We start from the raw sequence: 115055 nt of genomic DNA, 5'->3' as shown, positions 1-115055 counted from the left end.
TGGCGCTCATGCGCGACCAGATCGCGGCAGCCGCGCGGGCGGGCGTGCGAGCGGTGAAGATCGACTCGACGAACGCGCACGAGTGGAACGACGTGCTCGCGCAGCTCGACGCCGACGAGGTCGACGTGCTGCTGGTCTCGCCGGAGCGGCTCAACAATCCGTCGTTCCGCGACGAGCAGCTGCCCCAGCTCATCGCCCGCATCGGCCTGCTGGTCGTCGACGAGGCGCACTGCATCAGTGACTGGGGGCACGACTTCCGCCCCGACTACCGTCGCCTGCGCGACCTCATCACGCGCATGCCGGCCGGCGTGCCGGTCCTCGCCACCACCGCGACCGCGAACAGCAGGGTGGTGGCCGACGTCGCCGAGCAGCTCGACGCGGGTGCCGTCGACGGCGCAGCGTCGCCGGGTGTGCTCACCATCCGTGGACCGCTGGCACGGGCGTCGCTGCGGCTCGGCGTGCTGCGGCTGCCGAACTCGCCCGCCCGCCTCGCCTGGCTGCTCAGCCATCTGGCCGAGCTGCCCGGTTCGGGCATCATCTACACGCTGACGGTCGCGGCCGCCAACGACACTGCGCGGCTGCTGCGCGAGCGCGGGTACGACGTCCGTGCGTACACCGGGCAGACCGACACCGACGAGCGGGAGGAGTCCGAGGCGCTGCTGAAAGACAACCGCGTCAAGGCGCTCGTCGCCACGAGCGCGCTCGGCATGGGGTTCGACAAGCCCGATCTCGGTTTCGTGGTGCACCTCGGGGCCCCCTCGTCGCCCGTCTCGTACTACCAGCAGGTCGGCCGCGCGGGCCGCGCGACGGACTCGGCGGATGTGCTGCTGCTGCCCGGCGCCGAGGACCGCGATGTCTGGCACTACTTCGCGACGGCCTCGATGCCCGATCGCGAGCGCGCCGAGCGGGTGCTCTCGGCGCTCGCGCAGGCCGGCGGGCCGCTGTCCACGCCGGCGCTGGAGGCCGTCGTCGACATCCGGCGCACGCCGCTCGAGCTGCTGCTGAAGGTGCTCGACGTCGACGGTGCGGTGGAGCGTGTACGCGGCGGCTGGATCGCGACGGGGCGGCCGTGGACGTACGACGAGGATCGCTACCGGCGCATCGCGGCCGAGCGCGTGGCCGAGCAGCAGCACATGATCGAGTACGAAGAGACCTCCGGCTGCCGCATGGAGTTCCTGCAGCGCTCGCTGGACGACGACACGGCCGCCCCCTGCGGGCGGTGTGACAACTGCGCCGGAGCCTGGTTCCCCGCCGACATCGCGACCGCCGCGGCGGATGCCGCCAGCGCCGCGCTGGACCGTGTGGGCGTGCCGATCGAACCGCGACGGCAATGGCCGACCGGTGCCGATCGACTCGGCGTCACGGTCAAGGGACGCATCCCCGCCGACGAACAGGCGAGCGAGGGCCGCGCGCTCGCACGTCTCACCGATCTGGGTTGGGGCGGCGCGATGCGCGAGCTGTTCGCCGCCGGTGCCGCCGACCAGCCGGTGCCGCAGAACGTGCTGGGCGCGTGTGTGCGGGTGCTCGCCGACTGGGGGTGGGCCGAACGGCCGGTCGCGGTCGTCGCGATGCCCTCGCGCACGAAACCGCTCCTCGTCGACTCGCTCGCCCGTGGCATCGCCGACATCGGCCGTCTGCCGTTCCTGGGCGCACTCGGCCTCGTCGACGGCGGACCGACCGGGCAGCCCGGCGGCAACAGCGCCTTCCGCGTCGCCGGGCTCTGGGGTCGGCTGACGGCCGCCGGGCTCGACGTGCCGTCGGGACCGGTGCTGCTCGTCGAGGACCGGGTCGACAGCGGCTGGACGCTCACCGTCGCCGCGCGCGAGCTGCGCCGCGCCGGCGCGCCCGCGGTCCTGCCGTTCGCGCTGGCGCTGCGTGGCTGACCGGACGTCCCGCGCTGCGGCTGAGCGAGGGGTCGCAGCCCTCCCGGTCGTTGAGCGAGCGAGGTACGAGCAAGACGAAACGCGGTGAGACGCTCTCGAGAACCCGGCCACGCGCATGCTTCGCGAGGTGGCCGGGTCCGATCTGCGGCGTGCGGCGTTTCGTCTCGCTGCGCTCGCTCAACGAGCGGGTGGGGGTGCGCCCGCCGCAGTGCGGTGCGGTGCGGTGTGGTCGCGGGTGCGGGGACGTCACGACTCGCTAGCCCGCCGGCGGTGTCGGGGCGTGGCGCCTGGGCCGCCGCACGATCAGGTAAGTGACCGCGCCACCGATCAGCAGCACGACCAGCACGACCCAGGGCACCCAGCTCGCGGGTGAGACGTCGGTGTCGGCCGCCTCCGCTGTCGGCGACGGCGTCGGCGATGCCGTCCGTGTCGGGGTCGGCGATGCCGTCGGTGTCGGTGTCGGTGTCGGTGTCGGTGTCGGTGTCGGGGCGGCAGTGGGCGTGGGCGCGACGGTCGGCTCGGGCGTTGGCGCGACGGTCGGTTGGGGCTCCGGGGCGATCGTCGGCGTCGGCTCGGGCTCCGGGGCGGTGGTCGGCGTCGGCTCCGGATCGGGAGCGGTCGTCGGGGTGGGTTCGGGCACGACAGTCGGCGTCGGAAGCGGCGGCAGGATCCCGGTGCGGGTCGGAGTGGGGTCGGGCGCGGGGGTGGGAGTGGGCGTCGGCCTCGGCGACGGGCTGCGGCTCGGGAGCAGGTCCGTCGGAAGCGCCGTCGGAAGCGCAGTGGGCAGATCGGTCGGCGTCGGAAGCACGCCGCCGCCGCAGCCGGCGAGGAGCGTGATGGCAGCGACGATCGCGAGCCCGGCGACGGTTCTGCGCGCTGGGAGACCGCGCGGCGGTCGAGCCGGCCGAGCGGCGGGGGGTTGCGGCATCCACTCCTCCTGACGTTCTGCACACGAGCGTAGGGCCGCGCGGGTCGTCGCCGCGTCACTCGGCGAGGGTGACTCGTGTGACGCCGCGTGACGCCGTGTCGCGGTGTGTGACGCTGCGTCGCGGTCTGTGTCGTCGCGCCGTTCCCCGCGTGCGCGAGCCCGACGAGCATGACAGCATGCCTTCCCCACTCATCTCGCCGACCGAGCTCGCCGACCTCATCCGCAACGGCACCCCGCCGCGGATCCTGGACGTGCGCTGGCGTCTCGACCAGCCCGAAGGGCGCCCCGCGTACCTCGACGGGCACCTGCCGGGAGCCGTCTACGTCGACCTCGACCACGAGCTCGCGCGTCAGGGGGACCCGCGTGACGGGCGGCATCCGCTCCCGTCACGCGAACAGCTGCAGGCGGCGGCCCGACGGTGGGGGATCCACCAGGGCGACACCGTCGTCGCGTACGACGACGTGCACTCGGTCGCCGCCGCGCGTGCGTGGTGGGTGCTGTCGAGGTCGGGCATCGCCGATGTGCGCGTGCTCGACGGCGGTCTGCGCGGGTGGCTCGCCGAGCGACTGCCGCTGGACACGGGTGATGTCCTGCCGAGGCCGGCAGGCGACGTCGTCCTCGATGAGATCACCGAGGGCGTCGCCGACATCGACGGCGTCGAGGAGTGGCCTGACCACGGTCTGCTGCTGGATGTGCGCGGCCCCGACCGGTACCGCGGCGACTCGGAGCCCCACGACCCGATCGGCGGGCACATCCCCGGCGCCGTGAACCTGCCGACCACCGTGCACCTGACGGCGGGCAAGTTCCGCACGCCCGAAGAGATCCGCGCCGAGTTCGCCACCGCGGGGGTGTCCGAGGGTGTCTCGGTGGCGGCGTATTGCGGCTCGGGAATCGCCGCGACCCACACGGCGCTCGCCGGAGCCCTCGCCGGCATCGAGGTGGTGGTGTACCCGGGCTCGTGGAGCCAGTGGTCGCGCTCGCGCGGCCGGCTCGCCGCCGTCGGCTCGGCTCCTTCGCTGGACGTGGTGCCGGTATGACGGACGCCGCCACCGGGCCGCTCATCGTCGGAGCGATGGTGCGCACCCTCGGTGCGTATCCGTCCGGATGGCGGCAGCCCGGTGCGCACGCGGATCCGCGGACGGACGCCGCGGTGCTCCGCCGCGTCGCCGGGCTCGCCGAGGACGCCGACCTCGACTACCTGTTCTTCGGGGACTGGCTCGCCACCGGACCCGACCTGGAGTTCCGCGACCCGTATCTGCTCGCGCGGATCGATCCGGTCAGCGCGGTGCTGTTCCTCGCGGGCATCACCGAGCGCATCGGCCTCATCGCGACCGTGAACTCGACCTACGCCGACCCCTACGCGACCGCCCGGGCGACGGCATCCCTCGACCTGCTCACCGGCGGGCGCGCCGGCGTGAACCTCGTCACGGGGGCCGAGCCACGGGCTGCCGCGAACCACGGTCGCGACGCCCACGCCGACAACGAGGCCCGCTACGACCGCGCCGAGGAGTTCGTGCGCGCGCTGCGGCTGCTCTGGGAGAGCTGGGACGACGGCGCCTGGGTCGCCGACGCCGACGCCGGGGTGCTGATCGACGCGGACCGGCTGCGGACGGCAGCACTGCGCGGCACGCAGGTGCGTGTCGAAGGTCCGCTGAACGTCGCACGACCGCCGCAGACGCACCCGCCGATCGTCCACGCCGGCACGTCGCCGCGCTCCCGTGCGCTCGCCGCGACCGAGGCCGACCTCGCCCTGATCGCCGCCGGCGACCCCGCGGTGGCGGCGGCCACGCGGACCGAGCTGCGCGCTCTGGCGGCGGCGTCCGGTCGCGACCCCGAGGACCTCAAGGTGATCGTTCCGGTGCTTCCGGTGGTGGCGGAGACGGATGCTGCCGCCCGGGCGATCGTCGACCGCTTGCTGCTGCTCGTGCCGCTGGACGACGGGGCGTCGGGGCATGCGGGGCGGCCCGGATTCCCTGCGAACCGGACGCTGGCGTCGTTCCTCGATGTCGCGGGGATCGCGCCGGACGACCTGGTGCGCGCCGCATCCATCGACGACGTCGTGCCGGCCCTGACGGCGGCGGGGTTCGCAGAGGCCGCCACGCGCACGCTCGACGTCGTGCGCGTGCGAAGCGGCCGCGACCTCGACGGGGAGCATCCCATCACCTGGCGGCACCTGATCGCCGCCCACGCCGTGCCGGCGAACTTCGTCGTCGGCGGCCCCGCGGTGATCGCGGACCACTTCGAGAGCTGGCGCGACGCGGGTGCCGCCGACGGGTTCAACGTGCTGTCGGCCTTCCAACCCGCGCAGTTCGAGGCCTTCACGGCGATCGCCGTGCCCGAGCTGCGCCGCCGCGGACTGATCGGCCGGCAGGGCGCGACGCTGCGCGAGCGCCTGTCGCTCGGCGCGCCCCGGCTCGCGCACGTCGAGGCGGTCGCGGCGCCTGGTCGTTGAGCGAAGCGAGGAACGAGCGAAGACGAAACGCGCGAGACGCTCTCGAGAACCAGCCCCTTCGCATGCGTCGCGCGGGTGGCTGAGTCCGATGAGCGGCTTACGGCGTTTCGTCTCGCGGAGACCCGCACTGAGCGAGCGAAGCGAGTCGAAGTGTCGCTCAACGACTAGGGGGGCGCGTCTCTATTACGCCGCGTGAACCACGGTGACCCCGCCTTGCGGTGGGTGAACCGCCGTGACGCCCCGCCAGTACTACACGAAGAACCGCAACACGCTGCTGTCGGACGACGCGAAGCTCGACGAGTTGCTGCTGGCCGTCGCGTCCACGGCTGATCCCGACGCACGCGTCGCGGCATCGCAGGCGGTGCAGGACTACCTCGCCGAGCAGGCGTACGTGATCCCGCTGTTCGAAGAGCCGCAGGTCTACGGCGCCGCGCCGTACGTCGAGGGCATCGAGTTCGAGTCCGTCGCACGTCCGCTGTTCTACGACGTGTGGCTCGACAAGAAGAAGTAGGACCGAGAAGCCGATGAGCTACGCGCTGAGACGCGCCGGGCAGGCCGCGATCGTTCTGATCGCGGCCTTCACGGCCACCTTCATCCTGCTGCAGCTGCTGCCGGGCGATGCGATCCTGATCAAGTACCAGGACCCGTCGCTCGGGCTGAGCGCCGACCAGATCGAGCAGATCCGCATCGCGTACGGTGCCGACTCGTCATGGTGGGAGCAGTACTGGGCGACGCTGTCGGGCTACGCGACCGGCGACTTCGGCTACTCGACGCAGTACGGCACGCCTGTGCTGCAGCTCATCGGCGAGGCACTGCCGGCGACCGCCGTGCTCGCCGGACTCGGCTTCGCGCTCGCCGCGGTGATCGCGTTCGCGATCGCCTTCCTCTCGACCCTGTCGCCGTTCGGCTGGCTGCGCCAGGGGCTGCAGGCACTGCCCGGCGTCTTCGTGGCAGTGCCCGTGTTCTGGCTCGGGATCCTCCTGATCCAGGTGTTCTCGTTCGGGCTCGGCTGGGTGCCGATCGTGGCGGCGGATCCGGCCGTCGGGCTCATCCTGCCGGTGATCACACTGGCCGTGCCGATCTCGGCGCCGCTCGCGCAGATCCTCGTGCGCAGCATCGACGAGGTGCAGCTGCAGCCGTTCGTGACGGTGGTGCGCGCCAAGGGCGCGTCGCCGTCGTGGGTGCTGCGGCGGTCGGTCGCGCGCAACGCGCTGCTGCCGACGCTGACGATCGCGGGCGTGCTGTTCGGGGAGCTCATCGGCGGCGCCGTCGTGACCGAGACGGTGTACGGCCGCACCGGCATCGGCCGCATCACCGAGCAGGCGGTCTCCAGTCAGGACATCCCGGTGCTGCAGGGGATCGTGGTGCTCGCCGCGCTGACGTTCGTCGTCGTCAACCTCGTGGTCGACCTGCTCTACCCGGTGCTCGACCCGCGGCTGCGCCGCGGCTCCCGCGCACCGCGAACGTCGTCCGCACCCGTCCTCCAGGAGGCCTCCGCATGACCCTTCGACAGGCTCAGGGACCGGTCCTCGAGAAGGAGGTGGTGGATGCCGCCACCGCCGCCGCCTCGACCGCCGAGGCGCTGCGGGACGAGGCATCCGGAACCGTCCTCGACCCCGTCGCACGCGATGCGGGCGCCCTCGACGGACAGCCCATGCGGCGCGCGAACGTCGCGCGACTCTTCGCCCGCGGACGACGCCCGTCCTGGACGCTCGTCGTCGCGATCGCGGTGATCGTCGTCGCCGTCCTCTGGGCGGCGGTGCCGTGGCTGTTCACCGCGTACGACCCGATCGACGGCGTGCCGGCGCAGAAGCTGCTGCCGCCGAGCGCCGAGCACTGGTTCGGCACCGACGCGATCGGCCGCGACCTGTACGCGCGCGTCGTCTATGGAGCGATCCACTCGCTGTCGGGCGCGCTCATCGCCGTGACGGTCGGCCTCGCGGCGGGAACGCTGCTGGGCGTCGTCGCGGGTTCGGTGGGCGGGTGGCTGGACGACGTGCTGATGCGGGTCGTCGACGTGCTGCTGTCGATTCCCGGACTGCTGCTCTCGCTGTCGGTGATCATCCTGCTCGGCTTCGGCACCGTGAATGCGGCGATCGCGGTAGGCATCGGCAGCGTCGCGTCGTTCGCGCGGCTGTCGCGGTCCGAGGTGGTCCGCGTGCGGCGCACCGACTACGTCGAGGCGGCGTTCGGCAGCGGCGGCTCGTTCGCCGCGGTGCTGCGCCGTCACGTGCTGCCGAACTCGCTGACCGCCGTCGTGGGCCTGGCCGCACTGCAGTTCGGCGGGGCGATCCTCGCCATCTCGACGCTCGGGTTCCTCGGCTACGGTGCACCGCCGCCGACGCCGGAGTGGGGCCTCCTCATCGCCGAGGGGTGCAACTACGTCGCGCGTCGCCGCCGAGACCGAACTGGTCGAGGTCGCAGCCCTCGGACCGGGCTTCGCGGGGGCGCTGAGGCGTGAGGATGTCGCCCCCGAGGTGGAACGCGCGCTGCGGGCCATCGAGTCGGCCGACCTGCTCGTCGCCGCCAGCCCGGTGTACCGCGCGTCGTTCACGGGCCTGTTCAAGCACCTGTTCGACTTCGTCGGACAGTACGACCTCGTCGGAACGCCGGTGCTTCTGGCCGCGACGGGCGGCGGCGAACGTCACGCGCTCATCATCGAGCACCAGCTGCGCCCGCTCTTCGGGTTCTTCCAGGCCCTCACCCTGCCGATCGGCGTGTACGCCTCGAACAGCGACTTCACCGACTACCGGCTGAGCTCGCCCGACGTCGCGCGTCGCGTCGTGCAGGCCGTCGACCGCTCGCTGCCGCTCGTCGAGCAGGCCGCCCTCGTGCGCAGATCGGAGTACGTCGCGACCTGGTGATGAAGACGATGGGATGCCGGCGGCCGAGGCCGCCGGCATCCCATCGTCCTTCTCGGGGTCCGTCATGAAATGGGTCCGCGCGCGTCTTGCATGACGTGAGCTTCGATGTGACCCCCACCCGCCGCAGCGGCGGCGCTTCGCCGTTCCTCACGACCGCGGCAGCCGCGAGACTCGCCGGGCTGACCCCGGCGACCCTCACCCGCCGGCTCGCGAACGGCGATCTGCCCGGGTACCGGTTCGGGCGGCGCTGGTTCGTGCCCGAGGCGGAGTTCCGCCGGCAGCTTCGACGCCGCGCCTGGATGGTGCGGGCGGATGCCGTGCCGGAGGTCATCCGCGAACTGACGCAGACGCTGCCGGCATTCCTCACCGCCGACGATCTGGAGCGGTTCTTCGCCGTCCGGCGGACGCTGCTCGCCGAGGCGGTGCGGATGCCGGCGTTCTCGGCGCGCGGCGACGGCACCACGATCGCCGTGCTCGAGCGGACGCTGCAGGCGGCTCGCAACGGCTGCCCGCCCTGCGTCGCCCAGGTCGGGTCGAGAGGCGTGCAAGGGGCTGCATGACGCCGGATTGCGGGCCGAGCCTGTACGCGACGGCGGTCGCCCGTCTAGACTTGCCCGCGTGTTGACCTGTCGGTGTTGTCGCCCCTGCCGTTGAAGCCTCCGCTTCACGCAGATCTTCGCGACCCCTGACAACCCTCCGCGCCCGTGTGCGCGGCAACACCTGAGGACCCTCACGTGCGTTACGCCCAGAGCGTCGCCGACCTCGTCGGCAACACCCCTCTCGTCCAGCTGAACCGCGTCACCGACGGCATCGCCGCCACGGTGCTCGCCAAGGTCGAGTACTTCAACCCCGGCGGCTCGGCGAAGGACCGCATCGCCGCCCGCATCATCGACGCTGCCGAGCGCGACGGGTTCCTCCGGCCCGGCGGCACGACGCGCCTGTTCCAGCTCGCCGAGTCGCTCGGCGGCGTCGAGTCGCTCATGAACTACCCCGATGAGATGACCCACGCGTCGGTGCGCGGCACCGAGCTCGCCGTGCCGCCGGAGGTCGTGCGCCTGTCGGTGGGCATCGAGACCGCGGCCGACCTGCTCGACGACCTCGATCAGGCGCTCGCACGGCTCTGACCCCACCGCGGTGGGAACCGTAGGCTCGGGGCATGTCCGCGAGCCCTTCACCGCTGCCCGGCCCGTCCTCGCTCCTCACGCAGCCGCTGCGGATCGGCGCCGTCACGGTGCCGAACCGCATCATGCAGACGGCGCACTCCAAGCAGTACTCCGACCGCGTCGAGTCCGACCGCGAGACGGCCTACTACGTGCGGCGGGCGCGCGGCGGCTGCGGGCTGTTCATCGCGGGCAACCACTTCGTGCACCCGACGGGGTCGATCAAGGGCTTCGAGGACGCGTTCCGTCCCGAGGGCGTCGCCGCCTCGAAGCGGATGACGGATGCCGTGCACGAGGCCGGCGCGAAGATCTTCGTGCAGCTCAACCACCACGGCGCGCAGGCGCAGGCCGACAGCCCCGACGGGCCGCGCACGGTGTATGCCCCGTCGCGCATACTGTCGCCGTCGACCGCGCACGCGACCCGTGAGATGGATCACGACGACATCGCCGCACTCGTCGAGGGCTGGGCGCTGTCGGCCGAGCACTCCCGCGCGGGCGGGTTCGACGGCGTCGAGATCCACCTGGCGCACGGGTATCTGCTGCACCAGTTCCTCTCGCCGCTGTACAACGCCCGCACCGATGAATACGGCACAGGCGCGTACGGCGGCGATCTGGAGGGCCGAACCCGCTTCCCGCGCGAGGTGCTGCGGGCGGTGCGCGATCGCGTCGGCGACGACTACACGGTCGGCATCAGGATCGTCGCGAACGAGTTCCACCCGGACGGCCTCGACGGCGCGGCGATGCGCGAGGTGATCGCGCGCCTGCGGGCCGAGGTGCGGATCGACTTCCTCGATCTCGCGGCCGGCGGCTACCACAACGTGCACTATGTGTTCCCCTCGTCGCCGATGCCGTACGCGTGGCTGCGCGAAGACGTCGCCGCGGTGAAGGCGGCGAACCCCGACGTGCCCGTGTTCGGTGTCGGCGCGGCCCGCTCGGTCGAAGAGGCCGAAGAGGTGGTCGCGTCGGGCATCGCCGACATGGTCGCCCTGACGCGCGCGCAGATCGCCGACCCCGATCTCGGCCGCAAGCTCGTCGGCGCTCCGCCTGTCGAAGCCTCGAACCCCGGCATCCGTCATTGCATCCGTCTGAACCAGGGATGCCTCGGACGCGGCAGCCGCGGACTGCCGATGTCGTGCACCGTGAATCCGCTCGCGGGCCGCGAGCTCGAGCGCGGACCGCGGCCGCTGGCCGACGCCCCGCGGCGCTGGGTCGTCGTCGGCGGAGGACCGGCCGGCATGCGCGCAGCCGTGGAGCTCGGCCGCGACGGGCACGAGGTGACGCTGATCGAACGGGCGACGGAGCTCGGCGGGCAGCTGCGGCTCGCCCGCCAGGTGCCGGGGCGCGAGAGCGTCGGGCTGCTCGTCGACGACCTCGTGCGCGACCTCGCCGATGCCGAGGTCGACGTTCGGCTCGGCGTGGCCGCCACCGCCGAGCTGCTGCGCGGATACGGCGCCGACGGCATCGTGATCGCGACCGGTGCGGTCGCACCCCGGGCCACATCGCTCGCGCTCGGCGGCGCGTACGCCGGCGGCTTTCCGGCGCACGGCACGATCGACGCCTTCGCCGCGGCATCCCATCGCGGTGCGCTCGGTCACCGTATCGTGGTGGTCGACGCCGACGGCACCGCCTACGCCGCCGGCATCGCGCTCATGCTGCTGCCGCACGTCGACGAACTGGAGCTCGTGACGCCGTTCGAGACGGTGTTCCCGCACATCGGCGCCGGGTACGATCGCCCGCTGCTGCTGGAGCGACTCGGCGCCGCCGGCACCTTCCGGCGTCGCACCGCGCACCGCGTCGAGCGGGTGGCCGGTCGCGAAGCGGTGGTGCGCGACACCCTCACCGGGCAGGCCACGACCCTCGCCGGCATCGACACGCTGGTCGCGATCGAGCCTCGCGCGTCGGTGGGCATCGACGGCGTCCGGGATGCCGCGCCCCGGCTGCCCGGCGCCGCCCCGGGAGGAGCCGCCGGGAGCGCGGACCCGGCCGCGCCCCGCATCGTCACGATCGGCGACGCCTTCGCGCCGCGCACGATCGACGCCGCGATCTTCGAGGCCGTCGAGCTCGCCTACGACGTCGCCGGGCTCGCCGTGCTGCGCGGCTGACCTCTCCCGCGGCTGCGGCTCGCGGCATCCGGGTTCCCGCCTGTTCCCGCACTCTCGTACGTTCAACAGGTCAACCGCGCTTCCGCCGGGCGCACGGCGACCCGACCCCACCGCGGACGACCGCGCTGGCTACGCTGGGGCCGTGGACCCCGTCGCCGCAACGCTCGTCATCCTGGTGCTCGCGGTGATCGCGTTCGTCAGCAACCGCGTGCCGATCGGCGTGGTCGCCATCGGCGTCGCCCTGGCGCTGTACTTCACCGGCGTGCTCACCCTGCCGCAGGCGCTGGCCGGGTTCGGCGACCCGACGACCCTGTTCATCGCGGGGCTCTTCGTCATGAGCGAGGCGCTCGACGCGACGGGCATCACCGCCTGGGCAGGGCAGAAGGTCATCGGTCGCGCGGGCACGAAGCGCAACACGCTGATCGTGGTGATCGCGCTGCTGGTGGCGGGCCTCACCGCGCTCATCAGCATCAACGGCGCGGTCGCCGCGCTGCTGCCGCTCGTCGTCGTCGTCGCGGCGCGCGCGGGGATTGTCGCCTCGAAGCTGCTCATGCCGCTCGCCTTCGCCGCCTCGGCGGGCTCGCTGCTGCTGCTGACCGGCACACCCGTCAACATCATCGTGTCGGAGTTCGCCGCCGGCGCCGGCGGACGCGAGTTCGGGTTCTTCGAGTTCGCGCTGGTCGGCGTCCCGGTGCTCGTCGGCACCATCGTGATCCTGCTGCTCGGCGACCGCCTGCTGCCCGAGCGGCGCGGCGCGCTCATGCCGAAGGACCTCATGCGGCATGCGCGCCTGCTGCGCAGCCAGTACTCGCTGTCGCTCGACACCGGCACGCTGCTCGGCCCCGTGAACGGCGTCACCGAGGTCGTGGTCGCACCGCGGTCGCCGCTCATCGGCAAGACGCTGTGCGCGGGGATGACCACCAAGAAGGGCGACCTCGTCGTGCTCGCCGCCCGCCGCGGCGACGAGCAGCTGAAGGGCGCCGAGTTCGTCGTGCAGGCCGGCGACGCGCTGCTGTTGCAGGGCGCGTGGGACGATCTCGCCCGTCGCGCGAACGAGCCCGGCGTGCTCGCGGTCGACGATCCGTCGCAGCTTCGGCGTTCGGTGCCGCTCGGCCGGGGCGCGAAGCGGGCCGCCGTGATCCTGCTCGCCATGGTGGTGCTGCTCGCGACCGGACTCGTGCCGCCCGTGGTCGCGGCGCTCCTCGCCGCGTGCGCGCTCGTGCTCACCCGCACGGTCACCGTCACGCAGGCCTATCACTCGATCTCGTGGACCACCGTCGTGCTCATCGCCGGCATGATCCCGCTGTCGACCGCGTTCATCAGCACCGGCACGGCCGACCTGATCGCCGGGTGGATGCTGTCCTTCCTGGGCGATGCGGGTCCACAGGTGGCGCTGCTCGCACTGTGCGGCCTGACCGTCGTGCTCGGGCAGCTCATCAGCAACACCGCGACGGTGCTGATCGTGGCGCCGATCGCGATCTCGGTCTCGCAGGCGATGGAGGTCTCGGTGCAGCCGTTCATGATGGCGCTGACCGTCGCAGGTGCCGCGGCCTTCCTCACGCCGATCGCGACGCCGGCGAACCTCATGGTGATGGATCCCGCCGGCTACCGCTTCGGCGACTACTGGAAGCTCGGGCTGCCGCTCGCGATCTTCTTCCTGCTGATGGCCGTGTTCTACGTGCCGCTGGTCTGGCCCTTCTGACACTGGATGCCGGCGGCCGCGGCCGCACGGGAACGCCCCGGGCGGCGGCATCCATCGTCTGAGATGCGCGACGCCCCAGCCGTCGGGTCGGCCGGGGCGTCGCGGGTCGGGGGAGGGTCAGGCGACGGACCAGCCGCCGTCGCTGGCGAGGTTCTGGCCGTTGACGTTCACGCCGTCGTCCGACAGCAGGAACGTGATCGATGCGGCCAGGCGGTCGGCGGTCACCGGCGGCACCATGACCGCCATGCCCGCCTGCACGCGCTCGGCGCCGAGCGGCGAGTTGAACTTCGCCTCGATGTTGGTGATCACCGCGCCCGGCGCCACCGCGTTGACGCGGATGCCGCTCGGTCCGTACATGTACGCGCTCGACTTGGTCAGTCCGACCACGGCGTGCTTCGACGCGGTGTAGGCGGCACCGGCGGCCGAGCCGCGCAGCGACGCCTCGGACGAGGTGTTGACGATCGAGCCGCTGCCCTGCGCGAGCATCGCCGGGATGACGGCGCGCATGAGCTTCATGGTTCCGGTGACGTTCACGTTGAAGACGCGGTCCCACACGGCGTCGGTGACATCGCCGACGGGGGTCATGTCGTCCATGATCCCGGCGATGTTGGCCAGCCCGTCGATGCGGTCGCCGGCGGCCTCGATGATGCGGGCGACGCCCTCGTCATCGGTGATGTCGGCGGTCAGCGCGACGACGTCGGCGCCCGGGTGTGCGGCGACGAACTCGTCGAGGCGCTCCTGGCGGACGTCGACGGCGATGACGCGGCCGCCCTCACGAGCGACGCGTGAGGCGGTGGCGCGGCCGATGCCGGAGCCTGCGCCCGTGACGATCACGGTCTGGCCCGTGAAGCGGCCGGCGGTGATCTTCTCGGCCCACTGCGCCTTCGGGGTCTGCGCTCCGGCGGTGGCCTCGGCGGGGACTCCGTCGGGGTTCACCTGTGCGACGAGCGCGTCGAGGGCCTCCTGCGGGAACGCGCCGCCGCTCATCGCGACGAGGTTCTGGAGGGGGAGCCCGGCGATCGGCGTCAGCGCCTCGGCGCTCTGCCCGCCCTGGGCGAGCAGGCCTCGCAGGACCTCGCCGCCGGCGGGGTCGTCGAGCCAGGTCTGGATGGTGGAGGCTCCGGTGAGGGGAGCGAGGGCGGTGCTCATTTCGTGTCTTCCCTTTCTTCATGCAGTGCGTGGGGGCTGCGGGTCCGGGGATGAGGATCCTTCGGGGCGGCTCCTACCGGACAACTATGTCCGGTACTAGGCTACCACCGTGCCCAGCACCGCATCCCCCCGTGCGGAGACCCGCCAGAACCGCGGCCCCGCAGCCGCCGCCGACAACCGCCGCGCCCTCATCGCCGCAGCGCGAGAGGTCTATGCCGAAGGGGGCCTCGGAGCCCCGTTCAGCGCCGTCGCGAAGCGCGCCGGCGTCGGACAGGGCAGCCTCTACCGTCACTTCCCCGACCGCACCGCGCTCGCCGTCGCCGTGTTCGAAGACAACGTGCGCGACCTCGAGGAGTACACCTCGGCACCCGACCGCACGATCGAGGATCTGCTCGACCGGGTCGTCGACCAGGCCGTGGTGTCGACCGCGTTCATCCAGCTGGTGACCGCCGACCTCACCGACCCGCGCGTGGCGGTCCTCGGAGAGCGCTTCTACGGAGTCGTCGAGCGGCTCGTGGCGCGCGACCGCGCCGCCGGCCGCATCGGCGACCACGTCGAGATCGAGGACGTCACGATGGCCACCGGCATGCTCGCGACCGAGCTGGCGAGAACGGATGCCGCAGCCCGGCCCGCCGCGTCGGCCCGGGCGCGCCGCCTCTTCCGCGCGGCCTTCGCGCCGCGCTGAGCCAGGCCGCCGAGGCCGGCGCAGTGCCGCGTCAGACGCGGGTCGCCGCCGTGTCATCCCAATCGATGGCGTGGTCGTACAGGTGGTTGTTGCGGGTGTTCTTCGTCGCGTTGCGGAGGAACAGCGGCAGCAGGAGGTCGCGCATCCAGACGGCGATGCGCGAGGCGCCTGGCGCCTTCTGTCGTCCGATCCCCGAGACGCTCTTCGCGCGGGTCGGACCGGTGTACGAAGGCGTCACCGCGCGCTGGAACGAGTACCTCGAGACGTTGACGGACGAGCAGCTCGAGTTCGCGAACGAGTTCGTGGCGCGGGCGGCCGCTTTCAACCGCGCCCAGACGGAGTCGCTGCGCAGGACGTAGCGCCGCTGGTCTGGGCGCCACGATTCACAGGCGCGTCCAGGCCTCCGTCAGCACGCCGCGGAGGATCTGCTCGATCTCGTCGAACTCGGCCGGGCCGATCGTCAGCGGCGGCGCGAGCTGGATGACGGGGTCGCCGCGGTCGTCGGCACGGCAGTAGAGGCCGGCGTCGAACAGCGCCTTGGAGAGGAACCCGCGCAGCAGCCGCTCGGACTCGTCGTCGTCGAAGGTCTCTTTCGTCGCCTTGTCCTTCACGAGCTCGATGCCGAAGAAGTAGCCGTCGCCGCGCACATCGCCGACGATCGGCAGGTCCGTCAGGCGCTCCAGCGTCGAGCGGAACACCGGCGAGTTCTCGCGCACGTGCTCGTTGAGCCCCTCTTCTTCGAAGATGTCGAGGTTCTCCAGCGCGACGGCGGCCGACACCGGATGCCCGCCGAAGGTGTAGCCGTGGTAGAAGGATCGGTCGCCGTGGGCGAACGGCTCGTAGATGCGGTCGCTCACGATCGTGCCGCCCAAGGGCGAGTAGCCGCTCGTGACGGCCTTCGCGAACGTGATCATGTCGGGCTGGTAGCCGTAGGCGGAGCACGCGAACATGTGACCGATGCGGCCGAAGGCGCAGATGACCTCGTCCGAGACGAGCAGCACGTCGTACTTGTCGCAGATCTGGCGTACGCGCTGGAAGTACCCGGGCGGCGGCGGGAAGCATCCGCCCGAGTTCTGCACGGGCTCGAGGAACACCGCCGCGACGGTCTCAGGGCCCTCGAAGAGGATCATCTCCTCGATGCGGTCGGCCGCCCACACGCCGAACGCCTCGATATCGTCGGCCGGGGCGCCCATGTCGGCGGCCCGGTAGAAGTTCGTGTTGGGCACGCGGAAGCCGCCCGGCGTGACCGGCTCGAACATCTCTTTCATCGCAGGGATGCCGGTGATCGCGAGCGCTCCCTGCGGCGTGCCGTGGTACGCGACCGAGCGCGAGATCACCTTGTGCTTGGTGGGGCGGCCCTGGATCTTCCAGTAGTACTTCGCGAGCTTGAACGCGGTCTCGACGGCCTCGCCGCCGCCGGTCGAGAAGAACACCTTGTTGAGATCGCCCGGTGCGTAGTCGGCGAGACGGTCGGCGAGCTCGATCGCGGCCGGGTGGGCGTACGACCAGATCGGGAAGAACGCCAGCTCTTCGGCCTGCTTCGCGGCCGCCTCGGCCAACCTGCGCCTGCCGTGCCCGGCGGCGACGACGAACAGTCCCGCGAGCCCGTCGATGTACTTGCGCCCCTGCGAGTCCCAGATGTGGTGGCCCTCGCCCTTGACGATGATCGGCACGCCCGGCCCCTCGGTCATCACGGACTGCCGGGCGAAGTGCATCCAGAGGTGGTCCTTCGCCATCTGCTGGAGCTCGGCCTCGGTGCGCGTGGCGCGGGCGGTGCGGGCAGGACGTTCGGTCGAGAGAGACATGCGTGGCCTTCCGTCAGACGTGCCCTCACGCTATCGGGGCGACGCGCCCGCCCGGTAGGGCGTTCTGTGCTGAGTGGATGCCGGTCCCGTCGGTCCGTCCGGCCCAATCCCCTCAGTTCATCCGTCACAGATGTACGCCGATCCGCCGCTGGCGCGTACATCTGTGACGAATGAACCAGAGAAGGAGCGCGGGCGAGGGCGAGAGGGCGGCGCGGGCGGGTCAGGTGGAGCCGCGGGGGATCAGCCGCGTGGGAAGGAAGATCGGCTCGGGCGAGAGCGGGGCGCCGGCGGCGGCGTCGGTGAGGGCCGTGACGGCGGCCGCCGCCATCTCTCGGATCGGCTGGCGCACGGTGGTGAGGGGCGGGGTCAGCCAGCGGGCGCTGCGCAGGTCGTCGAAGCCCACGACGAGCACGTCGTCCGGGATGCCGCGACCTGTCGCCACGGCGGCGGCATACACTCCGGCCGCCATCTCGTCCGAGCATGCGAAGACGCCGAGCCGGTCGCCCGGGCGGAGACGCCGCAGGAGGGGGATCGCCGCCTCGCGTGCGGCGACGGCACCCCAGTCCGCTTCGAGGGTGACGAGGTCCGCCCCGGGACGGGTGGACTGCAGGCCCTCGCGGAATCCCTCGTGGCGGGCGCGCCCGTATCGGTAGGGCGGCGAGCCGAGCACGATCGCGAACATCGTCGCGCCGCGATCCGCGAGGTGCAGCGCCGCCGTGCGGGCGCCGGCGCGATCGGTGGTGCGCACGCTCGTGAGCCCGCGCGAGGTCTCGGCCTGCGGATCCATCAGCACGACGGGGATGTCGGCGTCGGTGAGGGTCGCCAGCTGCGACGCGGTCGGCGAGATGAGGCCCAGCATCACTCCCGCCGAGCCGCGGCGACGCACCCGCATCGGCCAGTCGTCGTCGGGGGTGTCGCGCTCCTCGGTGAGCACGAGGTCGTAGCCGGCCGCCGCCGCGGCGCTGCGCGCACCCGCGGTCACCTCGTCGGAGTACGCGTTGTGGTAGCCGCCGAGCACGAGATCGACCAGTCGCGCGGATCCGGGCGGACGGCCGCCCACCGCCGGGTCTCGTGCGTAGCCCAGGCTGCGCGCCGCCGCCAGGACGCGACGCCGCGTCGCGGGGGCCAGGTCGCCCCGTCCCGAGAGGGCGCGTGAGGCTGTGCCGATGCTCACACCGGCGTGCGCGGCGAGGTCGGCGAGGGTCACGCGATCGGGCACGCGACCACCCTCGCGCACGCACGGGGTTTTGCGCAAGATTGTCGCGGGCTCGGGGCGCCGGTGGCATCGTCGGTCCCTGGAAAGGGCACTCCACGATGACGACGACGACATCGCCGCTGCGGATCGCGCTGATCGGCACCGGCTTCATGGGCCGCATACACACGCAGGCCTGGCGCACCGCACCGCGCTTCTTCGACCTCCCCCTCGACCCCGTGCCGGCGCTGCTCGTCGGACGTCGAGCCGATGCGACAGCCTCGTTCGCGGACCGTCAAGGGTGGCCCGAGCACTCCGTCGACTGGCGCGAGGCCGTCGAGCGCGACGACATCGACGTCATCGACATCTGCACGCCCGGCGACACGCACGCCGAGATCGCGCTCGCCGCGCTCGCCGCCGGCAAGCACGTGCTGTGCGAGAAGCCGCTCGCGAACTCCGTCGCCGAGGCGGAGGCGATGGCGGATGCCGCCGCTCATGCCTCGGACATCGCCATGTGCGGCTTCAGCTACCGCCGCACTCCCGCGCTCGCCCTCGCGAAGGAGCTGATCGCCGACGGACGCGTCGGCGAGATCCGCCACGTCCGTGCGCAGTACCTGCAGGACTGGCTGAGCGACCCCGACGCCCCGCACACGTGGCGCCTCGACCGCGACCGCGCGGGCTCCGGCGCGCTCGGCGACATCGGCGCGCACTCCATCGACACCGCGCAGTGGCTCGCGGGCCAGAGCATCGACGCCGTCTCGGCCGTGATGCGCACCTTCGTCACCTCGCGCCCGCGCCGCGGCGAGGTCGAGGGCCTCGGCGGCGTGGCCGCCGACCCGACCGATCGCCTTCCGGTCACGGTCGACGACGCCGCCGCGTTCACGGCGCGCTTCGACGGCGGCGCCCTCGGCGTCTTCGAGGCGACCCGCATGTCGACGGGCCGCCGCAACGCCAACCGCATCGAGATCGCGGGCGACCGCGGCGCGATCGCCTTCGACTTCGAGCGCATGAACGAGCTCGAGGTGTACGACGCCGCCGCCGATGCCGCGCAGGGGTTCCGCCGCGTGCAGGTCACCGAGGCACGCCATCCGTATGCGGGCGCCTGGTGGCCCGTCGGCCACGGTCTCGGCTACGAGCATCTGTTCACGCATCAGGCCGTCGACTTCGTCCGTGCGATCGCCGGCGAGATCCCGGTGTCGCCCACGTTCGCCGACGCGGCGCAGGTGCAGCGCGTGCTCGCCGCCGTCGAGCAGAGCGCCGAGCACGACAGCATCCTCACCCCGGTGGCACCGGCCATCCGCGAAACCGAAGGGAACCCCGCATGACCCGCACCGCCCTCGTCGTCCGCGGCGGATGGGATGGCCACCATCCCGTCGAGGCCACGGACCTGTTCATCCCGTTCCTCCAGAGCAGCGGGTTCGAGGTGACCGTCGAAGAGGACCCGCAGGTCTACGCCGACGCCGACCGCATGGCGGCGACCGACCTCGTGCTGCAGTCCGTGACGATGTCGCAGGCCTCGAACGAGGCCGTCAGGGGTCTGCGCGACGCTGTCGCCGCCGGCACCGGTCTGGCCGGCTGGCACGGCGGCATCGCCGACTCCTTCCGGGCGAGCTCGGACTACCTGCAGCTCGTGGGCGGCCAGTTCGCCACCCACCCCTCGAAGCACCCTGACGAGGTGCACGGCGACCAGACCGACAACTACCTCGAGTACACCGTCGAGCTCACCGACCTCGGTCGCGGTCACGAGATCATGGCCGGGATCGACGACTTCACCCTCACCACCGAGCAGTACTGGGTGCTGCACGACGACCTCATCGACGTGCTCGCAACGACCACGCACCCGGTGCAGCCGTACCATCCGTGGCACCGGCCGATCGTGTCGCCCGCGGTGTGGACACGCGAGTGGGGCGCCGGACGGATCTTCGTGTCGACACCGGGGCACAGCCTCGACGTGCTGCAGGACGACAACGTGCGCACCATCATCCAGCGCGGACTGCTGTGGGCAGCCCGATGAGCGCGGCAGAGCCGACCGCTGTCGGCATCGTCGGCCTCGGCGTCATCTCGGGCCAGTACCTCTCGACGCTTGCGGAGGCCGCCGGCATCCGCGTCGCCGCCGTCGCCGACCTCGACGTCGCGCGCGCGCAGGCGGCCGCGGCGAACCTGCCCGGATGCCGCGCGCTCTCGACCGACGAGCTGCTCGCCGACGACGGCATCCACACCGTCCTCAACCTCACCATCCCTGCGGCCCACGCCGATGTCGCGCTCGCCGCCATCGCGCACGGCAAGGACGTCTATGGCGAGAAGCCGCTGGCGGCGACCTTCGCCGACGCCCAGCGGGTGATGGATGCCGCCACCGCCGCCGGAGTGCGTGTCGGGGGTGCTCCCGACACCGTCCTCGGCACCGGCGTGCAGACCGCGCGCGCCGCGATCGACGACGGGCGCATCGGTCAGCCGGTGTCGGCGTCCGCGATGTGGGTCTCGGCGGGGCACGAGTCGTGGCACCCGCAGCCGGACTTCTACTACCGGGAAGGCGGTGGACCGCTGCTCGACATGGGTCCGTACTACGTGACCTCGCTCGTGCAGCTGCTCGGCCCCGTCACCGCGGTGTCGGGCGCCGGATCGCGCTCACGCGACGAGCGCGTGATCGGCTCGGGCCCCCGTGCCGGCGAGCGGATCCCGGTCGAGGTCGACACGCACCTGACCGGCATCCTTCACCACGCCTCGGGTGCGATCTCGACCGTGACGATGAGCTTCGACGGGGTGCGCTCCACCGCCGAGCCGATCGAGGTGCACGGCGTCGACGGCTCGCTGATCGTGCCCGACCCGAACGGGTTCGCGGGCGACGTGCGCCTTCACGAGCGGGGCGGGGAGTGGCAGACGCTCGAGCCCTGGGCGGGCTACGTCGACGCCGGGCGCGGCATCGGACTCGTCGACCTCACGCGTGCCACGCCCGACGGGGTCGACGGCCGTGCCAGCGGCGCCATGGCACTGCACGTGCTGGAGATCATGACGGCGCTCACGGCGTCCGCAGCCTCCGGCATCCGCGAAGCTCTTCGCACCACCGTCGAGCGTCCCGCGCTCGTGCCGCTCACCCCCGCATCGAACTGGAGAAGCCTGTGACCACGGCCCGCGCCGTCATCGACCTCGACGTCCCCGGCGAGGTCATCAGCCGCCACCTGTACGGGCACTTCGCCGAGCACCTCGGCCGCTGCATCTACGGCGGGTTCTGGGTCGGTGAGGACTCGCCCATCCCGAACGTGCGCGGCATCCGCTCCGACGTCGTCGAGGCGCTGCGCGCCCTCGGCATCCCGAACCTGCGCTGGCCGGGCGGCTGCTTCGCGGACGACTACCACTGGCGCGACGGCATCGGCCCGCGCGAGAGCCGACCCACCATGGTCAACACGCACTGGGGCGATGTCGTCGAGAACAACCACTTCGGCACGCACGAGTTCATGGACCTCTGCGACCTGCTCGGCGCCGACGCGTACGTCAACGGCAACGTCGGCAGCGGCACGGTGCGCGAGATGAGCGAATGGGTCGAGTACCTGACGCGCGACGGGGACTCGCCGATGGCGCGCCTGCGTCGTGAGAACGGCCGCGACGAGCCCTGGAAGGTCCCGTTCTGGGGCATCGGCAACGAGGCGTGGGGCTGCGGGGGCAACATGACCGCTCAGCAGTACGCCCTCGAGGCCCGCCGCTACGCGACCTACTGCCGCAACCACGGCGGCAACGAGCTGTACCGCATCGCCGCCGGCGCCTCCGACGACGACACCGCGTGGACGCGCGCCCTGATGGAGTCGCTGGGATGCCTCACCTGCGGCTCGAACCCGACGCCGCTGTTCCAGGGCGTGTCGTTCCACTACTACTCGCACGCCGGCGCGGGCATCAACACCGAGTCGGCGACCTCGTTCACCGAGGAGGAGTTCTACGGCACGATGCGCAAGGCCCTGGAGGTCGAGCGGGTGATCCGCCGTCACGAGGCCGTCATGGACTCGTACGACCCCGACCGCAAGGTCGGGCTGATCCTCGACGAGTGGGGCACGTGGTGGAACGTCGAGCCCGGCACCAACCCCGGGTTCCTGTTCCAGCAGAACACGGTGCGCGACGCGCTCGTGGCCGCCGTGCACTTCGACGCGTTCCACCGGCACGCCGGACGCCTCAAGATGGCCAACATCGCGCAGACGCTCAACGTGCTGCAGGCGATGATCCTCACCGACGACTCCGGCGCCATGGTGCTGACCCCGACTTATCACGTGTTCGAGATGAATCGCGGCCACCACGACGCCACCGCGCTCGCCGCTCACGTGCTGCAGACGCCGACCGCGGCCGGTGACGTGCCCGGCCTGTCGGTGTCGGCCTCGACCCGCGACGACGGCGCCCTGGTGTCGCTGTCGAACCTGTCGATCGATCAGGCGCTCCACGTGCAGGTGGACCTGCGTGGTCGCGGTGCGTCGGTGCGTCGCGCTCGCGTGCTGACGGGGGCGGATGCCGCCGCCCACAACACCCCGGAGGCCCCTGACGCCGTGGCGCCCGTCGAACTCGACGCGTCGCTGCAGAACGGCGTGCTGTCGGTGACGCTGCCGCCGCACTCGTTCGCGACGGTCGAGCTCGACCTGGCGTGATCCGGACTCCTCCTCCTGGTCGTTGAGCGAGCGGAGCGAGTCGAAACGTCGTGAGCCACCTGTCGGACCCGGCCACGTCGGTGCGGGTTCTCGAGTGCGGCTTGCCACGTTTCGTCTTCGCTCGTTCCTCGCTCCGCTCAACGACCGGGGGCACGGCCCGAGAAGCACTCAGGGCCGGGATCCGAATGGATCCCGGCCCTGAGTGCTTTGTCGTCAGCGCGATTCGCGCACCAGCGGAGACACCGTCGCCACGGCGGACCGGGGGGAATCCGCCGTGAGCGCGTGCGTGCCGCCGGTGAGTTCGATCGCTGCCTCGGTCTCGCGCACGGCGCACGAAGGTCCGACCCACAGCTCGACCCGGCCGGGCTCGACGATGCGGCGACCGTCGCGGCCGGTGAAGGCCAGCCGCGTCGCGGGGACGTCGAAGGTGACCGTCGCCGACTCGCCGGGATCCAGCGTCACGCGCTGGTACGCGAGCAGCTGCGCGACCGGCCTGGTCACCGACGCGAACACGTCGCGCGCGTAGAGCTGCACGACATCAGTGCCCGTGCGCTCGCCCGTGTTCGACACCCGCACGCTCGCGACGAGGGTTCCGTCGGTGGCGGCGTCGGCGACATCCAGCTCTTCACGGGCGAACGTCGTGTACGTCAGGCCGTGCCCGAACGGGAGCACGGGCGTGTTGTCGGCGCTGGTGATCTCGGTGGGGCCGCCGAGCACGGGGTGCAGATATGTGTACGGCTGCGCACCGGCCGATCGCGGCAGCGAGACCGGCAGCCTGCCCGAGGGTGCGGACGAGCCCGACAGGATGCGCGCGATCGCGGGGCCGCCTTCTTCGCCCGGGAAGAACGCCTGGATCACCGCGCCCGCCGCGGACGGGCCCTCGAGCATCCAGCCGATCGCGTACGGGCGGCCCGACACCACGACGACCACGGTCGGTGTTCCGGTCGCGACGACCGCCTCGACGAGGCGTCGCTGCGCGCCAGGAAGCTCCAGATCGTCGACGTCGTTGCCCTCGCCGACGGTGCCGCGGCCGAACAGCCCGGCACGGTCGCCGACGACGACGATCGCCGCCTCCGCCCGCGCGGCGGCCGCAACGGCGGCGTCGATGCCGGCGGGATCGGGGTCCTCGACGTCGCACCCGCGCTCCACCTCGATCGACGCGGACGGCAGCTCGACCCGAAGCGCCTCGGCGATCGTCGGGATCTCGAAGCCCAGCGCGGTGCCGGGGTGGTGGGCGAGCACGTGATTCGCGAACGAGTAGCAGCCCATCAGCGATTCGGCCGCGTCGGCATTGGGGCCGATCAGCGCGACGCTGCGGACGGCGCCGAGCGGCAGCATCCCGTCATTGCTCAGCAGCACGACCGACTCCTCCGCCGACCGGCGGGCGAGCTCGCGCAGCTCAGGGCTGTCGAGCGCGACCTCCGTCGGGGGCTCCGACAGGTCTTCGTCGAGCAGGCCGAGCTCCTCTTTCTGTGCGAGCACGCGCAGCACCGCGCGGTCCACGTCGGCGAGGCCGTGGGGGTCGGTGGCGAGACGCTCGCGCAGCGGTCCGACGAACGCGTCGCCGGTGGGCAGCTCGATGTCGATCCCCGCCCGCAGCGCGAGCAGGGCGGCCTGGCCGAGATCCGCCGCGACGCCGTGCAGCGCGTGGAGGAAGGCGACCGCGAAGTAGTCGGCGACGACGGTGCCGTCGAAGCCCCACTCCTCGCGCAGCAGCTCGGTGAGCAGCTCGGGGTTCGACGCGACCGGCACGCCGTCGATCTCGGCGTACGAGTTCATGACCGACCGCACGCCGCCGTCGCGGACCGCCATCTCGAACGGCGGCAGGACGACATCCTGCAGCCGGCGCCGGCCCATGTGCACGGGCGCATGGTTGCGCCCGGCCTGTGAGGCCGAGTAGCCGGCGAAGTGCTTCAGCGTCGCGTGCACGCCCGAGGACTGCAGGCCGCGCACGTAGGCGGTGCCGATCGTCCCGACGACGTACGGGTCTTCGGCGATGCACTCGTCGACGCGTCCCCAGCGAGGATCCGTGATGACATCGAGCACCGGCGCGAGCCCCTGGTGGATGCCGAGCTCCCGCATCGAACGGCCGATGGCCGCGCCGACCTGCTCGGTCAGCTCGGGGTCGAAGGCGGCGCCCCACGCCAGCGGCGTGGGGAAGGTCGCGGCCTTCCAGGCAGCCAGTCCCGTGAGGCACTCCTCGTGCACGATGGCCCCGATGCCCAGGCGCGAGCGTTCCCGCAGGCGTCGCTGCTCGTTCCACAGCCACTCCGCGCGCTCCACCGGGTCGACCGGCCGGGTGCCGTAGACGCGCGTGAGGTGCCCGATGCCGTGAGCCGAGGCATCCTCGTACTTCGTCGACGTCGCCATCTCGCCGGCCATCGGCGCGACGAGGTCATCGCCCTGGTCGACCCAGTAGCCGACGAGCTGCGCGAGCTTCTCGTCGAGGGTCATCTGGGCGTGCAGCGCACGCACGCGCTGCGAGACGGCGGGCAGGTCCACGCCGCTCAACCCTTGACCGCCCCGGTGAGACCGCCGACGATGCGACGCTCGAAGAGGCTGAAGAACGCCAGCGCGGGGATCATCGACAGCGATGTGAAGGCGAGCACCTTCGCGGTGTCGACCGAGTACTGCGACGAGAACGCCTGCACGCCCAGCGGCAGGGTGAAGTTCGCGTTGTCGTTCAGCAGGTACAGCGGCAGCAGGTAGCTGTTCCAGCTGCCGATGAACGCGAGGATGCCGACCGTGATCACGCCGGGGACCGCCAGCGGGATCACCATGCGCCAGAAGAAGCCCAGGCGGCTGCAGCCGTCGATGAATGCCGCCTCCTGGATCTCGTCGGGGATGGCACGCAGGAACGGCACCAGGATGATGATCGTCGTCGGCAGCGCGAAGGCGATCTGCGGCAGGATGACGCCCGCCAGCGAGTTGATGAGCCCGAGGTCGCGCACCACGATGTACAGCGGTGTGATCGCGACGGTGATCGGGAACATCAGGCCCGCGGCGAAGAGCGCGTACATCGCGCCCCGCCCTCGGAAGTGGTACCGGGCGAGCACGTAGCTGGCCATGAGGCCGAGGATGATGACCCCGACGGTCGTGGCGACCGCGACGATCGTCGAGTTCAGCACGAGCGTCCAGAACGTCCCCTCGGTGAGCACGTCGAAGTAGTTCGAGAACACCCACGGGTCGGGCAGCCCCGCCGGATTCGTGGTGATCTGCGAGTTCGTGCGGAATCCGCCGAGGATGATGTAGATCACCGGGCCGAGCATCAGCGCGATCACGACGAGCGCGATGAAGTAGACGGCGGGGGTGCCGGCGCGCATCCGCGGGGAGCGGGGCCGCGTCGGCGCAGCGGTCGGCGCGGCGGTCGCCACAGCGGCGGTCATCGGTCGGTCCTTTCGGTGAGCGCGCCCGCGGTGTCGCGGCGCAGCACGAAACGCTGGTAGATCAGGGCGACGACGAGCGAGATGAGGAAGATCACGACGGCGACGGCGTTGCCGTAGCCGAAGTTGCCGGCGTTGCGGCCGTTCGAGACCATGTAGGTCGCCATGGTGGAGGTGCCGGCGACCGGTGCCACGTACTGGCCCCAGATGATGTAGACGAGGTCGAACAGCTGCAGGGCGCCGATGATGGACAGGAACGCCCAGATCCGCAGGGTCGGCCCGAGCAGCGGGATCGTGATGCGCCACTGGATCTGCCAGTAGCTCGCGCCATCGATCGCCGCGGCCTCGTAGAGCTCGTCGGGGATGCCCTGAAGCCCTGCGAGGAAGAGGATGACCGCGAAGCCCACGTACTTCCACGTGAGGATCGCCATGAGCGTCCAGATCGCGATGCTCGGGTCCGCCAGCCAGTCGCGCGTCAGCTGATCCAGGCCCATATTCTCGAGCAGGCCGTTGAGCGCGCCGTTCGTCGCGAGCATCAGGCTGAAGCCCGTGCCGACGACGACCTCGGCGATCACGTACGGCACGAAGATGAGGACGCGGATGAGCGACTGGCCGCGCATCTTGCGGTTCAGCAGGAGCGCCAGCAGCAGTGCGACGGGGCCCTGCAGCACCAGCGACATCACCATGATGAAGCCGTTGTGGCTGAGCGCCTCTTGGAAGTCGGGGTCCGTGAGGATCGTGATGTAGTTCTTGAGGCCGACGAAGTCGACGGCCGGGCCGTAGCCGTGCCAGTTGAAGAAGCCGTAGTAGGCCGCCATGATCACCGGGAAGATGACGAACCCGACGAAGAAGATCAGTGCGGGGCCGGCCAGCACCGCGATCTCCAGTCGGCCCGACCATCCGATCCCGCGACGTCGGCGGCGCGGCGATGCCGGGGGCGGCGGCGTTTCGCCGCCGCCCCCGGTCCGCTGCGCGCGATCCGTGTCCGGGCGATCGTCCGTATTCGGTGTCGCGCTCTTGTGCATGCGGAGAGTTCCTTATCCCTTCGCGCCGGCCGCGTTGGCTGCCGCGATCATCTCTTCGGGCGTGCTCTGACCCGAGAGCATGTCGACGACGGCCACGTTGAGCGCGTTGCCGACGTTCTGACCGAGCACCGTGTCGAGCCACTGCGAGACGAACGGCGCGGCGTTGTACGCCTCGAGGATCTGCTTCAGGTAGGGCTCGGTGACCTGCTCCTGCGCGACCTGGTTGACCGGCGGGGAGTTGAACGCCTTGTAGTAGGCGGTCTGCTGGTCGTCTGACGCGACGAAGTTCAGGAAGTCGACGCACTCCTTGGGAGCCTTCGCCGAGCAGGAGTATCCGTCGACGCCGCCCATGATCGAGCCGGGCTCGCCCTTGCCGCCCTCGACCTCGGGGAACGGGTACCACGCGAGGTCGGGGAGGGGCTTCTCGTCGGGAGTGAGGGATGCGATCACGCCCGGGTCCCACGCGCCCATCAGCTCGCCACCGGCCTGGTGGTTCGCGACGAGCCCGGCCGAGCTGCCGGCTCCCTGCTGAGCCGAGGTCGTGAGGAAGCCCTCGTTGAACGGCTCGGTTGCGGCGAAGTCGTTGAGGTCCTCGGCGGCCTTGAGCCAGCACGGGTCGCTGAAGTCCTTCGAGTCGCCGGTCTCTTCCATCGTCTTCGGGGCGCACTCGCGCAGCGAGAACCAGTAGAACCAGTGGGCGGCCGGCCAGGCGTCCTTGCCGCCGAGGGCCAGCGGGGCGACACCCGTCGCCTTCAGCTTGTCGTTGGCCGCGACGAGCTCGTCGATCGTGGTCGGGGTCTCGGTCACGCCGGCGGCGTCGTAGAGGTCCTGGCTGTAGAAGATGCCGCCGGGCAGCACCGACAGCGGCATGGCCCAGAGCTTGTCCTGGTACATCTGCGCCTTGAACGAGCCCTCCGAGATGTTCTCCTTCGCCTCGCCCTCGATCTTGCCGGTGAGGTCCATCAGCTGGCCCGCCTGCACCATGGCGGTCATCTTGCCGCCGCCGCGCTGCAGGAAGATGTCCGGCGGGTCGCCCGCGTTGAGGGCCGTCTGCAGCTTTCCGTCCAGGTCCTCGTTCTGGATCGACTGCATCTTGATGGTGACACCGGGGTTGTCCTCTTCGAACGCGGCGATCGCGTCCTTCCAGAACTGCTGCCCGGGGCCTGTCGTCGAGTTCTGCCACAGCGTCATCTCGACGTTGCCGTCGCCGCTGTCGCCCGAGCCGCCGGCACTGCAGCCGGCGAGCGCGAGCGCGCCGACGACGAGTGCCGCCGAACCCATGAGGATCCTCTTGGCTTTCATGTGATTCCCGTTCTCTTCTTCGAGGAGCACCGCCGCTGCGGGGTGCCGGTGGTCTGCGCGATCGGACCGCGCACTCTCGGCGTGCGACCGAGCGAGAAAAGTCTGCGTGTCCAACAAATCATCTGTCAAACGTTTTCAATAACGGTTTCGATGGCGTTATGCTTTCGAAACATGACCCGCCGCCCCACGATCACGGATGTCGCGAAGGCGGCCGGCGTGTCCGTCGCGACCGTCTCGAAGGCCGTCAACGGCCGGTACGGAGTGGCCAGCGAGACGGTCGACCGCGTGCTCGCCGTCGTCGCCGAACTGGGCTACGAGTCGAGCCTCATCGCCAGCAGCATGCGTTCGCGCACGACAGGAGTCATCGGCGTGCTCGTCGCGGATTTCGAGCCGTTCAGCGCGGAGATCCTGAAGGGCGTCGGGCAGGCGCTGGGCGACAGCCGCTACGACCTGCTGGCTTATTCCGGCTCGCACGGCACGGCCGAGGGGTGGGAGCGCCGCTCGCTCTCGCGGCTCAGCGGCACGCTCATCGACGGTGCCATCATGGTCACGCCGACCGTGGTCAACGTCGGCGCAGAGGTGCCGCTCGTCGCGATCGACCCGCACACCGGGCCCGCCGATCTGCCCACGGTCGAGAGCGACAGCTACGGCGGTGCTCTCCAGGCGACGCGACACCTCATCGAGCTGGGGCATACCCGGATCGGGTTCATTGCAGGACGCCGCGACCTCCGCTCGTCGATCGCGCGCGACGCGGGCTACCGCCGGGCGCTGACGGATGCTGGTCTGCCGGTCGACCCGGGGCTCGTGGGATCGGGCAGCTACCGGCAGGACGCCGTGCGGGTGGCCGCGCTCGACATGCTGCGGCGCAAAGACCGGCCGACCGCGATCTTCGCGGCGAACGACATCTCGGCCCTCGAGATCGTCCGCGTCGCCGACGAGCTCGGCCTGCGGATCCCGCGGGACCTGTCCGTCATCGGATTCGACGACGTGCCCGAGGCGTCGAAGGCGACGCCGGCGCTGTCGACGGTGCAGCAGCCGATGCAGCAGCTGGGCGCCGAGGCGGCGCGGATGCTGCTCACGCTCATGCGCGGCGAGACGCCGCCGGCGACGCATGTCACGCTGCCGACGCGGCTCGTCGCCCGCGAGACGACGGCGCCCCGGGTCTGACGCGGCGAGCGATCGGTCAGCTCGCCGCCCCGGCGGGGTCGTGGAGCAGCTCTCCGAACGCGGCTTCCGCGGCCCCGATGAGCAGTCGGTCCTCGGCGAGCGCTGCCGGAAGGATCGAGAAGTCCTCGCCGTTGGCGTGCATCGTCTGAGCGGCGACCGCGTCGGTGAGCCCCGCGGTGTCGCCGGCCGCCAGCATCGCGAGGAACCCGCCGAGCACCACGACCGCCGGGTTGAGCACGTTCACGGCGTTGGCCAGGGCGGTGGCGAGGATGCGACGCTGGCGGGCGATCTCGTCGAGCACCTCCGGAGCCTCGGCGGAGCGCAGCAGGCGGGCGAGCTCCGGTTCGTCGACGTTGCCGTGGCCGAGGACGGCCAGCAGTCGTGAGCGGCTGACCTCGTCTTCGAGCACGCCGTCGTCGGCGCGACGATCCGAGACGGCGGCGATGCCGGGGCGGTTCTGGCCGAACTCGCCGGAGTAGCCCGACGCGCCGCCGACGGGCATCCCGTGGACGATGAGGCCGCCGCCGATGCCGCTCGCGCCGCCGTTGAGGTAGACGACGTCGTCGAACCCGCGGGCGGCGCCGAACAGGTGCTCGGCGAGCACGCCGAATGCCGCGTCGTTGCCCACCGCCGTCGGCAGGCCCGTCGCCGCCTCGACGAGTTCGCGCAGCGCGGTGTCTCGCCATCCGAGGTGGGGGGCGTCGCGGACCAGGCCGTCCGACGCGCGGACGAGACCCGGCACCGCGACGCCGACGCCGACGATCCTGGCGTCTGCGAGGTCGTCGGCGCGCCAGGTCGCGACACGCTCGCCGATGAGCTCGGCGGTGCGCTCCGGGGTCAGAAGGTCCGTCATCTCGATGCGCTCACGCCGCCGCACACCGCGATCGAGACCGACGACCGCGAGCGTCAGGGCGTCGACCTCGGGGTTGGCGGCGACCGCGACCACGTCCGGGTGCGCGCTGACGAGTGGCGACGGCCGGCCCACTCGCCTGCTGGGATCCGGTGCGCGCTCCTCGACCAGCCCGAGCGTCGCGAGGTCGCCGACGAGGTCGGCGATGGTCGAGCGGTTCAGACCCGTCGCGCTCGTCAGCGTGGCGCGGGAGATGGGCCCGTCGAGGTGGACGAGCCGCAGGATCCGGGACAGGTTCGCTTGACGGCTGCCCACGGACTCGTTCATACCCACACTGTAGAGGGCCGGGATCGGCGGGGCGTTCGGTCTCATCCGTGCGTCGCTCGCGTCGTCACCGCGCTCAGCCGCGCGGGCGCGCCGTGCTCCCGCGCACCACGAGGTGGGTCGCGAGGTCCATGCGCAGCGTGTCGGGGACGACGCCGTCGGCGAGGCGCAGGGCGAGGCGGGTGGCCTCCTCGCCCATGCGGCGCAGCGGCTGGTGGACGGTCGTGAGCTGCGGGCTCATCCAGCGGGACAGCGCGATGTCGTCGTAGCCGACCACCGACAGGTCGTCGGGCACGTGCAGGCCCGCGGCGGACCCGGCCGCGATCACGCCCAGCGCCTGCAGGTCGCTGCCGGCGAAGATCGCCGTGGGCGGATCGTCGAGCGCGAGCAGTTCACGGGCTGCGGTCTCACCGCCGTCGGGGTGGAAGTCGCCGAAGCGGATCAGCGCGAGGTCGATGGGCAGCCCCGCAGCGTTCATCGCGGACCGGTAGCCGTCGACGCGGGCGAGCGAGCACATCATGTCTTCGGGCCCGGTGATCGCGGCGATGCGGCGGTGCCCGAGCTCGATGAGGTGACGCGTCGCCATGAGTCCGCCCGACCAGTTGGCCGATCCCACCGAGGGGACGTCGGGCGAGGGGTCTCCGGCCGGGTCGATGATGACGAACGGAATCCCGCGCGAGCGCAGCTTCTCGCGGTACTTGCGGGCGAGGTCGCTGAAGACCAGGACCACACCGGCGGGCCGGCGGCGCAGCACGCCGTCGATCCACTCCGGGCCGGGTTCGTGGCGATCGCCGCTCACCGTGAGCACCACCGAGAGCCCGGCGGCGTGGGCGACGTCCTCGACGCCCTCGATGACCTCCATCGACCAGCTCGACTCCAGCTCGTGGAAGACGAGCTCGATGAACTCGCTGCGCTGGGCGGTGCTGCGACGGGTGTAGCCGTGCCGGGCGAGGTGCTCCTCGAGTCGGGCGCGCGTTGCGGGTGCGACGTCCGTGCGGCCGTTGAGCACCTTCGACATGGTGGCGAGCGACACACCCGCCTCAGCCGCGATCTCGGCGAGCGTCACGCGCTGTGAGGCCGTCATGGTGCGATCGTAGTCCGAAAGTTTCCGGCGCCGGCTGCGGCCGCTGCGGCATCCATTCGCGCACGCAGCCACGCGAGCTGACGCTGCCAATGCACTCCTTCGCCGCCCTCGTGGCCGTTCCACGGATACGCCACGACCTCGGCGCCGCCCCGCCAGTGGTTCGCCGCGGCGTACACGCCCGACGGCGGTGCGACGGTGTCCATCAGCCCCGCCCCGAACAGTGCGGGCGCCGTCGCACGGCGGGCGAAGTTGACGCCGTCGAGGTACGACAGCGTGCGGAACACCTGCTCGTCGGCGCCGCGGTGCACCGAGAGGTACCGGGCGATCTCGGCGTGCGGGTCGGTGTCGGTGAGTCCGACCGTTCGCCGCATGTGACTCAGGATCGGCGCCGTGGGCAGCGCCGCGACGAGGTCCTCCGACAGCCCCGCCGCGGCGATCGCGATCGCCCCGCCCTGGCTGTTGCCGGTCACCGCGACACGGCCGGCGTCGATCTCGGGCATCGTCCGCACCGCGTCGACCGCGCGTGCCGCGTCGGTGAACACGCGCCGATAGTAGTGCGTCGCCGGGTCCTCGATGCCGCGGGTGAGGAATCCGGATGCCGCCGGCCCGGCCCCGTGCGGGTCCGGGGTGCTGCCGCCCGTTCCCCACGTCGATCCCTGGCCGCGCGTGTCGACGATGAGCTGCGCGAAGCCGGCGACGGGCCAGTGCAGGCGCTCGAACGGCAGGCCGCGCCCGCGGCCGTAACCGACGAACTCCACCACGGCAGGAAGCGGCGCCTCCGCGGCGTGGGGGAGGACCAGCCACGCGCGCACCGGGTCGCCGGCAAAGCCCGGGAACACCACGTCCTCGACATCGACGAGCTCCAGGCCGGTGTCGACGGGAGCGCGCCGGACGGCGGCATCCACTGCTCTCGAGCTCGCGAGCGTCTCGCGCCAGAAGATGTCGAAGTCGTCCGGCTCGGGGACGTCGGGCCGGTAGGCGGCCAGCTCGGGCTCGGACAGGTCGAATCTCGCCATCGGCGACTGCTCCTTCGCGGGTCGTGATGAAAATGTTGTCATGTCGCACGAAATGTCGAATGAAAACGTTGACATCGTGTGCGGGCCCACACTACCGTCGTCGTGTATCGAAGCGGAAGACGAAACTTTCGCATTGCTTGAGGCGGCAAGGAGCCGCCTCCGGACACTCGCGAGGGAGCGCATGTCGGTCAACAGCAACCTCGTCGTCGCCGAGGCGGTGGAACTGCGCTCGGAGGTCGACGAGGCTCCGCAGCCGTCGCGGCGACGACGCAAGCAGCCCGCTCGCCCGCCCGGGACGCGCACCACGTGGCGCAAGGCGCTGAAGAAGGACTGGCGGCTCTACTCGCTGCTCGTGCTGCCGATCGTCTTCCTGCTGATCTTCCGCTACATCCCGATGGCCGGGAACGTCATCGCGTTCCGTCGCTTCCGGCCGGGCGGGTCGATGTTCGGCGACGAGTGGGTGGGGCTTCGCTACGTCGAGCTCTTCATCAACGACCCGACGTTCTGGCGCGCCTTCTGGAACACCCTGATCCTCGGCGGGCTCACCCTCGTCATCGTGTTCCCCCTGCCGATCGTGCTGGCGCTCATGTTCAACGAGCTGCGTTCGCGGCGGTTCAAGCGGGTCGCGCAGTCGATCTCGTATCTGCCGCACTTCATGTCGATCGTCATCGTCGCCGGCATGGTGCTGCAGCTGACCGCGCTGAAGGGCTCCATCAACCAGACGATCGAGTTCTTCGGCGGCGAAGCCATCCCGTTCATGCAGCTGCCGCAGTGGTTCCCCACCATCTACGTGGGCTCCGAGATCTGGCAGACGGTCGGCTGGGGCACGATCCTGTACCTGGCCGCCCTCACCACGATCGACCCGCAGCTGTACGAGGCGGCGCGCATCGACGGCGCCAACCGCTGGCGGCAGATCTGGCACGTGACGCTGCCGGGCATCCGGCCCACGATGATCGTGCTGCTCATCCTCAACATCGGCACGTTCATGGCGGTCGGCTTCGAGAAGATCCTGCTGCTGTACAACCCGCTGCTGTACCCGACCGCCGACGTCATCTCGACGTACCTGTACCGGGTCGGCATCATCTCGAGCAACTTCTCGTACGCCACGGCCATCGGCCTGTTCGAGTCGCTCATCGGGCTGGCGCTGATCCTGACCGCCAACGCGATCTCGCGTCGAACCGTGGGGACGAGCCTGTGGTGACCGAAAGCCTCCGCACCGCCCCGCGGCGCATGTCGGACCGGATCTTCCGCCCGGCCAAGCAGTCCGGCATCAAGGACTCCCGCAGCTACACGGTGTTCCGCATCGTGAACGGCGCGCTCATCGTGGCGCTGTGCTTCCTGACGCTCTATCCGTTCCTCAACGTGGTGGCTCAGGCGTTCAGCTCCGAGGCCTACATCAACTCGGGCCAGGTGAACCTCATCCCGAAGGGCTTCAACGTCACGACGTTCGGCTACGTCATGGGCGACCCGATGTTCTGGCGCAACTACGGCAACACCGTGCTCTACACGGTCGTGGCGACCGCGATCGCGATGGTGCTCACCACGTCGTTCGCCTATGCGCTGTCGAAGAGGCACCTGAAGGGCCGGGCGTTCTTCATCGGCATCGCGGTGTTCACGATGTTCTTCAACGGCGGGCTGATCCCGAACTACATCCTGATCAACGAGCTCGGCTTCAAGAACACGCTGTGGGCCATCGTGATCCCCAACGCCATCAGCGTCTTCAACCTGCTCGTCATGAAGTCCTTCTTCGAGGGGTTCCCCGAGGACCTCGAAGAGGCCGCGGCGATCGACGGACTCACGACCTACGGCATCCTCTGGAAGATCGTGCTGCCGCTCAGCAAGGCCGTCATCGCCACGATGGTCCTCTTCTACGCGGTGTCGTTCTGGAACTCGTGGTTCGCCGCGTTCCTCTATATGGACAAGGCCGAGCTGTATCCGGTCACCGTGTACCTGCGCAACCTGCTCGCCGCCGCGTCGAGCACGGAGTCTCTCGGCGCAGGAGCCGCAAGCGGTGACGCGACCCAGGTCGCGGCCAACGTCAAGGCCGTCACGATGCTGCTCACCGTGCTGCCGATCGTCTGCCTCTACCCGTTCATCCAGAAGTACTTCGTGTCGGGCGTGATGCTCGGCTCGGTCAAGCAGTAACCCCCCACGAAAGGAAATCCCATGACACAGCACATGCGACGAAGCGTGCTGCTCGCGGGCGCCGTGCTCGCTGCGGGCGCGCTCGTCCTCAGCGGTTGCGACTCCGGCGGCGACACCGGCGCCGACGGCGACGACACGGCCGCGGCGGAGTTCGACTTCACCGGCAAGGACGTCGGTGCGATGGAGGACTACGGCGTCGGCGACACCTTCACGGCGACGGAGCCGGTCGAGTTCGGCCTCTTCTACCGCGACCACCCGAACTACCCGTACAACAAGGACTGGCTGTTCCTCAGCGAGCTCGAGAAGAACCAGAACGTCACGTTCGACATCACCTCGGCGCCGCTGAACGAGTGGGACCAGCGCAAGTCGCTCGTCATCGGCGCGGGCGACGCGCCCGACATCGTCTCGGTCACGTATCCCGGCCAGGAGGTGCCGTTCGTCGCCGGAGGCGCGATCCTCGCGGCGAGCGACTTCGTGCAGTACATGCCGAACTACATGGACAAGGTCGAGAAGTGGAACCTCGAAGCCGACCTCGACCAGCTGCGGCAGGAGGACGGCAAGTACTACCTGTTCCCCGGGTTCCGTGAGGAGCAGCGTCCGGAGTACACGTTCGCCGTGCGATCCGACATCTGGGAGGAGCTCGGCCTCAGCCTGGAGCCCGCGACCTTCGACGACTTCGCCGACGACCTCCGCAAGGTGAAGGAGGCGTACCCGGATGTGTATCCGATGACCGACCGCTGGTCCGCGAACGGGCCCATCGAAGGCACGCTCGGATTCGTGTCGCCGAACTTCGGCACGGCGGCCGGCTGGGGCTTCGGTCAGGGCCTCACCTGGACCGGCGACGAGTTCGTCTACACCGGCGCGACGGACGAGTACAAGGATCTCGTCGAGTTCTACGCCGGGCTCGTCGCGGACGGGCTGCTCGACCCCGAGGCCATCACTCAGGACGACGACCAGGCCAAGCAGAAGGTGGCGTCGGGTCAGGCGCTCTCGGTCGGGACCAACAACCAGGAGATCGTCGGCTACCGCCAGACGCTCAAGGACCTCGGCACCGCCGGCGACCTCGCGATGATCCGCGTGCCCGCGGGACCCGGAGGCGACAACCTCGCAGCCGGCGGACGCCTGGTGAGCGGTTTCATGCTGTCGTCCAAGGTGCAGGAGTCCGAGCACTTCAAGGCGCTGCTGCAGTTCCTCGACTGGCTGTACTACTCCGACGAGGGACTCGAGTTCGCGAAGTGGGGCGTCGAGGGCGAGACCTACACCAAGGACGCCGACGGCAAGCGGGTGCTCGACCCCGGCATCACCGCGATGGGTATCAACGCGGGCGCGCCGAAGAACCTGCAGACGGACTACGGGTTCTCCAACGGCGTCTGGATGCTCGTCCACGGCTCGTCGGTCGACCTCGACCGCTCGATGCTGCCCGAAGAGGCCGTCGACTTCGTCGAGTCGATGTCCACGAAGAAGGTGCTGGACCTGCCGCCGCCCGCTCCGCTGGACGAGGTCGAACGCGAGCAGGTGTCGCTGTACCAGTCGGCGCTCAAGGACCACGTGTGGCAGAACACGGCGGCCTTCATCCTCGGTCAGCGTTCGCTGGACGAGTGGGACGCGTACGTGTCCGAGCTCGAGGGCATGAACATGACGCAGTACATCGACATCGTCAACGAGGCGCAGCAGCGCTACGCCGAGGCCAACGGCTGACGTGACGGATTGATCGGATGCCGCGACCGCGGGCTCCTCTGAGCGTCGCGGTCGCGGCATCCACTTCTCTGGAGACACTTCGCAACGTGACCCTTCCCGCATTGCCCAAGATCCCGTACGGCGGCGACTACAACCCCGAGCAGTGGGGCGAGGAGGTGTGGGACGAGGACTACCGCGCGTTCGACCTCGCGCACATCGACCTCGTCACGGTGGGCGTGTTCTCGTGGTCGCTGACGCAGCCCGCCGAGGACGTCTACGACCTGTCGGTGCTGGAGCGCATCATCGACCGGGCGCACGCGGAGGGTCGCAAGGTGTGCCTGGCGACCGGGACGGCAGCCGTGCCGCCGTGGCTGGCCCGGCGGCATCCCGACGTCTGCCGCACCGATTTCGAGGGCCGTCGGCACGTCTACGGCGGGCGCCACAACGCGTGTCCGTCGTCGCCGGCCTACCGGCGGCTGTCGGCGGCGGTCGCCGGCCGCATCGCCGAGCGCTTCGGCGATCACCCGGCGGTGGTCGCCTGGCACATCAACAACGAGTACGGCGGGCAGTGCTATTGCGAGCTGTGCGCGGCGGAGTTCCGGGTGTGGCTGCGCGAGCGGTACGGCACGCTCGACCGGCTCAACGACGCGTGGAACGCCGACTTCTGGTCGCACCGATTCACCGACTGGGAAGAGGTCGTGCCGCCGAACATGCTGTCGGAGCACTGGCGCGGACCGAATCACACCGCTTTCCAGGGGATCTCACTGGACTACCTGAGGTTCAACAGCGACAACCTGCTGCGGTCGTTCCGCGATGAGAAGCAGGCGATCCGCGAGTTCTCGACGCTGCCGGTGACGACCAACATGATGGGGATCTACCGCCACCTCGACTACCACCGGTGGGCCCCGCACCTCGACTTCGCTTCGTGGGACAACTACCCGACCGATGGGTCCCCGGTCTCGCGCATGGCGCTGTCGCACGCCATCATGAGGGGACTGAAGGACGGCCAGCCGTTCTGGCTCATGGAGCAGACGCCCACCATGACCGCCACCCGCGACTACAACCCGGTCAAACGGCCCGGCGTCATGCGGCTGTGGTCGTGGCAGGCCGTCGCGCACGGTGCGGACTCGGTGCTGTTCTTCCAGCTGCGGCAGAGCCGCGGCGCGTCCGAGAAGTACCACGGGGCGGTGCTCAACCACGCCGGCCGCACCGACACCCGGGCGTTCGGCGAGGTCGCGGCGCTCGGCGCCGAGCTCGAGCGCGTCGGCGATCGCCTGCTCGGCGGGCGGACACCGGCGCGCGTGGCGCTGCTGTTCGACTGGGACTCGTGGTGGGCGCTGGAGATGACCGACGGCCACAGTCGGGCGGTCGGCTACGAGGGGCAGCTCGTGGCGTACCACGAGGCACTGTGGCAGGCCGGCGCGCTGGTCGACGTCGTGCCCATGACCGCGGACCTGTCGGGGTACGACGTCGTGGTCGCGCCCCTGCTGCATGTGCTCAAGGGGTCGATCGCGTCTCGTCTCGAGGAGGTGGCGCGCCGCGGCGGCTCGGTCGTCACGACCGTCATGTCGGGGCTCGTCGACGAGGACGACAACGCGTTCCTCGAGGACGCGCCCGGACCGCTCCGCGCACTGTGCGGCGTGCGCGTCGATGAGACCGACTCGCTGCCGCCTGCCGTGGCGAACACGGTGACACTCGGGATGCCGGGCGAGGACCCGGTGCGCGCCCTGGCGCGGCACGTGTTCGATCTGGTGATCCCGCAGGGGGCGACGGCCGTCGGGACGTATGAGCAGGAGTTCTACGCGGGGGAGGCGGCCGTGACCCGGAACGCCTTCGGAGCGGGTTCGGCCTGGTACGTCGGAACGGTGCTCGACCAGGCCGGTGTCGACTGGGTCGTGCGTCACGCTCTCGCCGAGCACGAGGCCCTCGGCCCGTTCGCCGACGTGCGCGACCTGGAGCACACCGCGCGCGTCGTGGACGGCCGCCGCTACGAGTTCGTCCTCAATCACGGTGCGGACGAGGTCGAGGTGCCGTCGCCGTTCTCGGGCGTCGACCTGCTCAGCGGCACGGCGCTGACCGCCGGCGACCCGCTGCGGGTGCCGGCGGCCGGTGTGGTCGTCATCGAGAGCGCGGGCCGTTGAGGATGGACACATGAACGAGCACACGTCGCGGCGCCACGGGGCGCTCGGCCGCGTGACCGGCGCGGTCTACTGGTTCGTGGTCGTCGAGCTGTGCTTCCTGCTCGCGGCCGCGCCCGGTCTCGCCGGCATCCTGCTGCTCGCCCGCGACGCCAGCAACCTGCCGCTGTACGCGCTGTGCCTCGTGCCGATCGGACCGGCCTACTCGGCGGCGATGTCGGCGATCGCCGGCCGATCCGACGAGCTGTCGGTGTGGCCGCGCTTCTGGCGGTCGTACGCGCACAACCTCGTCGACGTGCTCTGGGTGTGGGTGCCCGCGCTGCTCGCCGCGACCGTGCTCGGCACGACGATCGCGTTCGCCGGCGCGGCGGGTGTCGACGCCTTCTTCGTCGTCGTCGCGATCGTGCTCCTGGTGGTGCTGGCGGTGTGGGCCTCGCACGCGCTGGTCATCGCGTCGTTCTTCTCGTTCCGCGCGCGCGACGTGGCCCGCCTGGCGCTCTACTACGTCGCCGCGAAGCCGCTGGTCACCCTCGGAGCGCTGTCGTTCCTCGTCCTCGCGGCGGCGATCGTCGCATTCACGCTCGATCCCGTGCTCGCTCTGCTGGCGGTCGTGTTCGCAGCGCTCGCTGCGGCGAACGCGCGGCCCATGATCGCCGACATCCGCGCTCGCTTCATCCGCGACGAGTCGAGCGCCGTCGCCTGATTCCCGGAGCGGCTGCACGGGCGATGTGCGCCGTCGAATGTAAACGTTCACATGGCTTCCGGCGCTCGATGAGCGCCTGTTGAAGAGGGCGAAGGCGCCCTGCGGCAGCTGCCGCGCACAACTCGAAGGAGAGGACCCACCGATGGCTGTACCCAGCGCTGCGCGTCACGTCGCGGCATCCGCATCGCATCCCCGGCATCGCCGACGGGCCTGGCCTGCCGTCACGGTGCTGCCTCTGACCGTCGGCCTCATCGCCGCAGGCGTGACCCCCGCACACGCCGCGGACGAGTACTCGGTCGACATCCATGTGACCGGCGGCGGTGTCGTCACCGGCGCCGGGAACTTCACCCCGGGCGAGACCGTCACCCTCACCGCGACGCCGGACGCCGGCAATGTGTGGGGCGGCTGGACGAGCGACGAGCTCGACTGGATCGGCGCGCGTGTGGCGTCGTTCACGATGCCCGAGGGCGACGTCGAGATCGACACGGCGTTCCGGCCCCAGGCGGCGCCCCTCAAGGACGTCTACGCCGCGGACTTCGAGATCGGAAACATCTGGGGCGGCTCCGGCGACTACGCCGCCGGCTCGGCCTCGTCGAACCACATCGCGCGCAACTACAGCGTGATGACGGCGGGCAACGCGATGAAGCCCGACGCGCTGCTGCCCAACAACAACATCGACCCGACGACGGGCGCGTTCACCTTCAACTGGGGGAATGCCGACGGCTTCGTGGACTCGACGATCGCTCGCGGCATGCGCGTCCACGGGCACGTGCTCGTGTGGCATTCGCAGTCACCGGCCCGGCTGAACACCGGCACGACGGGCGGCACCCGAGACCTGGCCCGCGAGAACATGCGGCGATACATCGAGGGCGTCCTCGGGCACTTCGACGGACGCGTTCCGACGTGGGACGTCGTCAACGAGGCGTTCGTCGATGGGCTGGACCGGTTCGACCCCGCGACGCAGGACTGGCGCGACTACCTGCGCGGCGGCCCGAACGGCGGGACCTCGGCCTGGTACGCGGCGTACGCGAACGGCACCGACGCCGCAGCCGGAGAGGACCCCGGCGACTACATCTACGACGCCTTCTCGTTCGCGCGCCAGTATGGACCCGGGGTGACGCTGGTCTACAACGACTTCAACGAGTTCCAGGCGTCGGGCAAGGGCAAGGCGATCGTGACCATGGCGACGGACCTCAACGCGAGATACGCCGCCGAGCACCCCGGCGACGCGCGTCCGCTCATCGAGGTGCTGGGCATGCAGTCCCACAACTACATCCCGCAGACGCCGGCCTTCGCGTGCTCGTCCACGAGCCGCCTGGGCGCCCTTGTCGACGACACCGCCGAAGTGTGGCAGACAGGAGCCTGTTCGGACTCGACGTCGGTCGAGGCGTTCCTCCAGCTCGTCGATGACGCGGGACTGCGGGCCGATATCAGCGAACTCGACCTGTTCGTCTGGGAGGCGTACAACGGTCAGCCCGAGGGCTCCAGCCCGAGTGCGTACCGCGACCTCACCGACCCGGCGGTCAAGGACCGCATCTCACGTGACACGTTCACGTTCTGGCAGGGCAAGATCGCCAACCGCGCAGAGCTCGAAGAGATCCAGGCGCAGCGCTACGCCGAGTACTTCTCGGTCTACAAGGCGTACGCCGACATCATCGATCGCGTCACCTTCTGGGGCATGAACGACCGCTTCAGCTGGCGTGCCACGCACAACCCGCTGCTGCTGAACAGCGACTGGTCCGAGAAGCTGGCGATGTGGGCGGTGTCCGACCCCGAGGGCTGGTTCGACCGGGATCGCGCCGACGGCGACGGCATCCCCGTGCAGGCCACGGTCGCTGAGACGGCGCCCGGCTCGCTGACGCTGTCGGTCGCGGACTTCGGCGACGGCGTCGTGCTGTCGCAAGGCGCCGACGCCGGGGACCGGCTGCGCTTCACCGGTCAGCTGCCCGAGGTGACGGTGACCGATTCGCGTACCGCCGAGCAGGCGGGCGACGGCGGATGGGCGGTGACGGGTCGTTCGACCGACCTGGCCTCCGGCGGCGACACCGTCGCGGCCGGGCACCTCGGGTGGACGCCGCAGGTCGTCTCACCTCGCGCAGGGGTGGCGGCCGGAGCTGCGATCGGCACCGTGCTCGACGGCGCCGCCGGTCTCGCTGCGCCGCAGGCGCTCGCGACCGCGTCGGTCGCCGGACGCTTCGGCTCGACGACGCTCGGCGCCGCGCTCGCGCTCGAGCTTCCCGTCGACCAGGCTCCGGGGACGTACCGCGGCACCGTGAGCGTGTCGCTGTTCCCCGTCGACTGACACGCGATGACGCCACGGCCCCCTCCGTCGGTGCGGAGGGGGCCGTGGCGCTGCTCCGGAGTACCCGTGCGGGGAATCGTGCCGTTGTCTCGGAACGTTCCTGGGGATAAGGACACGTGGTTGGCCGTCGGATGCCTGAGCCCGATGTCCCTGTCGAGCGAGTAGTCCCCTTAACGTGGTGTAGTTCGCGGTGGGTTGCGGCTGGTGAAGGGTTCCGTCGCGGAGCATGTCGAACAGGAATCATGCCGGCCCGGCGGGCCGTCACCGCCCAGCATCCTCCGCCGCGGCCTCGACTCCACGACACGGACGTCGGACGGCGCGCGGTTGCAGCCCGGGCGCAGGCGTGTCGCTGCGATCAGTAGAGCGTGCGTCCGTGTTCGTCCGGGATGCCGGACGCGCGCCAGAAGTACGTGTTGATCTGGTCGCGCCACTCGCCCGCCGAACGGGCCTGTTCGGCGAACCGTTCGGCCCCACGCATCCATACGTCCTCGTCGATGTGGTCTCGCAAGGCATCCCACCGGGCGGGCAGTTCGGCAGCCTGCTCCGCGCCGCGGAAGTGCGTGTCGTAGATGTGCTGGATCACCGTCGCGCCGTTGTGAAGCCGATGGGTGTAGGGCACGTGATGGAAGAAGAGCAGCAGCTCGTCCGGCACCGATTCCAGCGACTCGAACATCGCCGCCCACTCCTGCGGGTACTGCCCGGTGTATCCGGTGCCGGTGGCGACCGTGCGATCCACCCCGATGCCGTTGCGGTCCGCGAAGTGATACGTGCCCCACGGCGAGTACTCGTAGCCGTCGACCGAAGGGCCGTAGTGCGAGCCGGGCGTCACCATGAACCCCACGCCCAGAGGCGCGGTGTACGACTCGTAGGTCGCCCACGAGTCGTCGAGGATGGAATGGATGCCGTCGTTCACCGCTTCGTCGTCGCCGAAGGTGAGCGCCATCCACTCGCTGAGCACGGCGCGCGCATCGAGGGTCGCGTCCCAGGCGAGGCGTCCGTACGCGTAGAGGTTCGACTGCGCCAGCGGGTGTCCTGTCCAGTACGCGTCGTCGCCGACGTTCGACACCGCGGCGATCCCGCCCCGCACGAGCTCCGAGACCGGCGGGCCGCCGTCCCCGAACGGCCGGCCGCCGAGGATCTCGCTCCACTGCGGCGCGAGGTAGACGGCATGCCGCTGCTGGCCGGTGTACTCCTGCGTCACCTGCAGTTCCAGCGCGATGCGGGTGTGCTTCATCGCCGCGATCACCGGCGACAGGGGCTCGCGCGTCTGAAAGTCGATCGGCCCGTACTTGACCTGCAGCAGGACGTTGTCATCGAATCGTCCGTCCAGCGGCATGAAGGTGTCGTAGGCGGCGCGCGCGCGGTCGGTGGAGCGATCTCGCCAATCCTGCCTGTGGTTGTAGACGAACGCGCGCCAGCGCACGACCCCGCCGTGGGGCTCGAGCGCGCGGGCGAGCATGTTCGCTCCGTCGGCGTGGTCTCGTCCATAGGCGTGCGGGCCGGGCTGGCCCTCCGAGTCGGCCTTCACGAGGTAGCCGCCGAGATCGGGGATGCGCGCGAAGGCCTGGGCGGTCGCAGCCGACCACCATTGCGCGACACGCTCGTCGAGCGGATCGGAGGTGTCGAGGTCGCCGAGGTCGAGCGGCGACGCGAAGTTCACAGAGAGGTGCACGCGGATGCCCCAGGGGCGGAAGATCCCGGCGAGCAGCTCGACCGTGCCCAGATCGTCGGTCAGCAGCTGCGCCTCTCTCCGGCCCACGTTGACGTTGTTGATCGTCACCGCGTTGACGCCGATCGACGCCAGCAGCCTCGCGTAGCGGGCGACGCGCCCGAGATCTCGGCGCACGCTCCCGTCCGCGTAGAAGATCGAGCCCCCGGCGTAGCCGCGCTCGACCTGCCCCATCACGGGGTGCGCCGAGATGTTGTCCCAGTGGTCGAGCACACGCAGCGCCTGCTGCGGTTCGAACCGTGCGGGCGTCGATCGGCGCTCGCCGCCCGCATGGTCGCGGATCATCTGGAACCATCCGTACAGCGCGCCGCGACCGTCGGCGTAGGCGATGATCGTCCGATCACCGTCCTGTGCGATCACGAAGCCCTCGGCGCGCAGGCCGGCGACGGGAAGGGGGCGCGGCCACACCTCCTCGGCGTCGGCCGCCGGAACGATGAGGAGGGTGGATGCCGGGGTCCCGGCATCCACCCGCTCGCCTCTGTCGACGGCTCCGGCGTCGGCCGCCTCTGAGCGGATCGTCTCGAGGAGCGGGTCTGCTCCCCGGATGACGACGGGCCGGCCCCGGAGGAACTGCAGGGCGTGAGGCGGCAGCCACATCGGGTGCTCGCGCGGATCAGCGGTCATGGTTCACCAATCGTGGATCGTTCCGTCGCGCAGACGCGCGGCGGGCAGGTAGGCGGGCTCATAGGGGAAGCGGGCGGCAGCGAGGTCGTCGTACTCGACCCCGAGGCCGGGTGCGTCGCCGGGGTGCATCGCCCCGGCGTCGAACGAGTACGAGGTGTGGAACACCTCCGCGGTCGCGGTGTGGTGCGCCATGTGCTCTTGGATGCCGAAGTTGTGGATCGCCAGATCGAGATGAAGGGCGGCGGCCATCCCGACGGGGGAGATGTCGGTGGGGCCGTGGCTGCCCGAACGCACCTGGTGGAGCGCCGCGAGCTCGAAGATGCGCTTCAGGTGCGTGATCCCGCCCGCGTGCGTGACGGACGCGCGCACATAGTCGATGAGCTGCTCCTGGATGAGTGTGCGGAAGTCCCAGACGCTGGTGAGCACCTCGCCGATCGCCAGCGGTGTCGTCGTGTGCTTCCGCACGAGACGCAGCGCCTCGGGGTCGTCGACCGGTGTCACGTCCTCGAGCCAGAACAGGTCGTACGGCTCCAGGCTCCTGCCCAGTCGTGCCGCCTCGTTGGGGGTGAGGCGATGGTGGGCGTCGTGAAGCAGGATGAGCTCATCGCCGAACGTCGACCGCGCCCACTCGAACAGCTTCGGAGCGTAGGCGAGATAGCGACGCGTGTCCCAGCCCTCTTCGATCGTCAGCCCGGCGCGCTTGGCGGGCTCGTAGGTGTAGCGACCCCCGCTCTCGCGCGCCGACGAGATGCCGTACCCGCCTCCCATTCCCGGTACGGCCACCTGCAGGCGGATCGCCCGGTACCCCTCCTCGAGGCGCGATCGGATCGAGTCGCCCAGATCCTCCAGATCCGCTCCTGAGGCATGCGCGTACACGAGCGCGCTGTCGCGCGACGCGCCCCCCAGCAGCTGGTACACGGGCATGCCCGCGAGCTTGCCCTTGATGTCCCACAGGGCGACGTCGACGGCGGCGATCGCCGTCATCGTGACGGGGCCCCGGCGCCAGTACGCGGAGCGGTACAGGAACTGCCACGTGTCTTCGATGCGCTGCGCGTCTATCCCGATGAGCAGGGGTGCGATGTGATCGCGCAGGTACGCAGCGACAGCGAGCTCGCGCCCGTTGAGGGTGGCGTCGCCGAGGCCGACGACGCCGTCCTCGGTCGTGATGCGCAGTGTGACGAAGTTGCGTGAAGGACTGGACACGAGCACCTCTGCGGTGCGTATCATCGCGCTCGTTCGGAGTGTGCTCACGTGTGGGTCTCCCGGGTGATGTAAACGTTATGATCGGCAGATGACGACTGATCGCCGTGGGGGCGCGGTCGGAGACTCGTGTCGGACGAAAGGAGTCCGCGATGGTCACCGTGCACGACGTGGCGGCGAGATCCGGGGTGTCCATTGCGACAGTGTCGCGAACATTGCGAGAACCGCACCGCGTGTCGGATGACACGCGGGACCGGGTGCTCGCCGCGGTCGACGAACTCGGCTACCGCCCGAATCGGGCGGCGAGCAGTCTGCGGCGCGGCCGCACGGGCGTCATCGCGCTCGTCGTGCCCGACATCGAGAACCCGTACTTCGCCTCGATGACGAAGGGCGCCCAGGTGATGTGCCGCGAGCGCGGGTACGAGCTCGTCGTCGTCGACACCTCTGAGCGCGCCGAGATCGAGGACGAAGAAGTGCGCGTGCTGCGGTCGCAGATCGACGGGCTGATCCTCGCGTCGTCGCGTCTCAGCGACGAGCGGCTCGCCGAGGTCGCGGAGACGACGAGCTGCGTGCTCGTCAATCGCAGCCTGGAGTCCCACGCGCCGGGCACGCCGACGGTCACCATCGACGAAGGAGCCGCTGCCGCGCTCGCGGTCGCGCATCTGTACGGACTGGGGCATCGACGGATCGTCTACGTCGGCGGGCCGTCGCGTTCGTGGTCGCAGGCGCGTCGCGCCAAGGGCATCGAGACGGCCGCACACGAGCGTGACGGGCTGGAGCTGATCCAGCTGCGCGATTGCGTGCCGACGTCGGACGGCGGGCGTGAGGTGGCCGAGAAGGTCCTCGCGCTCGGTCCCACTGCGGTCATCGGCTACAACGACCTCGTCGCGCTCGGCCTGCTGGCGCAGTGGACGGAGTCGGACATCCGGGTTCCGGGTCACGTGAGCCTCATCGGGTTCGACGACACCTTCGTCACCGGCTTGGTGACCCCGCCGCTCACCAGCGTGGGGGCCGACCTGCGGGTCGTCGGCGACGCAGCGGTCGAGCTGCTCATCGAGCGGATCGACGGGGTCTCCACATCGAGCCATCTCATCCATCGTTCGATTCAGCCGCAACTGGCTGTGCGCTCGTCGACCGCGCCTCCTGCGGCGCGACGGTGACGGACTCCTCGCGCGCACGGGCCACGGCCTCGTCGATCCGGCGCTGGACGCCTGCCTTCGATCGGCGGCGCGTCCAGACGATCGCGACCACGACCCCCGCCGCGAGGGCGAGGAGCGCCAGCTGCGCCCACGGCATGGTCCAGGCCGTGAAGTCCGCGGATGACGGCGTCAGCACAGGCACGTCGTCGTCGCCGACGGCAGAAGGGGTGACGGCGACCGCTCCGAGCGACACGACGGTCGGCCACACCGCGAGCTCGATCGTGGACGTGCTGGTCTGAGCGGGCAGGACCTCTCGTGTCGTGGTCGAGGCCCGCACGGGGGCCAGGCCGAAGGGGCCTGTCGCGCGAGCGGCGGCCTCCGCCCCGAGCCGCACGTTGCCGACATTGTCCAGTCGGTACTCCACGCGCAGTCTTCCGGGGGCGAACGGGTTCCAGGAGGGTTCATACGACGACGACACGACCGTCGGCTCCAGCGCTGCGACGACGTCGCCCGCGACGCGCAGATGAGCCCGCACGCCGACGCGGCTGGCGAACTGCACCGAACCGCCCGCGGCGGGCTTGTACTGCGCGACGATGCCGGCGGGGTGGTCGCCCGGAGTCGCGTTCTCGGGGACCGACACCGTCACGGGGACCACGACGGAGGCGCCGGGCTGGAGCTCGATGGTGAGCACGCCGTCAGCGACGAATCCCCCCTCGACAGTGCCCACCGAGATCCACGAGCCGCCGTCGACGGGCGGTTCTCCGGGTGGCAGAAGGTCGAAGTCGCCGTCATCCGTGACGATGCCGTCGCTCGCGTACACGTCGAAGCTCGCGGGATGCGGGCTGAAATTCGTCAGGGATACGAAGTCCGGGGCGCTGCCGCCGGGATCGATGACATGGCGCAGTGAGATCCGTGCGTCCGGGCCCTCCGCCGAGGCGGGGGAGAGCGACCAGGTCGTCGTGGGGCCGCCTTCACCGGATTCTTCGGCCGTGGCCGGGTACGCGACAGCGCCGATCGCGAGCGTGAGCGTGAGGGCCGCCGTCGCGACGGTGCGAGAGAGCAGAGGGTGGACGTTCATCGTGATCTCCGGTGAGAGTGAGAGGTGCGGCCGGCCGGTGTCCCGGCCGGCCGCACGAGGGTCGGGCCTCGATCAGTCCTCGGGGAAGAGGGTGACCGCGAGTGTGCCCCTGTACGTGCCTGGTGCGGTGTCCACCGGGACCTCGAGCAGCAGGTCGGCGCCGAGCTCGGTCGATCCGTACCGCCCTTCGGATGTCGCCTGCCCCAGAGGGCTCGGACCGGCCAGACCCGTTCCGCCGCTGAGCGCGGTCGCCACCGGGGCGCCCGCCGTCACGCCCGCACGTGGCGCGGCCAGCCGCGGAGTCCACCCGAGATGCGCCGCTCCCACCGCAGCCGTTCCGGCGGACAGGTCGGTGGACTGCCCCGAGACGGACCATCCCCCCTGCCCGGCCTGGTCGGCGTTGCGGGAATCGGTCACGGTGACCGCCGGCAGCGCACCGGTGAAACGCAGACGATCGCCCGCGTTGCCCGCGTCGTCGAGCACGACGCCGTCGCCGTAGTCCGCCACGCTCAGTGAGAGCGATCCGGGCTCGGACGGCTCCGGGACGGTCGCCTCCACCGGGATGCCGGTGCCGTCGTCACCCGGCTCGACCACCAGCGTCACCAGCGAACGGGCGGGGAGCACGAGGTCGGTCTTTCCGTCCGCCGTCGCCGCGATGCCGTCGACGACCTCGAGATGATGCGTCTGGTCGTTCAGGTACGCCGTGGGCTGACGGTCGAGGTCGATATCGGTGGACAGCGCGGTCGTGCCGTTGTTCAGCAGCTGCACGACGCGCGTGCCGTCGGCGTTGTCGAACGCGGCGACCTTGAGGTCCGGAAGGGAGTGCACGGCGTCGAAGCGCACGGCGTCCGGCCGGACGAACCTGCTGAACGCCGCCATTCCCCACAGGCGGGCACCGACGGTGTAGGTGTCGTTGTCGGCATCGACGACCATGAGCGAACCCGAGCCGCCCTGGCTCACCCCCAGCCACCAGAGGTAGCCGGTGGCGTTCGCGCGCGTGAGCGAGTCCATCATGTGATCGACGAGGCGGATGCCGTCCGAACCTGCGGGGGTCTCGCCGTCCCAGTTCGGATTGAACTGCGTGAGTCCGGCCACCGATGCCGCCCATTCCGACATCCACAGCGACCTGTCGGTCTCGAACGGAGTGTCGGACCTGCTCGCGTAGGAGTGCGCGGTGAGGACGTCGACCCACTTCGCGGCCTCGGGGTCTTCGAGGATCGCGCTGTGGTAGTTCTTGCCCTGCGTCCAGCCGAACGACTCGCAGCAGAGGACGTCATACCCCGCGGCGTCCGCGACCGGGCCGAGCTTCTTTGCGAACTCGGCGGCCTGGGCGGGGGTGAAGCGCATGGATTCGTATCCGGATGTGTAATCCGGTTCGTTCGTGAAGGCGATCCCGTCGATGTCGACGCCTTCCTGCTGGTAGAAGTCGGCCCAGGCGACGAGGTAGTCGGCGTAGGCCCCCGTCCAGTCGCCACTGGCGCAGCTGGTGCCCGACAGCCCGCACAGCGTCCCGCCGTTCGTCGGGCTGTTGTTGGTCTTCATGTACCCGGGGGCGGTCCACGCGTTGCCGTAGATGTACTCGACGCCCGCCGCCTCGGCGGCCTGAGCGAACCACACTTCGCCGTTGTCGTAACCGTCCCATTGGTAGTTCGGCTCGGCATCGGGGCCGCCGGGATCCGTCGGCTGGATGGACAGCATCCAGTCGTACGGCGCGGTCGACTGGCCGCCGATGCCGAGCCGGAGGATCGACGGGTCGACGCCCGTATCGCCGAGGAGGAGCTCGACGGCCTCGGCCTTCTTCTCGTCCGACAGCAGGTTCAGCCGGTGGGTGCGCTGGAAAGCCGCCGAGTAGCCGAAGCCGTCGATGGTCTGCTGGACGCTCTCGGGTTGAAGATCGATCGCGGTGGTGTCGTCGGCCGAGGCGGCGGGGGCGGTGGCGAAGCCGGCGCCCACCAGGCCTGCGGCCGCGAGTAATGACAGTGTCCTTCTCACAGCTTCTCCTTCGAATCTGTGCGGCGATGTAAACGTTATCGCGCCGCGTTGGTCATCAAGTTACGGACCAATTCTCGTAACGTCAATGCTCATTTCTCGAAACTTTCGCTGCAGGCGGAGATGGACGCGGCGCGCGAAGTGGTATAGGTTGTTGCCAGCAACATTTACCGCCCGCCGCATGAAGCGGCTGCCCGCCGCAAAGGAGCGTCATGCCCACGCAGAGTTCAGGACCGACCCCGACCCGCGCCGACAAGTTCTCGTTCGGACTCTGGACGATCGGCTACAACGGCACCGACCCGTTCGGCGGCCCGACCCGCCCGCACCTCGATGTCGTGCACGCCGTCGAGAAGCTCGCCGAGCTGGGCGCCTACGGCCTCACCTTCCACGACGACGACCTGTTCGCCTTCGGCTCGACGGATGCTGAGCGCCAGACGCAGATCGACCGCCTGAAGGGCGCGCTCGCCGACACCGGCCTCATCGTGCCGATGGTCACCACCAACCTGTTCTCGGCCCCCGTCTTCAAGGACGGCGGCTTCACCTCGAACGACCGCGACGTCCGCCGCTTCGCGCTGCGCAAGGTCATCCGGCAGCTCGACCTCGGCGCCGAGCTCGGCGCCAAGACGTTCGTCATGTGGGGTGGCCGCGAGGGTGCCGAGTACGACTCGGCGAAGGACATCCGCGCCGCGCTCGAGCGCTACCGCGAGGCCGTGAACCTGCTCGGCGACTACGTCGTCGACAAGGGCTACGACATCCGCTTCGCCATCGAGCCCAAGCCGAACGAGCCCCGCGGCGACATCCTCCTGCCGACGCTCGGCCACGCGATCGCGTTCATCGACTCGCTCGAGCGTCCCGAGCTCGTGGGCCTCAACCCCGAGGTCGGCCACGAGCAGATGGCGGGCCTCAACTTCGCCGCCGGCATCGCGCAGGCGCTGTACCACGGCAAGCTCTTCCACATCGACCTCAACGGCCAGCGTGGCATCAAGTACGACCAGGACCTCGTGTTCGGCCACGGCGACCTGCACAACGCGTTCGCACTCGTCGACCTGCTCGAGAACGGCGGCCCCGGTGGCGTGCCGGCCTACGACGGCCCGCGCCACTTCGACTACAAGCCCTCCCGCACCGAGGACGAGAACGGCGTCTGGGACTCGGCCGCCGCGAACATGCGCACGTACCTGCTGCTCAAGGAGCGCGCCGCGGCGTTCCGCGCCGACCCCGAGGTGCAGGAGGCGCTCGCCGCCGCCAAGGTGCCCGAGCTGTCGGTGCCCACGCTGAACGAGGACGAGACGATCGAGGACCTCAAGGCCGACCGCTCGGCGTACGAGGACTTCGACACCGACGCGTACCTCGGCGGCAAGGGCTTCGGCTTCGTCCGCCTGCAGCAGCTGGCGACCGAGCACCTGCTCGGCGCTCGCTGAGCCCGGCCCGTCCCTCCATCCCTCGCCGAGACAGGGGATTCACGCCGAGACCGGGGGCCACACCCTCGGTCTCGTGCGGAATCCCCTGTCTCGACTCGGACACCTCGACTCGTACACAAGGAGCAGCAGTGACGCTCGTCATGGGAGTGGACTCGTCCACGCAGTCGTGCAAGGTCGTGATCGTGGATGCCGCGAACGGCTCCATCGTGCGCCACGGGCGTGCCTCGCACCCTGACGGCACGTCGGTCGATCCCGAGGCGTGGTGGACGGCGCTGCAGGCGGCGATCGCCGAGGCCGGCGGGCTCGACGACGTTCCGGCCTGGGCGATCGGCGGCCAGCAGCACGGCATGGTGGCGCTCGACGCCGACGGCCGGGTCATCCGCGACGCGCTGCAGTGGAACGACACCCGCTCGGCGGGCGCGGCCGCGGACCTCATCGCCGAGTTCGGCGCCGACGAGCTCGCGCGCCGCACGGGGCTCGTGCCGGTGGCATCCTTCACCATCACCAAGCTGCGCTGGCTGCGCGACGCCGAACCCGACAACGCCGCGCGCGTCGCGGCCGTCGCCCTGCCGCACGATTGGCTCACCTGGCGCCTGCGCGGCTTCGGCCCGGCGGACGAGTCCGCGCGCGGCCCCGTGCTCGACGAGCTCACGACGGATCGATCGGATGCCTCCGGCACCGGTTACTGGAACCCCGAGGACGACTCCTACGACCGCGAGCTGCTCATCGTGGCGCTCGGCCACGACGCCGTGCTGCCACGTGTGCTCGGACCCGACGAGTGGGTCACCGACTCCGACGGCCGACGGGTCGGCGGGGGCGCGGGCGACAACGCCGGTGCCGCTCTCGGTCTCGGCGCCGGGCCCGGCGACGTCGTCGTCTCCATCGGCACATCGGGCACGGTCTTCGCGGTCAGCGAGCAGCGAACGATCGACCCCTCGGGCACGGTGGCCGGCTTCGCCGACTGCACCGGCCGCTTCCTGCCGCTGGTGGCGACGCTCAACGCCGCACGCGTGCTCGACGCGATCGCCCGCGTGCTGGGCGTCGACCACGTGGAGCTGTCGCGCCTCGCCCTCGCCGCCGAGCCCGGCGCAGCGGGACTAGCCCTGGTGCCGTACTTCGAGGGCGAGCGCACCCCGAACCTCCCCGATGCGACCGCGTCGCTGACCGGCATGACGCTCGCCTCGACGACGCGCGAGAACCTCGCGCGCGCCGCGGTCGAGGGCATGCTGTCGGGTCTCGCGGCCGGCCTCGACGCCCTCCGCGGCCTCGGTGTGCCGCTGGAGCGCGCGCTGCTCATCGGCGGCGGCGCCCAGTCCGAGGCGGTGCGGCAGATCGCGCCGCTGGTGCTCGGCCTGACGGTCGAGGTGCCTGAGCCTGCGGAGTATGTGGCCCTCGGCGCAGCCCGACAGGCCGCATCCATCCTCGCCGTCTGACGCCCGCTCCGGCCCTACCGGGCGCTGAACCCGGCACGCGGATGTATCGCCGTGCCCGGCATCCGCATCTTCACTGTATGGACGCTGCGATGCTCGCCGGGACGGTCTCGACCGTGCTGTTCGCCGCGGCCAACCTGCCGATGCTGCTGAAGGCCGTGCGCTCGCGCGACCTCAGGTCGTACAGCGCGAGCGCGCTGGTGCTCGGCAACGTCGGCAACCTCACGTACACGATCTACGTCGTGAGTCTGCCGTTCGGGCCGATCTGGGTGCTGCACGGCTTCTATCTCGTGACGATGGCGCTCATGCTGGTGCTCTACGCCGTCTCGGCGCGCTCCCAGCGCCGTGGCGCCCGGGCCGGCGCGGCGGCCACCACGCCGGTGTCCGGAATTCCGTCTGTGCGAACGAGGCCCTCGCGTCGCGCGGCGTGATTCCGAGCTCCACGGGCGGGTCTGATCCCGCAGGGACTGAATTGCGAACCGCCCGGACGGCACAATGGACGGGTGGATGCCGCAGACGCGGGCGACGGTGAGCTCGACGAGATCGCGGGAGAGCTGTATGCCGTGAGACCCGCGGAGTTCACCGCAGCCCGAAATGCGCGAGCCTCGGCATCCCCTCCGGCACTTGCCAAGCGCATCAAGGCGCTGCGCAAGCCGACGGTCGCAGCGTGGGCGGTCAACCTGCTCGCGCGCGGCGGGCAGCTCGCGGACGCCGTCGAGCTTTCGGCGGCCCTGCGAGAGGCGCAGGACGACCTCGACGCGACCGAGCTGTCGCGCCTGGGCGGGCAGCGCCGACAGCTGGTGGCGGCGCTGGCGAAGCAGGCGGTCGGGCTCGCCGCGGACGCCGGTGTGAAACTCAGCGCGGCCGCCCACGAAGAGGTCGAGAAGACGATCAATGCCGCCGTGATGGATGCCGCAGCCGCCGCCGCGGTGCTCACGGCGCGCCTCGTCACCACCCTGGAGGCCGGTGACATCGACCCCGCCACGCTCGCCGAGTCGGTCGGGGGAACGCTGCCGGGCGCTGTCGAGCCGGCGCCGCGTGACGACCTCGCCGAGCGTCGCGCACGCAAGGCCGCCGAGAAGACCGCCCGTGAGGCGGAGCGACTGGCGAACGAGGCCGAGCGTGAGCTCGCGCGTGTGGACGCGCGTCGCGCCAAGGCGCAGGAGCGCCTCGACCATGTGCGCGAGCGCATCGACGACCTGCGGCGCGACCTGGCCGCCCTGGAGGCCGACCGCGCGACGGCCGAGCAGAAGCTCGATGCGATCGACGCCGAGCGACGGGATGCCGCATCCCGTGCCCACGCGGCGGCCGCCGCCGCAGATCAGGCGCAGCGCGCCCTCGACTAACCGGTCGTTCCCGTCGCCGACCATGCCCGCTCGTGGCCGACCGTGCCCGCTCGTGGCCGACCGTGCCCGCTTTTCGCCGACCGTGCCCGCTCGTGGCCGACCCTGCCCGAGCTGTGCAACAGGCATGCTCGGCAGGAGTCGGGCATGCTCGGCAGGAGTCGGGCATGCTCGGCAGGAGTCGGGCATGCTCGGCAGGAGTCGGGCATGCTCGGCAGGAGTCGGGCATGCTCGGCAGGAGTCGGGCATGCTCGGCAAGGGGTTCACAGGACTCTCGTAGGCGGCCTGCCTAGCGTGGAGGGCATGGCGACTCCTGCTCCGCTGGTGCCCGCGACGACGACCGACGAAGGTGAGATCACGGTCTCGCCGACAGAGCTCCGGGAGCTTCGCGACGAGCTGCAGCGCTTCATGATGGAGTACCGCTTCGGTCTGCAAGAGGTCGAGACGAAGATCGGCATCCTGCGCGACGAGTTCCTGCTGACGCACGACTACAACCCGATCGAGCACGTGTCGAGCCGCGTCAAGTCGCCCGACAGCCTCGTCGAGAAGGTGCAGCGCAAGGGCATCGACGGCGACTTCGAGTCCATCCGGCGCAACATCACCGACATCGCCGGCATCCGCGTGACCTGCAGCTTCACGGCGGACGTCTACAGGCTGTTCGACCTGCTGACCGCGCAGGACGACGTGCGCGTGATCCAGGTGAAGGACTACATCGCCGAGCCCAAGCCCAACGGGTACAAGAGTCTGCACGCGATCCTCGAGGTGCCGGTGTTCCTCTCGACGGGACGCATCGAGGTGCCCGTCGAGGTGCAGTTCCGCACGATCGCGATGGACTTCTGGGCGAGCCTGGAGCACAAGATCTACTACAAGTACGCCACGCGGGTGCCCGACGAGCTGCTCGAGAGCCTCAAGGATGCCGCCGACACCGCGGCCGAGCTCGACGCCCGCATGGAGCGCCTCCACAGTGAGATTCGTGCTGGCAGCGCCAGGCAGATCCGCGGTGGTTCTCCGGCCGGTCCGGCGTCGTCGGCGGTGACGGTGCGCGAGATCACGGCGCAGCTCACCGTCGAGGGGGATGCGGTGGATGCCGCGACCCCGCGCGGCGAGGATCCCGAGGTGCGGGCCGTCTGAGCTCGCGAGCCGATCCGCTCGCGACGGCGCGCGATCAGGTCTCCACAGCCTCGCGCAGGCTCGCGACGTACTCGTCGACGGTCCGCGGGCCGAACACGGCCGTGTTGGCGATGTATCCCTGCGCCAGTGACGCGACGGTGCGCGCGGTTGCGGCCGCGAGCGCCGCGGTCCCGTCCGCTGTCGTCGTGCGCTCGCGCGCCCAGGGGGTGAGCGCGGCCGTCAGCGCTCCCAGCAGATGCCCGGCGGTGTCGACGAGCTGAGCGTGCATGGCGTCGTCGCCGAGCGCCTCGCCCCAGAACTGGACGACGAGTGCGGGCGACAGCCCGGTGTCGCGGATCGTGCCGAGCATCCGCTCGAGCACATCACGGGGGCGCAGCACGATCCCGCGTGTCGCGGTCGCCTCGAGCTCGTCGATGCGCGGGAACAGGAAGCGCTCGACGATGTAGCGGGCGAGCTCCGCCTTGTTCGTGAAGTGGGAGTAGATCGCCCCGGTCGAGAGCCCGGACTCGTCGACGATGTCGGCGATGGACGTCTCACGCACGCCTTTGCGCTCGAGGACGCGGACGGCGGCCCGGGCGATCTCGTCACGCCGAGCCTCTCGATACTCCTCCGACACCTTCGGCATGGAAAGAGAATACCGGTTCTGTTATGCTCGCCCCCGCAGTACAAACAGAACTGCCATTCTCTTTAGGAGCAGACGCCATGAGCATGCGTCGCGAAACCACGCCGGACTCCGGCATCCATCCCACGAAGTGGGGCGTCGCCGCCCTGTTCGGCCTCATCGGCTCGGTGCTGGTGGCCCTCGTCGTGATGGCGTTCGTATGGCCCGCCGCCACGGCGCAGCCGCAGAACCTGCCCGTCGGCATCAGCGGGCCGGACGAGGCTGTCAGCGCCGTGGAAGACAAACTGGCCGAGCAGGATCCGGCGCCCTTCGACCTGTCGTCCGTCGACGACCGCGACGACGCCGTGAGCCGCATCGAGTCCCGTGAGCTGTACGGCGCCATCCTGCTCGGCGACGAGCCCGAGGTGCTCGTCGCGACGGCGGCGAGCCCGGTCGCCGCGCAGGCGCTGCGGGGCGTCGCGACGCAGCTGCAGGCGCAGATCGACACCGCCGCGAAGACCGCGCTCACCGATCAGCTCACCGCGATCGTCGGGGCCCTCAAGACGGGCCAGCTGCCGCAGCTTCCGCCGGGTGCGACTGACGGCGCGGCGCCCGAGATCCCGACCGTCACGGTCACCGATCTGGTTCCGCTCGCCGACGGCGACAAGACCGGAGCCGGTCTCGCCGCCTCCGTCTTCCCGATGGTGCTCGGCGGCATGCTCGGCGGCATCCTGCTGACCCTCCTCGTGCAGGGCGTCGTCCGGCGCCTGGTCGGCCTTCTCGTGTTCGGCATCGCGGCCGGCGCGCTGATCGCCCTCGTGATGCAGACGTGGTTCGGCATCCTGACGGGGGACTGGCTGCTGAACGCCGCCGTGCTGGGACTGGGCGTGACCGCCACGTCGGCGCTCATCGTGGGTCTCGCCGCGCTGATGGGCCCTCCCGGCATCGGGGTCGGCGCGATCATCACGATGTTCATCGCCAACCCGATCGCCGGTGCGGCCACGCCGCCGCAGTTCCTTCCCGAGCCGTGGGGCGCGATCGGTCAGTTCCTCGTGCCGGGCGCGTCGGCGAACCTGCTGCGGTCGGTGATGTACTTCCCGGATGCCGCCACCGCGACGCAGTGGACCGTCCTGGGCTGCTGGCTCGTCGGCGGGGTGATCCTGGCGCTCCTCGGCCACTTCCGGAACCGTGCCGAGCTGACACCGCCCGCCCGCCAGCTGGAGCCCTGACCACCTCGAACCTGGGTGGACGGCGCAGACCAGGAGGTGCGGGAGCGCATCGCTAATGTTGTCGCGTGGAAGAAGTGCACCCGCTGACGCTCCTGCTGATCCCGCTGCTGGCGGTGCTGGCGCCCCTGCTCGCCCGCGGGCTCGGGCGCTGGGTCCGCATCCCGGTGGTGGTGTTCGAACTGGTGCTCGGCATCCTGGTCGGACCATCGGTGCTCGGCTGGGCGGTGCCCGCGCCGTTCGTCGACACGCTCTCGGAGTTCGGCCTGGCGATGCTGTTCTTCGTCGCCGGCACCGAGATCCAGTTCGCGTCCTTCCGCGGCCGGCTCGGCAAACGCGCGTCGCTGGGCTGGCTGATCAGCCTCGTCGTCGGTGTGGCAGCCGGCTTCGTGCTCGCCCCGGGCGAGGCGGCGACCGTCATCGGCGTGGCGCTGTGCTCGACGGCGCTCGGCACGCTGCTGCCGATCCTGAGGGATGCCGGCGAGCTGCGCACACCCTTCGGCCAGGCCGTCGCGGCGATCGGCGCCGTGGGCGAATTCGGGCCGCTGATCGCGATCTCGCTCTTCCTCGGCGGGCGCAACCTCGGCACCGCGACGATCGTGCTCGTCGCATTCGCGGTCGTCGCGGGTCTGGCGATCTGGCTGGCGTTCAAGCTCCCGCGCGGGGCGATGCACGAGTTCGTCAGCTCGACGCTGCACACGTCGGGCCAGTTCGCGATCCGTGTCGTCTTCCTGATCCTCGGCGCCCTGGTCGTGCTGAGCATCGTGTTCGACCTCGACATGCTGCTGGGGGCGTTCACCGCCGGCATCATCTGGCGGCTCCTCATGCGCGATGCCTCCGACGAGGACCGCGAGGCCGTCGAGAGCAAGATCGAGGGTGTCGCCTTCGGGTTCCTCGTGCCGATCTTCTTCATCTACACGGGAGTCACGTTCGACCTGAAGTCGCTGCTCGACCAGCCGGTCCTGTTCCTCCTCGTGCCGGTGGTGCTCGTGGTGCTGTTCCTCGCACGCGGGCTGCCGTCGATGCTGGCCGCGCCCGAGGGCTCGTCCCGGCGTGATCGGCTGTCGATCGCCCTGCTCGGCGCCACGGGGCTGCCGATCATCGTCGCAGTGACCGCCATCGGCGTCGACGAGGGCATTCTGTCCACCAGTCAGCAGACCGTCCTGGTGGCCGGCGGCATGCTGTCGGTGCTGCTGTTCCCGCTCATCGGCATGTCGATCCGCGGCGAGAAGGTGAAGGCGTCGACGACGTTCCAGGACGACATGGCGTGAACACCGCCGCGCTGTTCGACGATGCCCGCGCCCGGCTCACCGCGGCCGGGGCGCCCCGCGAGGCGCTCGGCGAGCTGGTCGTGCCGCGGCGCATCCTCGGTGTGGCGCGTGCGCCGCGGATCGAGCGGCGCGGCGCGGCATGGCACCTGGGTGCCCTGCTGCTCACCGACGACGCCGTGCTCGCCACCGGCGAGATCGTGCGAGCCCGGCAAGAGGCTCGCCGAGGCTACACCGCCGAGTCGCAGCGGCAGCGGTCCGAGCTCGCCTTCGCGGCCCGCCGTGGCGGCTTCGCCGAGGGGGAGACGGTGCATGTGGGCTGGCGGGCCCTGAGCGTCGACACCCCGGACGCCCCGCTCGCTCTGCAGGACGGCATCCCGAGCATCCGCTGGAGCGCTGCGGGCGCGCTCATGCCGCTGCACGCCTACCTCGACGAGCGCGTCGCGCTGCTGCTCGACCCGCCCGCCGGCGCGTAGCCCGGCCCACCGGCTGCCGCATCCGCTGTCAACACGCTCTCGATCGTGCGCGCGTCCCCGTACGGTGGCGGCATGAACGCTCGGGATCTCGCACGACAGATCGTGGTCATCGCCGCGTTCTGCTTCATGATCGTGGCGGCGATGGTCGGCAGCGGCCTGTTCGGCGGCACCTCCGTGCAGGACCTGCAGGAAGGGGCGCTCGACGCCGACGGCTCGTACCTCGCACCCGCGCGGCCCGCGTTCACGATCTGGACGGTGATCTACGTCGGACTGCTGGCGTACACGGTGTGGCAGGCGCTGCCTGGTCAGCGCGGCAGCGAGCGCCAGCGCGTGCTCGGATGGCTCATCGCCGCGACCATGGTGCTCAACGGGCTGTGGCTGGTCACAGCCCAGTTCGGGTCGCTCGCGCTCACGGTGCTCATGATCATCGTGCTGCTCGCGATGCTCGGCGTGACCTTCCACCGCACCGTCGTCGAGCCGGCCGAAGGCTGGGCAGACCAGCTGCTGGTGGACGGAGTGACCGGACTGCATCTCGGCTGGGTGACGCTCGCCACCGTGGCGAACGTCACGGCCTGGCTCACCTCGGTCGGCGATCCGGAATGGGATGCGGCGGCCGACCTGTGGGGAATCGTCGTACTGCTCGTGGTCCTCGCCATCGGCCTCGGCATCGAGGCTGCCAGCGGCTGGCGCATCGCCCCGGCGCTCGCCCTCGCCTGGGGGCTGACGTGGATCGCCGTGGCCCGCCTGACCGGCGAACCCGCGAGTCCGGCGATCGGCGTCGCCGCGATCGTCGTCGCGGCACTGATCCTGATACCGGCCGCGATCGGAACGGCCATCCGCCTGTCGACGCAGGTCCGCACGCCCGTCACCTGACGCCGCGCCGCGCGGATCCTCGGTGGTTCAGCGCGCGGGATCGCCGAATCGGGTCGCGAAGGCGCGCAGCAGCCGGGCGGGTTCGGTGATGGATGCCGCCAGCACGCGTCCTGCGATGGCGTCGTAGTCGCTGGACTCGAAGTACCCGTCGTCCCGGTACACCGCCATGCGCTCGGTGAAGGCCTTCGCCGTCGGCTCGGGATGGAACTGCGTGGCGTAGAGGCGGTCGCCGACCCGGTAGGCCTGGACGGGGCAGCTCTCGTTGCGTGCGAGCAGCACCGCACCGCGCGGCAGATTCTCAGTGCCCTCTTTGTGCGCCGTGAGGGCCGTGAAGCGGTCCGCGAGCCCGCCGAAGAGCGGGTCGGCCGCGGCATCCGGGGTCACATCGATCGCGACGGGGCCGGTGTCTTCGGGGAATGCGCGGCTCACGGTCCCCCCGAGCGTGCGGGTCGCGATGCCGATGCCGTAACAGGTGAACATCGAGGCCGGGCCGTCCCCGGCGGCGGTGTGCTCGGCGATGCGGGCGAGGTCTGCTTCGAGCCGGCGCTGCGCCTCGGTCTTCGTCGATTCGGGGTCGGCCACGTTGAACGGGCTGCCGCCGACGACGAAGCCGGCGTACCGGTCGAACACGTCGTCCGGCAGCGGGTCCCGCACCAGGTCGTGGCGGTCGAGCGCGTCTTCGCCGAGGTGCATCGCGGTGCGGAACGACTCGTACTCCGCGGCGGCCGCACCCAGCTGCGGGCGCACGCAGACGTAGAGGAACGAGGCGGTCGTCATGCCCGAATTCTAGGTCGCGGGACCCTCGCGCGACATCGGCCGCCGGCATCCGGAGAAATCCGTCCGCGGATGTATCAAGAACCCTCTATCGCGCTCGGGCATGGTGTGGACAGAATTGGCGCTATGACGCAGCCGGGCGCCGAGGCATCCGTCGACTCCGTGGAGCCGGCGCGATGGGAGCGCGCGGCTGCGCTGTTCGTACGCTGGCGCGAAGGCGACAGCCGTGCGATGGATGAGCTCGTGCGTCTCATGACCCCGCCGCTGTGGCATGTCGTGAGGGCGTACGGACTCGATCATGCGCTGGCGCAGGACGTCGTGCAGACGACGTGGCTGACGCTCGTGCGCCGTCACGAGACCATCAACGACCCGCTCGCGGTGTCGGGATGGCTGACGATGTGCGCGCGCCGCGAGGCGTGGCGGGTCGGCAAACAGCATCGGCGCGCCGATGCCACCGAGGCCGAGTCGCTGGAACCTCACCTTCCGGTCCACGAATCCGCCGAGCAGACCGCGGCGCAGGACGACGAGAACCGTCGCCTCTGGGACGCGGTCGGCACGCTCAACGACCGATGCCAGCGCCTGCTGCGGATCGTCGCGTTCGAGGACCGCCCCGACTATGCCCGCATCGCCGAAGATCTCGCGATGCCGGTCGGGTCCATCGGACCGACCCGCCAGCGCTGCCTCGCAAAGCTCCGCGCCGTACTCGAGGGCGACGGATGGAGAGGTGATTCCGATGGAGAATGAGGACTTCGCGGCCGACGCCGCGCTCTTCGCACGCATGCGCCGCATGTGGGAGGACGTCGATCCGATGCCCGCCGATCTCGTCGATCGGATGGTCGCCGCCGTCGCGGTCGAGGATCTGTCGCGCGAGTACGCCCTGCTGACGCTCGTCGAAGGGACGCTGGCCGCCGTGCGCGGTGAGAGCGACACCGCGACGCTGCAGTTCAGCGACGGGACGACGAGCGTGCTCGTCCATGTGACCGACACCGAGAGCGGTGGCCGTCGCGTGGACGGATGGGTGGATGCCGCCGCCCTCGCGATCCGCCTCATCCAGGCGGACCGCGAATGGGCCACGGACCCGGGCGAACACGGACGGTTCGCCTTCGACGAGGTCACGCCAGGGGTGGCGCGGCTCCGTCTTGTCGTGCGCGACGCCGACGGCGCGCTGCGCGACTTCCAGACCCCGCAGTTCGAGGTCTGACGCAGTTTCATTTTGGGAATGGATGCCGCGGCCTGGGGGTCGCGGCAGCCGCTATGTGTGAGGGGAAGACATGAGCAATCTCGGCGAAGGTGATCCCGGGCGGGGTGCTGCGGGCGACGGATCCTGGCGCGATCGTTATCGGGCGGCATGCGGACGTGGGGTCCCGCTCGACCCGACGAGTGAGACGGTTCCGGGGATCGACGCGTTTCCCACCGACTACGCCAAGGACCACCTGCTGATCACCAGTACGGAGGACGTGTCCGCACTGATGGCTCGACTGCGGCTGGCCGCGGCGGACTTCGGATGGGGCGTCGAGCTCCGACTTCTCGACGGGCGCCCCACCGAGGAGGAACCGGCGATGGACCGTGCCCGCCGAGGCCGGGCCGAGTTCGACCTGCCGACGATCTACCGCGTCGCGATCTTCCCGGCACCCAGCCCGGACCGCGACGATCAGCCGGTTCCGCCGATCGACGCCTGGCGCCTGCTCCAGCGCGCCCGCGCACGCGGTCGTGGCGAGCGCCCGCCGGTGCAGATCACCGGCGTCTCGCTGGATCACGTGCTGACGGTGGATGATGCGGGCTCGATCATCAACCCGTTTGGCGGGACGAAGACGAACCCGTTCGGTGGGACGAAGACGAACCCGTTCGGTGGGACGAAGACGTATCCGTTCGGTGGGACGAAGACCTATGGCGTCGAAAGCTACGGCGAGGTGGGCGGCGGAGCGCGGCAGGTAGCGGGATACGTCGGGGCAGGACCGGTTCGCACTGCGACCCTCTCCGGACGAGGTCGGAGGCCCGTGGTCGCGGTGCTCGACACAGGCTGCGGACAGCATCCCTGGCTGCCCGATGACATCGTCACCCGCTATCCGAAGCTGGATGATCGGGTCATCGGGCTGCACGACAGGCAGACCGACCCCGAGACGTTCGGTGACCAAGCCGGTGCCTTCGACGGCTGGCTGGACTCATCGGCCGGGCACGGCACGTTCATCGCAGGAGTGATCCGCCAGGTCTGTCCGGAAGCGGACATCGTCTCTGTGCGGGTCGCCGACAGCGAAGGCAACGTCCTCGAGGGTGATTTCCTGCTTGCGCTGCGCAGCCTCGTCAAGTCGATGCTCCGTCCGGTGCGCCGCGGCGGGCGAAGGATCGACGTGATCAACCTCTCGCTCGGCTATTACCACGAGACCCCTGACACCGGGCTCTTCGACAAGACCCTCGCCGAGCTCCTCATTCGCGCGCGGCGCGAAGGCTGCGCGGTGGTGTGCTCCGCGGGGAACGACGCGACGAGTCGTCCATCGTTCCCTGCCGCCTTGTGGCGTTGGCCTGGGCACGACTTCGTCGCGCCGGATTCGGCGACGGCGGCGCCGCACATCGCGGTGGGGGCGTTGAACCCCAACGGCTCGGTGGCCCTGTTCAGCAACATCGGCGGATGGGTGTCGACCTACGCCCCCGGCGCTTCAGTCCTGAGCTGCTTCCCCGCATTGAACGGAGGCCTCCAAGCGCACGTTCGTTCGGATCGGGATGACCTGCGCCGTGAGACCATCGATCCCGATGATTTCCGTACCAGCCGCTCGGCCGGCTACGCGATCTGGAGCGGGACATCCTTCGCGGCACCGTATGTCGCCGGACTCCTGGTGCGAGAACTGGCGCCACGACTGATGGCAGGTGAGCTCAACGACCCCGGCGAGCGGATCGACGCGACGAAACGCGCGCGCACCCGCGTGGTAGCAGAGTTGCGGCGCGCCAAGCGTTCGCCGGAAAGCGGGTGACACGCGAACCAGTCTGCGCGGCATGATGGGCAGATGGGGCGTACCGCGCACCAGCTTCACCGGGAGGGGGTGGAGCTGGCGAATCGAGGACAGCTGACGTCTGCGCAGCGGGTGCTGTCGCGCGCGTCAGAACTGACAGACGATCCCGATCTGGGTGCACGGATCGCGTCAACGCTGGCTGTGACCTACGCACGAACCGGTGACCTCGCACGGGCGGAGAGTCTGTGTCGGCAAGCATGGGAGGCGCCTAACGTCCAGAGCTCGACGCGTGCGCTCGTCGCAGGTCAGATGGGCGCGATCGCTCAGGCCGCCGGCCGGCTGGACGACGCTCAGCACTGGATCAGTCAGGCCATAGCAGCGGTCGATGAGCCCATGGCCCGGGCGACTCTGCTGCAGAACCGGAGCTACATCGGGATGCAGCGTCGCGACCTTCTCCGCGCCCGGGCCGACACGGCTGAGGCCGCCGAGCTGTACACGCGGCAGGGTGCTCACGTGGATGCGGCGGAAGCGAATCATGACTTGGGTTACATCGATCTGCTGCGCGGTGATCTTGTCGGAGCGTTGGCGCGGATGACGGACGCCCGTCAGACGCTCGCCGATGCGTCGCGCGCGGGTGGGGCCATCAGCGACGCGGATCGGGCGGAGGTCCTGCGGGACGCGGGCCTCGTCCGCGAGGCAGAGGAGCTGCTCGTCTCGGCCGCGAGGATCTTCGGTGCCATACGCATGAAACCGGAGAGAGCAAAGGCGGAGTATGCGCTGGCACGGTCCCTGCTGAACCACGATCCTGTACGTGCGGGCGTGGTCGCGGGAACTGCCGCCCGTCGATTCCGTCTCGTCGGGAGCGAGACCTGGGCGGCTCGTGCCGAAGCGCTCCGGCTGCGTGCACGGCTAGCTGCCGGTCAAGTCGTGAATCTGGGAAGGCGGGTCCCGGAAGGCCGGCAGACACCGCAGCCGGCGGAGGTGGCGGAAGCAGCGCGCGCACTGGAGAAGCAAGGACTCAGGACAGACGCCGTCGCGCTGCGACTGTCCTTCGAGCTCTGGGCGGCACGTCACGGAAGACCCCCGGCTTTTCCGGCAGCCACGCGTGTCTCGTCGACGGCGCCGATGGATGTGCGTCTTCTGGCCCACGAAGTCCGAGCCGCGCGGGCGCAGCGCGGTGGTCGCCAGGTGGCGGTCCGCAGTCATGCCCGAGCCGGTCTCGATGAGCTGTTCGGATGGCAGCGTCAGTTCGGGAGCCTCGATCTGCAGACGTCGGTCGTCTGGCACGGTCACGGGCTGGTCGGCATCGGCCTGCAGTCGGCGGTGCGCTCCGGACGTCCCGATGTCGTCTTCGAGTGGTCGGAGCGTGCTCGCCACCTGAACCTCCAGGTCGTGCCGTTGCGTCCTCCCCCCGATCCGGAATTGGCCGATGAGCTCGCAGAACTGCGGATGCTGCGCGCCGACGGCGACGGGTGGCCCTCGAATCCGCGCGCGATCGAGCTTCAGAACAGTGCACGCCGACGGCAGTGGGCTACGACGCGATCGGCCGCAGTGCGACACCGAGCGACGCTGGAGGATGCGCAAGGCAGCCTCGATGCCTCAACGGCGATCGTCGCGTACGTCTACTCGGTCGACGCCGTCCATGCCTTGGTCGTGACGAGTGAAGCCGCAACGCTCGTCGACCTCGGGGCGTGGGACTCGATCCGGCGAATGCTGCCCGGACTGCGGGGCGACCTCGACATGTCTGCCGCCGTCCAGCATGGACCTCTGGCCGGCGTGGTCCGACGATCTCTTGAGGACCGTCTCGGCGAGCTGTCCCAGGCGCTGGTGACGCCCGTCCTGCATGCCGTGGGTGACCGTCGCCTCGTGGTGACAGCTCCGGGCGTGCTGAACGGCGTGCCTTGGGCGATGCTCCCCGCGCTGCGGGGCCGCGTCTTCACCCTCGCGGCCTCCGCGTCGCGCTGGCTGTCCTTGCGACGCGAAACATCGCCGCGATCGTTGTCCGCAGGCTTCGCCGCCGGGCCGCGAGTGCCGCGCGCAATCGAGGAAGTGGTCCGTGCGTCGATGGCGTGGCCCGATCGGATCGTCATGGAGGACGCGCGGATCGCCGACATCACGCGCGTGGCGGCATCCGTCGACGTCCTGCACATCGCCGCGCACGGCCGTCATGCCGCGGACAACCCCATGTTCTCGGGTCTCGAGCTCGCCGACGGCACATTGTTCGGCTACGACATCGATCTCATCGAGAACGTGCCCGGCACGATCGTGCTGTCTGCCTGCGAGGTCGGACGCTCGTCGGTGCGCTGGGGTGAAGAAGCGGTCGGAATGACGCGCGTGTGGCTCCACGCCGGCGCCCGCTGCGTCGTCGCAGCGCCAGTGGTGGTCGCCGACGACGACGCGTGCGAGCTGCTCGCCGCGATGCACGAGGGGTTGGCCACCGGCATCCCTCCGTCCGTCGCGCTCGCCGAGGCGTCGGAGCGCACCGGGATCGTGGCGCCGTTCCAGGTGCACGGCGCGGGCTTCTGAGAATCTCGGAGAATTCTCGGACTCGGATGTATCAGGCCGGATGCCGCGTGCTCCTGCTCTTCGGAACCGCTCATTGCCGCCCTACCGGGGGGTCGGGCGCATGGGCAGAGGACGTCTGGGGCCGCACCTGGGGATGCGGGTCTTCGTGCGGTTCCTCGAGGGGTGTCGCATGGGGACCTGGCGACACCCCTCGCAGCGTTCGCTTGCTGTAGCGAGGTGGCACTCGGTGCATTGCTCGTCGCAATCCGCACCGAGCGATCGGCTTTAGTCGGCCTGCTCCTCAGCGATGGACACGTTCACCGCGGTTTGCGGCGTGAGTGCAGCCAGAACCGAGGTGATCGCTGGGGGAAGCGAGTTGGTGCTCGTGTACGGCATTCAGAGATTCCTTTCGAGGTGATGGCGTGCCCTGGGCACAACAGCGAGTATGGGCCTCTTTCGCAGGGGGGGGGGCAAGGAGGTTCGTTGCCTGCCCCGGCCGTGCGCCTCAGCCGCGCGACGAGTTCGCGGTGCGCCCGCGCACAATCCCGACGAACGCCTCCACGGCGGGGTTCGTGCGCTCGGCGACCCATGCCAGGGCCACCGTCGAGGTGGGGCCGTCCAGCAGCGGGCGGTAGTCGGCGTCCTTGCGGTGGTGCAGACGCGCGAGCGACATGGGCACGACGACGATCCCGACGCCGGCCGCCACGGTCGCGATCGCCTCGGCCGTATCGGCGGGGGGAGCGAAGCGGGGGTCGACGGTTCCGGGAATGCGGATGCCGAGCACGTCGTCGCGCGGAACCACCAGCACCTCGCCCATGAGGTCGGCGGTGTCGAGCTCGTCGGCGGCGAGCAGGTGCGAGTCCTTCGACGTCACGACGACCGGCACCTCGTCGTACAGCGGGATGGCATGCAGGCCGTCCTTGTCGATCGGCAGGCGTACGAGGGCAGCGTCGACCTCGCCGTCGACGAGCGCGCGGCGCTGGTCGGCGACGACCAGGGGCACGAGGTCGAGCGAGGTCTGCGGCATCCGGTCGTTCCACGTGTCGATCCACCGACCGGGCGTCGCCCCGGGGATCGCACCGAGGGTGAACGTCGCCGGCATCGCAGTCTCGGGGGGTGCGGGCTTCAGAGCCCGGGGCTGCTTCCCGGTCGTCGAGCGAGCGGCGCGAGACGAAACGCCCTTGCCCTTGCCGCCGGAGCCGTGACCGCCGCCGGGGCGGCGGGAGGCGGCATCCCGCCCTCGTCCTTTGCCCGACCCGCCCTTCGCCATACCGATCAGCGTAGCCGGGGCGATATCGTTCGCTCATGGTGGGCATTCTCGCGACGGTCGCAGCGTCCGCGGCGGCGCTGCTGCACGTGTACATCTTCGTGATGGAGAGCGTGCAGTGGACGCAGCCCAAGATCTGGAAACGGTTCGGCGTCGCCGACCAGGCCGCGGCCGAGATCACGAAGCCGATGGCGTACAACCAGGGCTTCTACAACCTGTTCCTGGCGATCGGCGTGGTGATCGGCATCGTGCTGTTCTACGCCGGCGGCGGCATCGCCCTCGTGCTGTTCGCGCTGGGGTCGATGGTCGCCGCGGCCCTCGTGCTGGTGACGACGGGCCTCAAGTACCTGCGGCCGGCCCTGATCCAGGGCACGCTGCCGCTCATCGCGTTCGTGCTCTTCCCGTTCGCGTGAGCCGGGCTCACCCGCACGCGCCCCACTGGCCGGCTCCGGATGCCTCGGCCTCGGTCTGCGTGGCCGCGAACAGTTCGGCGTGCGCGGTGTTGGGCGGGATGCGCAGCGCCTCGGCATCACCGGCCGCCACCAGTTCGTAGTTGACGAAGCGACGGTCGACCGTCCACAGGTACAGCAGCTCCCGACCGTAGCGGTCGTGAAGCTCGGTGTCGGGGGCTGCCCATACGGTCGAACCCTCGGGCAGCAGCTCGGACAGATGCGCGCGAGCCTCGTCGGCCCAGCATTCGGGGGCCGGCGTGCCTTCCGGGGTGTCGATGCCGATCAGCCGGACCCGTCTGCGCTCGTCGGTCGCCGGGTCGGCGACCTCGATGGTGTCGCCGTCAAAGATGTGCGTGACGGTCAGATCGTCGGCATCATCCGGACGCGAGGGGATGCCGGCGGCCGGTGCTTCTCCTTCACTCGCGGGCATGGGCGAATCGGCCGGTGTCGTCGGAACCAGGCCGGGCAGCGGCATCCGTCGTCCCAGGTCCCAGTTGCGGAAGGGACCGTGGCCGGAACCCGACGGCAGCCAACCCAGCCCGGCGAGAGCGAGGACGACCAGCATCGTGGCGAGCACGATCAGCGGTCTGCGTCGCCACCAGGGCGGGCGCGGGTCGTCGGTCATCGCGCCAGGCTAGCCGGGCCGCGGGGCCGCCGTCGGAGTTATCCACAGCCCCCGCACCCTCTTCGCCCGCCACGCAGCGCGGCTCGCGGTCGAGTCCGGCGATTCGGCTGCCGAGGCAGGGGATTCCTCCTGAGGCCGACGGCACGCCTCTGGGTCGTGGCCACGATCCCCGGTCGCGCGCATCCCCGAGGGGCGCACGAGACGTATCGGACCGGTACTCGCCCTCTCGCGACGGCGCGCGCCGAGGGCTACCCTTCGGACCGTGGCACTGAGCTGGCCGCTGACGGGGCGTGCCGAAGAGCTGGACTACATCGAGCTGTCGTGCGGTCGCGGCGGCTCCGGCATCATGCTGTCCGGACGAGCAGGGGTGGGCAAGACGCGCCTTGCGCGCGACACCGCCGCGCGCGCTGCCGACCGGCGCGTGCTGACCCGGTTCGCCGTCGCATCAGCGACGGCGCAGGGCATCCCGCTGGGGGCCTTCGGACCGTGGGTCGACGCGGGGGCCGTCGATGTCGAACAGCGGCTCGCTGCGCTGCGCGACCGGCTGCTCGACGGTCGTCCCGCCTCGCAGGTGCTCGTCGTCGTCGACGATGCGCACCGGCTCGATCCGGCGTCGGCGGCGCTCGTGGCGCAGCTGGCGCAGACCCGTGCGGCGCGACTGGTCATCACGATCCGCAGCGGCGAGCCCGCCCCCGACGCCGTCACCGCGATCTGGGCAGAGGGACTGCTCCCGCGGCTCGAGGTGCAGCCCCTCGCCGCCGACGAGATCACCGTGCTCGTCGAAGCGGCGCTCGACGGGCAGCTCGAGGCGGCGGCATCGGCTCGCCTGTTCCAGCTGTCGCAGGGCAACGTGCTGTATCTGCGGCAGATGGTGGAGGGCGAGCTGGATGCCGGGCGCCTCGCCCCGATGCACGGCGTCTGGCGGTGGGGTGGGATGCCGCGGTTGAGTCCGAGCCTCACCGAACTGGTGGAACAGCGCATCGACTCGCAGCCTGACACTGTGCGCGACGTGCTCGACGTGCTCGCCCTCGCCGAACCGCTCGAGCTCCCGGTGCTCGAATCGCTCACCGAGGCGGCGGCGGTCGAAGCCGCCGAGACACGCGGGATGGTGGTCCTCGACCGCGCAACGCCTCGGCCGAGCGTGCGCTCCGCGCACCCGCTGTTCGCCGAGGTACGGCGTGCGGCGCTCGGCACTCTGCGCGCCCGGCGCCTGCGCGCGCGCATCGTGACCGCCCTCGCCCCGCTCGATCCGGCAGCCGAAGACCCCGCCGACACCATGAAGCGCGCGGTGCTGTCGCTCGACGCCGAGATGCCTCCCGAACCCGAGCTGCTCACCCGGGGCGCCGAGATCGCCTCGACGACCTCGGACAGCGACATCATCGCGCGCATCGCACGCACCGCCGTCGACGCCGGGGGAGGCGTCCGCGCCCGGAGGGTGCTGGCGTTCCATGTCGCGTGGACGCAGACCGACCCGAACGCCGCCGACGCCGAGCTTGCCGCCCTCGAAGCCGCGGCTGACACGGACGACGAACGCGCTTTCGCCGCCACGCATCGCGCGAGCTACCTGGCCTGGGTCGTCGCGCGTCTGGATGCCGGTGCCGCTGTCGTGGCGGCGGCCCACAGCAGCGGCATCCGCAATCCGGTGCTCGACGCGACGGGCGCCATGATCGCGTCCGCGCGCGTGGACCCTGACGCCGAGAAGATCGGACGCCGGGTGCTGGACGATCCGGATGCCGGGCACGAGGCGACCGCGGTGGCCTCGGTGGCACTCATGCATGTGCTGGCCGCCGAGGGGCGCACCGCAGAAGCGGCCGAGATCGTCGCGCGCGGAGCGCACGCCGCCTCGCAGGCGGCGGAGTTCGCCAGCTACGGCATGTCGCTGGCGGTGTCATACGTCTTCGGCCTGGGGCTGGCCGGGCGCGTCGCCGAGGCCGTCGAACTGGGCGACTCCTGGCGGTCGCGTCTGCTCGGGCACGAGCCGGGATCGCTCTTCGGCAGCTGCATCGCCGGCTTCGCGCAGATGTCTGCCGGGCAGCTCGACGACGCGATGCGTCTGCTGCGCGAGGCCAGGGCGGGGCTCGAGAGATTCGGCGACATGGGCGGCTGGCGCTACATCACACTCGTGATGCTCACCCGCGCGACGGCCTACGCGGGCGACCGGTCGGCCGCCGCGCAGGTCGCCGCCGACCTCGACCAGCACGTGTACGCCGCATTGCCGATCTTCGACCCCGAGCTGCTGGTCTCGCGCGCCACGTTCGCCGCGGTGCAGGGCGAATCCACGCGTGCCCGCGCCCTGGCCATCCAGGCGGCCGACGTCGCCGGCGCGCGCGGGCACCGGGCCGAAGAGGTGTGGGGCCTTCAGCACGCCGTGGTATTCGGCGAGGCCGGACTCGCGCACCGCGCGGCCGCTCTGGTTCCCGGGTTCGACGGTCCTCGCGCGGCCGCGGTCGCCGCGCTCGCCGCGGCGAGCGACGCCGCCGACGGCGCGGCGCTCCTCGACGCAGCCGCCTGCTTCGAAGGCTTCGGCGACCTCGTCGGCGCCGCGGATGCCGCAGCTCTCGCTGCCGTGGCCTTCGATGCCGGCGGGCGCATCGGCTCGGCGGCCGAGGCGCGCGTCCGCATGGAGCGCGCAGCGGCCAGGGGCGGAGGCATCCAGACCCCCGCCATGGCGCGCGCTCGCGCACCGCTGCCGCTCACCGGCCGGGAGCGGGAGATCGCCGAGCTCGCTGCGCACGGTGCGACGAATCACGAGATCTCGGAGCGGCTGTTCGTCTCGGTGCGGACCGTCGAGGGGCACCTGTACCGCATCAATCAGAAGCTGGGGATCACCCACCGGGACGAGCTCGGGCGATTCCTCGGCTGAGGGCAGGACGAGTAGGCCACTACGCGCGGGGTCTCGGCCGCGATGCGCCACGCTGAGGGCGTGAGCGATGACGACCTTCTCGACCGGCTCCCGACGTCGTATGCCGTCGCGCTGCGGCTGGAGCGTGACGATGCCTCGGCCGAGCTCATCTCCCGCGCGCTTGGCCTTCCCGTCGAGGCTGTGCCTGGTCATCTTGCCGTCGCGCACGCGAAGCTCGCGGCGCTCGGGCACGGCAGCGGCACCGCGAGTTTCGAGTAGCGGTCTACTCGCGCCCGGCTGCTCGGGACGAGACATGCTTCTCTCGTCCGTGACGTCGGGAGGGGAACGACATGAAGACGCGCGCGGCCGCCGCTGTGGCGGCCCTGTCACTCGTGATCGGGGGTGTCGTGGGGGCGACGATCACGCAGACGACGACCGACACGATCATCGCGTGCTCGAACGCGACGACCGGACAGTTGCGCATTGTCGGCTCTGCGTCGAGCTGCCGTGCCCCCGAGAAGCTCGTCACGTGGAGCCGCAGCGGAGAACCGGGCCCGGCCGGGCCTGCGGGGCCGACGGGGCCTGCGGGGCCTGCGGGGCCCGCGGGACCCGCGGGCGGGGCCGACGGCTATGCCGGATCCGGTGAGATCCGCGAGGTCGCTGCCGATGCCGGTCCCGTGATCGCGGATGTGTCCGTTCCCGCCGGCTCCTATCTGGTCACGGCGCACGTCACGGCGACCGGTCTTGCGACGATCGCCGCGGACGACCCCATGGTGTGGTGCTGGCTCACCTCGACCGATTCGGTGCTGACGCAGACCCATGAGCCACCGGTGGACGCTCTCGCCGTCGGGCACTACGAGGGGACCGCGTCACTGGCACTGACCGGCGCGGTGCAGAGTCCCTCCGACACGGTACTCGGGGTGAAGTGCGTGATCGACGGCGTCGAGCGTGCCGGCTTCAGCGCGAGCCTCACCGCCATCCGTCTGTCGACACTGCACGGGTGAGCGTCACGCGGCCAGGCGAAGCCCCCGCTTGTCGGTGGCGACGCGCTCGCCGTCGGCGATCGTGACATCGTCGCCGATCAGGGAGCCGCCGGCGACCCGGGCATCGTGACCGACTTGGGTGCGCACGCCGATCTTGGCCTTCGGGCCGATGGCGGCCCGCGGGCCGATGTGCGCGTGCGGCTCGATCACCGCGTTGGGCCCGATGACGGCGTCCGTCTCGACCCATACGCCGCGGCCGACATGCGCGCCCGCGGCGATCTGCACGCCCGGTTCGACATACGCCCCCGCTTCGACGACGGCGCTCGGGTGCACCTTCGCTCCATGCGCGATGAGGCCACGACCGTTGACGTGCTTGCGGTAGCGCAGCGTCTCGCCCTGGTCGTTCTCGATGTCGATGTAGTTCTTGCCCACAGTCCCCTCCTGCGGCACCACCTGGTGCTGGATATAAGGACAACCTGAGGCAAGGCTCATCTATTCCCTCGCATCGGAACGATTCGGGATGCCGCGCTCAGCCGTGCAGAACGCAGCCACCGCAACCGGAACAAGGAGTTGCGGCGGCCGCCCCCAGCGCGGCCGCCGCGATCCCCAGAACGAGCGCCGCCGCCGCGGCCGACCCGATGCTCCGTGTGGACATGGCGGATCACCCGATCGAGCTCACGGCGACGGCGGTGATGTCTGCGGTGAAGCTCACGGCGTCGGCACCGACCTGACCGCAGAAGACGGACACCGTCCCCGGTGCCGACAGCGTGCGGGTCGCGGTCATGGCGAGGCTGCTTCGTCCGTAGAACGTCTGTGTCAAGAAGTTGCCCGGCGTCTCTCCTGCCGTCGCGAGCGTCGACGTCTCGTACATGAGCGCGCAGCTGATCGCGACCTCCTCGCTCGCGCTCGAGCTCTCGGTGTCCGCGCGGACGGCTGCGGTGAGAACGTACGACCCGGCCGGGAGCGACAGCGACGCGACGGTGCCGTTTCCGAGGTGCGAGACCGCAGGCAGCTCGCCCCAGACTCCGTAACCCTTGCCGCCGACGCCCGCCGGTCCGGTCGGTCCGGCAGGCCCTGCGGGTCCGGTCGCCCCCGTGGCCCCGGTCGGTCCTGTGGCCCCGGTCGCCCCGGTCTCGCCCTGCGGGCCCGCCGGACCTGCCGGACCTGCCGGGCCCTGCGGGCCCACCGTGTTCCAGCTGATCGCCTTCTCTGGCGGGCGGCACTGGGTGGAGGCATCCACCAGTCGAAGCTTGCCGTCGGCACCCGCGCACGCCGTGATCGTCGACGCGGTGAGGGCCGGGGCGGCCGCGAAGGCGGCGCCGCCGACAAGGACGAGCCCTGCGGCCAGAGCCGCGGCGATGGTGTGCCGTCTCATGACGTACCTCCCGGGTCGATCCGTTCAGGATCGGCCCGGGAGGCCGTCGCGGTGCGAGTAGCGGACTACTCGAATCGGCTCAGCGCGTGACGTACTCGTCGGCGGCCGAGAGCGCCCGGTCGATCACGTCGAGGCCGCGGAGCAGCTCCTCCTCGGTGATGACGAGCGGCGGTGCCACGTGCACGCGGTTGAAGTGCGTGAACGGCCAGACGCCGTCGCGCTTGCACGCGGCGGCGACCGCAGCGACTGGTGCGGCATCCGCTCCGCTCGCGTTGAACGGGACGAGCTGTTCGCGCGTCTCGCGGTCTTTGACCAGCTCGATCGCCCAGAACAGGCCCAAGCCGCGCACCTCGCCGACCGAGGGGTGGCGCGACGCGATCTCGCGCAGGCGCGGCCCGACGACGCGCTCGCCGAGGTCGCGGACCCGCTCGAGGATGCCGTCGCGCTCGAACACCTCGAACGTGGCGACGCCCGCCGCGCACGCCAGCGGATGGCCCGAGTAGGTGAGGCCGCCCGGGAACGACACGGTGTCGAAGTGCGCGGCGATGCGGTCCGAGATCACGACGCCGCCGAGCGGCACGTAGCCGGAGTTCACGCCCTTCGCGAAGGTGATGAGGTCGGGCTGCACGTCGAACGCCTGGAACGCGAACCACTCACCCACGCGGCCGAAGCCGACCATCACCTCGTCGGCGATATAGACGATGCCGTACTTGTCGCACAGCTCGCGCACGCCGGCGAGGTACCCGGGCGGGGGGACGAGCACGCCGTTGGTGCCGACGATCGTCTCGATGAGGATGCCGGCGATCGTCGCCGCGCCTTCCAGCACGATCGTCTGCTCGAGGTGCTGCAGGGCGCGTGCCGTCTCCTGCTCGGGGCTGTCGGAGTGGAACGACGAGCGGTAGGCGTACGGGCCGTGGAAGTGCACGATCGACCCGTCGGCGGGCTCGTTCGGCCAGCGGCGCGGGTCGCCGGTCAGGCTGATCGCGGTCGAGGTGTTGCCGTGGTAGCTGCGGTACATCGACATGATCTTGCGGCGGCCGGTGAACAGGCGCGCCATGCGCACCGCGTTCTCGTTGGCGTCGGCCCCGCCGTTGGTGAAGAACACCTTCTCGAACCCGTCGCCGGCGACCTCGGCGATGCGGCGTGCGAGCTCGCCGCGCACGTCGTTGGCCATCGACGGCTGGATCGTCGCGAGACGGCCTGCCTGCTCCTGGATCGCGCGGACGAGATCCGGATGCTGGTGCCCCAGGTTGAGGTTCACCAGCTGCGAGCTGAAGTCGAGGTAGGCGTTGCCGGCGTAGTCCCAGAACGTCGAGCCCTCGCCGCCCGCGATGGGCAGCGGATCGATGAGGGCCTGCGCGCTCCACGAGTGGAACACGTGCCCGCGGTCGTCGGCGCGCACGCGCGCGTCGGCCTCGAGGTCGGCAAGGAGTGTGTCAGTCATGTGGGTCCTCAAGTCTCCCGGTCGTTGAGCGGAGCGACGAAGGAGCGGAGACGAAACGCCTCGGTCGTACGGTCATCTCCGGTTCCGGTCGGTGGTCAGTTGTTCTGCGGGAAGCCGAGGTTGATGCCGCCGTGGCTGGCCGGGTCGAGCCAGCGGCTGGTGATGGCTTTCTCGCGGGTGAAGAAGTCGAACCCGTGCACGCCGTACGCCTTCGCGTCGCCGAACAGCGACTTCTTCCAGCCGCCGAACGAGTGGTACGCCACCGGGACGGGGATCGGCACGTTGATGCCGATCATGCCGACGTGCACCTCGTTCTGGAACCGGCGGGCGGCGCCGCCGTCGTTCGTGAAGATCGCGGTGCCGTTGCCGAACTGGCCGGAGTTTATGAGCTCCAGGGCCTCGTCGTAGGACGCGACGCGGACCACCGACAGCACCGGTCCGAAGATCTCCTCGGTGTACGCGCGGCTGGTGGTGGGCACCTTGTCGAGCAGAGTGGGGCCGAAGAAGAACCCGTCCTCGTGCCCGTCGACCTGGAACCCGCGACCGTCGACGACGACCTGCGCCCCGTCGGCCTCGGCGATGTCCACATACTCCGAGACCTTGGAACGGTGGATGCCGGTGATCAGAGGTCCCATGTCGGGTTCGATGCCGTCCGGCTCCAGGCCGGCCGCGCCGTTGCCGATGCGGAGCTTCGCGATGCGGTCCTGGATCTTCGCGATGAGGTCGTCGGCGACCGGCTCGACGGCGAGGACCACCGAGATCGCCATGCAGCGTTCCCCGGCGGCACCGTAGCCGGCGTTCACGGCGGAGTCGGCGACCAGGTCCAGGTCGGCGTCGGGCAGCACCAGCATGTGGTTCTTCGCACCACCCAGGGCCTGCACCCGTTTGCCGTGCCGGGAGGCGGTCTCGTAGATGTACTGCGCGATCGGGGTCGACCCCACGAACGAGATGGACTCCACGTCGGGGCTTTCGAGCAGTCCGTCGACGGCGGCCTTGTCGCCCTGCAGCACCGTGAACACCCCGTCCGGGAGCCCGGCTTCCTTCCACAGTGCGGCCAACCACAGCGCCGCCGACGGGTCCTTCTCCGACGGCTTCAGCACCACGGCGTTGCCCGCGGCGATCGCGATCGGGAAGAACCACATCGGCACCATCGCCGGGAAGTTGAACGGCGAGATGATCCCCACCACACCCAACGGCTGCTTCGTGGAGTACACGTCGATCCCCGTCGACACGTTCTCCGAGTACGCACCCTTGATCAGATGCGGGAACCCGCACGCGAGCTCCACGACCTCCTGACCACGCAGGATCTCACCCATCGCGTCGGAGAGCACCTTGCCATGCTCCGAGGTGATGATCGCGGCGAGTTCGCGCTTGCGGGCGTTCAACAGCTCACGGAACGCGAACACCACCGCCTGCCGTTTCGCGATCGAGAACCCGCTCCAGATCTGGAAGCCGGCGCGCGCCGACGCGATCGCCGCGCCGATCTCCACCTGATCGGCGAGAGCCACATGCGCGGTGACCTGACCGGTCGCCGGGTTGAACACCGGAGCAGTACGACCCGAGGCCGACGGATACTCGGCACCATCGATCCAATGCGGGATCACACGGACGGCAGTGGCCTCCGCAGGCGGGACGACAGTGGTTTCGACGGTGGTCATCGGGCTTTCCTTCGGCGTCGGACAGATCGTGTGACGATCCCTTAGGCTTGACGGGTCCCAGCCTGTCAGAGAAGAAGAGGCGGCAACGGTGCCCGACCGTCGCGAAGATCGAACGATCCATACGGATCGTCCGGCAGAACGATCCGCAAACGAAACGCTCCCGACCGTGCGCGAGGTGATCGCCCTCGACGCCGTCGCGAACGGTGTTCCCGAGGTGCTCGTCGGCGACGAAGCGCTCGATGCGCGGGTGCGCTGGCTCCACGTCTCCGACAGTGCGGGCGTCGCCCGTCTGCTGGACGGTGGCGAGCTGCTGCTGTCGACGGGGTCGTCGTGGCCCGCTGAGCCCGCCGATCTGCGTCGCTTCATCGACGAGCTGGTGGATGCCGGGCTCTCCGGTCTCGTCCTCGAACTCGGCACGCACTATCGCTACGTGCCAGCGGTGGTCGTCGAGGCTGCCCGAGAGCGCGGTCTCGCATTGGTGGTCCTGCATCGCGAGGTGAAGTTCGTGGCTCTCACCGAGGCGGTCCACGGTCGCATCATCACCGGTCAGAACGATGCCCTGCGGGCACGCGATGAGGTGCGCGAGCGCTTCACCGCTCTCGTCCTGCGGGGATCGCCGGCCGACTTCATCGTCCACCAGTTGGCGCAGACCCTCGGCGCGCCGATCGTGCTGGAGAACCTCGGGTACGAGGTCGTCGCCGCGGAGGTCCCGCTCGCCCTGGAGGAGGAGCTCTTCACCGAGTGGGAGCTCCAGTCCCGCTCGGCACATCGTCGGGCCGCTGCCCGCCGTGAGCGCGGCGCCGCCCCGGATGCCGACGATTGGCTCATCGTGCCGGTCGAGGCGCGGGGGATCCGCTGGGGCAACCTCATCGCCCTTCCCGGCCCCGACCACGCCGCCGGCCGCACGGCGGTGCTCGAACAGGGAGCGATCGCCCTCGCCGTCGGCCGCCTCGCCGACGGCGACGCCGACGAGTGGGCGCGGATCGGCCGCCGTCGTCTGGTCGACGGCCTGCTGGCCGGCCGGTTCGCCGGTGTCGGGGGCGCGGCCGCCCGGCTCGAAGCGGCAGGGCTGCCGCTGCGCGCTTCGCGTCTGCACGGCGTGGTCATCTCGGGCGCGCCCGTCGCGTCGGAGCGAGTGGATGCTGCAGCCCGAGCCCTGCGCGGTCGGGCGCTCGCCGGCTCCGCGTCGGGCGGCGGCGCCGGTGCGACGATCCTCGTGTCGCTTCCGCCGGAGGCGACGTTCGACGATGCGGCGGTGCTGGACTTCGTGCGAAGAGTGGTGGACGCGGCCGACGTGGAGCGCGTCACGGTGTCGGTCGGCCGCGCGGCCGAGGGGATCGAAGACGCGCTGGCATCGGTGCACGAGGCCGTCGACCTCGCAGCGGGTCGACGACGCCGTTCGGGCCGGGGGCCCTACCTGCGACGCTCAGAGAACCGCCCTCTCGTCCAGCTCGTCACCGCGCTGCGCGATGACCACCGCGTGCTCGAACACGGCGAACGCATGCTCGCGCCGCTGATCTCGCACGACCTGCAGCGCTCGGGCGACCTGCTCGATGTTTTGGAGGCGATGCTCGCGCATCCCGGAAACCGCACTGCCGCGGCATCCGCGTCCCACCTGTCACGCTCGGTGTTCTACCAGCGCATCGCGCTCATCGAGGAGCTGCTCGGCGCCGACCTCGACGACGGCGAGACCCAGACCGCCCTGCATCTCGCACTGCTGGTGCGGAGGTCCGCCGGGCGGTGACCAGCTACCCTGGCTCAATGGCCACTTCCGCGTACCAACCCTGCCCACCGGGCGGGAGTTGTACCGGAAGGAAGACCGCATGGCCGACAACACCTGGCCGCTGAAGAACTCTCTGCCCGAGGGGCACCAGTTCCTCACCAAGTCCGACGTCATCGAGTTCCTGAGCGACTTCGACGACGACACGCCGGTCTGGATCGACAACTACTGGCAGCCGCTCCGTCAGATCACCCAGCGTCCTGTAGACCTCATCGTCGCCCGTCCTGACGGCATCCACTTCGGATAGCCGAGTCGGTGGGGGCCCCTGCGCGCGCGCCCCCACCGGTCCGGTCTCAAACTCACGGCCGCCGGGGATCGATCATCGTCATCCCGGCGGGCGTAGCCCTGTCGAATGCCGGCAGCAGGGTCGCCGCTTCGCCCAGCCCGACGACGCGTTCGATCAGGGACTCGGGGTGCAGGGCGCCGGACTCGATGAGCGCCAGCATCCCGGGATAGTCGACCGCGGCCATGCCGTGGCTGCCGAGCAGGTCGAGCTCCCACCCGATGACGCGCGACATCGGCACGCGCGGGTGACCGTCGACGGGCGGAAGCAGGCCGATCTGCACGTGACGACCGCGTCGGCGCAGGCTGAGGATCGCGTCGCTGCAGGTCTGCTCGCTGCCGACGGCATCCACCGATACGTGCGATCCGCCGGTCAGCCCGTTCACCGCAGCAGGCACGTCGCGTCCGTCCGCGAGCACGATATGGTCGGCGCCGAGCAGGGATGCCGCATCCAGCGCCGCCTGATGGCGATCGACCACGACCACGCGTGCGTCGAGAGCCTTCGCGATCATCACGGCGCTGAGCCCGACGCCGCCCGCGCCGACGATCGTCACCCATTCGCCCGCGCGCAGCCGGGCACGGCCGACAAGTCCGCGGTAGGCCGTCGCGAATCGACACCCGAGGGCGGCGGCGGCCTCGAAGCTCACTGACTCCGGGATCGAGACGAGGTTCGCGTCGGCGGCGTGCAGCACGACGAGCTCGGCGAACGACCCGTCGTGTGTGAACCCCGGCTGCGTCTGCGCGGGGCACACCTGCGCATCGCCCTGCCGGCACCATTCGCAGGTGCCGCAGCCGCACACGAACGGGACGGTCACGCGGTCGCCGACGCGCCAGTCCGTCACTCCCGCGCCGACCTCGGCGATCACTCCGGCGAGCTCGTGCCCCGGCACGTGCGGCAGCGAGATGTCGTCGTCGTGCCCTGCCCAGCCGTGCCAGTCGCTGCGGCACAGCCCGGTGGCGCGCACCTCGACGACGACCCCACCCGCCGGCGCATGCGGCGCCGGAACGTCGCGGACCTCGGGCGCGACGCCGAACGCGTCGTAGACGACTGCACGCATGCGTCCATCGTCGCATCGACGTGCTGCGTCCTTGTCTCGGAGACGAATGGATGCCGGCGGTTCCGGACCCGACCACACCGCTCGTTGAGCGAGCGGAGCGAGTCGAAAGGTCGTACGGTCCCGTTGGACCCGGCCACGTCCGCGACGTATGCGATGGGGCCGGGTCGCAGAGAGCGGCTCGCCGCGTTTCGGCTTCGCTCGTTCCTCGCTCCGCTCAACGACCGGGGGCGACTGGCTCCGGCCTGCTCGTTGAGCGGGCGGAGCGAGTCTCCGCGGGCGACCCCTCAGCCGGCGACGTAGACCTTGCGGAGCGTCTCGTGCACGGTCCACACCGTGTGCATGCCTTCGGTCAGCTGCACGACAGAACCCGGGCCGAGCTCGACCGGCTCGAGGGACGAGTCCGTGAACGAGAGCGTCGCCGAGCCCGACAGCACGATGAACACCTCGTCGGCTTCGACATCGGTCGAGGTTCCCGGGGTGTGCTCCCACACGCCGATCGTGTCGGTCAGCTCGATGTACCCCGTCGACGGAGCGCCTGAGACCACCTGGTCGGCGGGCACTGGCTCCAGCGGGATCGCGAGGGCAGCGGCATCCACTTCCACACCGGGGACGATCACGAGTCGAACCCCAGCCCGAGCGCGTCGAGCGTCTTGAGCAGGATGTTGCGCTTGCCGAGGTTGTGGTCGGCGCGGTCGAGTGACCAGCGCACGGTGTTCACGGCGAGGGATGCCGCCGGCTCGGGCGGGAACGGGATCGGGCGCTTGCGCACCATCTCGAGCTCGGTGCGCTCGTTCGAGACGCCGTCGAGCAGGTCGAGCATCACCTCGCCGGCGAAGCGCGTCGAGCCCACGCCGAGGCCGGTGAACCCTGCCGCGTAGGCGATGCGGCGCTCGCGTGCCGTGCCGAAGAATGCGGTGAACTGCGTCGACGAGTCGATCGCTCCCGCCCACTGGTGGGTGAAGCGCAGGCCCTCCAGCTGCGGGAAGGTCGTGAAGAAGTGACTGGCGAGCTTCTCCCAGGTCTCGGGGCGGTGCTCGTGGTTCGGATCCACGCGCCGGCCGTAGTAGTAGATGGCGTCGTATCCGCCGAAGAGGATGCGGTTGTCTTTCGTGATCCGGTAGTAGTGGAACTGGTTCGCCAGATCGCCGATGCCCTGGCGGTCGTTCCAGCCGATGGACGCCAGCTGGTCGGCCGACAGCGGCTCCGTCATGAGCACATAGTCGTACACGGGCACCGTCATCAGGCGGTTGCGCTTGAGCAGCGACGGGAAGACGTTGGTGCCGAGGGCGGCTCGGGATGCTTCCACCCGCCCCTGCTCGGTGATCACCACGACGCCCGGGCCCGACGTGTCGAGACCGGTCACGTGGGAGCGCTCGAAGATCTCGACCCCGCGTTCCTCGCAGACGCGGGCGAGCTCGGCGGCCATGCGGGCGGGATGCACCATTCCGCACGCGTTCTGCTCCCACACCCCGGCGAGGTACGTGGGGGAGTTGACCGAGGCGCGCACCTCGTCCTGGTCGAGGTAGACGACGCCCTCTTCGCCCTCGGCGGCCCACTCCTTGAGCCATTCCACCTGGTGCGGCTCGACGGCGGGCGCGAGCTGCCCGGTCCGCTCGAACTGGAAGTCCATGCCGTACGTCGCCTCGGACGCCTCGATCGCGTCGAGGTTCTCGATGCCGAGCCGGTCGATGAGCGGCATCTCTTTCGGCCAGCGGGCCATGCCGTTCTCGTGTCCGTGCGTGAGGCTCGACTCGCAGAAGCCGCCGTTGCGACCGGACGCGGCCCAGCCGACGCGCTGCGCCTCGACGACGACGATCTTCGCGCCGGGCGTGCGCTCGCTCGCCAGGAGCGCCGTCCACAGTCCGGTGTAGCCGCCGCCCACGATGACGAGGTCGGCGCGGTGCGTGCCCACGAGCGGCGGGCGGTCCGGCATCAGGGACTCCGGCAGGTCGTCACGCCAGAAGACGGAATGTCTGGTGTCGGCGAGCGAATGGCGGACGACGGATGCCTGCGGCCGCTGTCGTTCGAAGACGGTCGTGCCCACGGTTATCAACTCCGATGCGTTGGTTTCTCCCATCCTCACCCGTGGGCAGGTGTGGCGGGGAGGGCCGGTGTCGGAGATTCCGAAGGCGTCCGGACGGATTGTCGGGCGCCCAGCGGGGTCAGACGGCGGCGAGCTCGCCGATCAGCGCGTCGACCGGTGCGACGCGGGCGTACGTGCCGTCGAGGGCCGCGAGGAACGCCGCGTGCACCTGCGCGCCCGGCACCGTGACGTCGCCGAGCGTCAGGTCGGGCGCAGCGCAGGCGTCCTGCGCGACCGCGAGGATGAAGCCGAGATCCGACGCCGCGCGCACCGTCGCGTCCACGCACATGCTCGTCATCATTCCGGCGACGACGATCTCGTCGGCCTCGGCGGCGCGCAGCAGGGACTCCAGCCCGGTGTCGAGGAACGCGTTCGGTTCGTGCTTGACGATCACGTGCTCCTGCCCGTCGGGGGCCACACGCGGGTCGAATTCGACCCCGGGCGTCTCGGACTCGAAGAACGCGGCATCCGGTCCGTCCCAGATGTGCTGCACGTGGACGACACGCTCACCGCTCGTGCGGAAGGCCGTCAGCAGCCGCGCGGCGGCGTCCGCGGCGGCATCCGCTCCCACGAGGGGGTGGCGTCCGCCGGGGAAGTAGTCGCGCTGGATGTCGATGACGAGGAGCAGTCGGGTCACCGATCCAGCATAAGTTGCGGTTCACCCCGGGTTCGGTCGTCGCCTGTGCATGCGACGCGCCGGGCGGGGGATGCGCACAGGCGACGAACGAACCAGAAGCGGGTCACGCGCTGAGCGCCCGCCGGCGTGACTCCAGCACCTCGGGCACGTGCTGTTCCGCCCACACCCGCATCGCGGCGATCGGCTCCAGCAGCGAGCGGCCGAGGGTGGTGAGCGAGTACTCGACCCGCGGCGGCGAGTCGGGGAACGACTGCCGCTCGACGAGGCCGTCGGCCTCGAGAGCTCGCAGCGTCTCGGTCAGCACCTTCGGCGAGACGTGGCCGAGGCGGTCCTTGAGCTCGGAGAACCGCATCGTGCGCTCCGACAGTGCCAGCACGATGAACATCGTCCACCGGTCGCCGATACGCGTGAAGATCACCCGACTCGGGCACGTCGGGCTGGTCACGTCCCATTCGACGGTCGTCATGCGAGGTCACCTCCGGGGAAGTTCCGTTGAAGTAACCGACGGGGTCGGCCCTACCGTGAACGGCATGAAGATCCTACTGACCGGCGCGACCGGCTATATCGGCTCCGCCGTCCTCGACACCCTCCTCGACGCCGGCCACGACGTGGTCGCTCCGGTGCGCAGCGACCAGGCTGCGGCGGTCGTCGCCGCCAAGGGCGCGACGGCCGTCGTCGGCGACCTGCACGACGCCGACTGGCTCGCGGGCATCCTCGAGGGGACGGATGCCGCGATCCACGCCGCCGCATCGGACGACGCCGAACGGCTGAACACCGCCGTCGCCGACGCCGCCGAACGCGCTTACGGCGGGACGGACCGGCGCTTCGTGCTGACCAGCGGGATCTGGGAGTACGGGGCGGGCAGCGCCATCCACAGCTCTGACGCCCCCGACCCGGTCGACCTCGTGGCGTGGCGAGTGCCGATCGAGGACCGCCTGCTGGCTTCGGACGTGTCCGCCACCGTCCTGGTGCCGGCGGTCGTGTACGGCCACGGCAAGGGGCTGCTGTCGGTGATCGTCGACGCGCCGCGCACCGCCGACGGCGCCGTCACCCTCGTCGGCGACGGATCGCAGCGCTGGACGTGGGTGCACGTGGACGACCTCGCCCGCCTGTACCTGCTGGTGATCACGCATCGTGTCGCCCTCGGACGACTGATCGCCAGCGACGGTGCGCCGGTGACGGTTCGCGAGGTCGCCGAGGCGACCGGAAGGGATGCCGCGCCCGAGCCGGTCGAGGCGACCCGGGTCCGTCTCGGCACGGCGTTCGCCGACGCGCTGCTGTTGGATCAGGCCGCGTCTGGCGTCGAGGCGCGCGAGCTCGGCTGGACCCCGGAGCACGTGGGCGTGCTGCACGAGCTGGCGTCCGTCCCCGGTCGCTGAGCGAACGGTCAGCGCGTACGTCATGAGGGGAGTGCGTCCGACGGGCGGCTCGCCGCGCTTCGTCTCGCTTCGCTCGCTCAACGACCAGGGTGGTCGCCCCGCGGAGCGACGAAGGAGCGGAGACGAAACGTCGCGAGCCGCTCTCGAGGACCCGGCCCGCCGGCCGGGGCAGCGAGCGCCTCAGGAGTCGGATGCTGCGTACACGCGTTCGCCCTCGACGAAGGTCTGCAGCACGCGGGCCGCGCCGATCTGGTCCGCCGGTACCGCGAACGGGTCGCGGTCGAGGACGACGAGGTCGGCGAACTTGCCCACCTCGACCGTGCCCGTCACCTCGTCGAGGTGGTTCACCCACGCGGAGCCCGCCGTGTACGCGGTGAGCGAGGTCGCGAGGTCGATCGCCTGCTCCGGGTAGAACGGGTCGTACTCGCCCTCTTCGTAGCCAGGCGCTGCCTTGCGATTGACCGCCGTGTGGATCGCCGCCATCGGGTCGGGCGTCGACACCGACCAATCGCTGCCCGCGGCGAGCACCGCGCCGGCGCGCAGCAAGTCGCCGAACGGGTACTGCCATGCCGACCGCGCGGGTCCGAAGAACGGCAGCGTCAGCTCGACCATCTGCGGTTCGTACGTCGCCCACAGCGACTGCATGTTCGCGACAACGTCGAGCTCGCGGAAGCGTGAGAGGTCCTCCGGGTGCACGACCTGGATGTGCGCGATGTGGTGGCGGTGGTCGCTGCGGCCGTTCCGGGCGATCGCCTGCTCGACCGCATCCAGGCATTCCCGCACGGCGCGGTCGCCGATCGCGTGGAAATGCACCTGGAATCCGGCCGCGTCCAGCAGCGGGACAGCGTCGTTCAGCACCGACGGCGGCACGAAAGAGATGCCCGAGTTGTCGGTCGGGTGGCCGTGGCCGTCGAGGTAGGGCTCCAGCATCGAGCCGGTGAAGTTCTCGGCGACGCCGTCCTGCATGATCTTGATGCTGGTCGCGGCGAAACGGCCGCCGCGATACTGCTCGCGACGCTCGATGAGGAAGGGGATCTGCTCCAGCCCCGCCGTGCGGTCCCACCACAGCGCGCCCACGACGCGGGCGGTCAGACGCCCGTCGGCGGCGGCGGCGAGATACGCGGGGCCAGGGTCGCCGGCATCCCCGTAGGAACCGACGATCGCGTCCTGCCACGCCGTCACGCCGAACGAGTGGAGGTACCGCTGCCCGGTGAGCAGCGCCTCGACCATGCGCTCGGCGGGCTCGGGCGGCAGCAGACGGTTCACGAGCGTCATCGCGCCTTCGTGCAGCGTGCCCGACGGGTTGCCGTCGGCGTCGCGCTCGATGCGTCCGTCGGCCGGATCGGGCGTGTCGCGGTCGATGCCCGCGAGCCGCAGCGCCGCGGAGTTCACCCACGCGCCGTGGCCGTCGCGGTTGGGCAGGAATGCGGGGCGGTCGCCGGTGACGGTGTCGAGGAGGGATGCCGTCGGCGTGCCTCCCGGGAACGCCGACATTCCCCAGCCGCCGCCGAGGATCCACTCGTCGGCAGGGTGTGCGGCGGTGTAGCGCCCGATCACGTCGACGTACTCGGCCGCGGAGTCGTACGCCGACAGGTCGCAGCGCAGCATGTCGAGCCCGCCCCACACCGGGTGGACGTGGGCGTCCTGAAAGCCCGGCAGCAGCAGGCGCCCGGCGAGGTCGACGACTTCGGTCGCCGGCCCGACGAGCTCGCGCACCTCGTCTCCGCCGACCGCGACGATGCGGCCGCCCGAGACGGCGACCGCGCTCGCGCGGGATCGCACCGTGTTCGCGGTGAAGACGGGACCGCCCGTGAAGACGAGATCGGCGTAAGGCATGGGGTCTGGGTCCTTTCAGCGAGACATCGACGGCGCACCGAGACTCCTCATGACAGCTGCAGTCTCGGTGCGCAGCTGACGTGTCGCGGGCGGTGCGGGCAGCCTCGACGGACGGGCGGCCTAGGCGTGAGGCATCCCGATCATCCGCCCGCCATCGTGCGTGCGATGTCGGCGGCCGAATCACCGGCGCGCTTGAGCACGAGCGCCACGACCGCGAGGGCGATGAGGGTGAGCAGCAGCATGATCGTCGACACCGCCGCGATCTCGGGCCGCAGCCCGGTGCGCACGGCGCCCAGGATGTACACCGGCCACGGCGTGGACCCCGCGACCGAGACGAACGCCGCGATCACGGTGTTGTCGAGGCTGAGGGTGAACGACAGCAGGAACCCGGCGAGCACGGCGGGCATCGCGAGCGGCAGCGTGACACGGCGGAACGTCGTCAGCGGCGGCGCGTACAGGTCTGCGGACGCCTCTTCGAGCTGCGCATCGAGGCCGATGAGCCGGGCGCGCACCAGGTATGAGACGACCGCGATCGAGAACAGCGAGTGCCCGATCACGAGACGCAGGATGCCGTTGTTGAACATACCGATGCCCCAGTCCTGCCCGAGCGTCACGAGCCACGGCAGCAGCGCGACCGCATCGACGATCTCGGGGGTCACCGACACGAGCAGCAGCAGCACCAGGAACCACCACACCCACTTGCCGGGGTGGCGGGCCATCGCGATGCCCGCCAGGGTGCCGAGCACCGATGCCAGCACCGCGGCGAGGAAGCCGGTCTGCACCGAGATCAGCACCGCGCTGCGGACGACCTCGTTCGAGACGATCGCCGCGAAGGAATCGAACCCGAACTGCGTGAACGAGGTCAGGAGCCTCCCCACGTTGAACGAGTAGATCACCACGACCGCGATGGGCAGGAACAGGAACACCAGCACCGCGATGCCCCAGATCGTGAACCCGAGGTCGCCGCGATCGCGTCGTGCCCGCGGTGTCACGGAGCTCTTCGCCGACAGGATCGTGCGCGTGTCGGTCGCGGTCATGCGGCACCTCCGACGGGGATGGATGCCGCAGCCGCCGTGGGCGCGGGCACCGGGTCGAGCACCACGCGGTTGCGCAGGCGGAACGGCAGACCGACCAGCCACACCAGCCCGAGCCCGACGGCGGTCGTGAGCAGCACGATGAGGATCAGCATGATCGCCATCGCCGAGCCGAGCGCCCAGTTCTGCGCGGTCTGGAACTGCGTCGCGACCATCTGGCCGATCATGTTGCCCTTCGCGCCGCCGAGGATCGTGGCGGTGATGTAGTCGCCCATGAGCGGGATGAACACGAGCAGCACACCGGCCACGAGGCCGGGGCGCGAGATCGGGAGGGTGACCCGCAGGAACGTGGTCCAGCGGCCGGCGCCGAGGTCCTTCGACGCCTCCCGCAGGGCGGGGCCCACCCGGTCGAAGGCGACGAACAGCGGCAGGATCATGAGCGGCAGGTAGTTGTAGATCACGCCGAGCAGCACCGCGGGTCGCGTGTACAGGATCTCGAGCGGCCCGAGCCCGAGCGCCTGCATGACCCCCGACAGCCAGCCGTTGGGCGCGAGGATGATCTGCCAGCCGATGGTGCGCACCAGGAAGTTGGTCCAGAACGGCACCATCACCAGCGCCACGAGCAGGCCGCGCTTGGACGGCGGCGCCTTGACCGCCATCCAGTACGCGACGGGCGCACCGATCGCGAGGCACGCGAGCGTGCCCAGGATCCCGATCCACAGCGTGTTCTGGAACGTGGCGAAGAACGTCGGCGTGAGCACCTCGAGGTACCGGTCGAATGACAGCACGTCGTTCGCGTGGGTGCCGAAGATGCCCGGCTTGTAGCCGAAGCTGAACCAGACGACGTACCCGACGGGGATGACGAAGAAGAAGAGCAGCCATGCCCACGCGGGGAACGCGAGGGCGATGCCCGCCTTCTTACGCACCCGCTGCCGCCTTCACCTTGTTGTAGATGTCGACGACGCGCGCGAGGGAGTCGTTGACCTCGCCCTCCTCCATGGTCGCCAGCTGCTCCGGCGTGAAGAACACCATGTCGAGCAGCTCCAGGCCGGCGTCGGCGGCGGCCTCTTCGATGTCGGCGACGCCGGTGTGGTAGCCGATGTAGTCGAGCTCCTGCAGCGAGACCTCGGGGTCGAGCACGTAGTTGATGAAGGCGTGCGCGGCCTCGGGGTGGGGCGCGCCCACCGGGATCGACCAGTTGTCCATCCAGATCTCGGTCTTGGGCCCGGCGAGCACCCACTGCCAGCGGTCGGGTTCGGTGCTCTCCATGAGCGCGAGGCGCACGTCGCCGTTGTAGGCCTGCATGAGCACGTGCGACGCCTGCTGGATCGCGCCGCCGCCGGGGTAGGAGTCGAAGGCCTCGATGTGGGGAGCCAGCGTGTTCACCAGGAAGTCCTCGGCGGCGTCGAGGTCGCCCTCGTCGGTCGTCGTCCACGGGATGCCGTTGGCCCAGAAGTAGGCGCCGGTCAGCTCGCTCGCGTCGTCGAGCATCGACGTCTTGCCGCTCGCCTCGTTCTGCGCCGCGTCGAGGAAGTCGGCCCAGGTGGTGAGCTCGCGCGTGATGACGGTCTTGTCGTAGACGAAGCCGGTCGTGCCCCACGCCTTGCAGATGGAGTACTCGTTGTCGGGGTCCCACGCCCGCCCGACGAAGGCGGAGTCGAGGTTCTTGAAGTTGGGGATCAGCTCGAGGTTGAGCTTCTGCAGCAGGCCGTTCTGCACCATCTGCTGGATGTAGACGCCGGTCGGCACGACGATGTCGTAGCCGCCGGTGCCCTTCGCGGCGGTGAGCTTGGCGATCATCTCCTCGTTGGAGTTGAACGAGGTGAGCTCGACGGTGGGCCCCTGCTCCTTCGTGAACGCGTCGATCACGTCGGGGCTGTCGTAGTCGCCCCACGTGTAGATCGACAGCTTGTTCTCCAGCGCTCCGCCGGTCGCCTTCGGAGCAGCGGACGTGCCGCCCCCGGGCGAGCAGGCGGTGAGGATCGCGGCGGCGCCGGCGGCCGCGGCGATGCCGAGGAAGCCGCGGCGGCTCAGTTCACGACGGATCGTGGGCACGGCGTCGGCGCTGGCGAGGATGCGGATCGGGGACTCGGGCATCTCAGGACTCCTGATTGGTGTGAGGGGATCGGGTGCGGATCAGACGGCGGGGGGAGCGACGTAGCCGCCATCGACGGCTGCGTCGTCGGCGGGGAAGAGGAGGACGTTCGCGGCATCCCACGAGCAGACCACCGCGTCGCCGACCGACAGTGCGGGCGCCTCGGGAGTGGGGCGGCGCACGATGATGCTCTTGTCGTCCGACACCTGCACGAGGTACTGCATGGTCTCGCCCAGGTGAGCCACTCCGAGCAGCGTCCCGCGGACGGAGTTGACGTCGGTCCGCGCGTCGGCGGCCGACTCGGCCGCGATCCGCACGAACTCGGGACGCACCGCCGCCTGCCCGTGCGTGATGCCGGCGAGCTCGGTCGTCGCGCCGCGCACCAGTCCCTCGGGCGCCTCGACCGCGGCGCCGTTCTCGGCGACCGGGCCGGTGAAGAAGTTCTGCTGCCCGACGAACGCGGCGACATAGGCCGAGGCAGGCCGCGCGTACACGGTGTCGGCGTCGGCGATCTGCTCGATGCGGCCGTGACGCATGATCGCGATGCGGTCGCTCATCGACAGCGCCTCACCCTGGTCGTGCGTGACGAACACGAACGTGATGCCCAGGCGTGACTGCAGCAGCTTGAGTTCGAGCTGCATCTCTTCGCGCAGCTGACGATCCAGGGCGCCCAGCGGCTCGTCCAGCAGCAGCACCGCCGGGCGGTTGACGAGCGCCCGCGACAGCGCGATGCGCTGCTGCTGGCCGCCCGACAGCTGCGTCGGCTTGCGGTCGGCGAACTGCCGCATCTGCACCAGATCGAGGGCCTCCGACACCCGCGTGCGGATCTCGGCCTTGGGGGTCTTGCGCTGCTGCAGGCCGTAGGCGACGTTCTCGGCGACCGTCATGTGCGGGAACAGCGCGTACGCCTGGAACACAGTGTTGACATTGCGCCGGTACGGGGGCTCGCCGAGCACGGACTGGCCCGAGATGCGGATGTCGCCGGCATCCGGCTGCTCGAATCCTGCGATCATGCGCAGCGTCGTGGTCTTGCCGCAGCCGGACGGCCCGAGCAGCGAGATGAACTCGCCGGGCTGGATGGTCAGCGACAGATCGTCGACGGCGAGCTGGTCGCCGTAGTGCTTGGTGATGCCCGACAGCAGTACCGCGCCGCGCGAACCGTCGCCGTCGGTGGGAACCTGGTGTGCCGGGGAGGCCGTCGATGCGGGAGCCGTGCCTGTGGACGTCGTCACTCGTGAGGTCCTTCGTGTCGCGGGCCGTGCGACGGTGCGCGGCCTATCGGGTGTGCAGGTATTCAATATCGGGCGGTGCCGAGGTGCAATCCACTGCTGCGTGAAACAGGACGATCCGAGCCGCCGGATGTGTGCCGCGGGACAGATCGTCCGGGTGGGTGTGAACCCCCGGAAACCGCGATGTTTCCGCGAGAAGTCAGCGCGTGGATGCCGCCGACGCTGCCGCAGGGCGACAAACCGTCCGTTGCACCATCGTGATCTGGGGAGCCGTTTCGCGCGCTCAGCGCTGGCAGTTCGGGCACCAGAACACGATGCGCTCGCGCGTCGGATCGGCGCCCAGACCTCCGCGGCGGATGAGCGTCCCACACCGACGGCACGGCCGGCCTTCGCGGCCGTAGACCCACGTCGTGAAACCGCGACGCGCGTCGCCGGTGAACGTGCGGTCGACGCGGTCTCGGTTGGCGCGGATCATGCGCGCGCCGAGATCGACGAGCGGTGCGGCATCCACGTCCGTCGCCGGCGTCGTGGGAAGGATGCCGCGCACGAACAGGATCTCGTTCGCATACTCGTTGCCGAAGCCGGCGATGCTGCGCTGATCCTGCAGTGCGACGTGGACGGGGCGAGGATCCGCGGCAAGACGCCGGACGGCTTCGGCGGGATCCCAGTCGTCGGACAGCGGATCGGGGCCGAGGTAGCCGACCAGCTCTTCCTCTGCCGCGGACGGGACCAGTTTGATCTCGGCGAGGTCGAAGCCGACGGTCTCGTACTCGGTGCCGTCGGGCGCCGTCGCACCGATGACCGCACGCGCGCGGAACCCCGGTGCGCGCCACCGCTCGCCGCGCCGGTACACGTGCCACTCGCCTTCCATCTTGAGGTGCGAGTGGAGCGTCCACGTGCCGATCCGATGCAGCAGATGCTTGCCGCGGCTTGCGACGCCGTGCACCGTCTCGCCGCGCAGATCGGCTGTGGCCGCCTGCGGCACTCGCAGCTCGAATCGCGTCACGGTGCCGCCTCCGAGCGCTGCGTCCAGGCGGCGCGCGGTCTGGTAGACCGTGTCGCCCTCAGGCACGCGCACCCCGCGCGTCCGGTCCCGGAGCCTGCCGAGGGGCGCCGGCCGTCACTCGGCGCAGCGTCAGACCCCGGGGCGATTCGACGAACCCGGCGTCGCGCAGAAGGCGGCCCATGGTCGTCCCGTGGATGAACGCGCCGTTGACCTGCTCGATGGTGAGAGTGTCGAGACGGCGCGCCTGCGCGGTCGCGGCGAGGTCGCGGGTCGCCGCCGCGAGCGTGGCCTCGTCGCCGGTGAAGGCGAGCGCCGACTTTCCGCCGCGCTCCAGATACAGCGCGAGCGCGCCGTCGACGAGAACGACCAGCGCGCCGGCCTTGCGGCCCGGACGGTGCCCGACGCCCTCGAGCGACGGCCACGCGAGCGCCGCTCCGTACGGGTTGGCGGGATCGGTGGCGGCGAGCGTCACCGCCGTGAGCGGCGGTGGATCGGTGAGCCCGGCGAACTCGCGCAGCCGGTCGACGGTGGCGGATGCGGCGAACTGCGCGGCTCCGAGCTTCTCGATCACGTAGCCGCGTCGGCAGTGGCCTGCCTCTTCGAATCCGGCCAGCACGCGGTACGTCTGGGCGAACCCGCCGGGCACCCCCTCGGACTGCACGGCGCCGCGTGTGACCACGCCGTAGCGGTCGAGCAGCAGGCTCGCCGTCGCCGTGGCCCGCAGCGCCGGGTCGGCCTCGGGCGCCGGCAGCAGCGACCAGCGGCCGCCGACAGACGGCGAGCGGGCGGGAAGGGATGCCGCCACCGACCGCATCGCCACGCTCATGCTGCCCGGCGTGCCGCGATACAGGCGCGCCCGCGGCGTGCGCCGGCTGACGCGGTGCGCCTGCGATCCGCCCGACACGAGCGATCGCACCGGCGCGAACGTGTCGTTCGTGACGAGTCCGGCCCAGGCCAGCCGCCACAGCGCCTCGGTCACGGACTGCTCGTTCTCGGCGCCCGTGGCCTGTCGCAGCTGCGCGGCGAAGTACGCGCCGCCGCCCTCGAGCGCGGCGATCAGCTGGGCGTCCAGCGAGCCGGGCGCGGGCGCCTCGGCGTCGTCGGGCAGTGCGATGGTGAGAGGCAGCGCATCCGCCGGGTGCAGGGCGATCCATCCGTCGCGTCCCGGCAGCCCGCCGTGACCCGACCACACCACCTCGCCCGTCGACGTCAGTTCGTCGAGCATCGCCGGCGTGTAGTCCGCGACGCGCGCCGGAAGGATGAGCGACTCCCACGCGCTGGCCGGAATGGGCACGCCGGCGAGCTGCTCGACGACCGCGGCCACACCGTCGATGCCCTCCAGCGGGCGCGTCACGTGCTGCCACACCGGCAGGAACCGCCCGTATGCGTGCTGCGGAACCGGTTCGACGCTGCCGCGGATGGCCGCGAGCGAGCGCATGCGCAGCCGTCGCAGCACCTCGCTGTCGCACCACTCCGCCTCGTCGGAAGCCGTGGCGCCCGCGGCCACTGAGCCCGTCGGAGGCTCGGGCAGGAAGAATCCGGACGCGACGCGGCCCTGCGATTCGAGCCGCTGCAGCGTGAGCCGGGCGACGGCGATGCCGACGCCGAAGCGGTCGGCCGCGGCATCCGCGCGGAACGGCCCGTGGGTGCGGGCGTAGCGCGCGATGAGGTCGCCGAGCGGATCGGCGACCGGTTCGAGGAACGCGGTCGGGATGCCGACCGGCAGCGCCACCCCGAGCGCATCGCGCAGGCGCCCGGCGTCTTCGATCGCGGCGACACGGCCGGCACCGGCGATCGTGACGGGGATCGCTCGGCGCGCCGCGATGAGCGCGTCGAGATGGCTGGATGCCTCTGCCGCGGGCGCCTCATCGGCACCGGTGGTCGGCTCCAGCCGCGCCGCGACCTCGGCGGCGTCGAGCGGCCCGAGCTGGCGCAGCAGGTCGGCGACACCCTCGACCCCGCGTGCCCGGCGCTCGGGGTCGAGTCGCTGCACTTCGCGTTCGAATTGCGCGATCACGTCGGGGTCGAGCAGTTCGCGCATCTCGACCTTGCCGAGCAGCTCCGACAGCAGCGCGGGGTCGACCGACAGCGCGGCGGCGCGCCGCTCGGCGAGGGGCGAGTCGCCCTCGTACATGAACGCACCGACGTAGCCGAAGAGCAGGTCGCGCGCGAACGGCGACGGCTGCGCGGGCTCGGTCTCGACGAGACGGATGCGGCGCTCGCCGATGCCGCGCATGAGGCGCAGCAGCGACGGCACGTCGTAGACGTCCTGCAGCACCTCGCGCAGGGTCTCGAGGATGATCGGGAACGTCGGATACCGGCGCGCGACCTCCAGCAGCTGCGCCGAGCGCTGCCGCTGCTGCCACAGCGGGGTGCGCTTGCCCGGATTGCGACGGGGCATGAGCAGGGCACGTGCGGCGCACTCGCGGAACCTCGACGCGAACAGCGCGGAGCCGCCCACCTCTTCTGTCACGATCTGGTCGAGCTCGTCGGGGTCGAAGACGAACAGGTCGGCGCCCGGAGGCTCGGCCGTGGCGTCCGGGATGCGGGCGATGATGCCGTCGTCGCTCGCGACCGCCGAGCCCTCGACGCCCAGCAGTTCGCGGATGCGTGCGTTGACGGCCAGCGCCCACGGCGCATGCACCTGCATGCCGTAGGGGGAGTGCAGGATCACGCGCCAGTCGCCGACCTCGTCACGGCCGCGCTCGACGGTCAGCTGACGGTCGGTGGGAAGCGTGCCCGTCGCCTCGCGCTGCTCGGCGAGGTATGCGAGCAGGTTGTCCTGCGCGTACTCGTCGAGTCCCGCCTCGCGCAGCCGTGCCTCGGCCTTGTCGGGCTTCGCGGTCGACACCTCGCGCGAGAACCTGCCGAGCGCCTCGCCCAGCTCGGCGGGCCGCCCGATGCCGTCGCCGTGCCAGAACGGCACCTTGCCCGGCTGGCCGAACGCGGGCACCACGTTCACGCGGTCGTGGGTGATCTCGACGATGCGCCAGCTCGTCGTGCCGAGCGTGAACACGTCGTTGACGCGCGACTCGTAGACCATCTCTTCGTCGAGCTCGCCGACGCGCGCGTTCTGCGACTCGCCCGCCACGAACACGCCGAACAGACCCCGGTCGGGGATCGTGCCGCCGCTGGTCACGGCGATGTGCTGCGCTCCGGGCCGGCCGGTCAGCACGCCCAGATCGCGGTCCCACACGACGCGCGGGCGCAGCTCGGCGAACTCGTCGGACGGGAACTTGCCCGCGATGAGGTCGAGCGTCGCCTCGTAGGCAGAGCGGGGGAGCGAGCGGAACGGCGCGCTGCGCTTGAGCGTCTCGTACCAGCCCTCGACGTCGACCGGCCCGACTGCGGCGGCGGCGACGGTGTGCTGCGCAAGGATGTCCAGCGGGTTCTGCGGGATCGCGATGGCCTCGATCTGCCCCGCCAGCATCCGCTCCGTCACGATCGCGGTGTGCAGCACGTCGCTGCGGTGCTTCGGGAACAGTGCGGCGCGGCTGACCTCGCCCACCTGGTGACCCGCGCGTCCGATGCGCTGCAGGCCCGATGCCGCACTCGGGGGCGCTTCGACCTGGATCACCAGATCGACCGCGCCCATGTCGATCCCGAGCTCGAGGCTCGACGTCGCCACGACGCAGCGCAGCACGCCGGACTTCAGCTCTTCTTCCACCTGCGCGCGCTGCTCCTTCGACACCGAGCCGTGGTGCGCCTTCGCGAGCACGGGGTCGGCGCCGGCTGTGGCGCCCGCCTGCGCCATCATGGCGGCGGGCACGGTCGCGTCCGGAACGTCCAGCCCCAGCCGCTCTGAGTAGATCTCGTTGAGCCGTCCCGTCAGCCGCTCGGCGAGACGCCGCGAGTTGCAGAAGACGATGGTCGACCGGTGCTGCAGGATGCGGTCGACGATCGCCTCTTCGACGTGCGGCCACACCGAGCCGGTCATCTCGGTCTCGCCCGAACCCGAAGCGCGTCGGCCGGCACCGGACGATCCGTCGGCGAACCAGTCCTCGTCGATCGACTCGCCAGCTGAGGCGGCGGAATCGGCATTCCCGCCGTCCGAGGTGAACGGGCTCGGCGGGGGCGGCGGATTGAGCATGTCGCCGATCGGCACGACGACCTTCATGTCGAACGCCTTGCTCGCACGCGGAGCCACGATCTCGACCGGCTCGGCGCCGCCCAGGAACCGCGCGACTTCGTCGATGGGGCGGACCGTTGCCGACAGCCCGATGCGCTGCGCGGGCGGCGCGTCGGGCGTGAAGGCGCGCCGCAGCGCATCCAGCCGCTCGAGACTCACGGCCAGGTGCGCACCGCGCTTGGTTGCCGCGACGGCGTGCACCTCGTCGACGATGACCGTGTGCACGTCGCGCAGCGTCTCGCCGGCGCGGCTCGTGAGCATGAGGTAGAGCGACTCGGGCGTCGTGATGAGGATGTCGGGCGGCGCCTGCACGAGCTTGCGCCGGTCGCCCGCGGGCGTGTCGCCCGAGCGCACGCCGACGGTCACATCCGGCACGGTCAGGCCGAGGCGCCGGGCCGACTGCCCGATGCCGACCAGCGGCGACCGCAGGTTGCGCTCGACGTCGACGCCCAGCGCCTTGAGCGGTGAGATGTAGAGGATGCGGGTGGCCGGCGGCGCGCCTGCTCGCTTCTTGCCTGAGGGAGCGGTGGATGCCGTCGTCGCCGCCTTGTCGTGGAACACGCGGTCGATCGCCCACAGGAACGCCGACAGCGTCTTGCCCGAGCCCGTGGGCGCGACGACGAGAGCGTGCTTGCCGGCGGAGATCGCCTGCCAGGCCCCCTTCTGGGCGTCGGTGGGCGCGTGGAAGGCGCCACGGAACCAGTCCTGCGTGGCAGGACCGAATCGCTCGAGGACGTCGCCCACCCTTCCATCTTGGTCGCCGCCGCCGACATCGGGCCAGGGCGTCACGAACGCCCGTCGCGTAAACTCGCGCCTGCGTGCTCTCCCCCGCACGTGTTCGCCGCCGAGGAGCGTGATGGATTCGACGCCGTCGAGCGGGTCGGAGCCGCCCGCGCCCACCCGCCGTGCCGCAGCAGCCGCGGCCGCGCGCTCGCGGCGAGTGCTGAGGCTCCGGCTCGGCGCGCTGTGCGGCGCCGCGGGGCTGGCGCTGGTGATCGTCGTCGCGACGATCGCCGTGACGGCGCAGCAGGGCACGGGGACACTCGGGAACGACCCCGCCCCGATCTCGGAGGAGCACCTCCCGACCCCGCGCCCCAGCAGCCCGTCCCCATCGCTGTCCCCGAGAGCGGATCCCACGACCGTGCCCGTCGACGAGCCCGACAGCGGTGCGGTCGACGCCGACGACACCGCCGCCCCCGTCGTCGGCGACGAACAGCCGCCCCCTGCCGCGCCCGATCCCGAGCCTGCCCCCACGGCGGAGCCGGGCCCGACACCGACCGCCACGGCGCCCGGCAACAGCGGCAACGCGCCGGGTCACAACAAGAAGAAGCCGTGACCCGAAGGGCTCAGAGCTCGTTGGGGATCAGGATCCACAGCAGGATGTAGGCCCACAGCGACAGGCCGAAGAAGACCACGGCGATCACGGTGAGGACGCGCACCAGCGTCACGTTCCAGCCGAACCGGTTCGCGACGGCGGCGCAGACACCGGCGATCAGGCGGCCCTGGCGGGGTCTCATGAGTGCGTTCATGTTCTCCATCCTGCTCGTCGTGCGTCCGCGGCGCATGGGGGAGAACCCCCGGATTCCGCCGGGCGCAGGCCGCGGCATCCATTCTTCACGCGATGGATGCCGCGACCCGGGTCACCGCTCGGTCAGCTGACCCTCGCGGTCGAGCTCGAGCGTCAGCGTCACGCCGATGCGCTCGAGGAACGCGTCATCGTGGCTCACGACGAGCACCGCGCCGCGATAGGCGGCGATGGCGTCGACGAGCTGGTCGACCGTGTCGAGGTCGAGGTTGTTCGTCGGCTCGTCGAACACGAGCAGCTGGGGCGCCGGATCGGCCAGCATGAGCCGCGCCAGAGCGACCCGGAACCGTTCGCCACCCGACAGCGTCGCGACCGGCCGCTCCACCGCGGCCCCTCGGATGAGGAACCGGGCGAGCCGGTTGCGCAGCTCGACGGTGCCCACCTGCGGCGCCGCAGCTGCGACGTTCTCCAGCACCGAGGCAGCTTCGTCCAGCTCGTCCACGCGCTGCGGCAGGTAGCCGGCGCGGTCGGTGTGCAGCTGCTGCCCGGCGCCATTCAGCATGGCTGGGTGAGGCGCGGCGGCGATCGGCGGAATCCCGGGGTCGTCCCGGCCGGGCGCGCCCCACGAGACTGAGCTGCGCCGTGGGGAGCTGCCGGTAGTGAGCAACCCCTCCAGCAGGGTCGTCTTGCCGGCGCCGTTCGGGCCGATGAGGGCCACCCGCTCGGGTCCTTGGATGATCCAGGACCGCGACCCGTCGCCGATGGTGGCGATGCGTCGCCCGGCGGGCACACCGGGATCGGGCAGGTCGATCTTCATCATGGCGTCGTCGCGGACACGGCGCCCCGCGGCATCCAGCGCCTCGCGGGCGGAGGCCTCGCGCTCCGCCTTCTCGCCGCGCAGCTTGCCGGCCGAGACCTCGGCGGCCATGCGGCGGCCGTTCATGACGATCTTCGGCTCCCGCTTCTCGGCGTAGGCCTTATCGCCCATGGCCTTCCGGCGCGAGATCGTCGTCTCGGCCTCGATGCGCTGGCGCTTCTCGCGCTTGAGCGACTGCTTCGCGGCGCGCTCGGCGTCGCGGGCGGCGCTCTGCTCGGCATCCAGCCAGGCGCGCCATTCCGAGTACGGACCGCCGAAGACCGACAGCTCGTTCGCGTACAGCTCGGCGGTGTCGTCCATGAGCTCCAGCAGCGCGGTGTCGTGGCTGACCACGACGAGCGCTCCGCGCCACGAACGGACCATGTCGTGCAGGCGCGCACGGGCCTCGCGGTCGAGGTTGTTCGTCGGCTCGTCGAGCAGCGCGATTGGCGCGCCGCGCAGCCGGATGCCGGCGATCGCGGTGAGCACCGCCTCACCGCCCGACAGCTGCCCGACGCTGCGGTCGAGCATGGCGGGAGCGAGCCCCGCCTCGGCGAGCGCCGCGTGGGCGCGCGCCTCGACGTCCCAGTCCGCGCCGACAGTGTCGAAGTGACGCGGGTCGACATCGCCGGACTCGATCGCGCGCAGTGCGCGAAGGGTGTCGCCGACCCCCAGCAGATCGGCCACGGGGCGGTCCACCTGGAGGGTCAGCCGCTGGGGCAGGTAGGCGGCATCCGCTGTTCGGGTGATATGCCCCGCCGATGGGGCGAGGTCGCCGGCGATCAGCCGCAGCAGCGTGGACTTGCCGGAGCCGTTGCGTCCGACCAGGCCCGTGCGGCCGGTGCCGAACGAACCCGAGACGTCCGAGAGGGCGACGGTGCCGTCCGCCCAGGTGAAGGCGACGCGATCGAGGACGATCGCAGGAGTGAGAGTGTGTGCAGGCATGAGGCCTCCTGTGTCAGTCGAGCGCTGACACCGGGGGCCGCGGTGCGTCCGGGCATGCCGGAGCGAAGAAGAAGCGGCCGATCGACGGGCCAGCGCGAAATGTTCAAGCGCTGGTGCGTCGAGGAACGACGGATCAGCGCGATCAGCGCGCGGTCACGTCGAAGTTCTTCAATGGTTTTCCTCACCGAGGGGACAAGGCCTCAGCCACCATAGCGGACGGTACTGGATGCCGCCAGTGAGCCCCCGGTGTGCAGTGCGATCCCGCGCCTTGAGGACGCGGGCATCATCCACGAGCTGACGGGCCGCAGTCGTGATCGGATGTCCGCGGCCAGCGATCTCATGGACGAGCTCGATGACCTCGATCGGCGGATCGGAGCGAGGATGGGCAACTCTGAGCGGTTCGCCCAAAGGGGTCCCGCGTTTTTTTGTAACGGGGGCGGGGCGCCATCGGCCAGGATCGGCCCATCGAACTCCCATCGAGCATGGTCGTCCGCTATGTCGCGGACCAGGAGGTGACCAAGGGTTGGGGCTCGATCAAGACAACTCGGAGGAACAGAGCACTCGACGCCAAGGGAGGCACATCGGGCAAAACGGCGGGTTAGCCTTCTGCCCGTTCGGTGTCGTTTCATCATTTCATCTGCCATTTCTGTACTGGCGACCATTGTGTGACGAGCATGCGACTGCTAGCGTGCAGGCGTTCGCGGCTAGCTCCGGAGCTAAGGCACGATCGTTGCAACTCCTAACGAAGGGGAACGGTATGAGGGGATTGGCGGCTGTCGCGATTGCTGTTTCAGTCAGCGTTGGGGGCGCGCCGGCGCTGAGTTTGGCGGGCGGACAGGGCCCGTCGATCACAGCGTGCGCGAGTGCGCTGCCGGGCAGTTCGGTTGTTCACCCAGCCGACGTCCAAGGTCTCAACGCGGAAGCATGCGGGCTCGTCGGGAAGACGGTTGTTTCGAACGGTGTCGGCGCTCCGATCCCCGAGCCTGGACAGTCCGTCGTCGCCGTCGGCGTCGTGACGGAGGGAGAAGCTCCATGGCTGCAAGTTGCCGTCGACAAAGGCGCACAGGTGCTGGTGTCAACGACACCAGCACCGCTGCGATACGCGAAGCTACTTCCGGATGGTGGTCTTCGCGAACTGACTCGGGAGGAAGCCACACTGGGTGCCTTGGCGTACTCGAGATGCTCCGACTGGTCATACAAGCTCCTGTCTGGACATTGGCGCCCGGGCACGCTCTATTTGAACAGCAATGAGCGGCTTCCAAGCGGTGTATCTAAGTCGTCGTTCGAATCATTGACGGTTGCCTCGCTGAACACGTGGAAGAACGGAACGAACTCGTGTGGTCTGACGCGAGCGCTCAATGTTCCTGGCAGCGTGAGCTACGGCAATTGGACGTACGATGCCAACATTTCGAGCGCATCTGGAGTGAACGCGTGCACGACCGCTGACGGTCTGAATGTGGTTGACTTCGGACCGCTTGTGGGGACTACTCTCGGACTGACCTGCACTTGGTATGCGGCAGGAGTACCTGTTCAAGCCGACATTCGCATCGATACTTCGGAACGGACGTGGGTGACCACATCCACCGGTTGTACCGGGGAGAAATATGACGTCCGTTCAGTCATGACTCACGAGCTCGGTCACGTGCTGGGGCTCGACCACGCAGCCGAGAACGGGGCGAATGACCTGACGATGAGTCCCCAGATCGCGAACTGCAGTTTCTCGCAGCGCACACTGGGGGCGGGCGACCTCACAGGGATATATGTCCAGCACGGTGCGTAGGGTCAGTTGTGCCCTATTGCTCTCGTTGGCGCTGAGCATCGGAGGTTGCTCGGCCAGTCCAGAGCCTGCCCTGACGCCAGGCACAAATGTTGATCAGGTGTGTGAAGAACCGCGTACCGAGGTGTCGCCGTCCGCTGGGCCCCCGGCTGCTGCGGTGGCAATTGTAGGCTCTGGCTGGCTCCCCTGCGCCGATACGCCGAACGACAGTACTCCTGAGCCCTGGAGCCAGGTGTCGCTGCTCTGGGAGCAGGATGGCGAGATCGCGGAGTTAGGGGAGGCTGCACCCGTTGAGGGTAGCTTTCGAACTGACGTGCAAATTCCGAGTGATGCTCAACCCGGGGACGCGATCATTCGAGTTGTGGCGTCCGAGTATGCCGACGACATCCCGTTCACGGTGGTCGATGGGCAGTAGCGGTCGTCGCCGACGATGAGCTCGGTCGCATTGCTCCGTTGGGTGAGGTGCGGTTCGTAGTAGCGGGCCAGCGACGTCATGGCTTAGTTCGACGAACCGCTCGGCGGCGGCTCAACCATCCGCCACGGCTCAACCGTCGGCTGAGGCGTCGAGGTCGTCGAGCCTCTTGTCGAGGAACGTGCGCACGTCGGCGAGCTCGGCCTCCGAGACGCTGTGGGTGAGGCCCTGGTAGACGCGCCCGCTGAGGTCCACGCGCTCGGGGAGCCACTGGGTGGTGTGCTCGACGAGGAAGCCGGGGATGACGTCGTCGTTCGTCCCGCGCCCCCAGAACACGGGCGGACGGAGCTCGGCGAGCGCGGCATCCATCGGCAGCTCGCCTGGCGTGACATAGCCCGAGAGGTTCACCGCGAACGCGAACCGCTGCGGCTGCAGCCGCAGCGCCTGCAGCGACACGGCCCCGCCTTGCGAGAACCCGAGAAGACCGATGGATGCCGCACCCGCCGCGTGCGCGTCGGCCCAGGCGATGACGGCCTCGGCCGCCCGCGTCACATGGGACGGGTCGCGTCCGTCGAGTCCTTCGATGGGGTACCAGGACCGCCCCGGCGCGGGCCACGGCGGCACCAGGGGAGCGGCGAGGCTCGCGACGGCGAACCGCTCCGGCAGATAGGTGCGCAGCGGGTACAGGTCGTGCTCGTCGGCGCCGTAGCCGTGCAGCAGGAGCAGCAGATGCCGCCCCGCGAGGGCACCACGATCGGCCGACCAGAGGACGGCGTCGGCATCGAGCACGAGCGCTTCCGTCATGCCCACATCCTCCCATCCGCGACCGACACCGCGACGGGAGTCAGATCTTGACCGGGAAGGTGAGCAGGATCCCGACCGCGACCACGCCGACGACGATCGCGAGCCCGAGCAGGGTCCGGCCGACCCACGTCTTGCCGTCGCGCTGCGACATCGCCGTGAGGAACAGCACCAGGGCGAACATCACCGTCAGCAGCGAGTAGTTGTCGCCGCGCTGATTGTTCTCGAGCGCCTGTGCGAACTTCTCGTCGGCGCGGGCGTTGAGCTTCTCGGCCTCTTCCTGCCCCGGCGGCACGTAATCGTCTCGGGCGAACGGGCCGTTCTCAGACATCCCGTCGGCCTGCCAGCCTTCGAAGGCCGTCGACAGCGCGGGGCTGAACCTGTCTTCGATGTACTGCGCGAGCTCGGTGTCGCCGTCGGCGTCGGCGAGCACCCACTGCGCATAGACGGTGAGGTCGAACTGCTGGGAGGCGCGCGCCTGGCCCTCGGCGCTGGCGGCCTGGATGCGCGCCGACGACGCCTGGCTGAACGCGATCGACATCTCGCCGCCCCATTTGGATGCCTCGAAGCCCGCCCACGCGGTGAGCACGGCCGTGATCGACAGCACGAAGACGGCGACGATCTCTTGTGCGCGGCTCCATCGGTCGTGGGGTGAGTCGTCGGCCATGTCGTCCCTCCGTGCTGACCACAGACTAGCGAGCGGCCCGGACGCGGGTCGATGGCGCGGCGGGAACGAGGGGGAGAGGGTATACAGGAGGCATGTCCGTGCGCACTCCCGACCCCGAACCTGCGGGCGACGAGCCGTTCGGCCCGCCTGCGGGCAACATCTCGAACCCCGCCTGGCTGAGCGACATCGAGCTCGAAGAGGCGCGCCGGCGGCTGCCGATGCTGTACGTCGAGGGCGTGCCGGTGCGCACCGACGGTATGGGGCAGGTGACGTCGGTCGGGCTGCTGCTGCGCGCCTCGCCGCTCGGCGAGATCAGCCGCACGATCGTCTCGGGTCGCGTCCGCTATGGCGAGACGGTGCGCGACGCGCTGTTCCGGCATCTCGAGAACGACCTCGGGCCGATGGCCTTCCCGCTGCTGCCGCCGCAGCCCACGCCCTTCACCGTCGCCGAGTACTTCCCGCTGCCCGGGGTGAGCGCCTACCACGACGACCGGCAGCACGCGGTCTCGCTCGCGTTCGTCGTGCCGGTGACCGGCACCTGCGAGCCGCGCCAGGACGCGCTCGAAGTGACGTGGCTCACTCCCGAAGAGGCGTCGTCCGACGCGCTCGCCGCGGAGATGGAGGGCGGTCGCGGCACGCTCATCCGGCTGGCGCTCGCGAGCGTCGGCGCGCTGCGCTGACCGGTCCGGACGTGTGGCGCGGCAGCGCTCGCGGCATCCATCCTCCGAATCCTCGCTACGTGTCGGAGCCGCCCCATAGGCTCGCAGGGTGACCCCCGAACCCCTCCCCTTCCCCGCCGACGCCGCCGGGTGGGCGGCCTTCGCCGTCGAGCGCCCCGCCGCGCGCGTCGCCCTCGTCCAGGAGCTGGACGAGCGCCTGCGCACCGAGCCCGCGCTCACCGCCGCCGAGCGTCTCGACCTCTGGAACGACGCCGACATCGCGCTGCGCCAGGCGATGAACGAGGCGTATCTCGTGAGTGAGGCTCATCCCGACGCCGCTGTGCGCGAGGCCGCCGAGCAGCAGGTTCAGGCTGTCGAGTCGTTGTCGGCGGCGAGGCTGCTGGACCGCGGTCTGTGGCAGGGCTTCGCCGGCGCCGACGCCGAGGGCCTCGATCCGGACGAGGCCCGGCTGCTCGAGCATGTGCTGCGCGACTTCCGGCGCGGCGGTGTGGAACTGGCCGATGCCGACCGTGAGCGTGCGCGCCGGCTCGCCGACCGCGACACCGAGCTCGCGCTGACGTTCTCGCGCAACATCCGTGACGGACGCCGCCAGATCCGCGTCCCCGTCGCCGGACTCGCCGGCATGCCGCAGGACTTCGTGGACGCCCACCCGGTCGACGACGAGGGCATGGTGACCCTGTCGACCGACTACCCCGACCTCATGCCGATCCGCGAATATGCGACCGACCGTGCCACGAGGCTCGCGCTCGTCGGTGCGTACAACGACCTCGCGTGGCCCGAGAACGACGCCGTGCTGGCCGAGCTGCTCGAGGTCCGTGCCGAACGGGCACGTCTGCTGGGATACTCGGACTGGGCCGACTACGAGACCGAGACCCGCATGATCGGCTCAGGCGCGGCGATTCCGCAGTTCCTCGAGCGGCTGGACGAGGCATCCCGCCCTGCCGCAGAGCGCGAGTACCGCGAGGTGCTCGCGCGCCTGCGCGAGGACGCCCCCGACGCGACCGAGGTCACGATCGCCGACTTCTGGCACCTCCTCAGCGTCCTCAAGCGCGAGCGGTACGACGTGGACGCCCAGCGGGTGCGCTCGTATCTGTCGTTCGACCGCGTGGCAGCGGGGGTGCTCGACGTGACGGGCCGCCTGTTCGACGTCGAGTACGTCCCCGTCGACGCGCCCGCATGGCACGAAGACGTCCGCACCTATGACGTGGTGCGCGGCGGCGACCGCCTCGGTCGCATCCACCTCGACCTGCACCCGCGGGAGGGCAAGTTCAGCCATGCGGCGTGCTTCCCGATCGCTCCCGGCGTCACGGGGCGCGTGCTTCCCGAGGCGGCGCTGCTGTGCAACTTCTCGCGGGGACTGCTCGAGCACGACCAGGTGGTCACGTTCTTCCACGAGTTCGGCCATCTCGTGCACGACATCCTCGGTGGCCGGCACCGGTTCGCACGATTCAGCGGCGTGGCGACCGAATGGGACTTCGTCGAGGCGCCGAGTCAGCTGCTCGAGGAGTGGGCGTGGGATGCCGGCGTCCTGGCCTCGTTCGCGGTCGACGCCGACGGCGAGCCGATCCCGGCCGACCTCGTCGAGCGCATGCGCACCGCCGACGCGTTCGGACGGGGGCTGGAGGTGCGGCGGCAGCTCGGGCACGCGAACGTCTCGTATCGTCTGCATGTCGACCGCCCCGCCGACCTGCAGGGTGAGACCGAGCGCCTTTACTCGGAGACGAGCCCCGTCCAGCCGCTGCGCGGCCTGCACCCGTACGCCGGGTTCGGGCATCTCACGGGCTACGGCGCGTGCTACTACACGTACCAGTGGAGCCTCGTCATCGCGCGCGATCTGCTCAGCGGATTCGGTGCCGGACTCATGGATCCCGAGGCTGCGCTGAGATACCGCACCGAGGTGCTCGAGCGCGGCGGAACCCGCGACGCGAACGACCTCGTCGAGGCCTTCCTGGGGCGTCCTTCGACCTTCGACGCCTACCGGGAATGGCTTGCCGGCGACTGACCCGTCCGCCCGTTTCGCAGACACAGCCGGGCGGGGTAGTGTTCAGCTACCCGATGCGCAGTCACCCTGCCGACACATCCCCCCGGTGTCGTCGAGGGCGAAGCGGTCTTCGCCTGCTCGCACGTCGGCGACGAGGTCGCCGACGTGCGAGCAGGGTGGAGTCTGCACCGCCTCCGCCGAACGCTCGCCGACGCCGCGAAACACCTTTACAGCGATCGCGAAAAGAAGCGGAGACACACGATGTCCGACAACGCCGTAGGCACCTCGAGCTCCAGCTCGGATGACCACACTCCCTTCGACAGCCTGATCGCAGAGCAGGCGTCCACCTCTTTCGGAGCCGGCTTCACGACGACGTTCCGCGGCTACGACAAAGAAGAGGTGGATGCCGCGATCGCCGGCCTCGACGCGCGCGTGCGCGCCGCATCCGACGAGGTCGCCCAGCTCAAGCAGCACCAGCGTCGCGCCGGCGCGGCCGTGGCGCAGAGCCGTGCGAAGGCGGAGCGTCTCGAAGCCGAGCTGCAGGCGGCGACCGAGCGCCGCCAGGCCGAGATCGACGCGGCGATCGCCGCTCGTCAGGCCGAGATCGACGCGACGATCGCGGCCCGACAGGATGAGATCGACCGGCTGCAGGCCGCGCTCGACGAGTCCGAGTCGCGCCACCGCGAAGAACTGCAGCGGGCCGCCGACCGCGCCGCCGCAGCGAGTGCCGACGAGGGCAGCGAGGCCGTGCGCCTCGCCGCAGAGCTCGAGGTCGTCACCACCAAGCTCAACGACGCCGAGCAGCGCATCCAGGCGCTCACCGACGAGCTCGTCGGCGCGACCACCGAATCGCCCAACCGTCAGAAGTTCGAAGAGGTGCTGCGTGTCGCCGAAGACCAGGCGAGCCTGCTCATCCGCAACGCATCGATCCAGGGCGACCGACTGCTCGAGGCCGCCCGCGAAGAGAACGCCTCCCGCCGGGCCGGCGCGGTCGCCGAGGCCGAGGGCATCGTCTCGCAGGCGCAGCACGAGGCCCAGCAGGTGCGCCTCAAGATCGACACCGAGCTGACGGCCCACGAGGCGCGGATCGAGCGCGAGGCCGCGCACGCCGCCGAGAAGGTCTCGCAGGCCGAGCGCGAGGCGGCCGCCATCCGCTCCGAGGCCGAGAAGGGCGCGGCGGTGCTGCGTTCGACGGTCGCTCGTGAGACGGCCCGCGACCGTTCCGAGGCCGAAGAGGCGGTCCGCGAGCTGCGGCTGCGCGCGCTCGAGTTCGAGGCATCCCTCACCCGCCGCCAGGACGACGCGCACCAGGAGTTCCTCGTGCTGCACAACCAGGCCGTCGCGCACGCCGAGCGCATCACGCAGGACGCCAACGAGCAGGTCGCGGCCTCGCTCGAGCACGCACAGCGCGTGTCGGCGAAGGCCGAGGACTTCGAGCGCCTCATGCGCGCGCAGTCTCAGCAGATCGAGGCGGACGCGCAGCTGCGTGCCCGCGAGCACCTCGAGCAGGCGCACCTCAAGGCCGAGCGCATCATGTCGCTCGTGACCACGCACTCCGACTCCGTGCTGCGCGATGCCGAGGACCGCACCCGCCAGCTGCGCTGGCAGCAGCACCAGCTCATGAGCTTCATGGCCGAGGTCAAGGAGCTCATCCGCCCCGAGGGCGTGCTGGCCTCGGCCGCACCGGCGGAGGACGCCGCCGAGCCCGGCGCCCAGGATCCCGTCGATGGATCGCCGGTGGATGCCGCCGACGCCGCTGTCGAGACGGTCGAGGTCGACGAGGCCGAGCCGGAGGAAGCCCAGGGACAGGACGCCGGGGCGGAAGAGTCCGAAGCCGAGGTGGAAGAGGCCGAGGAGGACCAGGACGAAGCTGGCGATGCCGGCCGGGCCGGCATCGAGGGCAGTGACACCGAGGACGCCCACGCCGAGGACGGCGAGGCCGAGGACGGCCACGCCGAGGACGGCCACGCCGAGGACGGCGAGGCCGCTGCTGAGAAGCCCGAGGCCGCCGAGAAGCACTGATCGGCCCACACGCGGAGTCTTCCGTGCCTGTAGACGCGAACGCGCCTGCCCTCGCCCCGAGGTCAGGCGCGTTCGCGTCGATCGGTCGAACTGCGAGTGACGGACCCGGCCGGGTGCGGCATCCACGTCATCTCGGGCGGCGAAGCCACGATCGCGGCAGCGGCGTCCGCAGCGAGGCCCGGAGGCCGCGCTCAGCCTGCCGTGGTCTCGCGGGCGATGGCGGCGAGGAAGGCGTCGATGTCGTTCTCGGACGTGTCGAACGAGCACATCCAGCGCACCTCGTTCTTGGCGGCATCCCAGTCGTAGAAGCGGAACGTCGAGCGCAGCCGGTCGGCGACACCGTCGGGCAGCGTCGCGAACACGCCGTTGGCCTGCGTGGGCTGCGTGAACGCGACACCTTGGATGGACCCATCGGCGAGGCCCGCCTCGATGCCCGAGCGCAGGCGCTGCGCCATCGCGTTCGAGTGCGAGGCGTTGCGCAGCCAGAGGTCGCCCTCGAGCAGCGCGATCAGCTGGGCGGAGACGAAGCGCATCTTCGATGCGAGCTGCATGTCGAGCTTGCGCAGGAACTTCAGGCCCGTCGACGCCTCGGGGTTCAGCACGACGACGGCCTCGCCGAGCATCGCGCCGTTCTTGGTGCCGCCGAAGCTGAGCACGTCGACCCCGGCGTCGCGGGTGAATTCGCGGAACGGCACGCCGAGCGACGCGGCCGCGTTCGAGAGGCGCGAGCCGTCCATGTGCACGTTCATGCCGAGGCCGTGCGCGTGATCCGCGATGGTCTTGATCTCTTCGGGCGTGTACAGGGTGCCGAGCTCGGTCGACTGCGTGATCGACACGACGAGCGGCTGCGCACGGTGCTCGTCGCCCCAGCCCCACGCCTCGCGGTCGATGAGCTCGGGGGTGAGCTTGCCGTCGTCCGTGGGCACGGTGAGCAGTTTGATGCCCGCGACCCGCTCCGGGGCACCGCCTTCGTCGACGTTGATGTGCGCGGTGCCGGCCGAGATCACGGCGCCCCAGCGGGGGAGCATCGACTGCAGCCCGACGACGTTCGCGCCGGTGCCGTTGAACACCGGGTACGCCTCGACCCCTTCGCCGAAGTGCCCCGCCATCACCGACTGCAGGCGCTCGGTGTACACGTCGTCGCCGTAGGCGACCTGGTGGCCATCGTTGGCGGCGGCGATGGCCGCGAGCACCTCGGGGTGGATGCCGGAGTAGTTGTCACTGGCGAAGCCGCGCAGGTTCGGGTCGTGGATCGTGGTCACAGAGGTTCAGCCTAGTTTTCGAGATCGATGATGTGGTCGTTGACGTCCGCCGCGTCCGCGTCCCACAGGCCGGCGTAGGCGCGGGCGAGCGCGTCCTCGAGGCCGTCGAGCGTCTTGACGCGGAAGATGGTGGATGCCGCCGACAGCGGTCGTCCGGCATCGCGGGCGTCCTTCGCGAAGCCCTGGGCGACGGCGCGCGCCCACGCCTCGGTCGCGGCCTTGACGGCGGCGTAGTTGGCGCCGCCGGCGAGGGGACGGGCGACCGCGGTCGACGACACGACGGCGAGGCGTCCGGCGTCGGAGGCCCGCAGATCGGCGTCGAATGCGCGGCTCACGTGCCGCAGGGCGGTGAACGACCCTTCGAGGAAGCGGTAGTCGGCGTCGCTCTGGCCGGCGAGCCCGCCGCCGCCGCGCCAGCCGCCCACGAGGTGCAGCACGCCGTCCACGCCGCCCTCGGCGGCGTGGACGCGTTCGGCGAGACGCGTGACGGCGATCTCGTCGGTCAGATCGCAGACCTCGGTGCGTACCCCCGGGACCGCGACGCCGAGCGCAGTGAGACGCTCGGCGTCACGGCCGACCGCGACGACGCGCGCGCCTGCCCCACGCAGGACGCGCGCCGCCGCGAGGCCGCTCGCACTCGTCGCCCCCGCGACGAGCACGAGCCGCTCTGCAGCGCCGGTGATCGGCGCTGCGCCGCCGGGATCAGGAGCTGGCACCCGTGATCCCGGCGGTGGACTCGATGACGGGCTTCATCTTCTTGTCGAGGGCCTCGAAGAACATCGACAGCGGGAACTCGTCGTCCATGACGGCATCCGTGTAGCCCTTCGGTGCGCCCGCGAGGATCTCGTCGGGCAGCCCGCGGGCCCAGGCCGACGCCGGGTTCGGGGTCAGCGTGGCGCGCACGAGGTCGTACGCCGCGAGCCAGTGCGCCGTCTTGGGGCGGTCGATCGAGCGCCAGTAGAGCTCGTCGATCGCGTCGCCGAGCGCGACGACCGCGGCGGGCACGTCGTCCCAGTCGAAGGCGAGCGCGGTGTCGGTCCAGTGCAGCACGTCGCGCTGGTGCAGCCAGGCGAACAGCAGCTGGCCGCCGAGCCCGTCGTAGTTGCGCACGCGCGTGCCGGTGATCGCGAACCGGAAGATGCGGTCGAAGATGACGGCGTACTGCACGAGCTTCGCGTGCTCGAGCATCTCGGCCTCGGCGGCATCCAGCTGCTCGCCGCTCTCGACGCGCGCCGTGAGACGCTTCTCGATCGCAACGCACTCGCGGAACGCGGTGAGGTCGCAGCGCAGCTCTTCCAGCGAGTACAGGAAGTACGGCATGCGCTGCTTGATCATGAACGGGTCGAACGGCAGGTCGCCGCGCATGTGGGTGCGGTCGTGGATGATGTCCCACATCACGAACGTCTTCTCGGTGAGCTGCTGATCGTCGAGCATGCGCGCGGCATCCTCGGGCAGCTCCAGCTTCGTGATCTCGGCGGCGGCCCGCACGACGCGACGGTAGCGTGCGGCCTCGCGGTCCTGGAAGATCGCGCCCCACGTGAACGCCGGGATCTCGCGCATCGCGACGGTCTCGGGGAACAGTACCGCGGAGTTGGTGTCGTAGCCGGGCGTGAAGTCCACGAAGCGCAGCGACACGAACAGCTTGTTGCCGTAGTCGCCGGCCTCGAGCTGTGCGATGAACTCCGGCCAGATCACCTCGATGAGCACGGCCTCGACGTGACGGTCGCTCGACCCGTTCTGGGTGTACATCGGGAAGACGACGAGATGACGGATGCCGTCGACCCGGTGCTGCTGCGGCTGGAAGGCGTTCAGCGAGTCGAGGAAGTCGGGGACGCCGAAGCCTTCGGCCGCCCAGCGCTCGAAGTCGCGCACGCTCTGCGTGAGATACGCCGCGTCGTGCGGAAAGGCGGGCGCGAGCGCGCGGATGCCTGCCACGATCTCGTCGACGTAGGTGTGGGCGTCTGCGTGGGCGGCGGCATCCGGAATCGACCCGTCCTTGACCTGCAGGTCCTGGATCGCGGTCGCTGCGGCCTTGAGGCGCAGCCAGGCGTCGCTCGTCTCGGCGGTCGAGGCGTCTTCGACGACCTCGGGTTCGCCGACGATCGCCTTCGCGGGGTGAAGAGCGGTGCTGGACATGTGAACCTCCGATCCGTCGATGACAGGAAATATTCCGGCAGATGCCGTGTCGTAGGGATATTCTTCCATGTGTGGAAGACGCTGTCGACTTGAGGATCATCGAAGAGGTCTCGCGCGACGGCCGCGCGACTCTCGCCCAGCTGTCCGAGAAGGCCGGGCTCTCGGTCTCGGCCGTGCAAGCACGACTGAAGCGGCTGGAGAGCACCGGGGTGATCTCGGGGTATCGCGCCGTCGTCGACGCCGAGGCCGTCGGCAAGCCGCTCGCCGCGTTCGTCGAGATCACGCCGCTCGATCCGGCGCAGCCTGACAACGCCCCCGAACTGCTGGAGCACCTGACCGAGATCGAGGCATGCCACTCGATCGCGGGCGACGCCGCCTACATGCTGCTTGTGCGAGTCGCCTCTCCGCGGCATCTTGAGAGCCTCATCCGCGACATCCGGTCGGCCGCGTCGGTCAACACGCGCACGACCGTCGTGCTGCAGACCTTCTACGAGAACCGGCCGATTCTGCCGTCGTGAAGCGCATGGATCCGGCGAGCGCAACCCCCGGCCTCGCGGCATCCGGATCGGTAGCCTCGGCCGCATGGATCCCGCGAACAACCCGCACTCCGCCGGCAGGGGAGTTCTCCTCGTGCGCAACGCCCGCTCGGGCACAGCAGTGATCCGCCCCGATCCCGCGCCCACTTTCGCCGAGCGCCTTCCCGAGGCGGTCGTGCATGAGCTCGCCGAGGGCGAGGACCTGGACGATGTCGTCGCCGCCGCGATGCGGAGGGATGCCGCACCCGATGTGCTGGGCATCTACGGCGGCGACGGCTCGGTGTCGCGCATGGCGCATCTGGCGCGCCGGCACGAGCGTCGGCTGCTCGCGATGCCGGGCGGGACGTTCAACCACTTCGTGCGCGCCCTCGGCCTCGACAGCGTCGATCTCGCGATCGACGCACTGCAGCAGGACTCGACCGTCGAGGTGGGCGTCGCGGACGTCACGGCCGACGACGACGACCCGATCACGGTACTCAACGTCGTGTCGGTCGGTGCGTACCCCGAGCTCATCGAGGAGCGGGAGCGGCGCACCGGCCTCGGAAAGTGGATCGGGGGCGTCGTGGCCACAGCGGCGGCGCTGCGCCGGGCCGAACCGCTGACGATCGTCCGCGACGGGCGACGGGCGCGCGTGTGGTCGGTGTTCGTGAGCGTCGGCCGCAACGACCCCGAGCGCGTCGCGACCATGCAGCGACAGGAGGCCGCGGCCGGGGTGCTCGACATCCGCATCCACCATGCGCGCGGCTCCAAGGTGCGCGCCTTCGCCTCACTCGCCTTCGGTGAGCGCAGCGCGGCGGCCCTGCGCGCGCTGCGTCTCTACCCGCGGGACGAGGACGTCGAGCGCCTCGTGCTGCGCGAGTTCGACATCTCGGTCAGGCCCGAGCCGGGGCATCCCTCGGTCTTCGTCCACGACGGCGAGCTCGAAGAGCGCAACCCGGGCGGGTTCCGGTTGCGGTGCGTCGCCCGCCCCGACGCTCTCACGGTCTTCGCCTCCGGCCCGTAGGGGGAGGGATGCCGCGGCACAGGGCCGCGGCATCCACCTGTTCAGTCGTGCTGCGGGAAGCCCAGGTTGATGCCGCCGTGCGACGGGTCGAGCCAGCGCGACGTCACGGCTTTCTCGGCGGTGAAGAAGTCGAAGCCGTGCGGGCCGTACGCCTTGGCGTCGCCGAACAGCGAGGCCTTCCAGCCGCCGAACGAGTGATAGGCCACGGGCACCGGGATCGGCACGTTGATGCCGATCATGCCGACCGTCGCCTCGCGCTGGAAGCGCCGGGCCGCGCCGCCGTCGTTCGTGAAGATCGCGGTGCCGTTGCCGTAGCGGCTGGCGTTGATGATGCCGAGGCCCTCTTCGTAGCCCGAGACCCGGACGACCGACAGCACGGGACCGAAGATCTCGTCGCCGTACACCGACGACGACGTCGGGACCTTGTCGATGAGGGTGGGGCCGAGCCAGAACCCGTTCGCATCGCCGTCGACCTCGATGCCGCGGCCGTCGACGACGACCGCGGCGCCGTCGGAGCCGGCGACGTCGATGTACGAGGCCACCTTGTCGCGGTGCTGGCCGGTGATGAGCGGGCCCATATCGGTGCCGCGGCGGCCGTCGCCGACCTTGAGTCCGCCCATGCGCTCGGCCACCTTTGCGACGAACGCGTCGGCGACCGAGTCCACCGCGAGCACGACCGAGATCGCCATGCAGCGCTCGCCCGCAGACCCGAAGCCCGCGTTGACAGCGGCGTCGGCGGCGAGGTCGAGGTCGGCGTCGGGCAGCACCAGCATGTGGTTCTTGGCACCCCCGAGGGCCTGCACGCGCTTGCCGGCGCTCGTGGCCCTCTCGTACACGTACTTCGCGATCGGGGTGGATCCGACGAACGAGATGGCGCGCACGTCGGGGTGCTCCAGCAGCGCGTCCACCGCCTCTTTGTCGCCGTGCACGACGTTGAAGACGCCGTCGGGCAGTCCCGCCTCGGTGAGGAGCCCGGCGAGCCAGTTGGCCGCCGTCGGATCCTTCTCGGAGGGCTTCAGCACGACCGCGTTGCCGGCGGCCAGGGCGATGGAGAAGAACCACAGCGGCACCATCGCCGGGAAGTTGAACGGGCTGATGATGCCCACGACACCGAGCGGCTGGCGCAGTGTGTAGACGTCGATACCGGTCGACACGTTCTCGGAGTACGCCCCCTTCGTGAGGTGCCCGACGCCGCACGCGAACTCGACGACCTCCATGCCGCGGGCGATCTCGCCGCGCGCGTCCGAGAGCACCTTGCCGTGCTCGGCGGTGAGGATCTCGGCCAGCTCCTCCTTGCGCTCGTTGAGCAGCTCGCGGAACGCGAACAGCACCGACTGCCGCTTGGCGATCGAGGCGTCGCGCCACTGTGCCCAGGCGGCGGATGCTGCGCCGACGACCGCATCGACGTCGTCAGCCGAGGCGAACCGCACGTGCTTCTGCACGGTGCCGAGCGCCGGGTTGTACACATCGCCGGAGCGATCGGATGCTCCCGCCCACGGCGCACCGTTCACCCAGTGGTCCAGCACCGTGGTTTCGGTGCGCGAGATCGTGTCAGTCATCGTGTTCCTCCTTTGGAACCGCCCTCGTGAGGCGGGATGCACGCGTCAGCACTTCGACGGACTCAGTGACCGTCGCCTTCGACGCTCGTCAGTGCTTCATCGTAGATCGCCATCGCCTGTTCCACCTCGGCATCGGTGACGACGCACGGCGGCACGACATGGATGCGGTTGTCGGCGGTGAAGGGAAGGAGCCCGCGCGACACCAGCTCCTTCTTGAGCCGGCCGATCACGTCGGCGCCGACCGGCTCGCGCGTCTCGCGGTCGGCGACGAGCTCGAGCGCCCAGAAGACGCCCTCGCCGCGCACCTCGCCGATGAGCGGGTGCTTCTCTTCGAGCGCCCGCAGGCCCGGGCCGATGGCATCCGCTCCCACACGTCGGGCGTTCTCGACGATGCCCTCGCTCTGCATCGCGTCGAGGGCGGCGACGATGGATGCCGCGGCCAGCGGATGACCGGAGTACGTGAGCCCGCCCGGGAACACGCGTTCGTCGAACGTGGCCGCGATCGGCTCCGAGATGATCACGCCGCCGACCGGCACGTAGCCGGAGTTCACCCCTTTCGCGAAGGTGATGAGGTCGGGCACGACGTCGTGGCCGTCGAAGGCGAACCAGCGGCCGGTGCGTCCGAAGCCCGCCATCACCTCGTCGAGGATGAGCAGCAGACCGTACTTGTCAGCCAGCGCCCGGACGCCCGCAAGGTAGCCGGGCGGCGGCACGAGGATCCCCGCGGTGCCCGGAATCGACTCCAGCAGCAGCGCCGCGATCGTGGCCGGCCCCTCGGACTGGACCACGCGCTCGAGGTGGTGCAGGGCGCGCTCGCACTCCTCTTCGGGTGTCGTCGCCCAGAACTCGGTGCGGTACAGGTACGGGCCGAAGAAGTGCACGTGCCCGCGCGCGAACTGATTCGGCATCCGCCGCCAGTCGCCGGTCGCGACGATGGCCGCCCCGGTGTTGCCGTGGTACGAGCGGTACGTCGACAGGATGGTGTCCCTGCCGGTGTGGAGGCGCGCCATGCGGATCGCATTCTCGATCGCGTCGGCACCGCCGTTCGTGAAGAAGACCTTCGTGAAGCCTTCGGGCGCGTGCGACAGGATGCGCTCGGCCGCCTGACCGCGTGTGAGGTTCGCCGTCGCGGGGCCGATGGTCGCGAGCTCGGCCGCCTGCGCGCGGATCGCCTCGACGACGGCGGGATGCTGGTGCCCGATGTTGACGTTCACCAGCTGACTGGAGAAGTCGAGCATGCGGCGGCCGGCGTGGTCCCACACCACGGTGCCTGACCCGCCGGCGATGACGGGAAGGTCGAGCCCGGCCTGGGCCGACCAGGAGTGGAACACGTGCTCGCGGTCGAGCTGTTTCGCGAGGGCGTCGAGGTCTTCGGTCATGTCGCAACGTTCCCCGTTCTGCGTCGTCGGGTCAAGGGTCGTTCGTGCGGCCGGCGCGTTTCGTCTCGCTCGTGCCTCGCTCGCTCAACGAGCAGAGACCTGGTCGTTGAGCGAGCGGGGCGAGACGAAACGCGGACCCAGCTGCTACTGCCCGCCCTCGGTCAGGACGACGTCGATCGGCGTGTACTCGCCGCTGACCTCGACGCCCTCTTCCTTGAGCGCGTCGAGCGCCTTCTGGATGTACTCGTTCGAGTAGGCCGATTCTGCGGGCTTCTCGGTGATGAGCTCGAGGTCGTCCTGGTTCTTGGCAGACAGGGCGCCGTCGACGGTCTTGTTCCAGGCATCCTCATCGACGAGGCCGAAGTCGGCGCCGGTCCAGATGAGCTTGTTGACCTCGTTCATCATCCACTGCTGGTGCACCGGTCCGACCGGGAAGGCGGCCTCGGCTGTCGAGGCGATGTCGTAGACGATCGACGCCGACTCCTCGGCGTTGTCGCGCGCGTACACCCAGCCCTTCGTGATGGCCTTGAGGAAGCGGACGGCCGCGTCGGCGTAGGCCGGGTCGTTGCCCAGCCGCTCGGTGTCGGCCCACACGGCGTCCTGCAGCATGGCGCCCTCGGTGTCTTCGTACGAGACGACGTCGAAGTCCTCGGGCTGATAGAGCTGCCCCGTGTCGGGGTTCTTCACCTCGAGGATCTGCGCCCACTCGTTGTACGTCATCGCCTGCGCAGCGTCGACGTCGCGGTCGAGCAGCGCGTTCATCGAGAAGTCCTGCGTCGTGATCGACACGGTCGTGGAGTCGAGGCCCTCGGCCGCCATGGCGGCGAAGATCTCCCACTCGTTGCCGAAGCCCCACGAGCCGATGCGCTTGCCCTCGAAGTCGGCGACCGACGTGATGCCGTCGCCCTTCC

Annotated in this window: 97 protein-coding genes and 2 pseudogenes (2 of these 99 cut by a window edge); 53 read left to right on the top strand and 46 right to left on the bottom strand. The window is 70.5% G+C overall.

Annotated elements, in window-relative coordinates; all coding sequences use genetic code 11:
• Positions 1–1883, top strand: partial view of a DEAD/DEAH box helicase gene (locus tag IF188_RS16225; protein WP_191172847.1) — the 3' portion only. It extends 283 nt beyond the left edge of the window; the window shows 1883 of its 2166 coding nt (coding positions 284–2166); the start codon falls outside the window, past its left edge; its stop codon occupies positions 1881–1883.
• Between the two features lie 256 nt (positions 1884–2139).
• Here IF188_RS16225 and IF188_RS16220 read toward each other — a convergent pair whose 3' ends face one another.
• On the bottom strand, positions 2140–2811 hold the full coding sequence (locus tag IF188_RS16220; protein ID WP_191172846.1) for a RodZ family helix-turn-helix domain-containing protein: 672 nt from the start codon (positions 2809–2811) through the stop codon (positions 2140–2142).
• 176 nt (positions 2812–2987) lie between these two features.
• On the opposite strand from IF188_RS16220, the gene IF188_RS16215 reads away from it, so the two are divergent.
• From IF188_RS16215 to IF188_RS16170, 11 genes and pseudogenes are all read left to right on the top strand, one after another.
• Positions 2988–3848, top strand: coding sequence for a sulfurtransferase (locus IF188_RS16215; RefSeq protein WP_191172845.1), 861 nt, complete (start codon positions 2988–2990; stop codon positions 3846–3848).
• Positions 3845–5263, top strand: a complete 1419-nt coding sequence (locus tag IF188_RS16210) for an NtaA/DmoA family FMN-dependent monooxygenase (RefSeq protein ID WP_191172844.1) — start codon at positions 3845–3847, stop codon at positions 5261–5263. Before IF188_RS16215 ends, IF188_RS16210 begins: the two co-directional genes overlap by 4 nt.
• A 232-nt stretch (positions 5264–5495) precedes the next feature.
• Positions 5496–5774, top strand: a complete 279-nt coding sequence (locus IF188_RS16205; RefSeq protein ID WP_224751991.1) for a hypothetical protein — start codon at positions 5496–5498, stop codon at positions 5772–5774.
• A 13-nt stretch (positions 5775–5787) separates the two neighbouring features.
• Complete coding sequence (locus tag IF188_RS16200) at positions 5788–6765, top strand: ABC transporter permease (RefSeq protein WP_191172843.1); 978 nt, start codon at positions 5788–5790, stop codon at positions 6763–6765.
• Positions 6766–6917: 152 nt separating this feature from the next.
• Positions 6918–7724 (top strand): ABC transporter permease, encoded by an 807-nt coding sequence (locus IF188_RS16195; protein WP_224752024.1) that lies wholly within the window; start codon positions 6918–6920, stop codon positions 7722–7724.
• Positions 7672–8127: an NAD(P)H-dependent oxidoreductase gene (locus IF188_RS16190; RefSeq protein ID WP_318152910.1), complete on the top strand. Its 456-nt coding sequence runs from the start codon at positions 7672–7674 to the stop codon at positions 8125–8127. The genes IF188_RS16195 and IF188_RS16190 overlap by 53 nt, the downstream gene beginning before the upstream one ends.
• 107 nt (positions 8128–8234) lie before the next feature.
• Positions 8235–8687, top strand: coding sequence for a helix-turn-helix domain-containing protein (locus IF188_RS16185; RefSeq protein ID WP_191172841.1), 453 nt, complete (start codon positions 8235–8237; stop codon positions 8685–8687).
• 174 nt (positions 8688–8861) lie between these two features.
• Positions 8862–9059, top strand: a pseudogene (locus IF188_RS20705) (pyridoxal-phosphate dependent enzyme); the annotation flags it as partial.
• Positions 9057–9251 (top strand): annotated as a pseudogene (locus tag IF188_RS20700) (PLP-dependent transferase); the annotation flags it as partial. The pseudogenes IF188_RS20705 and IF188_RS20700, both read left to right, overlap by 3 nt.
• A gap of 32 nt (positions 9252–9283) precedes the next feature.
• Positions 9284–11389: an oxidoreductase gene (locus IF188_RS16175; RefSeq protein WP_191172839.1), complete on the top strand. Its 2106-nt coding sequence runs from the start codon at positions 9284–9286 to the stop codon at positions 11387–11389.
• A 142-nt stretch (positions 11390–11531) separates the two neighbouring features.
• A complete protein-coding gene (locus tag IF188_RS16170; protein ID WP_191172838.1) occupies positions 11532–13091 on the top strand; it encodes an SLC13 family permease in 1560 nt (519 codons plus the stop codon).
• Between the two features lie 117 nt (positions 13092–13208).
• Here the strand turns inward: IF188_RS16170 and IF188_RS16165 are convergent, their stop codons facing one another.
• A complete protein-coding gene (locus IF188_RS16165; protein ID WP_191172837.1) occupies positions 13209–14240 on the bottom strand; it encodes an SDR family NAD(P)-dependent oxidoreductase in 1032 nt (343 codons plus the stop codon).
• A gap of 109 nt (positions 14241–14349) precedes the next feature.
• On the opposite strand from IF188_RS16165, the gene IF188_RS16160 reads away from it, so the two are divergent.
• Positions 14350–14925 (top strand): TetR family transcriptional regulator, encoded by a 576-nt coding sequence (locus IF188_RS16160; RefSeq protein WP_191172836.1) that lies wholly within the window; start codon positions 14350–14352, stop codon positions 14923–14925.
• Positions 14926–15080: 155 nt separating this feature from the next.
• Positions 15081–15284: a hypothetical protein gene (locus IF188_RS16155; protein WP_191172835.1), complete on the top strand. Its 204-nt coding sequence runs from the start codon at positions 15081–15083 to the stop codon at positions 15282–15284.
• A gap of 24 nt (positions 15285–15308) precedes the next feature.
• Here IF188_RS16155 and IF188_RS16150 read toward each other — a convergent pair whose 3' ends face one another.
• Both IF188_RS16150 and IF188_RS16145 read right to left on the bottom strand, forming a co-directional pair.
• Complete coding sequence (locus IF188_RS16150) at positions 15309–16730, bottom strand: aspartate aminotransferase family protein (RefSeq protein WP_191172834.1); 1422 nt, start codon at positions 16728–16730, stop codon at positions 15309–15311.
• 220 nt (positions 16731–16950) lie between these two features.
• A complete protein-coding gene (locus tag IF188_RS16145) occupies positions 16951–17949 on the bottom strand; it encodes a LacI family DNA-binding transcriptional regulator (protein WP_318152906.1) in 999 nt (332 codons plus the stop codon).
• A 95-nt stretch (positions 17950–18044) separates the two neighbouring features.
• On the opposite strand from IF188_RS16145, the gene IF188_RS16140 reads away from it, so the two are divergent.
• The 4 genes from IF188_RS16140 to IF188_RS16125 are packed head-to-tail and all read left to right on the top strand — an operon-like array spanning position 18045 to position 22544.
• Positions 18045–19247, top strand: coding sequence for a Gfo/Idh/MocA family protein (locus IF188_RS16140; RefSeq protein ID WP_191172832.1), 1203 nt, complete (start codon positions 18045–18047; stop codon positions 19245–19247).
• Complete coding sequence (locus IF188_RS16135) at positions 19244–19936, top strand: ThuA domain-containing protein (protein ID WP_191172831.1); 693 nt, start codon at positions 19244–19246, stop codon at positions 19934–19936. Before IF188_RS16140 ends, IF188_RS16135 begins: the two co-directional genes overlap by 4 nt.
• The gene (locus IF188_RS16130; RefSeq protein WP_191172830.1) at positions 19933–21042 is read left to right on the top strand and encodes a Gfo/Idh/MocA family protein; all 1110 of its coding nucleotides are present in this window, start codon (positions 19933–19935) and stop codon (positions 21040–21042) included. Before IF188_RS16135 ends, IF188_RS16130 begins: the two co-directional genes overlap by 4 nt.
• Positions 21039–22544: an alpha-N-arabinofuranosidase gene (locus tag IF188_RS16125; protein ID WP_191172829.1), complete on the top strand. Its 1506-nt coding sequence runs from the start codon at positions 21039–21041 to the stop codon at positions 22542–22544. Before IF188_RS16130 ends, IF188_RS16125 begins: the two co-directional genes overlap by 4 nt.
• Before the next feature lie 213 nt (positions 22545–22757).
• On the opposite strand, the gene IF188_RS16120 is transcribed toward IF188_RS16125, so the two are convergent.
• The 4 genes from IF188_RS16120 to IF188_RS16105 are packed head-to-tail and all read right to left on the bottom strand — an operon-like array spanning position 22758 to position 28254.
• Complete coding sequence (locus tag IF188_RS16120; protein ID WP_224752020.1) at positions 22758–24998, bottom strand: beta-xylosidase/alpha-l-arabinosidase; 2241 nt, start codon at positions 24996–24998, stop codon at positions 22758–22760.
• A 53-nt stretch (positions 24999–25051) separates the two neighbouring features.
• On the bottom strand, positions 25052–25930 hold the full coding sequence (locus IF188_RS16115; protein WP_191172827.1) for a carbohydrate ABC transporter permease: 879 nt from the start codon (positions 25928–25930) through the stop codon (positions 25052–25054).
• Positions 25927–26952, bottom strand: coding sequence for a carbohydrate ABC transporter permease (locus tag IF188_RS16110; RefSeq protein WP_191172826.1), 1026 nt, complete (start codon positions 26950–26952; stop codon positions 25927–25929). The genes IF188_RS16115 and IF188_RS16110 overlap by 4 nt, the downstream gene beginning before the upstream one ends.
• A 12-nt stretch (positions 26953–26964) precedes the next feature.
• Complete coding sequence (locus IF188_RS16105; RefSeq protein WP_191172825.1) at positions 26965–28254, bottom strand: ABC transporter substrate-binding protein; 1290 nt, start codon at positions 28252–28254, stop codon at positions 26965–26967.
• Between the two features lie 171 nt (positions 28255–28425).
• Here IF188_RS16105 and IF188_RS16100 point away from each other — a divergent pair, with 171 nt between their 5' ends.
• A complete protein-coding gene (locus IF188_RS16100; protein ID WP_191172824.1) occupies positions 28426–29421 on the top strand; it encodes a LacI family DNA-binding transcriptional regulator in 996 nt (331 codons plus the stop codon).
• A gap of 16 nt (positions 29422–29437) precedes the next feature.
• Here the strand turns inward: IF188_RS16100 and IF188_RS16095 are convergent, their stop codons facing one another.
• From IF188_RS16095 to IF188_RS16085, 3 genes are all read right to left on the bottom strand, one after another.
• Positions 29438–30598 carry an ROK family transcriptional regulator gene (locus IF188_RS16095; protein ID WP_191172823.1) on the bottom strand — a complete coding sequence of 387 codons (1161 nt, stop codon included), beginning with the start codon at positions 30596–30598 and terminating at the stop codon, positions 29438–29440.
• Positions 30599–30671: 73 nt separating this feature from the next.
• On the bottom strand, positions 30672–31679 hold the full coding sequence (locus tag IF188_RS16090; protein WP_191172822.1) for a LacI family DNA-binding transcriptional regulator: 1008 nt from the start codon (positions 31677–31679) through the stop codon (positions 30672–30674).
• Positions 31676–32695 (bottom strand): acetylxylan esterase, encoded by a 1020-nt coding sequence (locus IF188_RS16085; protein ID WP_191172821.1) that lies wholly within the window; start codon positions 32693–32695, stop codon positions 31676–31678. Before IF188_RS16085 ends, IF188_RS16090 begins: the two co-directional genes overlap by 4 nt.
• A gap of 181 nt (positions 32696–32876) precedes the next feature.
• On the opposite strand from IF188_RS16085, the gene IF188_RS16080 reads away from it, so the two are divergent.
• From IF188_RS16080 to IF188_RS16055, 6 genes are all read left to right on the top strand, one after another.
• Complete coding sequence (locus tag IF188_RS16080; RefSeq protein WP_191172820.1) at positions 32877–33896, top strand: ABC transporter permease; 1020 nt, start codon at positions 32877–32879, stop codon at positions 33894–33896.
• Between the two features lie 29 nt (positions 33897–33925).
• On the top strand, positions 33926–34840 hold the full coding sequence (locus tag IF188_RS16075; protein WP_191172872.1) for a carbohydrate ABC transporter permease: 915 nt from the start codon (positions 33926–33928) through the stop codon (positions 34838–34840).
• 21 nt (positions 34841–34861) lie between these two features.
• Positions 34862–36538, top strand: a complete 1677-nt coding sequence (locus IF188_RS16070) for an ABC transporter substrate-binding protein (protein WP_224751988.1) — start codon at positions 34862–34864, stop codon at positions 36536–36538.
• An 86-nt stretch (positions 36539–36624) separates the two neighbouring features.
• On the top strand, positions 36625–38658 hold the full coding sequence (locus IF188_RS16065) for a beta-galactosidase (protein WP_191172819.1): 2034 nt from the start codon (positions 36625–36627) through the stop codon (positions 38656–38658).
• Between the two features lie 10 nt (positions 38659–38668).
• Positions 38669–39358, top strand: a complete 690-nt coding sequence (locus IF188_RS16060) for a DUF624 domain-containing protein (RefSeq protein ID WP_191172818.1) — start codon at positions 38669–38671, stop codon at positions 39356–39358.
• A 142-nt stretch (positions 39359–39500) separates the two neighbouring features.
• The gene (locus IF188_RS16055) at positions 39501–41660 is read left to right on the top strand and encodes an endo-1,4-beta-xylanase (protein ID WP_191172817.1); all 2160 of its coding nucleotides are present in this window, start codon (positions 39501–39503) and stop codon (positions 41658–41660) included.
• Between the two features lie 355 nt (positions 41661–42015).
• Here IF188_RS16055 and IF188_RS16050 read toward each other — a convergent pair whose 3' ends face one another.
• A complete protein-coding gene (locus IF188_RS16050; RefSeq protein ID WP_191172816.1) occupies positions 42016–44013 on the bottom strand; it encodes an alpha-glucuronidase in 1998 nt (665 codons plus the stop codon).
• A 3-nt stretch (positions 44014–44016) separates the two neighbouring features.
• Positions 44017–45240, bottom strand: a complete 1224-nt coding sequence (gene manD, locus IF188_RS16045) for a D-mannonate dehydratase ManD (RefSeq protein WP_191172815.1) — start codon at positions 45238–45240, stop codon at positions 44017–44019.
• A 125-nt stretch (positions 45241–45365) separates the two neighbouring features.
• Here manD and IF188_RS16040 point away from each other — a divergent pair, with 125 nt between their 5' ends.
• Positions 45366–46373: a LacI family DNA-binding transcriptional regulator gene (locus IF188_RS16040; protein ID WP_191172814.1), complete on the top strand. Its 1008-nt coding sequence runs from the start codon at positions 45366–45368 to the stop codon at positions 46371–46373.
• Here IF188_RS16040 and IF188_RS16035 read toward each other — a convergent pair.
• Positions 46303–47430 (bottom strand): hypothetical protein, encoded by a 1128-nt coding sequence (locus IF188_RS16035; protein ID WP_191172813.1) that lies wholly within the window; start codon positions 47428–47430, stop codon positions 46303–46305. The genes IF188_RS16040 and IF188_RS16035 overlap by 71 nt on opposite strands.
• A 72-nt stretch (positions 47431–47502) precedes the next feature.
• On the bottom strand, positions 47503–49422 hold the full coding sequence (locus IF188_RS16030) for a glycoside hydrolase family 30 protein (protein ID WP_191172812.1): 1920 nt from the start codon (positions 49420–49422) through the stop codon (positions 47503–47505).
• 209 nt (positions 49423–49631) lie between these two features.
• On the opposite strand from IF188_RS16030, the gene xylA reads away from it, so the two are divergent.
• The 5 genes from xylA to IF188_RS16005 all read left to right on the top strand — a co-directional run bounded on the left by xylA (position 49632) and on the right by IF188_RS16005 (position 54741).
• On the top strand, positions 49632–50837 hold the full coding sequence (gene xylA, locus IF188_RS16025; RefSeq protein WP_191172811.1) for a xylose isomerase: 1206 nt from the start codon (positions 49632–49634) through the stop codon (positions 50835–50837).
• Between the two features lie 128 nt (positions 50838–50965).
• Positions 50966–52270, top strand: coding sequence for a xylulokinase (gene xylB / locus IF188_RS16020; RefSeq protein WP_191172810.1), 1305 nt, complete (start codon positions 50966–50968; stop codon positions 52268–52270).
• Positions 52271–52347: 77 nt separating this feature from the next.
• Positions 52348–52698, top strand: a complete 351-nt coding sequence (locus IF188_RS16015; RefSeq protein WP_191172809.1) for a hypothetical protein — start codon at positions 52348–52350, stop codon at positions 52696–52698.
• Between the two features lie 72 nt (positions 52699–52770).
• Complete coding sequence (locus IF188_RS16010; RefSeq protein ID WP_191172808.1) at positions 52771–53613, top strand: transposase; 843 nt, start codon at positions 52771–52773, stop codon at positions 53611–53613.
• A gap of 300 nt (positions 53614–53913) precedes the next feature.
• Complete coding sequence (locus tag IF188_RS16005; RefSeq protein WP_191172807.1) at positions 53914–54741, top strand: GTP pyrophosphokinase; 828 nt, start codon at positions 53914–53916, stop codon at positions 54739–54741.
• Positions 54742–54775: 34 nt separating this feature from the next.
• On the opposite strand, the gene IF188_RS16000 is transcribed toward IF188_RS16005, so the two are convergent.
• On the bottom strand, positions 54776–55366 hold the full coding sequence (locus IF188_RS16000) for a TetR/AcrR family transcriptional regulator (protein WP_191172806.1): 591 nt from the start codon (positions 55364–55366) through the stop codon (positions 54776–54778).
• A 77-nt stretch (positions 55367–55443) separates the two neighbouring features.
• On the opposite strand from IF188_RS16000, the gene IF188_RS15995 reads away from it, so the two are divergent.
• The 4 genes from IF188_RS15995 to IF188_RS15980 all read left to right on the top strand — a co-directional run bounded on the left by IF188_RS15995 (position 55444) and on the right by IF188_RS15980 (position 59185).
• Positions 55444–56571, top strand: coding sequence for an ABC transporter permease (locus IF188_RS15995; RefSeq protein ID WP_191172805.1), 1128 nt, complete (start codon positions 55444–55446; stop codon positions 56569–56571).
• Between the two features lie 65 nt (positions 56572–56636).
• Complete coding sequence (locus IF188_RS15990; protein ID WP_191172804.1) at positions 56637–57839, top strand: cation:proton antiporter; 1203 nt, start codon at positions 56637–56639, stop codon at positions 57837–57839.
• Positions 57836–58312 (top strand): glutaminase, encoded by a 477-nt coding sequence (locus IF188_RS15985; protein WP_191172803.1) that lies wholly within the window; start codon positions 57836–57838, stop codon positions 58310–58312. The genes IF188_RS15990 and IF188_RS15985 overlap by 4 nt, the downstream gene beginning before the upstream one ends.
• A 72-nt stretch (positions 58313–58384) precedes the next feature.
• Positions 58385–59185: a TspO/MBR family protein gene (locus tag IF188_RS15980; RefSeq protein WP_191172802.1), complete on the top strand. Its 801-nt coding sequence runs from the start codon at positions 58385–58387 to the stop codon at positions 59183–59185.
• A gap of 27 nt (positions 59186–59212) precedes the next feature.
• Here IF188_RS15980 and IF188_RS15975 read toward each other — a convergent pair whose 3' ends face one another.
• Positions 59213–59962, bottom strand: a complete 750-nt coding sequence (locus IF188_RS15975) for a glutamine amidotransferase-related protein (RefSeq protein WP_191172801.1) — start codon at positions 59960–59962, stop codon at positions 59213–59215.
• 123 nt (positions 59963–60085) lie between these two features.
• Here IF188_RS15975 and IF188_RS15970 point away from each other — a divergent pair, with 123 nt between their 5' ends.
• The 4 genes from IF188_RS15970 (at position 60086) to IF188_RS15955 (ending at position 65430) form a co-directional block, all read left to right on the top strand.
• The gene (locus tag IF188_RS15970) at positions 60086–60703 is read left to right on the top strand and encodes an RNA polymerase sigma factor (RefSeq protein ID WP_191172800.1); all 618 of its coding nucleotides are present in this window, start codon (positions 60086–60088) and stop codon (positions 60701–60703) included.
• The gene (locus IF188_RS15965; RefSeq protein WP_191172799.1) at positions 60693–61160 is read left to right on the top strand and encodes a hypothetical protein; all 468 of its coding nucleotides are present in this window, start codon (positions 60693–60695) and stop codon (positions 61158–61160) included. The genes IF188_RS15970 and IF188_RS15965 overlap by 11 nt, the downstream gene beginning before the upstream one ends.
• Before the next feature lie 70 nt (positions 61161–61230).
• Positions 61231–62925 carry a S8 family peptidase gene (locus IF188_RS15960; protein ID WP_191172798.1) on the top strand — a complete coding sequence of 565 codons (1695 nt, stop codon included), beginning with the start codon at positions 61231–61233 and terminating at the stop codon, positions 62923–62925.
• A 33-nt stretch (positions 62926–62958) separates the two neighbouring features.
• Positions 62959–65430, top strand: coding sequence for a CHAT domain-containing protein (locus IF188_RS15955; protein ID WP_191172797.1), 2472 nt, complete (start codon positions 62959–62961; stop codon positions 65428–65430).
• Between the two features lie 484 nt (positions 65431–65914).
• Here the strand turns inward: IF188_RS15955 and IF188_RS15950 are convergent, their stop codons facing one another.
• Positions 65915–66511, bottom strand: coding sequence for a LysR substrate-binding domain-containing protein (locus tag IF188_RS15950; RefSeq protein WP_191172796.1), 597 nt, complete (start codon positions 66509–66511; stop codon positions 65915–65917).
• A 203-nt stretch (positions 66512–66714) separates the two neighbouring features.
• On the opposite strand from IF188_RS15950, the gene IF188_RS15945 reads away from it, so the two are divergent.
• A complete protein-coding gene (locus IF188_RS15945; RefSeq protein WP_191172795.1) occupies positions 66715–67089 on the top strand; it encodes a DUF1304 domain-containing protein in 375 nt (124 codons plus the stop codon).
• A gap of 7 nt (positions 67090–67096) precedes the next feature.
• Here the strand turns inward: IF188_RS15945 and IF188_RS15940 are convergent, their stop codons facing one another.
• Positions 67097–67753, bottom strand: a complete 657-nt coding sequence (locus IF188_RS15940; RefSeq protein ID WP_191172794.1) for a thermonuclease family protein — start codon at positions 67751–67753, stop codon at positions 67097–67099.
• A gap of 262 nt (positions 67754–68015) precedes the next feature.
• Between IF188_RS15940 and IF188_RS15935 the strand changes: the two genes are divergently transcribed.
• From IF188_RS15935 to IF188_RS15925, 3 genes are all read left to right on the top strand, one after another.
• A complete protein-coding gene (locus IF188_RS15935) occupies positions 68016–70616 on the top strand; it encodes a helix-turn-helix transcriptional regulator (RefSeq protein WP_191172793.1) in 2601 nt (866 codons plus the stop codon).
• Between the two features lie 60 nt (positions 70617–70676).
• A complete protein-coding gene (locus IF188_RS15930; protein WP_191172792.1) occupies positions 70677–70874 on the top strand; it encodes a hypothetical protein in 198 nt (65 codons plus the stop codon).
• A 71-nt stretch (positions 70875–70945) separates the two neighbouring features.
• On the top strand, positions 70946–71599 hold the full coding sequence (locus tag IF188_RS15925) for a hypothetical protein (protein ID WP_191172791.1): 654 nt from the start codon (positions 70946–70948) through the stop codon (positions 71597–71599).
• A 3-nt stretch (positions 71600–71602) separates the two neighbouring features.
• On the opposite strand, the gene IF188_RS15920 is transcribed toward IF188_RS15925, so the two are convergent.
• The 4 genes from IF188_RS15920 to IF188_RS15905 form a co-directional block, all read right to left on the bottom strand.
• Positions 71603–72010 (bottom strand): transferase, encoded by a 408-nt coding sequence (locus IF188_RS15920; RefSeq protein ID WP_191172870.1) that lies wholly within the window; start codon positions 72008–72010, stop codon positions 71603–71605.
• A gap of 229 nt (positions 72011–72239) precedes the next feature.
• Positions 72240–72953 carry a collagen-like triple helix repeat-containing protein gene (locus tag IF188_RS15915; RefSeq protein WP_191172790.1) on the bottom strand — a complete coding sequence of 238 codons (714 nt, stop codon included), beginning with the start codon at positions 72951–72953 and terminating at the stop codon, positions 72240–72242.
• 79 nt (positions 72954–73032) lie between these two features.
• Positions 73033–74397, bottom strand: a complete 1365-nt coding sequence (locus tag IF188_RS15910) for an aspartate aminotransferase family protein (RefSeq protein WP_191172789.1) — start codon at positions 74395–74397, stop codon at positions 73033–73035.
• Positions 74398–74492: 95 nt separating this feature from the next.
• Positions 74493–76055 (bottom strand): CoA-acylating methylmalonate-semialdehyde dehydrogenase, encoded by a 1563-nt coding sequence (locus tag IF188_RS15905; RefSeq protein WP_191172788.1) that lies wholly within the window; start codon positions 76053–76055, stop codon positions 74493–74495.
• Between the two features lie 166 nt (positions 76056–76221).
• Between IF188_RS15905 and IF188_RS20615 the strand changes: the two genes are divergently transcribed.
• Together IF188_RS20615 and IF188_RS15895 are read left to right on the top strand one after the other, a co-directional pair.
• Positions 76222–77799: a PucR family transcriptional regulator gene (locus IF188_RS20615; protein ID WP_191172787.1), complete on the top strand. Its 1578-nt coding sequence runs from the start codon at positions 76222–76224 to the stop codon at positions 77797–77799.
• A 79-nt stretch (positions 77800–77878) separates the two neighbouring features.
• Entirely contained in the window at positions 77879–78082 is a 204-nt protein-coding gene (locus tag IF188_RS15895; RefSeq protein WP_191172786.1) for a hypothetical protein, read from the top strand.
• 52 nt (positions 78083–78134) lie between these two features.
• Here IF188_RS15895 and IF188_RS15890 read toward each other — a convergent pair whose 3' ends face one another.
• From IF188_RS15890 to IF188_RS15870, 5 genes are all read right to left on the bottom strand, one after another.
• The gene (locus tag IF188_RS15890; RefSeq protein ID WP_191172785.1) at positions 78135–79175 is read right to left on the bottom strand and encodes a zinc-dependent alcohol dehydrogenase family protein; all 1041 of its coding nucleotides are present in this window, start codon (positions 79173–79175) and stop codon (positions 78135–78137) included.
• A 284-nt stretch (positions 79176–79459) separates the two neighbouring features.
• Positions 79460–79792, bottom strand: coding sequence for a cupin domain-containing protein (locus IF188_RS15885; RefSeq protein WP_191172784.1), 333 nt, complete (start codon positions 79790–79792; stop codon positions 79460–79462).
• Positions 79789–81219: an NAD(P)/FAD-dependent oxidoreductase gene (locus IF188_RS15880; protein ID WP_191172783.1), complete on the bottom strand. Its 1431-nt coding sequence runs from the start codon at positions 81217–81219 to the stop codon at positions 79789–79791. Before IF188_RS15880 ends, IF188_RS15885 begins: the two co-directional genes overlap by 4 nt.
• Before the next feature lie 118 nt (positions 81220–81337).
• Positions 81338–81895, bottom strand: a complete 558-nt coding sequence (locus tag IF188_RS15875; protein ID WP_191172782.1) for a cysteine hydrolase family protein — start codon at positions 81893–81895, stop codon at positions 81338–81340.
• Between the two features lie 103 nt (positions 81896–81998).
• Positions 81999–82361 (bottom strand): winged helix-turn-helix transcriptional regulator, encoded by a 363-nt coding sequence (locus IF188_RS15870; RefSeq protein WP_191172781.1) that lies wholly within the window; start codon positions 82359–82361, stop codon positions 81999–82001.
• A 64-nt stretch (positions 82362–82425) separates the two neighbouring features.
• Between IF188_RS15870 and IF188_RS15865 the strand changes: the two genes are divergently transcribed.
• Positions 82426–83274, top strand: a complete 849-nt coding sequence (locus IF188_RS15865) for an NAD-dependent epimerase/dehydratase family protein (RefSeq protein WP_191172780.1) — start codon at positions 82426–82428, stop codon at positions 83272–83274.
• A gap of 180 nt (positions 83275–83454) precedes the next feature.
• On the opposite strand, the gene IF188_RS15860 is transcribed toward IF188_RS15865, so the two are convergent.
• The 7 genes from IF188_RS15860 to IF188_RS15830 all read right to left on the bottom strand — a co-directional run bounded on the left by IF188_RS15860 (position 83455) and on the right by IF188_RS15830 (position 95347).
• Positions 83455–85110 carry an amidohydrolase gene (locus IF188_RS15860; RefSeq protein ID WP_191172779.1) on the bottom strand — a complete coding sequence of 552 codons (1656 nt, stop codon included), beginning with the start codon at positions 85108–85110 and terminating at the stop codon, positions 83455–83457.
• Positions 85111–85250: 140 nt separating this feature from the next.
• Complete coding sequence (locus IF188_RS15855; RefSeq protein ID WP_191172778.1) at positions 85251–86147, bottom strand: ABC transporter permease; 897 nt, start codon at positions 86145–86147, stop codon at positions 85251–85253.
• Positions 86144–87070 carry an ABC transporter permease gene (locus tag IF188_RS15850; RefSeq protein WP_191172777.1) on the bottom strand — a complete coding sequence of 309 codons (927 nt, stop codon included), beginning with the start codon at positions 87068–87070 and terminating at the stop codon, positions 86144–86146. Before IF188_RS15850 ends, IF188_RS15855 begins: the two co-directional genes overlap by 4 nt.
• Positions 87063–88241, bottom strand: a complete 1179-nt coding sequence (locus IF188_RS15845; protein WP_191172776.1) for a polyamine ABC transporter substrate-binding protein — start codon at positions 88239–88241, stop codon at positions 87063–87065. The genes IF188_RS15850 and IF188_RS15845 overlap by 8 nt, the downstream gene beginning before the upstream one ends.
• Positions 88242–88280: 39 nt before the next feature.
• On the bottom strand, positions 88281–89471 hold the full coding sequence (locus tag IF188_RS15840) for an ABC transporter ATP-binding protein (protein WP_191172775.1): 1191 nt from the start codon (positions 89469–89471) through the stop codon (positions 88281–88283).
• A gap of 280 nt (positions 89472–89751) precedes the next feature.
• Positions 89752–90540: an Fpg/Nei family DNA glycosylase gene (locus IF188_RS15835; RefSeq protein ID WP_191172774.1), complete on the bottom strand. Its 789-nt coding sequence runs from the start codon at positions 90538–90540 to the stop codon at positions 89752–89754.
• Complete coding sequence (locus IF188_RS15830) at positions 90533–95347, bottom strand: ATP-dependent helicase (protein ID WP_191172773.1); 4815 nt, start codon at positions 95345–95347, stop codon at positions 90533–90535. Before IF188_RS15830 ends, IF188_RS15835 begins: the two co-directional genes overlap by 8 nt.
• Positions 95348–95459: 112 nt before the next feature.
• On the opposite strand from IF188_RS15830, the gene IF188_RS15825 reads away from it, so the two are divergent.
• Complete coding sequence (locus tag IF188_RS15825; RefSeq protein WP_191172772.1) at positions 95460–95939, top strand: hypothetical protein; 480 nt, start codon at positions 95460–95462, stop codon at positions 95937–95939.
• 10 nt (positions 95940–95949) lie between these two features.
• Here IF188_RS15825 and IF188_RS15820 read toward each other — a convergent pair whose 3' ends face one another.
• Both IF188_RS15820 and IF188_RS15815 read right to left on the bottom strand, forming a co-directional pair.
• Positions 95950–96132 carry a PspC domain-containing protein gene (locus IF188_RS15820; RefSeq protein WP_224751984.1) on the bottom strand — a complete coding sequence of 61 codons (183 nt, stop codon included), beginning with the start codon at positions 96130–96132 and terminating at the stop codon, positions 95950–95952.
• Positions 96133–96243: 111 nt separating this feature from the next.
• Complete coding sequence (locus IF188_RS15815) at positions 96244–97929, bottom strand: ABC-F family ATP-binding cassette domain-containing protein (protein ID WP_191172770.1); 1686 nt, start codon at positions 97927–97929, stop codon at positions 96244–96246.
• Positions 97930–98281: 352 nt separating this feature from the next.
• On the opposite strand from IF188_RS15815, the gene IF188_RS20695 reads away from it, so the two are divergent.
• Positions 98282–99709 (top strand): matrixin family metalloprotease, encoded by a 1428-nt coding sequence (locus tag IF188_RS20695; RefSeq protein WP_396652813.1) that lies wholly within the window; start codon positions 98282–98284, stop codon positions 99707–99709.
• Between the two features lie 330 nt (positions 99710–100039).
• Here the strand turns inward: IF188_RS20695 and IF188_RS15805 are convergent, their stop codons facing one another.
• Genes IF188_RS15805 through IF188_RS15795 form a run of 3 tightly spaced genes read right to left on the bottom strand, consistent with a single transcriptional unit; the run spans position 100040 to position 101586 of the window.
• Complete coding sequence (locus IF188_RS15805; protein WP_191172768.1) at positions 100040–100201, bottom strand: hypothetical protein; 162 nt, start codon at positions 100199–100201, stop codon at positions 100040–100042.
• A 49-nt stretch (positions 100202–100250) separates the two neighbouring features.
• Positions 100251–100922, bottom strand: a complete 672-nt coding sequence (locus IF188_RS15800; RefSeq protein WP_191172767.1) for an alpha/beta hydrolase — start codon at positions 100920–100922, stop codon at positions 100251–100253.
• 40 nt (positions 100923–100962) lie between these two features.
• Positions 100963–101586 (bottom strand): hypothetical protein, encoded by a 624-nt coding sequence (locus IF188_RS15795; RefSeq protein WP_191172766.1) that lies wholly within the window; start codon positions 101584–101586, stop codon positions 100963–100965.
• 92 nt (positions 101587–101678) lie between these two features.
• On the opposite strand from IF188_RS15795, the gene IF188_RS15790 reads away from it, so the two are divergent.
• The 3 genes from IF188_RS15790 to IF188_RS15780 all read left to right on the top strand — a co-directional run bounded on the left by IF188_RS15790 (position 101679) and on the right by IF188_RS15780 (position 106269).
• Complete coding sequence (locus IF188_RS15790) at positions 101679–102266, top strand: NUDIX hydrolase family protein (protein ID WP_141892502.1); 588 nt, start codon at positions 101679–101681, stop codon at positions 102264–102266.
• Positions 102267–102354: 88 nt separating this feature from the next.
• On the top strand, positions 102355–104268 hold the full coding sequence (locus IF188_RS15785) for a M3 family metallopeptidase (protein WP_191172765.1): 1914 nt from the start codon (positions 102355–102357) through the stop codon (positions 104266–104268).
• A gap of 240 nt (positions 104269–104508) precedes the next feature.
• Positions 104509–106269 (top strand): coiled-coil domain-containing protein, encoded by a 1761-nt coding sequence (locus IF188_RS15780; RefSeq protein WP_224751983.1) that lies wholly within the window; start codon positions 104509–104511, stop codon positions 106267–106269.
• Between the two features lie 191 nt (positions 106270–106460).
• Here IF188_RS15780 and IF188_RS15775 read toward each other — a convergent pair whose 3' ends face one another.
• From IF188_RS15775 to IF188_RS15765, 3 genes are read right to left on the bottom strand one after another with little or no spacing between them, the layout of a single operon-like run.
• A complete protein-coding gene (locus IF188_RS15775) occupies positions 106461–107531 on the bottom strand; it encodes a threonine aldolase family protein (protein ID WP_191172764.1) in 1071 nt (356 codons plus the stop codon).
• An 11-nt stretch (positions 107532–107542) separates the two neighbouring features.
• On the bottom strand, positions 107543–108247 hold the full coding sequence (locus IF188_RS15770; RefSeq protein ID WP_318152905.1) for an SDR family NAD(P)-dependent oxidoreductase: 705 nt from the start codon (positions 108245–108247) through the stop codon (positions 107543–107545).
• On the bottom strand, positions 108234–109667 hold the full coding sequence (locus IF188_RS15765; RefSeq protein WP_191172763.1) for a DUF6421 family protein: 1434 nt from the start codon (positions 109665–109667) through the stop codon (positions 108234–108236). Before IF188_RS15765 ends, IF188_RS15770 begins: the two co-directional genes overlap by 14 nt.
• A 71-nt stretch (positions 109668–109738) precedes the next feature.
• Between IF188_RS15765 and IF188_RS15760 the strand changes: the two genes are divergently transcribed.
• Positions 109739–110185: an Lrp/AsnC family transcriptional regulator gene (locus IF188_RS15760; protein WP_318152904.1), complete on the top strand. Its 447-nt coding sequence runs from the start codon at positions 109739–109741 to the stop codon at positions 110183–110185.
• Positions 110186–110249: 64 nt separating this feature from the next.
• The gene (locus tag IF188_RS15755; RefSeq protein WP_191172761.1) at positions 110250–111206 is read left to right on the top strand and encodes a diacylglycerol/lipid kinase family protein; all 957 of its coding nucleotides are present in this window, start codon (positions 110250–110252) and stop codon (positions 111204–111206) included.
• A gap of 41 nt (positions 111207–111247) precedes the next feature.
• Here the strand turns inward: IF188_RS15755 and IF188_RS15750 are convergent, their stop codons facing one another.
• The 3 genes from IF188_RS15750 to IF188_RS15740 all read right to left on the bottom strand — a co-directional run.
• Positions 111248–112765, bottom strand: coding sequence for a CoA-acylating methylmalonate-semialdehyde dehydrogenase (locus IF188_RS15750; protein WP_191172760.1), 1518 nt, complete (start codon positions 112763–112765; stop codon positions 111248–111250).
• A 62-nt stretch (positions 112766–112827) separates the two neighbouring features.
• Entirely contained in the window at positions 112828–114144 is a 1317-nt protein-coding gene (locus IF188_RS15745; protein WP_191172759.1) for an aspartate aminotransferase family protein, read from the bottom strand.
• A 144-nt stretch (positions 114145–114288) separates the two neighbouring features.
• A protein-coding gene (locus IF188_RS15740; RefSeq protein ID WP_191172758.1) for an ABC transporter substrate-binding protein crosses the window boundary here: on the bottom strand, positions 114289–115055 show its 3' portion. It continues 424 nt past the right edge of the window; only the last 767 of its 1191 coding nucleotides appear in the window; its start codon lies beyond the right edge, outside the window; it ends in the stop codon at positions 114289–114291.

It is taken from the genome of Microbacterium helvum, assembly GCF_014779795.1.
Taxonomy (GTDB): domain Bacteria; phylum Actinomycetota; class Actinomycetes; order Actinomycetales; family Microbacteriaceae; genus Microbacterium; species Microbacterium helvum.
Note: the sequence above shows the minus strand (reverse complement) of the source record. Positions and strands in the feature narration are given on the sequence as shown.

What these genes read in the sequence shown, in the direction of transcription:
- IF188_RS16220 (WP_191172846.1), bottom strand. Translation starts at nt 2,811, where the DNA reads ATGCCGCAACCCCCCGCCGCTCGGCCGGCTCGACCGCCGCGCGGTCTC.
- IF188_RS16215 (WP_191172845.1), top strand. Translation starts at nt 2,988, where the DNA reads ATGCCTTCCCCACTCATCTCGCCGACCGAGCTCGCCGACCTCATCCGC.
- IF188_RS16210 (WP_191172844.1), top strand. Translation starts at nt 3,845, where the DNA reads ATGACGGACGCCGCCACCGGGCCGCTCATCGTCGGAGCGATGGTGCGC.
- IF188_RS16200 (WP_191172843.1), top strand. Translation starts at nt 5,788, where the DNA reads ATGAGCTACGCGCTGAGACGCGCCGGGCAGGCCGCGATCGTTCTGATC.
- IF188_RS16195 (WP_224752024.1), top strand. Translation starts at nt 6,918, where the DNA reads ATGCGGCGCGCGAACGTCGCGCGACTCTTCGCCCGCGGACGACGCCCG.
- IF188_RS16175 (WP_191172839.1), top strand. Translation starts at nt 9,284, where the DNA reads ATGTCCGCGAGCCCTTCACCGCTGCCCGGCCCGTCCTCGCTCCTCACG.
- IF188_RS16165 (WP_191172837.1), bottom strand. Translation starts at nt 14,240, where the DNA reads ATGAGCACCGCCCTCGCTCCCCTCACCGGAGCCTCCACCATCCAGACC.
- IF188_RS16155 (WP_191172835.1), top strand. Translation starts at nt 15,081, where the DNA reads ATGCGCGAGGCGCCTGGCGCCTTCTGTCGTCCGATCCCCGAGACGCTC.
- IF188_RS16150 (WP_191172834.1), bottom strand. Translation starts at nt 16,730, where the DNA reads ATGTCTCTCTCGACCGAACGTCCTGCCCGCACCGCCCGCGCCACGCGC.
- IF188_RS16140 (WP_191172832.1), top strand. Translation starts at nt 18,045, where the DNA reads ATGACGACGACGACATCGCCGCTGCGGATCGCGCTGATCGGCACCGGC.
- IF188_RS16135 (WP_191172831.1), top strand. Translation starts at nt 19,244, where the DNA reads ATGACCCGCACCGCCCTCGTCGTCCGCGGCGGATGGGATGGCCACCAT.
- IF188_RS16130 (WP_191172830.1), top strand. Translation starts at nt 19,933, where the DNA reads ATGAGCGCGGCAGAGCCGACCGCTGTCGGCATCGTCGGCCTCGGCGTC.
- IF188_RS16120 (WP_224752020.1), bottom strand. Translation starts at nt 24,998, where the DNA reads ATGACCCTCGACGAGAAGCTCGCGCAGCTCGTCGGCTACTGGGTCGAC.
- IF188_RS16115 (WP_191172827.1), bottom strand. Translation starts at nt 25,930, where the DNA reads ATGACCGCCGCTGTGGCGACCGCCGCGCCGACCGCTGCGCCGACGCGG.
- IF188_RS16110 (WP_191172826.1), bottom strand. Translation starts at nt 26,952, where the DNA reads ATGCACAAGAGCGCGACACCGAATACGGACGATCGCCCGGACACGGAT.
- IF188_RS16105 (WP_191172825.1), bottom strand. Translation starts at nt 28,254, where the DNA reads ATGAAAGCCAAGAGGATCCTCATGGGTTCGGCGGCACTCGTCGTCGGC.
- IF188_RS16100 (WP_191172824.1), top strand. Translation starts at nt 28,426, where the DNA reads ATGACCCGCCGCCCCACGATCACGGATGTCGCGAAGGCGGCCGGCGTG.
- IF188_RS16095 (WP_191172823.1), bottom strand. Translation starts at nt 30,598, where the DNA reads ATGAACGAGTCCGTGGGCAGCCGTCAAGCGAACCTGTCCCGGATCCTG.
- IF188_RS16090 (WP_191172822.1), bottom strand. Translation starts at nt 31,679, where the DNA reads ATGACGGCCTCACAGCGCGTGACGCTCGCCGAGATCGCGGCTGAGGCG.
- IF188_RS16085 (WP_191172821.1), bottom strand. Translation starts at nt 32,695, where the DNA reads ATGGCGAGATTCGACCTGTCCGAGCCCGAGCTGGCCGCCTACCGGCCC.
- IF188_RS16080 (WP_191172820.1), top strand. Translation starts at nt 32,877, where the DNA reads ATGTCGGTCAACAGCAACCTCGTCGTCGCCGAGGCGGTGGAACTGCGC.
- IF188_RS16075 (WP_191172872.1), top strand. Translation starts at nt 33,926, where the DNA reads ATGTCGGACCGGATCTTCCGCCCGGCCAAGCAGTCCGGCATCAAGGAC.
- IF188_RS16070 (WP_224751988.1), top strand. Translation starts at nt 34,862, where the DNA reads ATGACACAGCACATGCGACGAAGCGTGCTGCTCGCGGGCGCCGTGCTC.
- IF188_RS16060 (WP_191172818.1), top strand. Translation starts at nt 38,669, where the DNA reads ATGAACGAGCACACGTCGCGGCGCCACGGGGCGCTCGGCCGCGTGACC.
- IF188_RS16055 (WP_191172817.1), top strand. Translation starts at nt 39,501, where the DNA reads ATGGCTGTACCCAGCGCTGCGCGTCACGTCGCGGCATCCGCATCGCAT.
- IF188_RS16050 (WP_191172816.1), bottom strand. Translation starts at nt 44,013, where the DNA reads ATGACCGCTGATCCGCGCGAGCACCCGATGTGGCTGCCGCCTCACGCC.
- manD (WP_191172815.1), bottom strand. Translation starts at nt 45,240, where the DNA reads ATGATACGCACCGCAGAGGTGCTCGTGTCCAGTCCTTCACGCAACTTC.
- IF188_RS16040 (WP_191172814.1), top strand. Translation starts at nt 45,366, where the DNA reads ATGGTCACCGTGCACGACGTGGCGGCGAGATCCGGGGTGTCCATTGCG.
- IF188_RS16035 (WP_191172813.1), bottom strand. Translation starts at nt 47,430, where the DNA reads ATGAACGTCCACCCTCTGCTCTCTCGCACCGTCGCGACGGCGGCCCTC.
- xylA (WP_191172811.1), top strand. Translation starts at nt 49,632, where the DNA reads ATGCCCACGCAGAGTTCAGGACCGACCCCGACCCGCGCCGACAAGTTC.
- IF188_RS16015 (WP_191172809.1), top strand. Translation starts at nt 52,348, where the DNA reads ATGGACGCTGCGATGCTCGCCGGGACGGTCTCGACCGTGCTGTTCGCC.
- IF188_RS16005 (WP_191172807.1), top strand. Translation starts at nt 53,914, where the DNA reads ATGGCGACTCCTGCTCCGCTGGTGCCCGCGACGACGACCGACGAAGGT.
- IF188_RS16000 (WP_191172806.1), bottom strand. Translation starts at nt 55,366, where the DNA reads ATGCCGAAGGTGTCGGAGGAGTATCGAGAGGCTCGGCGTGACGAGATC.
- IF188_RS15995 (WP_191172805.1), top strand. Translation starts at nt 55,444, where the DNA reads ATGAGCATGCGTCGCGAAACCACGCCGGACTCCGGCATCCATCCCACG.
- IF188_RS15980 (WP_191172802.1), top strand. Translation starts at nt 58,385, where the DNA reads ATGAACGCTCGGGATCTCGCACGACAGATCGTGGTCATCGCCGCGTTC.
- IF188_RS15975 (WP_191172801.1), bottom strand. Translation starts at nt 59,962, where the DNA reads ATGACGACCGCCTCGTTCCTCTACGTCTGCGTGCGCCCGCAGCTGGGT.
- IF188_RS15970 (WP_191172800.1), top strand. Translation starts at nt 60,086, where the DNA reads ATGACGCAGCCGGGCGCCGAGGCATCCGTCGACTCCGTGGAGCCGGCG.
- IF188_RS15965 (WP_191172799.1), top strand. Translation starts at nt 60,693, where the DNA reads ATGGAGAATGAGGACTTCGCGGCCGACGCCGCGCTCTTCGCACGCATG.
- IF188_RS15960 (WP_191172798.1), top strand. Translation starts at nt 61,231, where the DNA reads ATGAGCAATCTCGGCGAAGGTGATCCCGGGCGGGGTGCTGCGGGCGAC.
- IF188_RS15955 (WP_191172797.1), top strand. Translation starts at nt 62,959, where the DNA reads ATGGGGCGTACCGCGCACCAGCTTCACCGGGAGGGGGTGGAGCTGGCG.
- IF188_RS15950 (WP_191172796.1), bottom strand. Translation starts at nt 66,511, where the DNA reads ATGCCGGCGACGTTCACCCTCGGTGCGATCCCCGGGGCGACGCCCGGT.
- IF188_RS15945 (WP_191172795.1), top strand. Translation starts at nt 66,715, where the DNA reads ATGGTGGGCATTCTCGCGACGGTCGCAGCGTCCGCGGCGGCGCTGCTG.
- IF188_RS15940 (WP_191172794.1), bottom strand. Translation starts at nt 67,753, where the DNA reads ATGACCGACGACCCGCGCCCGCCCTGGTGGCGACGCAGACCGCTGATC.
- IF188_RS15925 (WP_191172791.1), top strand. Translation starts at nt 70,946, where the DNA reads ATGAAGACGCGCGCGGCCGCCGCTGTGGCGGCCCTGTCACTCGTGATC.
- IF188_RS15915 (WP_191172790.1), bottom strand. Translation starts at nt 72,953, where the DNA reads ATGAGACGGCACACCATCGCCGCGGCTCTGGCCGCAGGGCTCGTCCTT.
- IF188_RS15910 (WP_191172789.1), bottom strand. Translation starts at nt 74,397, where the DNA reads ATGACTGACACACTCCTTGCCGACCTCGAGGCCGACGCGCGCGTGCGC.
- IF188_RS15905 (WP_191172788.1), bottom strand. Translation starts at nt 76,055, where the DNA reads ATGACCACCGTCGAAACCACTGTCGTCCCGCCTGCGGAGGCCACTGCC.
- IF188_RS15895 (WP_191172786.1), top strand. Translation starts at nt 77,879, where the DNA reads ATGGCCGACAACACCTGGCCGCTGAAGAACTCTCTGCCCGAGGGGCAC.
- IF188_RS15890 (WP_191172785.1), bottom strand. Translation starts at nt 79,175, where the DNA reads ATGCGTGCAGTCGTCTACGACGCGTTCGGCGTCGCGCCCGAGGTCCGC.
- IF188_RS15870 (WP_191172781.1), bottom strand. Translation starts at nt 82,361, where the DNA reads ATGACGACCGTCGAATGGGACGTGACCAGCCCGACGTGCCCGAGTCGG.
- IF188_RS15865 (WP_191172780.1), top strand. Translation starts at nt 82,426, where the DNA reads ATGAAGATCCTACTGACCGGCGCGACCGGCTATATCGGCTCCGCCGTC.
- IF188_RS15860 (WP_191172779.1), bottom strand. Translation starts at nt 85,110, where the DNA reads ATGCCTTACGCCGATCTCGTCTTCACGGGCGGTCCCGTCTTCACCGCG.
- IF188_RS15855 (WP_191172778.1), bottom strand. Translation starts at nt 86,147, where the DNA reads ATGACCGCGACCGACACGCGCACGATCCTGTCGGCGAAGAGCTCCGTG.
- IF188_RS15845 (WP_191172776.1), bottom strand. Translation starts at nt 88,241, where the DNA reads ATGCCCGAGTCCCCGATCCGCATCCTCGCCAGCGCCGACGCCGTGCCC.
- IF188_RS15825 (WP_191172772.1), top strand. Translation starts at nt 95,460, where the DNA reads ATGGATTCGACGCCGTCGAGCGGGTCGGAGCCGCCCGCGCCCACCCGC.
- IF188_RS15820 (WP_224751984.1), bottom strand. Translation starts at nt 96,132, where the DNA reads ATGAACGCACTCATGAGACCCCGCCAGGGCCGCCTGATCGCCGGTGTC.
- IF188_RS15815 (WP_191172770.1), bottom strand. Translation starts at nt 97,929, where the DNA reads ATGCCTGCACACACTCTCACTCCTGCGATCGTCCTCGATCGCGTCGCC.
- IF188_RS20695 (WP_396652813.1), top strand. Translation starts at nt 98,282, where the DNA reads ATGACCTCGATCGGCGGATCGGAGCGAGGATGGGCAACTCTGAGCGGT.
- IF188_RS15805 (WP_191172768.1), bottom strand. Translation starts at nt 100,201, where the DNA reads ATGACGTCGCTGGCCCGCTACTACGAACCGCACCTCACCCAACGGAGC.
- IF188_RS15800 (WP_191172767.1), bottom strand. Translation starts at nt 100,922, where the DNA reads ATGACGGAAGCGCTCGTGCTCGATGCCGACGCCGTCCTCTGGTCGGCC.
- IF188_RS15795 (WP_191172766.1), bottom strand. Translation starts at nt 101,586, where the DNA reads ATGGCCGACGACTCACCCCACGACCGATGGAGCCGCGCACAAGAGATC.
- IF188_RS15790 (WP_141892502.1), top strand. Translation starts at nt 101,679, where the DNA reads ATGTCCGTGCGCACTCCCGACCCCGAACCTGCGGGCGACGAGCCGTTC.
- IF188_RS15780 (WP_224751983.1), top strand. Translation starts at nt 104,509, where the DNA reads ATGTCCGACAACGCCGTAGGCACCTCGAGCTCCAGCTCGGATGACCAC.
- IF188_RS15765 (WP_191172763.1), bottom strand. Translation starts at nt 109,667, where the DNA reads ATGTCCAGCACCGCTCTTCACCCCGCGAAGGCGATCGTCGGCGAACCC.
- IF188_RS15755 (WP_191172761.1), top strand. Translation starts at nt 110,250, where the DNA reads ATGGATCCCGCGAACAACCCGCACTCCGCCGGCAGGGGAGTTCTCCTC.
- IF188_RS15750 (WP_191172760.1), bottom strand. Translation starts at nt 112,765, where the DNA reads ATGACTGACACGATCTCGCGCACCGAAACCACGGTGCTGGACCACTGG.
- IF188_RS15745 (WP_191172759.1), bottom strand. Translation starts at nt 114,144, where the DNA reads ATGACCGAAGACCTCGACGCCCTCGCGAAACAGCTCGACCGCGAGCAC.